This is a genomic window from Stenotrophomonas sp. SRS1 (assembly GCF_026130205.1).
GTDB classification, from domain to species: Bacteria; Pseudomonadota; Gammaproteobacteria; order Xanthomonadales; family Xanthomonadaceae; genus Stenotrophomonas; species Stenotrophomonas rhizophila_B.
This window is the reverse complement of record NZ_JAINFD010000002.1, coordinates 632309-747069: the sequence shown is the minus strand read 5'-3', so window position 1 is coordinate 747069 and position 114761 is coordinate 632309. Positions and strand designations below refer to the sequence as shown.

The 114761-nt window shown below is 66.6% G+C and carries 100 protein-coding genes, 1 other RNA gene and 1 riboswitch (2 of these 102 running past the window's edge); of the genes, 51 read left to right on the top strand and 50 right to left on the bottom strand.

From position 1 onward, the window contains the following. From K4043_RS09005 to pepQ, 3 genes are all read left to right on the top strand, one after another. Positions 1-1484 carry the 3' portion of a DUF1631 domain-containing protein gene (locus K4043_RS09005; protein ID WP_265309042.1) on the top strand. The gene continues 952 nt to the left of window position 1, outside the view, so the window shows 1484 of its 2436 coding nt (coding positions 953-2436); its start codon lies off the left edge, out of view; the stop codon is at positions 1482-1484. Next, positions 1481-1831: a PilZ domain-containing protein gene (locus tag K4043_RS09000; RefSeq protein WP_123730301.1), complete on the top strand. Its 351-nt coding sequence runs from the start codon at positions 1481-1483 to the stop codon at positions 1829-1831. The genes K4043_RS09005 and K4043_RS09000 overlap by 4 nt, the downstream gene beginning before the upstream one ends. Before the next feature lie 82 nt (positions 1832-1913). Next, positions 1914-3242, top strand: coding sequence for a Xaa-Pro dipeptidase (gene pepQ, locus K4043_RS08995; protein ID WP_265309041.1), 1329 nt, complete (start codon positions 1914-1916; stop codon positions 3240-3242). A gap of 168 nt (positions 3243-3410) precedes the next feature. On the opposite strand, the gene K4043_RS08990 is transcribed toward pepQ, so the two are convergent. Both K4043_RS08990 and K4043_RS08985 read right to left on the bottom strand, forming a co-directional pair. Then, the gene (locus tag K4043_RS08990) at positions 3411-4736 is read right to left on the bottom strand and encodes an aminopeptidase P N-terminal domain-containing protein (RefSeq protein ID WP_265309320.1); all 1326 of its coding nucleotides are present in this window, start codon (positions 4734-4736) and stop codon (positions 3411-3413) included. A 7-nt stretch (positions 4737-4743) separates the two neighbouring features. Beyond that, complete coding sequence (locus K4043_RS08985; RefSeq protein WP_123730299.1) at positions 4744-5292, bottom strand: UPF0149 family protein; 549 nt, start codon at positions 5290-5292, stop codon at positions 4744-4746. A gap of 165 nt (positions 5293-5457) precedes the next feature. Here K4043_RS08985 and K4043_RS08980 point away from each other — a divergent pair, with 165 nt between their 5' ends. From K4043_RS08980 to K4043_RS08945, 8 genes are all read left to right on the top strand, one after another. After that, entirely contained in the window at positions 5458-5679 is a 222-nt protein-coding gene (locus K4043_RS08980; RefSeq protein WP_017355837.1) for a TIGR02449 family protein, read from the top strand. After that, complete coding sequence (locus K4043_RS08975; RefSeq protein WP_123730298.1) at positions 5676-5975, top strand: cell division protein ZapA; 300 nt, start codon at positions 5676-5678, stop codon at positions 5973-5975. The genes K4043_RS08980 and K4043_RS08975 overlap by 4 nt, the downstream gene beginning before the upstream one ends. 131 nt (positions 5976-6106) lie before the next feature. Then, a non-coding RNA gene (gene ssrS, locus K4043_RS08970) (6S RNA) lies at positions 6107-6291 on the top strand. 79 nt (positions 6292-6370) lie between these two features. After that, a complete protein-coding gene (locus tag K4043_RS08965; RefSeq protein WP_265309038.1) occupies positions 6371-6970 on the top strand; it encodes a 5-formyltetrahydrofolate cyclo-ligase in 600 nt (199 codons plus the stop codon). A gap of 13 nt (positions 6971-6983) precedes the next feature. Then, positions 6984-7460: an EVE domain-containing protein gene (locus K4043_RS08960; RefSeq protein WP_265309036.1), complete on the top strand. Its 477-nt coding sequence runs from the start codon at positions 6984-6986 to the stop codon at positions 7458-7460. Between the two features lie 27 nt (positions 7461-7487). Next, entirely contained in the window at positions 7488-8135 is a 648-nt protein-coding gene (rpiA, locus tag K4043_RS08955) for a ribose-5-phosphate isomerase RpiA (protein WP_123730295.1), read from the top strand. Positions 8136-8180: 45 nt separating this feature from the next. Further along, positions 8181-8633, top strand: coding sequence for a DUF192 domain-containing protein (locus K4043_RS08950; RefSeq protein ID WP_123730294.1), 453 nt, complete (start codon positions 8181-8183; stop codon positions 8631-8633). 62 nt (positions 8634-8695) lie between these two features. Next, positions 8696-9541 carry a tetratricopeptide repeat protein gene (locus tag K4043_RS08945; RefSeq protein WP_121039490.1) on the top strand — a complete coding sequence of 282 codons (846 nt, stop codon included), beginning with the start codon at positions 8696-8698 and terminating at the stop codon, positions 9539-9541. 43 nt (positions 9542-9584) lie between these two features. On the opposite strand, the gene K4043_RS08940 is transcribed toward K4043_RS08945, so the two are convergent. Further along, a complete protein-coding gene (locus K4043_RS08940) occupies positions 9585-9776 on the bottom strand; it encodes a rubredoxin (RefSeq protein ID WP_037553342.1) in 192 nt (63 codons plus the stop codon). A gap of 72 nt (positions 9777-9848) precedes the next feature. Here K4043_RS08940 and thiE point away from each other — a divergent pair, with 72 nt between their 5' ends. Both thiE and hemL read left to right on the top strand, forming a co-directional pair. Continuing rightward, positions 9849-10493 (top strand): thiamine phosphate synthase, encoded by a 645-nt coding sequence (thiE, locus tag K4043_RS08935; RefSeq protein ID WP_265309035.1) that lies wholly within the window; start codon positions 9849-9851, stop codon positions 10491-10493. After that, the gene (gene hemL, locus K4043_RS08930; protein ID WP_265309033.1) at positions 10490-11779 is read left to right on the top strand and encodes a glutamate-1-semialdehyde 2,1-aminomutase; all 1290 of its coding nucleotides are present in this window, start codon (positions 10490-10492) and stop codon (positions 11777-11779) included. The genes thiE and hemL overlap by 4 nt, the downstream gene beginning before the upstream one ends. Before the next feature lie 57 nt (positions 11780-11836). Here hemL and azu read toward each other — a convergent pair whose 3' ends face one another. Further along, positions 11837-12295, bottom strand: coding sequence for an azurin (gene azu / locus K4043_RS08925; protein WP_265309032.1), 459 nt, complete (start codon positions 12293-12295; stop codon positions 11837-11839). A 113-nt stretch (positions 12296-12408) separates the two neighbouring features. On the opposite strand from azu, the gene K4043_RS08920 reads away from it, so the two are divergent. Continuing rightward, the gene (locus K4043_RS08920; RefSeq protein WP_265309031.1) at positions 12409-13020 is read left to right on the top strand and encodes an HAD-IA family hydrolase; all 612 of its coding nucleotides are present in this window, start codon (positions 12409-12411) and stop codon (positions 13018-13020) included. A 32-nt stretch (positions 13021-13052) separates the two neighbouring features. Here the strand turns inward: K4043_RS08920 and K4043_RS08915 are convergent, their stop codons facing one another. Continuing rightward, a complete protein-coding gene (locus tag K4043_RS08915) occupies positions 13053-14282 on the bottom strand; it encodes an acetylornithine transaminase (protein WP_265309029.1) in 1230 nt (409 codons plus the stop codon). A gap of 65 nt (positions 14283-14347) precedes the next feature. Here K4043_RS08915 and K4043_RS08910 point away from each other — a divergent pair, with 65 nt between their 5' ends. Further along, complete coding sequence (locus tag K4043_RS08910) at positions 14348-15220, top strand: ion transporter (RefSeq protein ID WP_123730287.1); 873 nt, start codon at positions 14348-14350, stop codon at positions 15218-15220. 42 nt (positions 15221-15262) lie between these two features. Here K4043_RS08910 and K4043_RS08905 read toward each other — a convergent pair whose 3' ends face one another. Next, positions 15263-16228, bottom strand: a complete 966-nt coding sequence (locus K4043_RS08905) for a YiiG family protein (protein ID WP_123730286.1) — start codon at positions 16226-16228, stop codon at positions 15263-15265. A gap of 81 nt (positions 16229-16309) precedes the next feature. Further along, a complete protein-coding gene (locus K4043_RS08900) occupies positions 16310-17128 on the bottom strand; it encodes an NAD(P)-dependent oxidoreductase (protein ID WP_123730285.1) in 819 nt (272 codons plus the stop codon). Between the two features lie 116 nt (positions 17129-17244). Here K4043_RS08900 and K4043_RS08895 point away from each other — a divergent pair, with 116 nt between their 5' ends. Next, positions 17245-17916: a hypothetical protein gene (locus K4043_RS08895; protein WP_265309028.1), complete on the top strand. Its 672-nt coding sequence runs from the start codon at positions 17245-17247 to the stop codon at positions 17914-17916. A 12-nt stretch (positions 17917-17928) separates the two neighbouring features. Here K4043_RS08895 and K4043_RS08890 read toward each other — a convergent pair whose 3' ends face one another. After that, on the bottom strand, positions 17929-18591 hold the full coding sequence (locus K4043_RS08890; RefSeq protein WP_123730283.1) for a serine/threonine-protein kinase: 663 nt from the start codon (positions 18589-18591) through the stop codon (positions 17929-17931). A gap of 102 nt (positions 18592-18693) precedes the next feature. Between K4043_RS08890 and K4043_RS08885 the strand changes: the two genes are divergently transcribed. Further along, a complete protein-coding gene (locus K4043_RS08885; RefSeq protein WP_123730282.1) occupies positions 18694-20697 on the top strand; it encodes a bifunctional DedA family/phosphatase PAP2 family protein in 2004 nt (667 codons plus the stop codon). A gap of 54 nt (positions 20698-20751) precedes the next feature. Here K4043_RS08885 and K4043_RS08880 read toward each other — a convergent pair whose 3' ends face one another. The 3 genes from K4043_RS08880 to K4043_RS08870 all read right to left on the bottom strand — a co-directional run bounded on the left by K4043_RS08880 (position 20752) and on the right by K4043_RS08870 (position 23603). Next, positions 20752-21330 carry an LON peptidase substrate-binding domain-containing protein gene (locus K4043_RS08880; RefSeq protein ID WP_123730281.1) on the bottom strand — a complete coding sequence of 193 codons (579 nt, stop codon included), beginning with the start codon at positions 21328-21330 and terminating at the stop codon, positions 20752-20754. A gap of 12 nt (positions 21331-21342) precedes the next feature. Next, entirely contained in the window at positions 21343-22707 is a 1365-nt protein-coding gene (mpl, locus tag K4043_RS08875; RefSeq protein ID WP_265309024.1) for a UDP-N-acetylmuramate:L-alanyl-gamma-D-glutamyl-meso-diaminopimelate ligase, read from the bottom strand. Positions 22708-23039: 332 nt separating this feature from the next. Next, positions 23040-23603 carry an adenylate kinase gene (locus K4043_RS08870; protein ID WP_123730279.1) on the bottom strand — a complete coding sequence of 188 codons (564 nt, stop codon included), beginning with the start codon at positions 23601-23603 and terminating at the stop codon, positions 23040-23042. A 141-nt stretch (positions 23604-23744) separates the two neighbouring features. Between K4043_RS08870 and K4043_RS08865 the strand changes: the two genes are divergently transcribed. Continuing rightward, positions 23745-25001 (top strand): 6-phosphofructokinase, encoded by a 1257-nt coding sequence (locus K4043_RS08865; protein WP_123730278.1) that lies wholly within the window; start codon positions 23745-23747, stop codon positions 24999-25001. Positions 25002-25231: 230 nt separating this feature from the next. Here the strand turns inward: K4043_RS08865 and K4043_RS08860 are convergent, their stop codons facing one another. Continuing rightward, complete coding sequence (locus K4043_RS08860) at positions 25232-25735, bottom strand: hypothetical protein (protein ID WP_123730277.1); 504 nt, start codon at positions 25733-25735, stop codon at positions 25232-25234. A 339-nt stretch (positions 25736-26074) separates the two neighbouring features. Between K4043_RS08860 and K4043_RS08855 the strand changes: the two genes are divergently transcribed. Then, complete coding sequence (locus tag K4043_RS08855) at positions 26075-28102, top strand: sodium-translocating pyrophosphatase (RefSeq protein ID WP_265309022.1); 2028 nt, start codon at positions 26075-26077, stop codon at positions 28100-28102. A gap of 63 nt (positions 28103-28165) precedes the next feature. Here K4043_RS08855 and K4043_RS08850 read toward each other — a convergent pair whose 3' ends face one another. From K4043_RS08850 to K4043_RS08830, 5 genes are all read right to left on the bottom strand, one after another. Next, on the bottom strand, positions 28166-28894 hold the full coding sequence (locus K4043_RS08850) for an energy transducer TonB (RefSeq protein WP_265309020.1): 729 nt from the start codon (positions 28892-28894) through the stop codon (positions 28166-28168). Continuing rightward, positions 28891-29316 (bottom strand): TonB system transport protein ExbD, encoded by a 426-nt coding sequence (gene exbD, locus K4043_RS08845; RefSeq protein WP_123730273.1) that lies wholly within the window; start codon positions 29314-29316, stop codon positions 28891-28893. The genes K4043_RS08850 and exbD overlap by 4 nt, the downstream gene beginning before the upstream one ends. A gap of 9 nt (positions 29317-29325) precedes the next feature. Then, the gene (gene exbB / locus K4043_RS08840; RefSeq protein ID WP_265309019.1) at positions 29326-30057 is read right to left on the bottom strand and encodes a tonB-system energizer ExbB; all 732 of its coding nucleotides are present in this window, start codon (positions 30055-30057) and stop codon (positions 29326-29328) included. 113 nt (positions 30058-30170) lie between these two features. After that, complete coding sequence (locus K4043_RS08835; protein WP_123730867.1) at positions 30171-30563, bottom strand: YbaN family protein; 393 nt, start codon at positions 30561-30563, stop codon at positions 30171-30173. Between the two features lie 49 nt (positions 30564-30612). After that, on the bottom strand, positions 30613-31200 hold the full coding sequence (locus tag K4043_RS08830; RefSeq protein ID WP_265309017.1) for a biliverdin-producing heme oxygenase: 588 nt from the start codon (positions 31198-31200) through the stop codon (positions 30613-30615). Between the two features lie 166 nt (positions 31201-31366). Between K4043_RS08830 and K4043_RS08825 the strand changes: the two genes are divergently transcribed. Further along, positions 31367-31624: a DUF2789 domain-containing protein gene (locus K4043_RS08825; RefSeq protein WP_123730270.1), complete on the top strand. Its 258-nt coding sequence runs from the start codon at positions 31367-31369 to the stop codon at positions 31622-31624. A gap of 93 nt (positions 31625-31717) precedes the next feature. Here K4043_RS08825 and K4043_RS08820 read toward each other — a convergent pair whose 3' ends face one another. The 5 genes from K4043_RS08820 to K4043_RS08800 all read right to left on the bottom strand — a co-directional run bounded on the left by K4043_RS08820 (position 31718) and on the right by K4043_RS08800 (position 37470). After that, a complete protein-coding gene (locus tag K4043_RS08820) occupies positions 31718-34633 on the bottom strand; it encodes a TonB-dependent receptor (protein WP_265309015.1) in 2916 nt (971 codons plus the stop codon). Between the two features lie 141 nt (positions 34634-34774). Then, positions 34775-35734, bottom strand: a complete 960-nt coding sequence (locus K4043_RS08815) for a FecR domain-containing protein (protein WP_265309013.1) — start codon at positions 35732-35734, stop codon at positions 34775-34777. Between the two features lie 112 nt (positions 35735-35846). Continuing rightward, positions 35847-36347: an RNA polymerase sigma factor gene (locus tag K4043_RS08810; protein ID WP_123730866.1), complete on the bottom strand. Its 501-nt coding sequence runs from the start codon at positions 36345-36347 to the stop codon at positions 35847-35849. Between the two features lie 120 nt (positions 36348-36467). Then, positions 36468-36941 (bottom strand): hypothetical protein, encoded by a 474-nt coding sequence (locus K4043_RS08805; RefSeq protein WP_265309011.1) that lies wholly within the window; start codon positions 36939-36941, stop codon positions 36468-36470. A 37-nt stretch (positions 36942-36978) separates the two neighbouring features. After that, on the bottom strand, positions 36979-37470 hold the full coding sequence (locus K4043_RS08800; RefSeq protein WP_265309009.1) for a hypothetical protein: 492 nt from the start codon (positions 37468-37470) through the stop codon (positions 36979-36981). Positions 37471-37693: 223 nt separating this feature from the next. On the opposite strand from K4043_RS08800, the gene ppa reads away from it, so the two are divergent. Next, positions 37694-38230 carry an inorganic diphosphatase gene (gene ppa, locus K4043_RS08795; RefSeq protein ID WP_019183821.1) on the top strand — a complete coding sequence of 179 codons (537 nt, stop codon included), beginning with the start codon at positions 37694-37696 and terminating at the stop codon, positions 38228-38230. Positions 38231-38384: 154 nt separating this feature from the next. After that, entirely contained in the window at positions 38385-39506 is a 1122-nt protein-coding gene (locus K4043_RS08790; protein ID WP_123730266.1) for an HDOD domain-containing protein, read from the top strand. A 154-nt stretch (positions 39507-39660) separates the two neighbouring features. Here K4043_RS08790 and K4043_RS08785 read toward each other — a convergent pair whose 3' ends face one another. From K4043_RS08785 to thiC, 5 genes are all read right to left on the bottom strand, one after another. Then, the gene (locus K4043_RS08785) at positions 39661-42522 is read right to left on the bottom strand and encodes a TonB-dependent receptor (protein WP_123730265.1); all 2862 of its coding nucleotides are present in this window, start codon (positions 42520-42522) and stop codon (positions 39661-39663) included. A 68-nt stretch (positions 42523-42590) separates the two neighbouring features. After that, the gene (locus K4043_RS08780) at positions 42591-43472 is read right to left on the bottom strand and encodes a helix-turn-helix transcriptional regulator (protein ID WP_123730264.1); all 882 of its coding nucleotides are present in this window, start codon (positions 43470-43472) and stop codon (positions 42591-42593) included. 114 nt (positions 43473-43586) lie between these two features. Beyond that, positions 43587-45920 carry a winged helix-turn-helix domain-containing protein gene (locus K4043_RS08775; RefSeq protein WP_265309007.1) on the bottom strand — a complete coding sequence of 778 codons (2334 nt, stop codon included), beginning with the start codon at positions 45918-45920 and terminating at the stop codon, positions 43587-43589. Positions 45921-46170: 250 nt separating this feature from the next. Further along, complete coding sequence (locus tag K4043_RS08770; protein WP_123730262.1) at positions 46171-46848, bottom strand: ion channel; 678 nt, start codon at positions 46846-46848, stop codon at positions 46171-46173. A 97-nt stretch (positions 46849-46945) separates the two neighbouring features. After that, positions 46946-48823 carry a phosphomethylpyrimidine synthase ThiC gene (thiC, locus tag K4043_RS08765; RefSeq protein WP_265309005.1) on the bottom strand — a complete coding sequence of 626 codons (1878 nt, stop codon included), beginning with the start codon at positions 48821-48823 and terminating at the stop codon, positions 46946-46948. A gap of 141 nt (positions 48824-48964) precedes the next feature. Continuing rightward, a riboswitch (TPP riboswitch) is annotated at positions 48965-49066 on the bottom strand. 289 nt (positions 49067-49355) lie between these two features. On the opposite strand from thiC, the gene K4043_RS08760 reads away from it, so the two are divergent. Continuing rightward, on the top strand, positions 49356-50924 hold the full coding sequence (locus tag K4043_RS08760; RefSeq protein ID WP_123730260.1) for a BCCT family transporter: 1569 nt from the start codon (positions 49356-49358) through the stop codon (positions 50922-50924). Positions 50925-51554: 630 nt separating this feature from the next. On the opposite strand, the gene ggt is transcribed toward K4043_RS08760, so the two are convergent. Continuing rightward, positions 51555-53273: a gamma-glutamyltransferase gene (ggt, locus tag K4043_RS08755; protein WP_265309003.1), complete on the bottom strand. Its 1719-nt coding sequence runs from the start codon at positions 53271-53273 to the stop codon at positions 51555-51557. 657 nt (positions 53274-53930) lie between these two features. On the opposite strand from ggt, the gene ilvC reads away from it, so the two are divergent. The 9 genes from ilvC to gdhA all read left to right on the top strand — a co-directional run bounded on the left by ilvC (position 53931) and on the right by gdhA (position 64228). Beyond that, positions 53931-54905, top strand: coding sequence for a ketol-acid reductoisomerase (gene ilvC / locus K4043_RS08750; protein WP_070473592.1), 975 nt, complete (start codon positions 53931-53933; stop codon positions 54903-54905). A 39-nt stretch (positions 54906-54944) separates the two neighbouring features. After that, positions 54945-56678 (top strand): acetolactate synthase 2 catalytic subunit, encoded by a 1734-nt coding sequence (ilvG, locus tag K4043_RS08745; RefSeq protein WP_265309001.1) that lies wholly within the window; start codon positions 54945-54947, stop codon positions 56676-56678. After that, positions 56662-56922, top strand: coding sequence for an ACT domain-containing protein (locus K4043_RS08740; RefSeq protein WP_070473596.1), 261 nt, complete (start codon positions 56662-56664; stop codon positions 56920-56922). The genes ilvG and K4043_RS08740 overlap by 17 nt, the downstream gene beginning before the upstream one ends. A 114-nt stretch (positions 56923-57036) precedes the next feature. Next, positions 57037-58134: a threonine dehydratase gene (locus K4043_RS08735; protein WP_265309319.1), complete on the top strand. Its 1098-nt coding sequence runs from the start codon at positions 57037-57039 to the stop codon at positions 58132-58134. A gap of 2 nt (positions 58135-58136) precedes the next feature. Then, positions 58137-59684, top strand: a complete 1548-nt coding sequence (locus K4043_RS08730) for a 2-isopropylmalate synthase (RefSeq protein ID WP_123730258.1) — start codon at positions 58137-58139, stop codon at positions 59682-59684. A 40-nt stretch (positions 59685-59724) separates the two neighbouring features. Beyond that, positions 59725-61146, top strand: a complete 1422-nt coding sequence (gene leuC / locus K4043_RS08725; protein WP_265308999.1) for a 3-isopropylmalate dehydratase large subunit — start codon at positions 59725-59727, stop codon at positions 61144-61146. Beyond that, a complete protein-coding gene (gene leuD, locus K4043_RS08720) occupies positions 61146-61724 on the top strand; it encodes a 3-isopropylmalate dehydratase small subunit (protein WP_265308998.1) in 579 nt (192 codons plus the stop codon). The genes leuC and leuD overlap by 1 nt, the downstream gene beginning before the upstream one ends. Then, a complete protein-coding gene (leuB, locus tag K4043_RS08715) occupies positions 61714-62775 on the top strand; it encodes a 3-isopropylmalate dehydrogenase (RefSeq protein ID WP_265308997.1) in 1062 nt (353 codons plus the stop codon). The genes leuD and leuB overlap by 11 nt, the downstream gene beginning before the upstream one ends. Before the next feature lie 109 nt (positions 62776-62884). Beyond that, positions 62885-64228 (top strand): NADP-specific glutamate dehydrogenase, encoded by a 1344-nt coding sequence (gdhA, locus tag K4043_RS08710; protein ID WP_123730254.1) that lies wholly within the window; start codon positions 62885-62887, stop codon positions 64226-64228. Positions 64229-64296: 68 nt separating this feature from the next. Here gdhA and K4043_RS08705 read toward each other — a convergent pair whose 3' ends face one another. The 3 genes from K4043_RS08705 to K4043_RS08695 all read right to left on the bottom strand — a co-directional run bounded on the left by K4043_RS08705 (position 64297) and on the right by K4043_RS08695 (position 69774). Then, complete coding sequence (locus K4043_RS08705; protein WP_265308996.1) at positions 64297-65337, bottom strand: hypothetical protein; 1041 nt, start codon at positions 65335-65337, stop codon at positions 64297-64299. A gap of 116 nt (positions 65338-65453) precedes the next feature. Further along, positions 65454-68624, bottom strand: coding sequence for an efflux RND transporter permease subunit (locus tag K4043_RS08700; protein WP_265308995.1), 3171 nt, complete (start codon positions 68622-68624; stop codon positions 65454-65456). A gap of 4 nt (positions 68625-68628) precedes the next feature. Further along, positions 68629-69774, bottom strand: a complete 1146-nt coding sequence (locus K4043_RS08695; protein ID WP_265308994.1) for an efflux RND transporter periplasmic adaptor subunit — start codon at positions 69772-69774, stop codon at positions 68629-68631. A gap of 122 nt (positions 69775-69896) precedes the next feature. Between K4043_RS08695 and K4043_RS08690 the strand changes: the two genes are divergently transcribed. The 3 genes from K4043_RS08690 to K4043_RS08680 all read left to right on the top strand — a co-directional run bounded on the left by K4043_RS08690 (position 69897) and on the right by K4043_RS08680 (position 72719). Next, a complete protein-coding gene (locus K4043_RS08690; protein ID WP_123730250.1) occupies positions 69897-70562 on the top strand; it encodes a TetR/AcrR family transcriptional regulator in 666 nt (221 codons plus the stop codon). Between the two features lie 131 nt (positions 70563-70693). Next, positions 70694-71341 carry a protein-L-isoaspartate O-methyltransferase gene (locus K4043_RS08685; protein ID WP_123730249.1) on the top strand — a complete coding sequence of 216 codons (648 nt, stop codon included), beginning with the start codon at positions 70694-70696 and terminating at the stop codon, positions 71339-71341. Positions 71342-71357: 16 nt separating this feature from the next. Continuing rightward, positions 71358-72719 carry a TolC family outer membrane protein gene (locus K4043_RS08680; RefSeq protein ID WP_123730248.1) on the top strand — a complete coding sequence of 454 codons (1362 nt, stop codon included), beginning with the start codon at positions 71358-71360 and terminating at the stop codon, positions 72717-72719. Positions 72720-73118: 399 nt separating this feature from the next. On the opposite strand, the gene K4043_RS08675 is transcribed toward K4043_RS08680, so the two are convergent. From K4043_RS08675 to K4043_RS08660, 4 genes are all read right to left on the bottom strand, one after another. Continuing rightward, on the bottom strand, positions 73119-73631 hold the full coding sequence (locus tag K4043_RS08675) for a hypothetical protein (RefSeq protein ID WP_265308992.1): 513 nt from the start codon (positions 73629-73631) through the stop codon (positions 73119-73121). Then, complete coding sequence (locus K4043_RS08670) at positions 73628-74512, bottom strand: RHS repeat-associated core domain-containing protein (protein WP_265308990.1); 885 nt, start codon at positions 74510-74512, stop codon at positions 73628-73630. The genes K4043_RS08675 and K4043_RS08670 overlap by 4 nt, the downstream gene beginning before the upstream one ends. A gap of 152 nt (positions 74513-74664) precedes the next feature. Next, positions 74665-75120 (bottom strand): hypothetical protein, encoded by a 456-nt coding sequence (locus K4043_RS08665; protein WP_265308989.1) that lies wholly within the window; start codon positions 75118-75120, stop codon positions 74665-74667. Between the two features lie 4 nt (positions 75121-75124). Further along, a complete protein-coding gene (locus tag K4043_RS08660; RefSeq protein ID WP_265308987.1) occupies positions 75125-75433 on the bottom strand; it encodes a hypothetical protein in 309 nt (102 codons plus the stop codon). Between the two features lie 606 nt (positions 75434-76039). Here K4043_RS08660 and K4043_RS08655 point away from each other — a divergent pair. Beyond that, positions 76040-76708 carry a hypothetical protein gene (locus K4043_RS08655; protein ID WP_265308986.1) on the top strand — a complete coding sequence of 223 codons (669 nt, stop codon included), beginning with the start codon at positions 76040-76042 and terminating at the stop codon, positions 76706-76708. A 156-nt stretch (positions 76709-76864) separates the two neighbouring features. Beyond that, positions 76865-78247, top strand: a complete 1383-nt coding sequence (gene mgtE, locus K4043_RS08650) for a magnesium transporter (RefSeq protein ID WP_265308984.1) — start codon at positions 76865-76867, stop codon at positions 78245-78247. Positions 78248-78295: 48 nt separating this feature from the next. Here mgtE and waaA read toward each other — a convergent pair whose 3' ends face one another. Then, positions 78296-79594, bottom strand: a complete 1299-nt coding sequence (gene waaA / locus K4043_RS08645) for a lipid IV(A) 3-deoxy-D-manno-octulosonic acid transferase (protein WP_265308983.1) — start codon at positions 79592-79594, stop codon at positions 78296-78298. A gap of 95 nt (positions 79595-79689) precedes the next feature. Between waaA and K4043_RS08640 the strand changes: the two genes are divergently transcribed. Further along, positions 79690-80610 carry an LpxL/LpxP family Kdo(2)-lipid IV(A) lauroyl/palmitoleoyl acyltransferase gene (locus tag K4043_RS08640; protein ID WP_123730242.1) on the top strand — a complete coding sequence of 307 codons (921 nt, stop codon included), beginning with the start codon at positions 79690-79692 and terminating at the stop codon, positions 80608-80610. Positions 80611-80629: 19 nt separating this feature from the next. Here the strand turns inward: K4043_RS08640 and K4043_RS08635 are convergent, their stop codons facing one another. The 3 genes from K4043_RS08635 to K4043_RS08625 are packed head-to-tail and all read right to left on the bottom strand — an operon-like array spanning position 80630 to position 83258. Further along, positions 80630-81928, bottom strand: coding sequence for an O-antigen ligase family protein (locus K4043_RS08635; RefSeq protein WP_265309318.1), 1299 nt, complete (start codon positions 81926-81928; stop codon positions 80630-80632). A 4-nt stretch (positions 81929-81932) separates the two neighbouring features. Then, a complete protein-coding gene (locus tag K4043_RS08630) occupies positions 81933-83045 on the bottom strand; it encodes a glycosyltransferase (RefSeq protein WP_265308981.1) in 1113 nt (370 codons plus the stop codon). Between the two features lie 15 nt (positions 83046-83060). After that, positions 83061-83258 carry a zinc-finger domain-containing protein gene (locus tag K4043_RS08625; protein WP_019183790.1) on the bottom strand — a complete coding sequence of 66 codons (198 nt, stop codon included), beginning with the start codon at positions 83256-83258 and terminating at the stop codon, positions 83061-83063. A 387-nt stretch (positions 83259-83645) separates the two neighbouring features. On the opposite strand from K4043_RS08625, the gene K4043_RS08620 reads away from it, so the two are divergent. After that, the gene (locus tag K4043_RS08620; protein ID WP_265308979.1) at positions 83646-87044 is read left to right on the top strand and encodes a GH92 family glycosyl hydrolase; all 3399 of its coding nucleotides are present in this window, start codon (positions 83646-83648) and stop codon (positions 87042-87044) included. Further along, entirely contained in the window at positions 87041-87739 is a 699-nt protein-coding gene (locus tag K4043_RS08615) for a basic secretory family protein (protein ID WP_265308978.1), read from the top strand. Before K4043_RS08620 ends, K4043_RS08615 begins: the two co-directional genes overlap by 4 nt. Before the next feature lie 515 nt (positions 87740-88254). On the opposite strand, the gene K4043_RS08610 is transcribed toward K4043_RS08615, so the two are convergent. Both K4043_RS08610 and K4043_RS08605 read right to left on the bottom strand, forming a co-directional pair. Then, positions 88255-90546, bottom strand: coding sequence for an NADP-dependent malic enzyme (locus tag K4043_RS08610; protein WP_265308976.1), 2292 nt, complete (start codon positions 90544-90546; stop codon positions 88255-88257). Between the two features lie 199 nt (positions 90547-90745). After that, on the bottom strand, positions 90746-92095 hold the full coding sequence (locus K4043_RS08605) for a dicarboxylate/amino acid:cation symporter (RefSeq protein WP_123730237.1): 1350 nt from the start codon (positions 92093-92095) through the stop codon (positions 90746-90748). 261 nt (positions 92096-92356) lie between these two features. Here K4043_RS08605 and K4043_RS08600 point away from each other — a divergent pair, with 261 nt between their 5' ends. Further along, complete coding sequence (locus tag K4043_RS08600; protein ID WP_265308975.1) at positions 92357-93523, top strand: porin; 1167 nt, start codon at positions 92357-92359, stop codon at positions 93521-93523. Between the two features lie 56 nt (positions 93524-93579). Beyond that, positions 93580-96231 carry a PAS-domain containing protein gene (locus tag K4043_RS08595; protein ID WP_265308974.1) on the top strand — a complete coding sequence of 884 codons (2652 nt, stop codon included), beginning with the start codon at positions 93580-93582 and terminating at the stop codon, positions 96229-96231. A 10-nt stretch (positions 96232-96241) separates the two neighbouring features. Here the strand turns inward: K4043_RS08595 and K4043_RS08590 are convergent, their stop codons facing one another. From K4043_RS08590 to K4043_RS08575, 4 genes are all read right to left on the bottom strand, one after another. Then, entirely contained in the window at positions 96242-96892 is a 651-nt protein-coding gene (locus K4043_RS08590) for a response regulator transcription factor (protein WP_123730234.1), read from the bottom strand. A gap of 138 nt (positions 96893-97030) precedes the next feature. After that, positions 97031-98065: an ABC transporter substrate-binding protein gene (locus tag K4043_RS08585; protein ID WP_260232280.1), complete on the bottom strand. Its 1035-nt coding sequence runs from the start codon at positions 98063-98065 to the stop codon at positions 97031-97033. Positions 98066-98085: 20 nt separating this feature from the next. Beyond that, a complete protein-coding gene (locus K4043_RS08580; RefSeq protein WP_123730232.1) occupies positions 98086-99468 on the bottom strand; it encodes a sensor histidine kinase in 1383 nt (460 codons plus the stop codon). Then, complete coding sequence (locus K4043_RS08575; protein WP_123730231.1) at positions 99458-100156, bottom strand: response regulator transcription factor; 699 nt, start codon at positions 100154-100156, stop codon at positions 99458-99460. The genes K4043_RS08580 and K4043_RS08575 overlap by 11 nt, the downstream gene beginning before the upstream one ends. A gap of 156 nt (positions 100157-100312) precedes the next feature. On the opposite strand from K4043_RS08575, the gene K4043_RS08570 reads away from it, so the two are divergent. Genes K4043_RS08570 through phbB form a run of 3 tightly spaced genes read left to right on the top strand, consistent with a single transcriptional unit; the run spans position 100313 to position 103629 of the window. Continuing rightward, positions 100313-101494 (top strand): porin, encoded by a 1182-nt coding sequence (locus tag K4043_RS08570; protein ID WP_265308971.1) that lies wholly within the window; start codon positions 100313-100315, stop codon positions 101492-101494. Positions 101495-101534: 40 nt separating this feature from the next. Continuing rightward, the gene (locus tag K4043_RS08565; RefSeq protein ID WP_070473693.1) at positions 101535-102863 is read left to right on the top strand and encodes a CitMHS family transporter; all 1329 of its coding nucleotides are present in this window, start codon (positions 101535-101537) and stop codon (positions 102861-102863) included. A 25-nt stretch (positions 102864-102888) separates the two neighbouring features. Beyond that, entirely contained in the window at positions 102889-103629 is a 741-nt protein-coding gene (gene phbB, locus K4043_RS08560) for an acetoacetyl-CoA reductase (RefSeq protein ID WP_123730229.1), read from the top strand. A 728-nt stretch (positions 103630-104357) separates the two neighbouring features. Here the strand turns inward: phbB and K4043_RS08555 are convergent. The 3 genes from K4043_RS08555 to rsgA form a co-directional block, all read right to left on the bottom strand. Next, entirely contained in the window at positions 104358-106649 is a 2292-nt protein-coding gene (locus K4043_RS08555) for a TonB-dependent receptor (protein WP_265308970.1), read from the bottom strand. Positions 106650-106825: 176 nt separating this feature from the next. Further along, positions 106826-108079 (bottom strand): flavohemoglobin expression-modulating QEGLA motif protein, encoded by a 1254-nt coding sequence (locus tag K4043_RS08550; RefSeq protein WP_265308969.1) that lies wholly within the window; start codon positions 108077-108079, stop codon positions 106826-106828. Positions 108080-108098: 19 nt separating this feature from the next. Next, positions 108099-109205 carry a ribosome small subunit-dependent GTPase A gene (rsgA, locus tag K4043_RS08545; RefSeq protein WP_265308967.1) on the bottom strand — a complete coding sequence of 369 codons (1107 nt, stop codon included), beginning with the start codon at positions 109203-109205 and terminating at the stop codon, positions 108099-108101. Positions 109206-109379: 174 nt separating this feature from the next. Between rsgA and K4043_RS08540 the strand changes: the two genes are divergently transcribed. From K4043_RS08540 to K4043_RS08520, 5 genes are all read left to right on the top strand, one after another. Beyond that, positions 109380-110654 (top strand): pyridoxal phosphate-dependent aminotransferase, encoded by a 1275-nt coding sequence (locus K4043_RS08540; RefSeq protein ID WP_265308966.1) that lies wholly within the window; start codon positions 109380-109382, stop codon positions 110652-110654. Beyond that, complete coding sequence (locus tag K4043_RS08535; RefSeq protein ID WP_265308964.1) at positions 110654-111274, top strand: GDSL-type esterase/lipase family protein; 621 nt, start codon at positions 110654-110656, stop codon at positions 111272-111274. Before K4043_RS08540 ends, K4043_RS08535 begins: the two co-directional genes overlap by 1 nt. Positions 111275-111291: 17 nt before the next feature. Further along, positions 111292-111975, top strand: a complete 684-nt coding sequence (locus K4043_RS08530; RefSeq protein WP_265309317.1) for a class I SAM-dependent methyltransferase — start codon at positions 111292-111294, stop codon at positions 111973-111975. Between the two features lie 67 nt (positions 111976-112042). After that, positions 112043-112408, top strand: a complete 366-nt coding sequence (locus K4043_RS08525) for a hypothetical protein (RefSeq protein WP_265308963.1) — start codon at positions 112043-112045, stop codon at positions 112406-112408. 33 nt (positions 112409-112441) lie between these two features. Further along, positions 112442-112774, top strand: a complete 333-nt coding sequence (locus K4043_RS08520; protein ID WP_123730220.1) for a hypothetical protein — start codon at positions 112442-112444, stop codon at positions 112772-112774. Between the two features lie 32 nt (positions 112775-112806). Here K4043_RS08520 and K4043_RS08515 read toward each other — a convergent pair whose 3' ends face one another. Further along, positions 112807-113583, bottom strand: coding sequence for a polysaccharide deacetylase family protein (locus K4043_RS08515; protein WP_265308962.1), 777 nt, complete (start codon positions 113581-113583; stop codon positions 112807-112809). A 58-nt stretch (positions 113584-113641) separates the two neighbouring features. On the opposite strand from K4043_RS08515, the gene grxD reads away from it, so the two are divergent. Beyond that, the gene (gene grxD, locus K4043_RS08510; RefSeq protein ID WP_121039705.1) at positions 113642-114568 is read left to right on the top strand and encodes a Grx4 family monothiol glutaredoxin; all 927 of its coding nucleotides are present in this window, start codon (positions 113642-113644) and stop codon (positions 114566-114568) included. A gap of 83 nt (positions 114569-114651) precedes the next feature. Here the strand turns inward: grxD and K4043_RS08505 are convergent, their stop codons facing one another. Further along, positions 114652-114761, bottom strand: partial view of a DUF924 family protein gene (locus tag K4043_RS08505; protein ID WP_265308960.1) — the final stretch only. 430 nt of this gene lie beyond the right edge of the window; 110 of the gene's 540 nt are visible here — the last part of the coding sequence; the start codon falls outside the window, past its right edge; the stop codon is at positions 114652-114654.

Below are 114761 nucleotides of genomic sequence, written 5' to 3'. Positions count from 1 at the left end.
CGGCGATGTCGGCCCTGCACCAGTTGCTGGGCGCCGCCCGCCAGGCGCATGCCGCCGGCACGGTGCCGGGCGGCGGTGCGACGGCCGCGCAGGCGGTTGCGGCACCGGGTGAGCTGCCTGCGCATCCCACCGACACCGCCTTCCTCGCCCCCGAAACACCGGCGGCACTGGCCGTGCCCGCCGAGGCCGTGCATGCCACCCTGGCCAGGCTGCAGAGCCAGGCGGTGGCCCCGGGCGGTGCGCGCCGCAGCATGGCCGATCTGCACAACGCCCTGCTTGCCCAGGTCCGTGCGGACCATGGCGCACAGGCGACATTGACGGTCAAGGACAGCGACACCTTCGATCTGCTCGACATGCTGTACGGGCAGATCCAGCGCGAGGTCCGGCCCGAGGCGGTGGCCACCGATCTGCTCACCCGGCTGCAAGTGCCGGTCGCCCGCGCGGCCCTGTCCGACCCGGCGTTCTTCGTCCGCGACCAGCACCCGGCGCGCGAACTGCTCAATGCGGTGGCCGAGGCCGGCGCCAACTGGCTGGGCGACGAAGACGTCGATCCGCAGCTGGTGCAGAAGCTGGGGCAGGCCGTCGATCAGGTGGTCAACGAGTACGACGGCGATGTGGCGGTCTTCGACACCGCCAACGAGGAGATCCAGCAGCACTTCCGCGCGCTGGCGCACAAGGCCGAACTGGCCGAGCGTCGTCATGTCGAAGCCGCCCGCGGCAAGGAGCGGCTGGAGGCGGCCAAGCAACAGGCCAGCACCAGCATCGAACAGTTGTGCGCGCAGGCCGCGCCTCCATGCTTCGTGCAGGCGCTGCTGAAACAGGCATGGTCGGACGTGCTCACGCTCACCCTGCTGCGCAACGGCGAGACCTCGCCACAGTGGCAGCAGCGCCAGCAGGAAACCGCCCGGATCGCCGAAGTGACCTGCCTGACGCCCGGCGCAGCCGAGCGCGATGACGTGCTGGGCAACGAAGTCGAATCCGCCCTGCTGCAGGTCGGCTACCACCAGGACGAAGCGGCCGCGATCGCGCGGCGCCTGTCCACGCCGGGGGGCGAGGACGACAGCAGCTCGCGGACCGAACTCACCGCACGCCTTCGCGCGCGCACCCGGCTGGGCGAGCAGGCAGACGCCAGCGACCCGCGCAAGGTCGCCCCGCTCGCGCGCAGCACCGCCGAGGACGACTGCTATCGCCAGCTGCGCACCCTGCCCTTCGGCACCTGGTTCGAGTTCACCACCAACCAGCAGGGCGACGTCCGCCGGCAGCGACTGTCCTGGTACAGCCTGATCACCGACAACGCCCTGTTCGTCAATCAACGCGGGCAGAAGGTCGGCGAGCATTCGCTGGACGCACTGGCACGGCTGATGGCACACGGCCAGGTGCGGATCGTCACCGAAGACAAGGGCAGGCTGATTGATCGTGCCTGGCAGGCCACGCTGCGCACCCTGCGCTCGCTGGCCGGCAGTCCCGCGGAGAATGCCGAATGACCACACCCGATACCCGCCGCGCGCCGCGCCGCCAGGTGACCGAGCTGGTGCCCGTCACCGACCTGATGGCCGAGACCGTGATCGGCCGGCTCGGCAATGTCTCCGAGACCGGCATGCTGATGCTGGCCTCGGTGCCGATGCAGGACGATGCGTTGCACCAGTTGCAGTTCACCATCACCGGCCCGCAGGGACAGCCACTGCTGATCGACGTCGGCGTGCACCTGCTGTGGAGCGAGCAGACCCATGCACCGGGCCAGGCCTGGGTGGGCTTCCGCTTCCTGACCCTGGCGCGCGAATCACGCGAGCAGCTGCGGCAGTGGATCGCCGAGGAAACTTCGGCAGTCTGAGCGCCGGTTCCGGCACAGCGCCGGTGGCCCGATTACGGCAGAATCTAGGGCTGCATTCCGCACTGTCAGCGAGCTTCATGCCATGAACCAGCCAGACCTCGGCGCCCTGTATTCCCACCATGCCAGCGTGATGCGCCAGCGCGCCGATGAAGCGCTGGCCCGTGGCGGCTTCGACCATCTGGTGATTCCCAGCGGCACCCAGCATTACCAGGCCTTCGATGATCGCGATTACCCCTATGCGGTGAACCCGAACTTCAAGGCCTGGCTGCCGCTGACCAAGCTGCCCAACAGCTGGCTGGTGTACACCCCGGGCAAGCGCCCGACGCTGATCTTCCATCAGCCCTTCGATTACTGGCACGTGGTGCCGGATGCGCCGAACGGCTGGTGGGTCGAGCATGTCGACATCCAGATCATCCGCACGCCCGACGAGGCGCTGGCGCTGCTGCCCAAGGACGCGGCGCGTTGCGCGATCCTGGGCGAGCCGCAGAGCGCGCTTGGGGCCTTCGTGCCGAACAATCCCGCACCGGTCCTCGATTACCTGGACTGGCAGCGCGGCTACAAGACCCCGTATGAAATCGAACTGATGCGCGAAGCGCAGCGGCTGGGCGTGCGCGGCCACCGTGCTGCCGAAGCGGCCTTCCGCAGTGGTGCCAGCGAGTTCGAGATCCACATGGCGTATTGCCGTGCGGTCGGGCAGGACGCCAACGAACTGCCGTACGGCAACATCATCGGCCTCAATGAACATGCCGCCGTACTGCACTACACCGATCTTGGCCGCAGCGCGCCGACCCCGCTGCGCAGCTTCCTGATCGACGCCGGCGCCAGCGCGTACGGCTATGCCAGTGATATCACCCGTACCTATGCGGCCAGCGGCCATGACGAATTCCAGGCGCTGATCGATGCGGTGGACGCGGCCCAGCAGCAGATGGGCGCCGCTGTGCGTGCCGGCGTGGATTACAAGCAGCTGCACATCGACGCGCACCTGTCGCTGATGGGCATCCTCAAGGACGTCGGCGTGCTCAACGTTTCGCCGGAAGCGGCGCTGGCCACCGGCGTGAGCGCGGCCTTCTTCCCGCACGGCCTGGGCCATCTGATCGGGCTGCAGGTGCATGATGTGGCCGGCTTTGCGGCCAGCGATCGCGGTGGCCGCATCGAGCGCCCGCAGGGTCACCCGTACCTGCGCATGACCCGCGTGCTGGAGCCTGGCATGGTGGTCACGATCGAACCGGGCGTGTACTTCATCGACATGCTGCTGGACGAAGTGAAGCAGGCCGGCAATGGCGCCAGCATCAACTGGGACCGCGTGGATTTCTTCCGCCCGTATGGCGGTGTGCGCATCGAGGACGAGGTGCTGTGCACCGAGAGCGATGCGGACAACCTGACCCGCCCGGTGTTTGCGGCCGCGAGTTGAGCGGCGATGCGGGTGCCGACCCACGGTCGGTACCTGCACGGCATCGTGTGCCCGCCGCTGGCCGCTGATTGCCGCCCCGGTATCCGCGTAGAGCCACCCCATGGGTGGCTGAAGACCACCTCGGCACGGAGCGCCGCCCCCCATGGGGTGGCGCTACCCGGGCGCGGATCAGCGCTTGGCCATCGCTTCTTCGATCTCATCGGCACTGCGCGCCAAGGCAGCCGTCAGCACCTGGTGGCCGTCCTCGGTGATCAGCACGTCATCTTCGGTACGAATGCCGATACCGCGCCAGCGCGCTTCCACGCTGCGGTCCTCCGGTGAGACATACAGGCCGGGCTCGATGGTGAACACCATGCCCGGTTCCAGCATCCGCGAGTCACCTGCCAAGCGGTAATCGCCCACGTCATGCACGTCCAGGCCCAGCCAGTGCCCGGTCTTGTGCCGGTAGAAGCGCTGGTAATGCGCTTCGGCGATGTTCTCTTCCAGCGTGCCTTTGAGCAGGCCGAGCCGCAGCAGGCCGTCGGTCAGGGTTTCCACCGCGGCCAGATGGCCGGCTTCGTAGGCATTGCCCGGACGCGCCTGGGCCAGCGCCGCAGCCTGCGCCGCACCGACCAGATCATGCAGCGCGCGCTGTTCGGCGGTGAAACGGCCGTTGACCGGGAAGGTCCGGGTGATGTCGCTGGCGTAGCCGCGGTACTCGGCACCGGCATCGATCAGGACCAGATCGCCATCGTGCGAGCGCGCATTGTTGTCGCGGTAATGCAGGATGCAGCCGTTGGCACCGGCACCGACAATGCTGCTGTAAGCCGCACAGGCATCATTGGCACGGAACACACGTTCCAGATCGGCCTGCAGTTCGTACTCGTGGATGCCCGGCCGCGCCACGTGCATCGCGGCCAGATGTGCCTGCACGCTGATATCGGCAGCGCGCTGCATCACGGCGATTTCCGCGGTCGATTTGAACAGTCGCTGCTCGTGCAGCAGGTGGCCCAGTTCCAGGAACTCATGCGGTGGCTGCGCGCCATGCCGCACCTGCGAGCGCACCCGGTTGACCCAGCCGATCAGTTTGAGATCGAACTCGGCATCGCGGCCGAAGTGGTAGTACACCCGCGAGCGCCCTTCCAGCAGGCCGGGCAGGATGTCGTCCAGATCGTCGATCGGGTACGCATCGTCCATGCCGTACTGCGAGACCGCGCCTTCCTGGCCGGCGCGCGCGCCATCCCAGGCTTCACGGTCCGCGTCGCGTTCACGGCAGAACAGGATGACCTCGCCATGGCGGCGGCCCGGGATCAGCACCAGCACGGCCTCCGGTTCCGGGAAGCCGCTCAGGTACCAGAAGTCCGAGTCCTGGCGGAACGGATAATGCGTATCCAGGCTGCGCACCCGCTCGGATGCGGCCGGCAGCACCAGGATCGCGTCGTCGCCGGCCATCTCCATCAACTGCTGGCGGCGGCGGGTGTATTCGGCGGCGGAGATGCCGGTCAGCTGCCGGATATCCATCTCAGTTCAGGCGCTGCCGATGGCGCGCGGCCATGACACAGTCGCCGTGCAGGAGCAGCACCGCCACGCGGATGAACTCCTCGATCTCGGCCAGCGCGTCTTCGTCATCGTCGTTGCCGCTTTCAAAGTCCTCGCTGGAGGCCTGGGCCAGCTTGGCCAGATCGGTCAGGGCTTCATCGCCCTCTTCGGACAAGGCCGGCCGGTTCTGGCCGGAGCCCAGCCCGAAGCCGCCCAGGAACGCGCGCGCCCAGGTGAACAGCGCATCGGCCTGCGCGGCGGTCTCGGTGGCATCACTCAGCAGCAGCTCGAAGGCGAAATCGCGGTCTTCCATCTGCGCCACGCTGGCATCGAGCAGGCGCGACAAGGCGTCACCTTCGGCCGGGGTCGGCAGGTTGTCATCGGCCAGCACGCGGGCCGGCCATTCACGCACCGGCGCACCGCCGGCGGACAGCCAGCCGCACAGGCCGCCGTGCAGTTCAGCGGCGCTGGCGCCCAGGCCCAGGGCCTGGCTGGCCTGGTTTACGTCGTCGACACTCGGGAGTTCGGTCATCTTGGGGCTACGGTTTGTGAGCGCCACAGTGTAGCAATCCACCTGTGTCCACCGGGTTGCCATGGCCCGCCCCCGAGCCCGCCCCGGCACCGCCGGGCCAGCTGCCGGCAGGCCCCGTCATTATTCGCTTGACCGCCCCATCCGCCCTTGCCTATCGTGCCGGACATGGAACCCGCCGACGCCATCGCCCAATTGCAGGCCTTCGCCGCCCGGGTGGAGGCGTTGCTTGAGCGCAACCAGCGCCTGGCCGAGGAGAACCGCAGCCTGCGCCACCAGCAGGAGCAGCTGGTGGCCGAGCGCTCCCAGCTGCTGGCCAAGAACGAGCAGGCCCGCTCCCGGGTGGAAGCGATGATCACCCGCCTCAAATCCCTGGAGCAGCACACATGAGCCAGACCGAACCGGTCAGTGTCCGCATCCTGGATCGTGAATACACGGTGGGCGTGGGCGCCGAGGAGCGCGAAAGCCTGACCGCCGCCGCCCGCCTGTTGGACGCCAAGATGCGCGAGATCCGGGGCAGCAACCGGATGGCCGCGGTCGACCGCGTCGCGGTGCTGGCCGCGCTGAACCTGGCGCACGAGCTGCAGCAGCTGCGCGACGAGCACGCACGCCAGGCGATCGCGCTGCAGCAGACCCTGAGCGATCTGAACCGGCGCCTGGATCGGGCGTTTGACGGCGCAGGTTGATCCACGCATCGGTTCCACGCGGTGTTTGATTGCACAAGTGCATCGCGCGGTCTTCATCGATCTGAATTGACATGCAATCGGACCGACGAACGGACTGGTCGAATCGCACAAGAGGGCTATAATCCTCGTCGCGTTCTCTGCTGTGAACGACGGCGTGTGCAAACATTCGCCTTGTCCCTTAATTACGACCACGGGTGCGCGACGGCGCCGGGAGTGCAAGTCCGCCTTGTAGCGGGAAGCCCGATGGAACCCCAGCGTACCCACTTGAACCCCGGGTTCAAGGTCGTTTCGCATGCATCGTCACGGCGGAGAATGCAATATTCCAGCAAGAGCGGCGTTCCCCTGGGACGTCGCTCTTGTTTTATCCGCTTCCCCCGCACGCTCCGGACCCAGGCATGACCGACCCGCGCTCCGCACTGCGCCAGCAGCTGCGCCAACGCCGCCGTGATCTCCCCGCCGCCGTGCGCCTGGCCGCCGCCGAACATCTGGCCGATGGCCTGCTCTGCCTTCCTTTCGCGCCCACGCAGGGCCATGTCGCCGGCTACTGGTCGATGGATGGGGAAATCGCGCTGCACCGCTGGCAGATGCAGTTGCCCGCCGGCCTGACCTACTGCCTGCCGGTCCTGCACGAGAAGACGCTGCGCTTCGCACCCTGGCGCCCGGGGCAGGCACTGACCACCAACCGCTTCGGCATCCCTGAGCCCGATCTCGCGCTGGACGACACCCTCGCACCGGAGCAGATGGCGCTGGTGGTCGCGCCGCTGGTCGGTTTCGACGCACAGGGCCGGCGGCTGGGCATGGGAGGCGGCTGGTATGATCGCAGCTTCGCATTCCGCCACCAGCGCCCGGCGCCGCCGTGGCTGGTCGGGGTCGGCTTCTCGGTCCAGCAGGTCGATGATCTGCCGGTACAACCGTGGGACGTCGCGGTGGATGCGATCTGCACCGACGTCTCCACCCTTGTCTGCGTACCGACCAACGGTCGGCACCTACCGTAATCAAAGACTCCGCATGACCGCACGCAAGCGCTACTGGCTGATGAAGTCCGAACCGGACGCCTTTTCCATCGATGATCTGCAGCGCGTGGGCCGAGAGCCCTGGAACGGCGTCCGCAACTACCAGGCGCGCAACTTCATGCGCGATGGCATGAAGGTCGGCGACGGGGTGTTGTTCTACCACTCCAATACCAAGGTGCCGGGCATCGTCGGGCTGGCCACGGTGGCCAGCGAGGCCTATCCGGACGACACCCAGTTCGATCCCGGATCGGACTATTACGACGCCAAGGCGACCCGCGAAGAACCGCGCTGGATGCTGGTGGACGTCGCCTTCGAGCGCAAACTGCGCGACACCATTTCGCTGGACGAGATCAAGCTGCACGCCGATGCGCTGGGCGAGGGTTTTGCGCTGACCGCGCGCGGCAACCGCCTTTCGATCCTCCCGGTGACGGCCGCGCAGTGGAAGCTGCTGCTGTCGCTGGAAAAGCACTGACCCCCTTTCCTCCAAGAGTTGCCCGCCATGTCCGAAGCCAAGCGCCTGGCCGCTGAAAAAGCCATTGAATACGTTGAAGACGGCATGATCGTCGGGGTCGGCACCGGGTCCACCGTGGCCTACTTCATCGACGCCCTGGCCAAGATCCAGCACCGCATCAAGGGCGCCGTGTCCAGCTCGGACCAGAGTACCGCGCGCCTGAAGCAGCACGGCATCGAGGTACTCGAGCTCAACCACACCGGCAATCTGTCGCTGTATGTGGACGGGGCCGATGAGTGCGACGGCAACAAGAACCTGATCAAAGGCGGCGGCGCCGCGCTGACCCGCGAGAAGATCATCGCCGAGGCCAGCGAGCGCTTCGTGTGCATCATCGACCCGAGCAAGCAGGTCAAGGTGCTGGGCAGGTTCCCGCTGCCGGTGGAAGTGATCCCGATGGCGCGCAGTCTGGTCGCCCGCCGCATCATGGACATGACCGGCGGCCAGCCGGCCTGGCGTGAGGGCGTGGTCACCGACAACGGCAACGTGATCCTGGACATCCACCACCTGGAGATCACCGATCCGGTCAAGCTGGAGCGCGAGCTCAACCAGCTGCCGGGCGTGGTCGCCGTCGGCCTGTTCGCGCGTCGCCCGGCCGATGTGGTGATCATCGGCGGTGAGCCGCCGATCGTGATCTGACCCCGTGGCCGGCCTGTGCGCCGGCCACCCCAACGAGGTACGCCCATGTCCCTGTTGCGCCTGCTGCCCCTGCTCCTGCTGTTCACCCTGACCGGCTGCGCCAGCACCAATGCCCGCCACTGGGTGGAGCTGGACGGCAACCGTTACCACGTTGAACTGGCCACCAATGACGACACCCGCGCCCGCGGGCTGATGTTCCGCGACCAGATGCCCGAGGACCACGGCATGCTGTTCATCCACGAACGCGAAGAGCTGCAGGCGTACTGGATGAAGAACACCAAGATCGCGCTGGACATCCTGTACTTCGATGCGCAGCGCCGCCTGGTCAGCCAGCAGCGCGATGTGCCGCCGTGTTCGGCCGGCGATCGTTGCCCGCCCTACCCCAGCAGCGAACCGGCCCGCTACGTGCTGGAACTCAACGCCGGGCAGGCCGAAAAGATGGCGCTCAAGGACGGCACCGAACTCACGTTCGGCCCCGGCATCGCCGACGGCAAATAAAACTGTCCTGATAAACGCGCCGCGCCCTTGAATCGCGGCGCGTTTGTCGCCAGTCTTGTCCCATGCAGGGGCAGATCACATTGCCGACGTGGGACTCACTGGCCGAGCTGGATGACGAGGCGCTGCCGCTGTTGCCGACCGCGTTGCTGATCGCCCGGGACGAATACCCGGATCTGGACCCCGCCGTCTACGACGCGGTCCTGCAGAGCCACGCCGACCACCTGCGCACCGAGATCGCCACGATCGACATGTGGCCGCTGAAGATTGCCGCGGTCAACCGCCACCTGTTCGACGAGCTGGGCTACAGCGGCGACCACGGCGAGTACTACGACCCGCGCAACAGCTATCTGAACCAGGTCTTCGAACGCCGCCTGGGCAACCCGATCTCGCTGGCGCTGGTGCAGATGGAAGTCTCGCGCCGGCTCGGCATCCCGCTGGACGGGGTGTCCTTCCCCGGGCATTTCCTGGTGCGCCTGCCGCTCAACGACGGCGTGCTGGTGATGGACCCGTTCAACGGCGGCCGCCCGCTGGGCGTGGAGGAACTGCGCGAACGCGCACGCTCACACCTGGGCGGTGAAGTTCCCGACGACGATGTGCTCGCGCAGATCCTGGACCCGGCCCCGGCGCGCGCGATCCTGATGCGGATGCTGCGCAACCTGCATGGCGTGTACGTCGAACGGGGGGAATGGGACCGCGCCGCACGCAGTGCCGATCGCCTGCTGAAACTCGCCCCCGAGCAGGACGATGCCCTGCGCGATCGCGGCATGGCCTACCTGCAGCTGGATTACGAGGCCGGCGCGCGCAACGATCTGGGGCTGTACCTCAAGCGCAATGCCAAGGCCAGCGATGCGCAGTTCGTGCGTGAGAAGCTGGTCGGCCTCGGTGGCGTGGTGCCGCGCCTGCATTGAGCGCACCAACACGCGCGCCCGGGCGATGACGTCCGGGCGTTGCTCAGTCGACTTCGACCATCTCGAAATCATCCTTGGTCACGCCGCAGTCCGGGCACGTCCACGTATCGGGAATGTCTTCCCAGCGCGTGCCCGGGGCGATGCCCTCTTCCGGCAGCCCGTCCTCTTCCCTATACAGGAAGCCGCAGACAACGCACATCCAGGTGCGGAAGGTGGTGGCGGTTGCGTCGGTCATCGGATAATCACGGCAGGACAAGAGCTGACAGCGCTCATTGTCCCACTCCCGTTGCGCTACCGGTAGCCATTGATGAATCACGCTTCAGCCCCCACACCGCCCCGCGGCGTCTACCTCATCACTCCCGACGAGCCCGATACCGCACGGCTGCTGGCGCGCACCGCGCCGCTGCTGGCGGCTGGCGCCACCTGGCTGCAGTACCGCAACAAGACCGCTGACGTAGCCCTGCGCCACGCCCAGGCCGCTGCGCTGCAGGGCCTGTGCCAGCCGTACGCGGTGCCGCTGCTCATCAATGACGACGTGGCCCTGGCCCAGGCGGTCGGCGCGGCCGGTGTGCACCTGGGCGAGGACGATGGCGATATCGCCGCCGCCCGGGCCCTGCTCGGCCCGCAGGCCATCATCGGCGCCTCCTGCTATGACACCCTGGCGCTGGCCGAGCGCGCGGTCGCCGCCGGCGCCAGCTACGTCGCCTTCGGGGCCTTCTTCCCCAGCACCAGCAAGGCCACCACCCGCCGCGCCGCGCCGGACCTGCTGCGGCAAAGCGCCGCACTCGGGGTGCCGCGGGTGGCCATCGGCGGGCTGAGCCCGGACAATGTGGCACCGCTCATCGCTGCCGGCGCCGATCTGGTTGCCGTCATCAGCAGCGTGTACGCCGCGCCCGACCCGGTCGCCACGCTGCACGCCTACCTCGCTTGCTTCCAGGATACGACCGCATGAACCACGACCAGTCCCACGCCCTGTTCACCCGCGCCCAGAAGCTGCTGCCGGGCGGCGTCAACTCGCCGGTGCGCGCGTTCAAATCGGTCGGCGGCGAGCCGTTCTTCGTGCAGCGCGCCGATGGCCCGTACCTGTACGACGTCGATGGCAACCGCTACATCGATTACGTCGGCTCCTGGGGCCCGATGATCGTCGGCCACAACCACACCGCCGTGCGCCAGGCGGTCAAGCAGGCGATCGGCAACGGCCTGTCGTTCGGCGCGCCGTGCGAAGCCGAAGTCACGATGGCCGAAACGCTGACCCGGCTGGTGCCGTCCTGCGAGATGGTGCGCATGGTCAACTCGGGCACCGAGGCCACCCTGTCGGCGATCCGGCTGGCACGCGGTGCCACCGGCCGCAGCCGCATCGTCAAGTTCGAGGGCTGCTACCACGGCCACGGCGACTCGTTCCTGGTCAAGGCCGGCAGCGGCATGCTGACCCTGGGCGTGCCGACCTCGCCGGGCGTTCCCGCCGGCCTGAGCGAGCTCACCCTGACCCTGCCGTACAACGATGTCGAGGCGGCCACCGCGCTGTTCGCCGAACAGGGCGAGCACATCGCCGGGCTGATCATCGAGCCGGTGGTCGGCAACGCCAACTGCATCCCGCCCCGCGAGGGCTACCTGCAGCACCTGCGCGCACTGTGCACGCAGTACGGCACGGTGCTGATCTTCGATGAAGTGATGACCGGCTTCCGCGTGGCGCTCGGTGGCGCGCAGGCGCATTACGGCGTCACCCCGGACCTGACCACCTTCGGCAAGATCATCGGCGGCGGCATGCCGGTGGGCGCCTACGGTGGTCGTCGCGAACTGATGTCGCAGATTTCCCCGGCCGGCCCGATCTACCAGGCGGGCACGCTCAGTGGCAACCCGGTGGCGATGGCGGCCGGCCAGGCGATGCTGGAACTGGTGCAGGAGCCGGGCTTCCATGATCGCCTGAGTGCGTCGGCCGCGCGTCTGTGCGCGGGGCTGGAAGCGGCGGCAGCGGATGCAGGCGTGGCAGCGACCACCACCCAGGTCGGCGCGATGTTCGGCCTGTTCTTCACTGACCAGAAGGTGGAAACCTACGCGCAGGCCGTTGCGTGCGACATCACCGCGTTCAACACCTTCTTCCACGCGATGCTGGAGCGCGGCGTGTTCCTGGCCCCTTCCGCATATGAAGCCGGCTTCCTGTCCAGCGCACATGACGACAGCATCATCGATGCGACGATCGAAGCCGCCCGCGAAGCGTTCAAGGTCGTCAAAGGCTGATCAAACAACAGGGACGGGGGTAGTTAATAACTACCTCCGTCCCCGTTAATCGGATAATCAGCCAAACACGAAGCGGCCCTTCATCATCGCGAAGTGGCCGGGGAACGAGCAGAAGAAGGTGTAGTCGCCGCCCTTGGTCAGCTTGGCGGTGGAGAAGGTGACGCTGGTGGTCTGGCCGCCGCCGATCACCGGGGTATGCGCCAGCACGCGCGCATCGCCCTTGGGCAGGTAGCTGTCGGCCAACGTCGTGCGCATGCCGGCCATCGCCACCGGCTGGTAATCGGCGGTGCGGGTCAGTACCCAGTTGTGACCCATCGCGGTCGCGGCGAGCTTGCCGGTGTGGCGCAGGGTCAGTTTGACCTGGGTGCAATCGGCGGCAACCTTGAGCTCCTTCTGACTGAAGCTCATCTGGTCGGTACTGTCGATGGTGATCGCGCAGACGCGCGCATGGGCGGCCGGGGCCAGCATCAGGCCGGCAAGCAACACGGGGGCAAGCAGTTTCAAGGCTATCTCCATCAGGCAGTCTCCGCGATTCTAGTGACCGCCCGTGCAGGCGACGTGCGACGCGATGTCGCAGCGCAGGCACTGGCTGGGTTACGGTCAGCGCTGGATCTGGACGAGATGGCCCCATGCCGCGTGTGATCGAGTGCCTGCTGCTGGATTTCGATGGCGTACTGGTGCGCTATGCGCGGCACCTGCGTGTGCGCCATCTGGCCGCGAGCGTGGGCTGCAGCGCGGCGCAGGTGCAGGCGGCGCTGTTCGACAGTGGGCTGGAACGTGCCTACGACAGCGGCATGGCGACCGACCCCTACCTGCGGCAACTGGGCGATGCGCTGCACACCACCATCAACATCGCGCAGTGGCAGGCCGCGCGCATCGCCGCGTGCGCACCGCAAACAGGTGTGATCGAACGCGTGGCGCGGATCGCGCAGGCACTGCCGATCGGCATCCTGACCAACAACGGCGCGCTGATGGCGCAGACGATTCCACAGCTCGTTCCACCCCTGGCCGATGCCCTGCACGGCCGCATCCTGTGCAGCGGTGCGCTGGGCGGGCGCAAGCCGGATCCGGCGATATTCACCAAGGCGGTGACGCTGCTGGGGGCGCGCGCCGAGCGCACGCTGTTCATCGATGACCTGTTCGTCAACGTGCGCGGGGCTCGGGTGGCCGGCCTGCAGGCCGAGACCGCGACGGACAGCCGCGCGTTCGGCAAGGTCATGAAGCGATACGCCCTGACGTAGAGCCGACCAACGGTCGGCTCTACCGCCATTGGCTAGCGCGTCGCGATGAACGATTGCACGGCCGCACGCAGACGCTTCAGGCCTTCGGCGATTTCTTCATCGGTGATGTTCAGCGACGGCACGAAGCGCAGCACGTCCGGGCCAGCCTGCAGGGTCAGCAGGCCGTGCTCGGCGGCGTGATCCAGGATGGGACCGGCCTGGCCGGCAAAATCCTTGTCCAGCACCGCGCCCAGCATCAGTCCGCGGCCGCGGACCTGGCTGAACACCTTGAACTCGTCGTTGATCTTGCCCAGGCCATCGCGCAGCGCCTGCGACTGACGGCTCACGTTGTGCGCGATCTCCGGCGAGGACAGCTTGCGCAGCGCCACGCGGGCCACGGCGGCGGCCAGCGGATTGCCACCGAAGGTGGTGCCGTGCGCGCCGAACTGCATCACCTCGGCCACCTTCGGGCCGGCCAGCATCGCGCCGATCGGGAAACCGCCGCCCAGTGCCTTGGCCAGGGTGACGATGTCCGGTTTGATGTTGTCCTGCCAGTGCGCAAACAGCGTGCCGGTGCGACCCATGCCGGCCTGGATCTCATCGAGCACCACCAGCGCGTTGTGCTGTTCGCACAGTTCGCGCACGCGCTGCAGGAAGCCCGGCTTGGCCGGCATCACGCCGCCCTCGCCCTGGATCGGCTCCAGCATCACCGCCGCGACATCGCCGGCGGCCATCGCGGTCTCCAGCTGCACCTCGTCATTGAAATCGACATAGCGGAAGCCACCGGGCAGCGGCTCGTAACCTTCCTGGTACTTCGGCTGGGCGGTGGCGGTCACCGCCGCCAGGGTGCGGCCGTGGAAGCTGCCGCGGAAGGTGACGATCACGCGCTGATGCGCCGGGCGGCCCAGCGAGGAGGCCCACTTGCGGACCAGCTTGATCGCCACTTCATTGGCTTCTGCGCCGGAGTTGCACAGGAACACGCGCTCGGCGAAACGCGAGGCGGTGACCAGTTCTTCGGCCAGGCGCAGCGGCGGCTCGCTGTAGAACACGTTGCTGGTGTGCCAGAGCTTGCCGGCCTGCTCGATCAGCGCCGCGGTGAGGTCCGGATCGTTGTGGCCCAGGCCACACACCGCAATGCCGGCGGCCAGATCGATGAATTCGCGGCCCTGGTTGTCCCAGACGCGCGCGCCCTGGCCACGTTCGAGCACTACCTGGCGCGGTTTGTAGACCGGCAGGTAGTAATGCGACAGGGACAACAGCGGATCGGTGGCAGCGGCAGTCATGGCAGTCAACGGCTCAGGAAAGATCCCATTCTCGCGCTTTGGGCCGGTGGGGCACAATGCGCCCCATGCGACCGTTCACCGCCCCCCAGCTCAACCCCGCCACCGAATCCGGCTGGCGCCGCCAGTGGTTCGACATCATCTACCGGCACGACACCCGGCCCTCGCGCAATTTCGACCTGCTGCTGGTCTACGCGATCATCGCCAGCGTGGTGGTGGTCATGTTCGACAGCGTGCAGCGCTTCCATGCGGCCTATGCCGACGGGCTCTACGTGCTGGAATGGGGCTTCACCATCCTGTTCACCGCTGAGTACCTGCTCCGGCTGGTGGTGGTCAAGCGCCCGCTTCGCTACGCATTCAGCATCTGGGGCATCATCGATCTGGCCTCGATCCTGCCCACCTACCTGTCGCTGTTCATCCCCGGCGCGCAGAGCCTGCTGGTGGTGCGCGCGCTGCGCATCCTGCGGGTGTTCCGGATCCTCAAGCTGACCCGCTACATCGAAGAGAGCGGCGTGTTGATGGAGTCGTTGTGGCGCAGCCGCCGCAAGGTGCTGCTGTTCCTGTTCACGGTGATCACCATCACCATCATCGCCGGCACCATGATGTACGTGATCGAAGGCCCCAACCATGGCTTCACCAGCATCCCCAGCAGCATGTACTGGGCGGTGGTGACCATGGCCACGGTGGGCTTCGGCGACATCGTGCCGCAGACCGTGCTGGGCCGGTTCGTCACCTCGGTGCTGATCCTGATCGGCTACAGCATCATCGCGGTGCCGACCGGCATCTACACCGCCGAACTGGCCAATACCATGCGTGATGCCGAGCACGCCGCGCGCCGGGATGCGCGCGGCTGCCCGCACTGCGGGCTGGAAGGCCACGAACCGGATGCGCTGCACTGCCGCCACTGCGGCGAGAAGCTGCCCCCGGTCTTCAACGTCTGATCAACGCGGGGCGGGCCGCCTGGCAGCCCGTCCCGCGCCGGCTCAGCGTGCGCCGCTGGACTGCGCCAGGCGGTTGCTCATGTCGACCAGGTCGTTGTAGCTGACCAGCAACGCTTCGGCCGAGCCCTGCGGGTTGTTGATCCGGCCGCCGCTCTCGATCAGCATCTGCTCGCTGCGGGTGTACGGCTTCTTTGACTCGACGCGCTCGATACGGCGACCGGCATCACGGGCCAGCGTATCGGCCGCACGCTCCAGGTGCCCCCACATCGCATCGCCCTTGCCGACCTTGTCATCCTGCGCCTGCTGCAGCAACGCCTGGAATGCGGAGAGCTGAGTGCGGGCCACGGTCAGGTCCGGCGCCTCGGTGTTGAGCAGTTGGGTCAGCTGCTTGCCATCGCCGAGGATCTTGATCTGGTAGTACGCCATCGAGCGGCCTTCGGAAGCTTCAATCTCCTTGAGCTGTTCCGCACGGCGTTCGTCTTCGCGCTTTTCCAGCGCGGCATCCAGCGCGGTGCCTGCATCGAAGAACGCCATATAGGCCTTCATCAACGGCGCATGCTGGCTGCGCATCCCGGCATGATCATCGCGCAGGTAGTCCTCGCGGCTGTAGTAACGGTCGGCCTGCTCGATCAGGGCGTACAGGTCGACGAAGGTCTTCTGGTAGTTGCGGGCTGCCGGATCCAGTGCAGGCTCGGCCGGCGTCATCGCCAGCGCAGCGACCATGGGCGCGTTGCACGCGTCCACACGATGCGACAGCACCGTGCCCGGGCCACGTACCTTCTTCTCGTTACCGGTCGGGCCGGCCTCCGGGTCCTGCATCCAGCCGGTGTACTGCTGGAAGCCTTCGTGGATCGGCTGTTCGACGGCATTGAAGCAGGCGATGTAGGCGTTCACCTTCTCCACGCCCTGGGTATCAGCGACGCTGCCCGGGCCCTTGCTGCAGGCGCCGAGCAGGCTGATCAATGCGATGGCGGCGGCGAGCGGCGCGGTCCGTGTGCGAGATGACATGCGAGTGTCCATACCAATGGGGGGACGCACCATAGCAGCCCAGTGTGTGCAGCTGTTGTCATCGCGCGCCACGAACGCGCGTCACTCCAGGAACAGATCCGGCATCAGCGGGCGCGATGGATCGACGGCGTAGCCGCTCAGATCGGTGATGCCGGCCTGCGCCAACACCTCGTCATCGAGCAGGAACTGCCCGCTGAAACCGGCGGCCTCACGGCACAGCACCGCGTGTGCGGCGTCGGCCAGAATCGCCGGCGTGCGGCAGCCACCGATATCCACCCCGGGGATCATGTTGATCGCATCGGTGGCGATCACCGTGCGCGGCCACAGCGCGTTGACCGCCACCCCCTGCGGGCCGAACTCGGCTGCCAGGCCAAGGGTAACGAAGCTCATGCCCATCTTGGCCAGCGTGTAGCCGGTGTGCGGGCCCCACCACTTCGGGTCCAGCGTCGGCGGCGGCGCCAGCGTGAGGATGTGCGGATTGGGCGCCTGCAGCAGATGCGGCAGGCAGGCCTGCGCGCACAGGAAGCTGCCGCGCGAATTGACCTGCTGCATCAGGTCGAAGCGCTTCATCGGCGTATCCAGCGTGCCGCGCAGCCAGATCGCACTGGCGTTGTTGATCAGGATGTCGATGCCGCCGAAGGTATCGACGGTGGCGGCGACGGCCGCGCGCACCTGGTCCTCCTCGCGGATGTCGCACTTCAGCGCCAGCCCTTGCCCACCTGCGGCGGTTACCGCCTCTGCGGCGCTGTGGATGGTGCCCGGCAGCTTGGGGTTGGGCACGGACGACTTGGCCGCGATCGCGACGTTGGCGCCGTCGCGTGCCGCACGCAGCGCGATGGCCAGGCCGATCCCGCGCGAGGCGCCGGTGATGAACAGGGTCTTGCCTTGCAGACTGGCCATGCGCAGGTTCCTTCGGTGCGATTGCAATGGACCCGCATTATGCCGCCCCGGCGCACACGCCGGATTCATCCGCCACGTCGATACTGGCGGCTCCCGTTCTGCATGGAATGAGCGACATGACGGCGATCCGCCTTCCCCTGACCGCGTTGGCCCTGGTGTTGAGTAGTGCGGCCTGCCAGCCCGCCGGCGATCCGGCCACGTCCGCCACGTCGGCGGCCGCCACGGTGCCGGGCACCGCCGGTGGCGTCTCGCCCTTCAGCGACGCGGCGATCTGGGACGGCGAGGTGGATGCCTGCCGCGGCCAGGGACCGGTTGCCGATGATTGCCTGGCCAAGGTCATGCAGGCCGCCAAGGCGAGCCCGCAGGCGATCGCGGCCGCCCATCAGCTCGGTGCCCAGGGCAATCCCGGCTATGTGAGTGCATGGCGCAACCAGGACGGCGTCGGCATCGCCACCATCGAGTATCCGTTCCGCGCCAATACCAACGAGGGCACGCTGCTGGTCGACAGTGCGGGCCACACGCAGGATGTGGACGCCGACGTGCTGCCGGAAATGTCGCGCGCCGACGCCACGGTCAAGCCGTTCCTGGATGCACACCCGGACGCCACGCCTTTCGCACCGGCGCAGGCCAGCGGCAGCGAAGCGCTGCCCGACGGAGGCGTGCGCTTGATCTACAGCACACCGATGCGCACCTGCCATGCCTGCGCCAACGATGGGGTGCTGCGCGTCGCCTACGATTTCGATGCGCAGCGCCGCTTCAGCGGGAAGCAGATTCTCGATCTGCGCTGAGCATCCCAACGCCTACGGCTTGGGGCCCTGCCCTTCGTTGTCTTCCCAGTGCAGGATTTTCCGCGTGACAAAGCGGTAGACCGGCTTGCCGGTACGGAACCAGAGATCGCGCACCCATGAGGTGCGTTTGAGCAGCCGCTTTTCCACCGGGGTCAGCGACTGCCGGCAGTACATGCGCTTGTGCTTGAGCAGATGGCGCAGGTCTTCGCGGGCCAGAAGGCGCATCCAGCGTGAGCGCGGATCGCCGATCACCGCCAGCTGGAAATCGATCAGGGCCGGCGAGCCGTCTTCGCGTACCAGCCAGTTGGCCTCCTTGGCCAGGTCGTTGTGTGCGATGCCATGGCGATGCACCTGCTGCAGCAGCCGTCGGGCCGCGCGGAAGTAGGCCAGGTCGCCATGTGGCGGACGCTGGTACATGGCATCACCGGCCATGAAGCTGCGGTCCAGCCAGCGCCCGTTCCAGCCCAGCAACCGCGGCGTGGCGGGCATGCCATCCAGATGCGCCAGCGCGCGTGCCTCGCGCCGGGCCAACCACCACGCCGGCAGCCGCAGCCACCAGGGCGTGGCCTCCAGATCACGGCGTACGAACCGGTGGCCGTCCTCCTCCATCAGCAGGATGCGGCCGAAACTGTCGGCTTTGAGGGCGGTCGGCGCGGGATCGGGAGGGCGTGTCATGCCGCCATTCTAGGCGGGTGATCGCGTTCATTCACTGCAGATGCCGCACATTCCCGGCGTCTGGCGGGCAGTCAGTCACTTTGCCCCCTCTATAATCCCCCGATGGACTCGTCATGGATCGATGCCACGCTTGCGTGGATCTCAGCTCACCCCGTGCTTGCCGGTGCGGTCATTTTCCTCATCGCCTTCTGCGATGCGGTCATCGTGCTGGGCGCGATCGTGCCCGCGTTGCCGCTGCTGTTCGCCGTCGGTGTGTTCATCGGCCTGGGCCAGATCTCCGGGCCTTACGCGGTGGCGTGCGCCGCGTTGGGCGCGTTTGCCGGTGACGGCATCAGCTACTGGATCGGCCGGCGCTGGGGGGATCGCCTGCGTGGCTTCTGGCCCTTCAGCAAGTACCCGCAGCTGCTCGACCGTGGCGAGACGATGTTCCGCCGCAACGCCTTCAAGAGCATCCTGGTGGCGCGTTATGTCGGCGCGATCCGCCCGTTCGTGCCAGCCATCGCCGGCATGATGAAGATGCCGCTGTCGCGCTACATCCAGGCCAGCGGCATCGCCAGTCTGTCCTGGGCGGTGCTGTTCCTCGCGCCCGGCTGGGTGCTCGGCGAGGCGTATGACGCGGTCGCGGCGGTCGCCGGCCGGCTGGTGATGGTACTGGCCCTGCTCGGCGTGATCATGGGCCTGGTCTGGGCGATCGTGCTGTATGGCTACCGCTGGTCGGCCTCGCGCATGGACAGCTGGCTGGCCAGCCTGCTGGCCTGGTCGCAGCGTCACCCGACCCTGGGTCGTTACTCCGTCGCCGTGTTCGACCCGCAGCGCCGTGAGTCGGTGCCGCTGGCGATGCTGGCGGTGATGCTGCTGTTGCTCGGCTGGGGCTGGTTCGCCCTGCTGATGGCGGTGGTCGCCCACGGCGAACCGCTGATGGTCGATCTGGCCGTGCATCACGCGATGCTGGCCCTGCGCAATCCGCTGGCCGATTACCCGATGGCCGCGCTGGCCTCGCTGGGCGCCTGGCAGGTCCTGCTGCCCGCCACCGCCGCCGGCATGGGCTATCTGCTCTGGCGTCGCCGCTGGATGGCGGCCGCGCACTGGCTGGCCGCCCTCGCCTTCGGGCTGGCGCTGTGCAAGCTGCTCGGTGCGACGGTGGACGTGGTCCGCCCGCCGGATGCGAGCAGCGGCTTCGGCTTCCCGTCGGTGTCGGTGACGATGGCTACGATCACCTTCGGCTTCTTCGCCGTGCTGATCGCCCGTGAACTGCCGGGGCGCACCCGCGTATGGCCCTACCTGCTGTCGGGCATCATCGTCAGCCTGATCGGCTTCGCCCGCATCTACCTCGGCGCGCATTGGCTGAGCGATGTGATCGGCGGCATGCTGTTCGGCCTGTTCTGGCTGCTGGTGCTGGGCATCGCCTACCGCCGCCGCTTCAACCGCTCGTTCTGGGTCAAGCCGGTGGCATGGCTGTTCTACGGCACGTTCGCCATCGCCGCGCTCTGGTACGCCCCGCGCAACATTCCGGTGAAACTGGCGCGCTTCGAGCCAGCCCAGCCGACGCCGGCACCGCTGGATGCCCAGGCCTGGTGGACGACCGGCTGGCAGCACCTGCCGTCGCGCCGCAATGAGTTCGATGACGATCAGCGCTGGCCGCTGGACGTGCAGGTGGCCGGTCCACTGGCCCCGTTGCAGCGTCGGCTGGAAAGCCAGGGCTGGCGCGTGCAGCCGCAGGCCGGCTGGGAACAGGCGCTGTTGATGCTCGACAAGTCCTCCGACAAGGACAAGGTACCGGTGCTGCCGGCCACGCTGGATACGCAGGTCGAATCGCTGCTGATGCTTCGCGCCGGCAATGCGCCCAATGAGATCTTCGCGCTGCGCCTGTGGCCGGCACCGGCACGCCTGGCGGCGCCGGACAATGAACCGCTGTGGCTGGGCAGTGCGCAGACGCTGCATTACCAGCAGCACTTCAAGCTGATCGGGATGTGGCGGCCGATGCGTGGCATCGACCCGTCGCTCAATGCGGTCCGCCAGGCACTGGACGGCCTGCCGCAGCAGGTCGATACCCATCCAGACACCGAGATGCCGGTGCTGCGCGTGCGCATGCCACCGGCCGAGTGATGCAGCGCCGGAGCTACCCGGCCAAGGGGGCGTAACGCGGGGCGGAACCGTGCGTTACGGCATCCAGTCCAGCAGCGCCTGCAGGCGCTGGTGCGGGTCATCGTGTTGCAGCAGTTGCAGGCGTTGCGCGTCCTGCAGCGGCAGCAGTTCGGCCAGGCGCCAGCCGACCCAGCTGGCCTGCTCCATCTGCGCCGGGCTGACCGGTGCGAAGGCCGCACCGGCCTGCTCGATGATGTGCTCCAGCACGGTCGCCATCAGCGCGTGCTCGGGCTGCAGCTCGTCGTCGCTGTCGGCCGCGCACCAGGTCACTTCGGCAATGATCAGCCCGTTGTCGCGCACGCGGGTCCGATCCACATGGAAGCGGCGCTGGCCACGCAGGCGCAGCACCAGCACGCCATCGGCGCCCACGTCGAAATCCTCGATCCGCGCCTCGACCCCATAGGCGGCAGGCAACGCCGGCGCACCGACCTCCTCACCGTCCAGGATCAGGCACACACCGAAGGCCGTCCCCGCACGGCTGCATTCGCGCAGCATGTCCAGGTAGCGGCGTTCGAACACCCGCAGGCCGAGCGCCGCGCCGGGCAGCAGCACGGTGTGCAGCGGGAACAGGGGCAGTGAAGCGGTGTCGGTCATGGCCCGCGTCCCTCAGGGCTGCTGCAGCTGCGCCAGGAAGCGGCGCGGCGCCCCATCGAAACCGCCGTTGGACATGAACACCACATGGTCACCCGGCGCTGCGATCGCGCCCAGCTGAGCCAGCAACGCATCGGTGTCCGGCACGGCATGGGCCTGGCCACGCACGGCGGCGATCACGCTGGCCGCATCCCAGGCCAGCTCGGGGCGATGCAGGAACACCACCGCGTCGGCACCGTCCAGCGAAGGCGCCAGCGCCTGCGCGTGCGCCCCCAGCCGCATCGAGTTGCTACGCGGCTCCATGGCCACCACGATGCGGGCATCGCCCACCTTGGCACGCAGGCCATCGAGGGTCGTGCGGATCGCGGTGGGGTGATGCGCGAAATCGTCGTAAATGGTGATGTCGCGCGCCTGGCCGATCACTTCCAGCCGGCGCTTGACGCTGCGGAACGCGGCCAGCGCCGGGATCACCGTGGCCAGCTCGACGCCGACCGCGTGTGCGGCAGCCAGGGCGGCCAACCCGTTGAGGACGTTGTGGCGGCCTAGCAACGACCAGCGCACTTCACCGACGCGCTCGCCACGATGGTGCACGACGAACACACTGCCGTCGGCCTCCACCAGCTCGGCGTGCCACTCCAGCGTGGGATCGAAGCCGAACCGCTCCACCGGGGTCCAGCAGCCCATCGCCAGCACCTCGGCGAGATAGCCGTCTTCACCATTGACGATCAGTCGCCCGCGCGCGGGCACGGTGCGGATCAGATGGTGGAACTGGCGCTGGATCGCGGCCACGTCCGGAAAGATATCGGCGTGGTCGTATTCAAGGTTGTTGAGGATGGCCACCAGCGGCCGGTAGTGCACGAACTTGCTGCGCTTGTCGAAAAACGCGGTGTCGTACTCGTCCGCCTCGACCACGAACTCACGGCCGCTGCCGACGCGGGCGGAGACGCCGAAATCCTCGGCCACGCCGCCGATCAGGAAGCCGGGGTCACGCCCGGCGCTGTGCAGCAGCCAGGTCAGGATGGTGGTGGTGGTGGTCTTGCCGTGGGTGCCGGCGACGGCCAGGGTGTCGCGGCCTGGCAGCACCTGCTCGGACAGCCACTGGGCGCCGGAGATGTAGCGTTGGCCTGCATCCAGCACCGCTTCCACGGCGGGATTGCCACGCGACAGCGCATTGCCGATCACCACCTCGTCGCAGTCCGGCGCCACGCTGTCGGCGCGGTAGCCCGGATCCAGGGCGATGCCCAGGCGTTCGAGCTGGGTGGACATCGGCGGGTAGATCGCCTGGTCGCTGCCGCGGACCGTATGGCCCTTCTCGCGCGCCAGTGCGGCCACGCCGCCCATGAAAGTGCCTGCAATGCCAAGAATGTGGATCGTGCTCATGCGTGCGATTGTCGCCGATCACCATCGCCGATGGAGATCGCCGTCAGACAACTCCTGGTCGACTATAAGAAAAGTCCAGCGGGATGTCGGGGAATTCCCGATAGCGCCGTATTGTGAAGACGGACACAATTGTCTCGGCCAGCCGCAGTACCCCATTGGTCCTACTCCCCAAGAGGCCATCCCCAGGGGGGCTCATGCTGCGGGGCTCTGAGCAAGCCCGCTCGCTGGCACCTTCAAACCACACGCCTGGTCCCTTCGGGGGCCGGGCGTGTGTGTTTTCGGCCCTGCACACGCGGTACGGGTGCGGTGCCGCCGTAGCGGCACCGACCGGCTCAGGCCTGGATCGCGGCGCGGATGCGCGCTTCCACATCGTTCAGTTCGCCCACGCCATCGACGCGTGCAAGCGTGCCGCGGCCGGCATAGAAATCCACCACCGGTGCGGTCTGGTCGTTGTAGACCTGCAGGCGCTGGCGCACGGATTCGGGATTGTCATCGGCACGGCCCTGTTCGGCCGCACGGCCGGCGATGCGCTCGACCAGCAGTTCGGTCGGCACGTCCAGCTGCACCACGGCATCCAGCGGCTGGCCGATCTTGGCCAACAGGGTATCCAGCGCATTGGCCTGGGCCACGTTGCGCGGGTAACCGTCGAGGATGAAGCCATTGGCCACATCGTCCTGGCCCAGACGCGACTCGAGCATGCCCAGCAGGATGTCGTCGGACACCAGATTGCCGGCATCCATCACGGCCTTGGCCTGCTTGCCCAGCTCGGTGCCGGCGGCCACTTCGGCCCGCAGCAGATCACCGGTGGAAATGTGCGCAATGGCGAGGTGTTCCTTCAGGCGCGTCGCCTGTGTCCCCTTGCCCGAACCGGGCGGTCCCAACAGAACCAATCGCATCAACCTGACTCCAACTTGGTAAGAAAACGGAGGGCGCGCGCCCCGGGAATGTCCACAATCACGCTGCACCGCAATACGCGCACTTTACCCCATCCGGGTAATGTCTCTGCAATGTCCGTCCCCCCAGACCAAGGTCGCACCATGTCCAAAGGTACCCTCCTCTACGCTCAGTCAGGTGGCGTCACCGCCGTCATCAATGCCACCGCCTCGGCGGTCATCAGCACGGCCAGGGCCAAAGGAATCAAGGTCTTGGCCGCGCGCAACGGCATCCTCGGCGCGCTCCGCGAAGACCTGATCGACACCTCCAAGGAGACCGCAGCCGCCATCGCTGCCCTCGCCCATACTCCCGGCGGCGCGTTCGGCTCATGCCGTTACAAGCTCAAATCGCTGGAGGCCGACCGCGGCAAGTACGAGCGCCTGCTCGAGGTGCTGCGCGCCCATGACGTGCGCTGGTTCCTCTACAACGGCGGCAACGATTCGGCCGATACCGCCTGGAAGGTCTCCCAGCTGGCCAAGGCCTTCGACTACGACCTGACCTGCATCGGCGTGCCCAAGACCATCGACAACGATCTGGCCGTGACCGATACCTGCCCGGGCTTCGGCTCGGCCGCCAAGTACACCGCCGTCTCCGTACGCGAAGCAGCGCTGGATGTGGCCGCGATGGCCGAGACCTCGACCAAGGTATTCGTCTACGAGGCGATGGGCCGCCACGCCGGCTGGCTCGCGGCGGCTGCGGGACTGGCCGGCCAGGGCGCCGATGACGCCCCGCACATCATCCTGCTGCCCGAGCGCGCGTATGACGAGGCCGCGTTCCTGGCCAAGGTCAAACAGGTGGTCGAGCGGGTGGGCTACTGCGTGGTGGTCGCCTCCGAAGGCATCCAGACCGCCGATGGCCGCTTCGTCGCCGATGCCGGCGGCGGCACCGATTCGTTCGGGCATACCCAGCTCGGTGGCGTGGCCTCGCAGCTGGCCGCGCGGGTCAAGGATGGGCTCGGCTACAAGGTCCACTGGACCCTGCCCGACTACCTGCAGCGTTCGGCGCGCCACCTGGCCTCCAAGACCGATTGGGAGCAGGCACAGGCGGTGGGCAAGGCGGCGGTGCAGTTCGCGCTGAAGGGCCAGAACGCGGTGATGCCGGTGATCGTGCGCACCAGCGACACGCCCTACCGCTGGAAGATCGAGGCGGCCCCGCTGCACAAGGTGGCCAACCATGAGAAGAAGATGCCGGCCGGCTTCATCCGCCGCGATGGCTTCGGCATCACCGACAAGGCCCGCACCTATCTCGCCCCGCTGATCAAGGGGGAAGCCCCGTTGCCGTACGGTCCCGATGGCCTGCCGAAGTACGTGACGCTGAAGAACGTGGCGGTGAAGAAGAAGCTGCCTGCCTTCGAGGCGTAATCGACCCGGTAGTGCCGGCCGCTGGCCGGCACCGCGGGCTGTCCGTCGCTCGGGTAGTGCCGGCCGCTGGCCGGCACCGCGGGCTGTCCGTCGCTCGGGTAGTGCCGGCCGCTGGCCGGCACCGCGCTGTCCGGCAGCGTCCTGGGGCGGGCCAGCGGCCGGTTTCATCGCGCCTCTGACGGTCCGCGTGGAGCCGGCCAGCGGCCGGCACTACCCGCCGTCACGGGGCGTCAGTTGCAGGCCTTGCCCTCGACCTTCATCTGCGCGGCAAACATCGGCACCTGGGCGATCTTGCCGGCGGCCGCCTGCTTTTTCGCGTCCTCCAGATAGATGCGCGACTGGCCCTGCCCATCGAGCTCGGGCTTGGTGGTGACCGGCATCCGCCACACGCGCACCACCGCCTGCTGCGCCGGGCAGGAGGCATTCGGCACGCGGATCACATCATTGAGCTTCCAGCCCGTGGCTTCCGTGGGCTGCGCCTTGTCGTAATCGACAAAGCGGGCACGCGGCTGGCACTGCTCGCTGGTGCGGACCACGGCGAACTTGTACGGCTGTGCCGCTTCGCCGGTGAACACGCCTTCCAGCCGTGCACAGGCTTCGGGAATCTGGCGCAGGGTATGCGCCGCGCCCACCGCCTGCGGTGTGCCGGCGGCGCGCTGCAGCTCGGGGGTTTCGGCGGCGAAGGCGGACACGGCGGGCAACAGGGCCAGCCACAACAGATGACGGGGGGACATGGCAGCACTCCAACGGCGGGGGATGGGCCGAGGCTGCCAGTAAATCGCTGAACGGCGTGGCAAAGGCGGTCCTTCGTCCGGATCTGCGTGGTTGCCGGCCAGCGGCCGGCACTACCTCCGTCGTTGGCGATCCGGGCACGCACGCGCAGTTTGAAATCCTTGCTGGCATGCATCGAGGATTTACCCGCATACTCGGGCCACCAGGGATTGCTGAACACCGCCACACGCTTGAAGACCGGCACGGTCTGAACGGGTTGGTTCATGGTTGCAGCCTGTTGTGCCCCCGCGTGGAGACGTTCATCCGTTCACTGGATGTCATTCCATCACCCGGGAGGGGACATGCTGGAACGTTACGGGCTTTCTCTGGCGCTGTTGTGCGCCATCCTCGCGATTCTCTACGGCATTGTGTCGGCACGCTGGATCCTCCGGCAACCGGCTGGCAATGCCCGCATGCAGGAAATCGCCGCCGCCATCCAGGAAGGCGCGCGCGCCTATCTCAACCGTCAATACCTGACCATCGCCATCGCCGGTGCCGTGCTGTTCGTGCTGGTCGGCCTCTTCCTCAGCTGGTACACCGCGATCGGCTTCGCGATCGGCGCCGTGCTGTCCGGCGCGGCGGGCTACATCGGCATGAACGTCTCGGTGCGTGCCAACGTGCGTACCGCAGAGGCGGCCCGCAACGGCCTGAGTGCGGCCATGGACGTCGCCTTCCGCGGCGGTGCGATCACCGGCATGCTGGTGGTCGGGCTGGGCCTGCTGGGCGTGGCCGGCTACTACGCGCTGCTGCTGCGCCTCGGGCTGGATGTCGCGCAGACGCTGCACGCCCTGGTCGGGCTGGCGTTTGGCTCATCGCTGATCTCGATCTTCGCGCGGCTGGGCGGTGGCATCTTCACCAAGGGCGCCGATGTCGGCGCGGACCTGGTCGGCAAGGTCGAAGCCGGCATCCCCGAGGATGACCCGCGCAACCCGGCGGTGATCGCCGACAACGTGGGCGACAACGTCGGCGACTGCGCCGGCATGGCCGCCGACCTGTTTGAAACCTACGCCGTCACCGTGATCGCCACGATGCTGCTCGGCAACCTGATGATCGCCGAGGCCGGGGCGAATGCGGTGTTGTATCCGCTGGTGCTGGGCGGCGTCTCGATCATCGCCTCGATCATTGGCGCGCTGTTCGTCAAGGTGAAGCCGGGCGGTTCGATCATGGGCGCGCTGTACAAAGGCGTGATCGTGTCCGCTGTACTGGCCGCCATCGCGTTCTATCCCATCACCACCCAGCTGATGCCGGACAACGCATACGGTGCGCTGAACCTGTATTTCTGCGCCTTGATCGGGTTGGTGCTGACCGGCCTGATCGTGTGGATCACCGAGTACTACACCGGCACCCAGTACAAACCCGTGCAGCACGTGGCGCAGGCCTCCACCACCGGGCACGGCACCAACATCATCGCCGGCCTCGGTGTCTCGATGAAGTCCACGGCCCTGCCGGTGATCGCGGTGTGCGTGGCGATCTGGCTGGCGCACTACTTCGGCGGCCTGTACGGCATCGCCATCGCCGCGACCGCGATGCTCTCGATGGCCGGCATGATCGTGGCACTGGACGCCTACGGCCCGATCACCGACAACGCCGGCGGCATCGCCGAGATGGCCGAACTGCCGCCGGAAATCCGCGACATCACCGACCCCCTCGATGCCGTCGGCAACACCACCAAGGCGGTGACCAAGGGCTACGCGATCGGCTCAGCGGCGCTGGCCGCGCTGGTGCTGTTCGCCGACTACACCCACAACCTGCAGGCAGCCAATCCCGGCGAGGTCTTCGCCTTCGACCTGTCCAACCATGAGGTGATCATCGGCCTGCTGCTCGGCGGCCTGATCCCCTACCTGTTCGGTGCGATGGCGATGGAAGCGGTGGGTCGCGCAGCGGGGGCGGTGGTGGAGGAAGTGCGCCGTCAGTTCCGCGAGATTCCCGGGATCATGGACGGCACCGGCAAGCCGCAGTACGACCGCGCGGTGGATCTACTGACCCGCTCGGCCATCCGCGAAATGATCATCCCCTCGCTGTTGCCCGTCGCGGTACCGGTGGTGGTCGGCCTGCTGCTCGGGCCACGCGCGCTCGGCGGCCTGCTGATCGGCACCATCGTCACCGGCCTGTTCGTCGCGATTTCGATGACCACCGGCGGCGGCGCGTGGGACAACGCCAAGAAGTACATCGAGGATGGCCACTTCGGCGGCAAGGGCAGCGAGGCGCACAAGGCCGCGGTCACCGGCGATACCGTCGGCGATCCCTACAAGGACACCGCCGGCCCGGCCATCAACCCGCTGATCAAGATCATCAACATCGTGGCATTGCTGCTGGTGCCGCTGCTCTGAGGCAGGATGGGCGCGCTGGCCTTATGCCAGCGCGTCCGTGCAGCGCGTGCGGGGTGTCACGCCTCAACGCCGCCGGAGGAAGAATGTCACCGGCACCATCACCTCCACCGGGTCGCCGGTGATCTCTGCTGGCGGCGGCGGCAACGGGCTGCCGCGCCGCACCGTAGCCAACGTTTCCTCATCCAGCAGCGGATGGCCGCTGCTCTGGCCCAGCCGGATGTTGGAGGCGTTGCCCTGCCGGTCCACCGAGAAGCGCACATAGGCCACACCCTGCTGGCGCAGACGTTCGGCCTGGCGCGGGTAGCGGCGATACTGTTCCAGATGGCCCAGCACCAGGCCCTGCCAGGTCACGGCCGCGCTGCCCTGGCGGCCGGCCACCGTCTGCGTGGCGGCATAGCGCTCGGATGGCCGTGCGGACACCTCCGGCGGGGCCAGCGTCTGGTCCACGTTGTGCTGGTCCGTCGGCGCAGCTTCGCGCGGTGTCTCGCGGCGCAGCACGTCCTGCGCGTCCGGGGTGTCGTCCGGCGGGAGATCGATCTTTGGCACCGGCGTCGGTTCGGGCCGATGCTGTTCCTGCTGCAACGGCCCGGGTGGGATCTCTTTCGGCGGTGCGGACGGCGCCTCCGGTAACGGCGCCAACTCCACCATCACCGCTTCCACCGGCGTATCGCTGACCGGCACCGGCGCTCGCTGCTGCCACCACAGCGCGCCGCCGATCAGCACGGCATGCGCGGCAAGGACCAGCGCCAGACTGCCTACCCAGCGCAGCATTGCGGCGGTGTCGCGGCTCATTCGCTGCGCTGCTCCACGCCCACCAGCGCGATCCGGCGATACCCGGCCGCGCGCAGCGCGTTCATGGTCTGCATCAGGTCGCCATAGGGCACGGTCTGATCGGCACGCAGGTAGATGCGCTGTTCGCGGTCGCCAGCGGTCAGCCGCTCCAGCGTGGCATTCAGCCCGTCAGTGCCGACCGGCACATCGTTGACGTTCAGCGACAGATCGGCCTGCACCGAGAGGAACACCGGTTCGGCATCGCGTGGCTGCGGCTGCGCGGTGCTGGCCGGCAGATCCACCGGCGTATCCACCGTGGCCAGCGGCGCGGCCACCATGAAGATGATCAGCAGCACCAGCATGACGTCGATGAAGGGGGTGACGTTGATTTCGTGGCTTTCTTCCAGTGCGTCGTCGTCGTGGCGGGCGGTCTTGATGGCCATGGCCGGTCCTCAGCGCGCGTCGCGCACGGCCGGCGCATTGCAGAGCCGGTCCAGATCACGCGAGACCAGCTGCTGCACGCCGGCGGACAGATCACCGAGCAAGCCGCGGATGCCGGCCAGCACGCGGGTGAAGTGGTTGTAGATCACCACGGCGGGGATCGCCGCGACCAGGCCGAGCGCGGTGGCCAGCAACGCCTCTGCGATACCCGGCGCGACCACGGCCAGATTGGTAGTGTTGGCGTGGGCGATGCCGATGAAACTGTTCATGATCCCCCACACCGTGCCGAACAGGCCGACGAACGGCGCGATCGCGCCGATGCTGGCGAGCAGGCCCACCCCGGTACGCAGCTGCCGCGCATGCGCCAGTTCGATGCGTTCCAGGCGCGAAGCGACGCGCTCCTTGATCCCGACCGGATCCTGCGCATCCTGCGAGAGGCGCAGCTCGGTGCGGGCGGCGTCGATCAGGTCGTGTGCCGCGCCGTCGTCGAGCAACGCATGGGTCTGCGCCACCGGCAGGTGCGCGGCCTGCAGCAGCAGCGCGCGTGCCTGGCGCAGCCGCGTGCGTTGCCGGCCCAGCTCCCAGATCTTGGCCACCAGCACTGTCCAGGTGGCGATGGAGGCGAGCGCCAGCCCGATCATCACGGTCTGCACCACGCCATCGGCGGCCTGGTACATGCCCCACGGGGTCAGGTCGTGCGGCAGTGCCGCCACGGCGGCAGGAAGAGCGAAGGGCAAGGTCATGGGCGGAGTCGTCGGTCAGGGGCATCTCGGCACGGAGCAGGGCCGGAAGCGGGAAAGGGGCGGAAAGTATCGGGGGTGAGGCGGTGGGAATCAGTACCGGGCGGACAGCACGTTCAGCGCTGCGGCGGGCGATCGGCCGTGGCCGACGGCTGCGGCCCAGGCCGTGACAGCACATACGCCGCGCTGGCCACGAAGAACAGGCCGACGCCGAGCAGCAGCGGCCAGGACGGATGCGCGCCCCAGCAGAACATGACGAAGCCGAACGCCATGCCGGCGCCCGCGAAGGCCTTGCCCTTGCGGCTGATCGCGCCCTGTTCGCGCCACAGGCGCAGCGATGGACCGTAACGGGGGTGCTCGAGCAGGCGGCGTTCGAACGTCGGCGAGCTGCGCGCGAAGCAGCCGACCGCCAGGATCAGGAAGATCGTGGTCGGCATCACCGGCAGCAATGCGCCGATGACGCCCAGCGCCACCATGATCCAGCCCAGGCCGAACCAGAGCCAGCGCATCATGGGCGGTGGTTGCGGCCCGGCGCGACGTACCTGGGAGGCGCAGCGGTCATGCGAATTCTTCCTCGACATGCCCATGCACGCTGCGGAACGCCGCATCGGCCGCATCGATCATCTGCTGCTCCTGCGCCTCGGTCAGCGCGACGCCATCCAGCGCGGCGGTGAACTCGCGCCAGTGGCGGGCGGCACCATCGGGATGGGCGGCCAGGTGGCGGGCGCCGAAATTGCTGTCCAGGCCGAGACGTGCCGCCATCTTGTACAGCACGGTGCCACCGAGATTGGAGCCTTCGGCCACGTACAGCCAGCCCAGCGCCGCGGGCAGCGGCAGATCACCATCCAACCGGGTGGACGCAGGTGGCGGCAGCGTCTGTTCCAGGTCGGAAAGATCACGGGCGATCAGCGGCAGCCGTCGGCGCTCGTCCAGATCGGGCAGCAGCGCGTCCAGCGCGGGACTGCCGTAGAGCGCATCGATGTCACGATGGAAGCGGTACTGCACGCGCAGGAATCTGGCGAACAGGTCGCGGCTGGCGAAAATGTCGCCGGCCATGATGCGTTTGTCCAGCGCGCCGTGGCTGTCACGGGTGGCCGCCTTGAGGCGTTGGCTGCGGGTGGCTTCGGGAGTATCGATGACGATCATGGCACTGCTTGGATGGGGAAGTGGGGCACGGTTCTCTGTTGAAGACGTCTGGCACGGGGGTAACCCCAAGCCCAGTGTCGCGTGATCAGCGGATGCGAACGTCACATGCCACCGTCACGGCCTTGCCCCGATAATACGGACCACGCCCTGCCACTGGAATGACACGATGATCACCACCGAACCGCGCATGACCAATCTGTTCCTGCAGCTCGGCCTGGACGCCAGCGAGGAGGCAATTGCCGCCTTCATCCGCGATCACCAGCTGTCCAACGAGATCCGCCTGATCGAAGCGCCGTACTGGAACGACGGGCAGCGCCAGTTCCTGACCGAGCAGCTGCGCTCGGATGCGGAGTGGGCGATCGTGGTCGATGAGCTCAGTGAAGCGCTGCACGCCGATGCGACCGTACAGGCCAACGCCAGCTGAGCGCTGGGTTGAACGAAATGCCGTCCGGCCGCCTGATGCGCCGGCCGGACGCACGCAGCGGCCGGCAATGCCGGCCCCTGTCGTGTCCTGGCATCAGTAGCGGTAGGTCAGCGCCAGCCGCACGGTCCGGCCCGGTGCGGGCATCACGCCCAGCGCCAGCGGATCGAGGTAGTAACGATCGGTCAGGTTGTCCACATTGAGGTCCACCGCGAACTGCTCGCTGGCCTGCCAGCTGGCGAACAGATCCACGATGGTCGCCGGGCGGTACAGCTGCTGGATCGCCGACAGGCCGACATTCCATTCCTTGTCCAGCGTGCTGATCGGGCCGGCGTTGTGGATCACCCGGGTGCCGACGCTGAAACGCTGGTCGAACAGGCGCGAGCCCAGGGTCAGGTTGACGTTGTAGCGCGGCGGGTTCTGGGTGTTGCTGTAGGACCCTTCAAAGCCACCATCCACGCAGTCCGGAGTGTTCTTCAGTTCCTCGATCTTCCGCTGGATCCCGTAGGCGCGGCGCTCGGCGGCGATGTCCGGCGCGCAGGTCTTGGCCTGGATGTAGTAATGCGCGGACAGATCGGCGAACACCGTGCCGCTGTCATAGCTGGACTGGAACTCCACGCCGGAGACCTTGAAACGGTCCACGTTGCGGATCAGGCCGGCCGACAGGGTGCGGTAGTCGCGGGTGATCAGGTCATCGATGCGTGTGTTGAAGTAAGCCAGCTTGAAGCCGGCCTGGTCGCCCTCGGTGAACAGGCTGTGGCGCACCGTGCTCGCGCCGATCTCCCAGGTCCCTGCCCGCTCCGGCCTGAGCTCGCCGGTGGGCTTGGCCGCGGTGAACAGGCCCAGCGTGGTCTCGAACAGGCTGGGCAGTTTCACGCCTTCGGCGTACTTCACGTACACCATGGTGTCTTCGTCGAAGCGGTAGGCGACGCTGGCGCTCGGCATGAAGGCACTGTCGCGGCGACGGATCGGCTGCGACCAGGTCCAGCTGACCGGCACGCTCAGGTCCTGCGTTCGGGTGACATCGTGGAAGTTCCAGCCGGTGATGTCGGCAACCGTGCCCTTCTCATACGGGGAGGCCAGCAACGAGGCCTCGGTGAACTGGCCATTGGCATCGGGATACCAGTTCAGCATCGCGATGCGCTTGGCGCGCCACGCCGGCAGGTTCGGGTTGCCATTGAGCAGCTGGGTGTAGCGGTACTGCCCGATCACGCCGTAGGTGTCCGGCGTGGCCAGGCGGTTGCGGTCGTGCACGTTGACGCGGTTGTAGCGGCCACCGACCACCACTTCCCAATGCTCGTCCGGCTGCCATTTGACCGAGGCCACGGCGCTGTATTCCTTGCGCTCGGCGTTGCGCAGGAAACGGTTGTTCACCAGGTCGTCGTGCATGACCGGCGAGTGCGGGCCGGGGCCGACGTCCTCATCGCTGAAGGACAGACCGTAGTCCAGCGTGAACAGCCCAGCGCCGGTATCCAGATGCGTGGTGTTGCCCACATCGAAGCCGAGCCGGGTCTGGGTCAGCTCATTGCGGTAGGCGTCCTTGTAGCCCGGATCGGTGTTGAACGACGGGCCGTCATACCACTCGGTGCGGCGGTCGAAGTACCACGGGGTGATGCCGGTCAGGCCGTTGTACATGAGGCTGTCGGCGTCGGTGTACCAGAGGTTGGCCTTCAGATCGATCAGCGCGTTGTCCGGGTTGAAGCGGTAGCGCAGGTTGTAGGCGTCCATGTCGACATGGCCCGGATCCCACTGCGGCACGCGGTCGCGGTCCACGCGGATGATCTGCGAGGCCATGATTTCGCCGGCGGTGCCTTCATAGCGGCGGTAGCCGGCTTCCAGCGTCTGGTTGTCGTCGATGCGCCAGGTGCCCTTGAGCAGGAACGACTCCGAGCGCGAGGACGTGTTGAACACCTCGGTATCGGGCGGATTCAACGGCGCCAAGGTACGCCGGGTCTGCGGGAAATCGTCGTAGCCGTGCTTGCCCGAGAAGTAGTTGCCGTTCTCGCGCCATGCGTACGCCGCGACCAGGTCGACGCGATCCCAATGCTTGGCGGTGGCGATGTTGAAGAACTGGCTGCCCAGCGCGCTGCGGTCGGTACGCGGTGCGGCGTCATAGGCGGGCACGTTGTTGGCGCTGGCATTGGCCATGCCGGTGCGCACGCGCAGCCCGGCGTCGCGACCATCACGCAGCACGTCCTCGATCTTCAGCGTTTCCATCTCGACCACGCCGCCGATGCCACCGGAAGCATTGACGCCCAGGCTCGGCCCCTTGGTGATGGTGATGTTGGAGATCAGGTCCGGATCGAGATAGGTGCGCTGCGACTGGCCCGCGTAGCCACGGTAGGTATCCATGGTGGACTGCCCACCGTCGATGATCACCGGGATGCGGCTCTGGCCCTGGAGGCCACGGATGTTCACGTCCAGCGCGTTGGCGGTACGCGGATCACCCGCGGTGACGCCGGCCACACCCTTGACGATGTCCGCGGTGGAGGTGCCGCGGAAGCGCTCGATGGTGGCGCGCGCGATGTAGGCGCTGGACCCCGCCGTGCGGTACACCTCCAGCGCACGTTCGGCGTCGCTGCCGCCCTCGATGCGGTCACCGGCCACGCTCAGCGCGTCAGTAACGATCAGGCCATCGTCGCTGGCTGCCACTGCAGCGCCCTGCAGCGTCACCGCGTCCGGACCGACCTGGCGCAGGCTCAGCCCGCTGCCCTGCAGCAGGCGCAGCAAGGCCGCCTGCGCATCCATCTGCCCGACGACGGCGGCGGACGTCACGCCCTCGGCCAGCGCCGCCGGATAGGCAACCTGCACCCCGGACTGACGCATGTAAGTGCGCAGCGCATCGGACAGCGGCTGGGCGGGAATGTCGAAGCGCAGCGTCACCGCAGCCGGCACCTGGCTGGATTGGGCGAATGCCGGCAGGCTGGGCGCGGCCGCCAGGCCAGCAGTGAGCAGAGCGATGCAGAGACGTGACGGGCGCGGACGATGGCCCGCGCGAGGAGAAATACGCATGGAAAAACCTGTCAGAAGATCAGTGCCGCAGAGGCGGGTCACCCGCACACGGGTGCGGATGCAGCGGACGTACGTGGCGGCGGCGGGTACGTTATGCCGAGTAAGACGAACGAACCGGGCACATCCCCAAGGCCGGTTGCGCTACTGCGCCGGTGCCACGATCGCCACGCCCATCGGCAGGCGGGTGACACTCAGCCCGGCGCTGACGGCCAGTGCATCGAGCGCCTGCTCCGGGCGATCAATGCGGAACGCCGCGTTGACCGCCGGCAAGGCCGACAGATCGCCACGCACAAAGGTGGCACCCGAGCGGTAGCGCGCGATGCGTTGCACCGCCTCATCCACGCTGGCCGTCTCCAGCAGCAGCTCGCCGTCGCGCCAGGCCGCAATGCGGTCCAGGGTGACATCGTCCAGCCGCGTGACCCGGCCGGCTGGCGCAAAGCGTGCACGCTGGCCCGCATCGAGATAGGTCCAGCCGCCTTGTTCAGTGGCCGCAACCCGCACGCGCCCCTGCTCGACCACCGCCTCGACCTGGTCGTTCCAGCGGGACACCGCGAATGCAGTGGAAACATCTTCAACCACGCCGCCCTGCGCTTCCACCTGGAACGGACGGGACGCCTCGTGCGCCACCTCGAACCAGGCCTGGCCACGCAGCAGCGCGATACGGCGCGTATGAGCGTCGTAGTGGACGGCGATGGCGCTGTCGGCATCCAGTACCGCACGGCTGCCATCGGGCAGCGATACCGTCTCGATCGCACGCGTGCTGCGGTGATCGGCCTGCAGCCGCAGCCACGCGTCGGGCGCGACCCACGCCAAGGCCAGCACTGCGGCCGTCGCCACGCTCCACGCGGACCAACGGACCCGCCGTCGACGCGGCACGGCCGCTGCCGCCGCGGGGGGGCGTGGCCCCAGACTGCGCCAGAGCTGCCGTTCGTGTTCGAAGGCATGCCGGTGCCCGGGCTCTCCCAGCCACTGCTCGAAGGCCTGCATCTGCCCCGCATCGGTCGCGCCGGAGGCCAGCCAGGCAATCCAGGCCCGCGCCTGGACAGCGACAGCGTCGGACGGTGACGGGCAGGGAGAGGAAGAAGGTGGGTGCGGGCTCATGGCTGGCGAAGGGTGGCGCAGTCACGCGCGGGCAAGGGAAGGACGCAGTCAACACGTCATTATGATCAAGACGGTCGGCAGACGTGTATCCCCAAGCGGGATATCAGCGCGCTCAGCGCCCCCTGCGTGCCCAGGCCAGTCGCTGCAGTGCGCTGCGCACATGATTCTCCACGGTCGTTACCGACACCCCCTGGCGCTTGGCGACGTCCACCTGGGTCATGCCCTGCAGGCGGTTGAGCCGGAACAGGGTGCGGGTCGGCTCGGGCAGATGCTCGACCGCCTCCAGCACGCGCTGCAGTTCGTCCTGCGCCATGACCTGCTCTTCGGTGGAGAGCACTTCGTCCGGCCCCCACAGGTAATGCTCGGCAAGCAGGCGCGTGCGCCGCGTGCGCTCACGGCCGTGATCGGTGGCCAGATTCGCCGCCAAACGATAGAGGTAGGCGCGGGGATTGCTAATCGGCTGGCCGCTATCCACGCCACGCGCCTTGAACCAGATGGACTGGATCACATCTTCGGCACCGCCGTCACTGCCCAGGATGCGCTGGACCAGGCGCAGCAGCGCCGGGCGCTCGCGGATCAACAGGTCGGTAAGAGTGGTGGCGTTGGAGGACATGGGCCGATGCACGTAGCGGGACCGCAGGAAGACGGCCATCCGTGAGCCGCGGCATGTTACTCCGCAAATGAGAATGAGTCACGTTTAAGTCGTGCAGGATCTCGACGTGACGATGCGCCCTTAGAGGCACGCCGTCAGTCCGTCGTAGATGCTGTCCGGGGTTCCGGGCAACGCCGCATGCAAGGCGTCGTCCTGCTCCAGCGTCTGCAGCAGGACGGGCAGCAGCGTGGTGGCCGCCAGCGGCGCGCGGCAGGCCCACGTCTGGGCGTCCACCGCGATACGGCCCGTCGCAGTGTCCACGCGCGCCGTGCTGCCGGTGAATGTCCACAGGCATTCACCCACACGGCCCGAGGCCGCCTGCACCGAACACCGGAAACGCAGCGGCTGCAGGTTGTGGAACTCGCCTTCGCAGAACGTGTCCCCGCAGATGGCGTCGAAGCCGCGCACCAGCCGCGCCTCCACTGCGCGGAAGCGCTCCCAGCCCTCGGCCTCGCTGGGGTACTCACGTGCATCGACATAGGGACCGGCAGCGTGGCCGGCGGCAATGGCCGTGCAGGTGGCAAGCAGCAGCATGCCCGCAATGAGGGTCTTCATCGGCAGTCTCCAGTGCAGATTGAAAAGGGGTGGCAGGTCAATTGAGGCAGTCGAACAGGGCGTCATGCATCGAGCGGTCCGAGCCAGGCAGTGGTCTGCGCAGCGCGCCGCGGCGTGCCAGGGCCACGTGCAGGGTTTCCACGGGGGTATTGGCCCCGAGTGGCGCAGCGCAGGCCCAGGTACGGCTGTCCGGGACCACCCGGCCGCTGCCAGGCTCCACCTCGAGGTTGCCGGCGCCGACCACAAGCGTGCAGGCCTGGACGATGCCGCTGGCCGCATGGACCGAGCAACGGAACTGCAGCGCGACATGATTGCTGTACGCGCCCTCACAGTAGGTATCACCACAGAGATCGTGGAATTCCCGGATCAGGTGATCCTCCAGATCATAGAAGCGATCCCAGTTGGCCTCCTTGTGCGGGAAGTCGACCAGATCGACATACGGCCCCTCGCGCCCGGCGGCGCTGAAGATGCCGGCCGCCAGCAATGGCAGGGCCAGGGAAAGGGTGGCCAGCGGGGTCATCAGCTTCATCACCAGGCTCCAGACGGGTTGGCTGCCATGATCGTCAGGTCCGCTGACGGCAGATATCGGCGCCAACCCCGCCTCTGTGTGAGCATTTCCAGCAACGGCCCGTGCTCACCTGCCTGCGGCCGGGTCGGTGAAACGCCCTTCGAGCCACCGGCCGCTGCACGGCGGCCGGCAAAGGGCCTAAAATGTCGGACTTTGCGCCCCTACCCCCTCTCGGAGTAAACCCATGGGTCTGGAACTCGTCTCGCCCGGCAAGAACCCGCCGGAAGAAATCAACGTCATCATCGAAATCCCGAAGGATTCCGAGCCGGTGAAGTACGAAGTGGACAAGGAAACCGGCGCGATCTTCGTCGACCGCATCCTCTCCACCCCGATGCGCTACCCCTGCAACTACGGCTACGTGCCGAGCACCCTGTGCGGCGACGGTGACCCGGCCGACGTGCTGGTGGTGCTGCCGCTGCCGCTGGTCCCGGGCTCGGTGGTGCGTTGCCGTCCGGTCGGCGTGCTCAAGATGAGCGACGAGGCCGGCAGCGACGAGAAGATCCTGGCCGTGCCGATCTCCAAGGTGTTCAGTGGCTATGCGCACGTCGAAGACATCGAGCAGGTGTCCAGCCATTGGCTGGAGCGCATCGGCCACTTCTTCGAGCACTACAAGGACCTGGAAAAGGGCAAGTGGGTCAAGCTGGATGGTTGGGGCGGCGCCGCCGAAGCCAAGAAAATCCTGGTTGAAGCGCACCAGCGCTACCTCGGCAACATCGCCTGAGACTGAACCACATCGCTCCGGCACACCGCTGCCGGAGCGATGCGCATCACGTTTTTTCAATGCGGCACATCACTATTCGTGCCGGATTGGGTACATTGCGTCTCTTCACACCGTCCACGGTGGGTTTCACCGTGGTCAGCCAGGGGACCGTGTCGTGCGCATTCTGCTTGTTGGGGACGAAGCCAGCCTGTCGGCTGAGCTGTTGGAATTCATTGCCGATCTTGGGGAAGAGTGGCAACCGCTGACTGCCGTCGATGGCCATAGCGCCATGGGCATCGTGGCCGGCCTGCCGGTCGATGCGGTGATCGTGTGCCCGCAGCTGCCGGATCTCAACGCCACCACGCTGCTCGGCCAGATCCGTACGCTGCGCCCTGAGACCATCCGCATCGCCCTGGTGGACGCCGAACACGGCAACCGCCCGCCACCGGCACGCCTGATCGGCGTGGCCCATCGCTTCCTGCCGATGCCGCTGGCCCCGGAAGTCCTGCTGGAAGCACTGACCAGCCTGGAAGAGCTGCGCGAACTGCTCGACAGCGCGCGACTGCGCAGCGCCATCGGCCGGATCGAGAAGCTGCCCTCCCCGCCCCACCTTTACCTGTCGCTGACCCAGGCGCTGGAACACGACGACGACACCAACACCGCGGACGTGGCCAAGCTGGTCGCAGCCGACCCGGCTATCGCCGCCAAGGTACTGCAGCTGTCCAATTCGGCGTTCTTCAACAATGGCCGGATCATTTCCGACCTGCGCACCGCAGTGACCCGCCTTGGGTTGTCGACCCTGCGCGACCTGGTCCTGGCCAGCGAGGTGTTCTCTGCACCGCCGCTGTCCGGCGCCGAACGCAACTCGCTGCAGCAGCGGGCACTGCTGGCGTCCCGTCTGGCAGCCAAGCTGCTGCCGGAGTCCAGCGCGGAACTGGGTGCCACCGCGGCCCTGCTGGCCGACATCGGCCTGCTGCTGCCGGGCGTACGCAACGAGCGTGGCGAGCCGGCCGATGCCGCTGACGACCGTCCCGGTCACGCCGAGGCCGGTGCCTACCTGCTCGGCCTGTGGGGCCTGCCGATGCCGATCATCGAGGCGGTGGCGTTCCACCTGCAGCCGCAGAAGTCCAACACCCGCAGCTTCTGGGTCACCGGTGCGGTGCACGTGGCGCTGGCGCTGATCAACGGCGACCCGGTCGATGAGGAGTACCTGCAGCGCGCAGGCGTGCTCAACAAGCTGCCACTGTGGCGGGAGCATGCCAATGCACTGATGGGGCTGGTCGCCAGCGACGCCTGAACATTCAACGGGATGTGACGACGATGGCGCGCCCAGGTGGCGCGCCATCGTCGTTTCAGCGGTTCGCTGATCCACACCTGTTGGTGGATCCACAACGAAAAGAGGGCGGACCTTGCGGTCCGCCCTCCTTTGTCTGCACCAATGCTTCGATGGATCAGAAGCGCTGGGTGTACTTCATGTACAGGAAGCGACCGATGTCGAAGCCACCGTAGTAGGCGAAGCTCGAGTTCGGCTGCGTGAACATGATCGGACCCTGCTTGTCGAACAGATTGTTCGCGCCCACCGCGATCGTGGCATCCCACGGCGCGTTGTAGCTGACCTGCAGGTCGTGGAACGTGTTCGAACCCGTCTTGCGGACCGGCATTGCATCGCCGTCGACGTAACGGTCCGGCAGGGTGCACGGACGTGCAGCCACGCAGTCTTCCTTCATGCCCGAGTAGTAACGGGCCATGTAGGACACGCCGAAATCGCCGCGCGACCAGGTGACACCAACGTTCGAGCGGACGCGGAACAGGCCGGCATCGCCAACGCGACCCTGCATGACCGTGTTGCCTTCACCGTTCTGGGTTTCTTCGTCGTACTTGGACAGGTAGCTGGTCTGCCAATCGATGGCGAACTGACCGATGGACAGTTCCGGCAGGCGGTACTTGATACCCAGGTCGTAGCCTTCGGTTTCCATGCGGCCCAGATTGGCCAGGCCGTAGGTCATCGAGTTGATGTGGCCATCGGCTGCGCGGGTGTGGCTGGCGCAACGCGATGCATCACCGGCGACGTAGCACTCACGCAGGATGCGGTCGACGCTGTCAGCGATGATCATGTCGCTGATTTCGTACTTGTACCAATCCAGCGAGATGTCCAGGCCCTGCACCCAACGCGGGCTCCAGACCATACCGAAGGTGGTGCTCTTCGAGGTTTCCGGCTTCAGGTTCTCGTTGGAGCCCGAGATGAACTGGTCCGGGGTGGCGCACGGCGTCGCGGTGCACGGGGTCAGACCCTGGCCCACCTGCGTGTAGCCGACCGGCACGCCAGCGGCGGAGCACGAAGCATTGCCGTTGACGCTGCCCGGCGCGGTGATGCCGCACGGATCGGTGTACGACTCGAAGCTGCTGTTCAGGCCGCCGTACAGATCGTTGATCGACGGCGCGCGGAAGCCTTCGGCGTAGGTGCCGCGGACCAGCAGTTCGTCGATCGGACGCCAGGTGAAGCCGAACTTGGAGTTGATGGTGTCGCCGAAGTTGCTGTAGTCCGAGTAGCGGCTGGCAGCGTTCAGGGTCAGTTCCTTGGCGAACGGCACGTCCGCCAGGATCGGCACGTTCAGTTCGAGGTAGAACTCGTCCAGCTCGTAGTTGCCCTGGGTGGTCTGAGCGCCCAGACCGGTCGACTCACCCGACTGCGCGAACGCGTCCGGCGAGAAGCGGCCTTCTTCCTTACGGTGCTCCACGCCCATCGCGATACCCACTTCGCCGGCCGGCAGCTCGAACAGCGAGCCGGACAGGTTGGCGGTGTAGCTGGTGGTCTTGGTGTAACCGGTGTCGGTGAAGTACGGGAACAGGAAGGCCTGCGTGGCCGCATCGGCCAGCGAGCCCGGGCCTGCGACGCCGTACGGCAGCAGCGGGTTCCACGGACGGCAGCTGCCGACGGCATCACCCGGCGAACCGCACTGCGCAACGCCGTTGGCGTCGATGTACGAAGCACCCAGGGCCTGGCGCGACGCGATCAGGCTCATGTCGCCATGACCGGTCTTGGTCGATTCGTTACGGTTCCACAGCGCACCGACGTCCCAATCCCAGGTCTTGCCGGCGAATTCGAAGTAGCCGCTGACGGTCGGCGCGAAGCGCAGGGTCTTCAGCTGGCTCTCGGTGGTACGCGGCATTTCCCACAGGCGACGACGGAAATCGACGTCTGCACCGGTCGGGTTGAAGGCGCTGTCAGCCGACAGCGGGGTGCCGAAGGCCTGCGACTGGTACGGGTAACCGGCGATCTGCTGGTCCGTGGTGCGCTCGTTGTAGAGCACGTCGGCGTTGAAGGTGATCGAATCGGTCAGATCGTAGTTGCCGTTGACGTACACGGACTTACGCTCGATACCGGTCTGGACCATCATCTGCTGGTTGGCATTGACGCGGTCGGCCGACGTTTCGGCGCGGTAATCAGCACGGTTGGTCGGATCGCCACCTTCGCGCAGGGTGAACCAGCGCTGGTCGGCCGAACCGACGTAACCCGGCTGACCTTCTTCCAGGTCCGGGGTCAGGCAGGGATCGCAGAACGCGCCGTTCTGGTTGATCGGGCTGTTGCCCGAGCCCGGGTAGTTCGGGCCGGCATTGCCGTCACGGCTGAAGAAACGATCCTTCGCCCAGACCGGATCAGCCTTGTAGTACTCGGCGGCCATGGTGACGCCGCCGCGCTCGCCCTGCGAACCCAGGGTGAAGGAGTACTGATTGGTCGAACCGTCGCCCTGGCCGTACTGGCCGAAGTAGACGCTGGCTTCGCCGCCGTCCACACGCTTGCGGGTGATCACGTTGACCACGCCGGCGATGGCGTCGGAGCCGTAGATGGACGATGCACCGTCCTTCAGGATCTCGATGCGCTCGATGGCGGCCATCGGGATCTGGCTCAGGTCCTGCAGACCCGAGGTGGACGCGCCGAGGCGCTTGCCGTTCATCAGCACCAGCGTACGCTGCGCGCCGAGGTTGCGGATGTCGACGTAGTAACCGCCCACGTCCTCGCCCGATGCCAGCGATTCCGAACGCGAGATGGCCGGGGAACCGGCCGAGGTCATGTTCTGCAGCACGTCGGCGACGGAGGTGTAACCCTGCTTTTCCAGGGCTTCACGGGTCATGGTCAGGATCGGCTGCTGCGTCTCCATGTTGGCGCCACGAATGCGCGAACCAGTGACTTCAATGCGATCCAGGTCGGTCGCGCCCTTGGCTTCCTGTGCGGAAGCGAAGGTCGGCGTCAGCGCAAGCGCAATGCCGGCGGGCAGAAGGCCCAGCCGCACTGCGGGAGTACGAAAATTCATTTATCTCTCCGAGGTACGTTAGTAGCGTGTTAAACCGCCTCGGAAAGTTACGATTGCGTTGCAGTTAATTATTTGCGTGATGCAACCAATGGCTTTGCCGAATCTGGCGACAGGTTCGCACCTGCCTCACGGTAGCGTGACGCGGACAGCCCAAAACGTGCTCGAAACGCCCGTGCGAAGCTGCAGCAGTTGTCAAATCCACTGGCCGCGGCAACCTCACCCACCATCATGTCGGTGTCACGCAGCAGATCGGCCGCACGCTCCAGTCGCAGCCGTGCGGAGAGCGATTGCGGACTCTCTGCATACAGGCTCTGGAACGTCTTGGAAAGGTACCAGCTGGAGAAGTTGGTGAGTTCGGCCAGTTCACCGATGCGCACCACGCGGTGGCTGTTGCCTTCCAGATAGAGGCGCGCACGCTGCATGCGGCCGAAGACCTGACGCTTGCGGCTGCGCGAACGGCCCGGGCAGCGCTGCACGCCGGTGGCCATGCCCTGCTGCAGGGCGGCCAGGTGCAGCAGGGCCGGACGCAGGGCCTGCATCGGGCGGTCGCTGTCCAGCGCATCGCGCCACAGGCGCATCGCCACCCGCATCTCACCGCGCGTCATGGTGCCGCGCCCGGCATAGAGGTTGCAGTCGACCAGTTCACCCAGCGCACGCAGGGCATCGGGCGACAGGCTCAGGCCGATGCACAGCCCGTCACGTCCGGCCTGCACCATCGGCTTGGAGTCTTTCTCGAAGGCGATCCACTCGCGCTGGCGCAGGCGGAACTTGCCCTCCTTGGATTCAACCCACGCGCTGCCACGCACCTGCATCCACACCGTGAACGTCGTGCCGGCCGTCTGCAGGCTGCCCAGGCGGGCAACCCCGAGACAACTCGGCAGCACGCCGTCGTCGGCGATCTTGTCCAGGGAGAGAGATTGACCGCGATCGGCCAAGGAGAGCTGACGCATGACTGCACCGTGTGTTTGCCTTTGCTGGCGTGCAGTTTTGCCAAGTCAGGCCACTTCTCTCAGGACGTCTTGGCGAGATTGATCCGAATTCGCCACGACAACCTCACGAAGAACTTACGAAGGATCTTTTCCCTTCATAAACATGAGGTTGGAGAATGCAGGGAAGAACGAGGAGGTCGGCTCGGGCAGGTTCATGATGCCGATGTCGGAGCCGTCGGCCACCGCCAGGGCCACATACACGGCACTGCCGTCCGGGCTGGCGCTGAATCCGTTGCCCGTGCCGAGCCGCTCGGCGTCCAGGCAGGCACCGGTGTCGGTGGTGGCCGCACTGAGTCGCGCGAACGCCGTGGCACAGTCGGCACGATTGGACAGGTAATCGATCTGACCGCTACCCGACACGGCCCATGCCCGATAACGCCACCGCGACGGCTGGTCGTCACGCACCTGGCGGATACTCTGCGGGGTGAGTGCCGCATCGGCCGACCACAGACCACTGGCCGACAGGCGGGTAAACAGCACGCGCTCCCCGGCCACGTCGTAGCGTGCCTGGGAGACACCATCGATGCTGCCCAACAGGCGCCACGGCGTGGTGGTCCGATCAAACAGGGACAGGCGCATCCGCTCATCCTCATCGCGCTCCACCACCAGCATCTGCCCGGGCAGTTGCCCGTACAGCGCCTGCAGCGGCTGCGCTGCCGGCACCGCCAGCCGCACGATCTGATCGTCACGCGGTGAGACTTCGAACACGGCCGGATTGGCATGTTCATCGCGCCCCAGCACCAACAGATGGTGGCTGTCGCGCGACCAGTCCGGAATCTGGCGGGTTTCCGGGCGCAGGCCCTCGATCGGGCGCAGTGATTCGGGACGTTGCAGATCGGCCCACCACAAGGAGTAGCTGCCGGAGCGATTGGAACTGAAGACCAATTGGCGACCATCCGGCGCGATCATCGGCTGCGCATCGCGGCCACCGGAGGCGAACAGCCGTTCGGGCACGCCTGGGCCATCGGCGCCGATAGGCACCTTGAACAAGCCGAACTGCGCACGCCGGTGCATGAAGGCCAACATGTTGTTGCTGCGCGACAACGCCGGTGACTGCGCATCGTCCAGCCCCAGGTCACGCAGCGTATGGGTGCGCGTATCCAGTTCATACAAGCGCGCTTCGCTGTCGACGCGGCGGCCGAACACGATGTGGCGGCTGTCGCTGCGCCAGGCCCAGCCACGGATCTCCGCCGAATCGTTGGTCAGTTGTTCCGGCACCCCACCCCCGGCCGGAATCCGCCACAGATCGCCGACCTGGGGATTGCGCACGAACACGATCCAACGCCCATCCGGCGAATAGCGCGGGGCGTATTCGAAGCTGTCCGGATCCATGTCGTAGTCCAGGGCGCTCCAACTGCCACTGGCCAGGTTGAAGGTACGGATGCCACGGTGCGCGTACTTGCCCGACAGTGAGCCGAACAGCAGGCCGCGGCCGTCCGGCGTCCAATCGAAACTGAGCAGTTCGGTGCCATCGCAACGGGTGACGTGGCGCAGTGCGCCGCCGGTGGCACTGGCGATGAGGACTTCACAGCTGCCGTCCGGACCGAACCGCGCGAAGGCGATATCACGGCCATTGGGCGACCAGTTGGGGAACCGGTCCGAGTAGGTATCCGGGGTATCCATCAGCACCCGCGCCGGCGCATTGCCCGAGGTCTGGACCTTGATGACGTTGCCTTCGCGCGACGGCATGCCGGCTTCGTAGGCAACCTGCGAACCATCCGGAGACAAGGTGGGGTACGTTTCAAAGCCGGCCGAGGCGGTGATCAGGCGATAGGGCCGTTCCGGGCTGCCGATCACGCGCGTGCCGTCTTCCACCGCCGCTTCCACCGCCGTTGCAGGCCGCTCGCGCTGCACCAGCAGGGCGGCCATGACCAGCAGCGCGATCATCATCGTCAGGCCGATCGCCAGCAGCACATACCGGCGGATGCGGCGCCAGCGCCGGCGCATCGGGCTGGCGACGCGCTTGGCGGGAACACCGGTGACGGGGCGAGGTGCACCGTCGTCGCTGATGACGTCCGCGCCCGTCTCTTCCGCGTCGGCCAGGCCGCGCGCCTCGTCGACCACGCTCACGGGTACCAGCAGGCGGTAACCGGTCTTGGCGATGGTCTCGATGTAGGTGGTGCCGGCGTCTTCGTCAGTGGCGAAGGCTTTGCGCAACTGGGTGACGGCCTGGGTCAGCACGTCATTGGTCGGCAGCGTATCGGGCCACACCTCGGCGAACAGTTCATCGCGCGTCACCACGGTACCGGGCGAGCGCATCAGCGCCTTCAAGACACCCAGTGCCTTCGGAGTGAGACGACGCGGGCGACGCACGCCCACCACCATGACTTCCCGGGAGGAAAGTACTACGGTGCAATCGCCGATTCGGACTACATCGGCGGCGGGGCGCTCACTGTCGTTGTTGATCATTCCGGTGACACGAGTGAATGCAGGACTACTGGAACGCAGCATTCATCACAATCGACACCGATCGAACGAACCGCCAGATTCCGCACAAACCATCAGCGCAAAGCGCAAAACAACTGAAGGCCGCGAATACTAGCCTATGTGGGTTAACCGCAGCTGTGCGTGCGGCCAACATCAGGCTCTCTCTCGCCGACGAAATTACATAAACTGATTCAGTATTCGCGCCTTCGGGCGCGAATTTTTTATGTGCGATTCAGTTTTGTATGCGCCGGATCATGGTCAATCCGACCAGGCGCGAAACCACCAATGCGACGTACATCACGCCTGCAAACTGCTCCAGCATGACCAATGCCCGCGCCTGCGGATGGACAGGAATCACATCACTGAGTCCCACCCCGGACAGCAAGCTGAAGCTGAGATAAAGCAACTCCATCCAGGTACGCAGTTCTGTCTCGCTGGTGGCCATGAAACTGCCGGGATACCACTGTTGGCACACCGAGAAGGCGAAGGCGAAGGCCCACGCCAGCAGCGTGAAGGTCGCGCCCGCGGCGAACAGCTCGTCACGGGTCACCTTGTGGTCCTGGAGCATGTAGGCGATCAGGCTGCCGGCCGTATACAGATACAGCAGGCATTCGAGCAGCTGCGCGGTGGTGACCAGCGCCGGGCGATCCAACAGGGCGCCGGCGATGGAGAACACCACCGAGGGGATCGCCAGCAGCAATGCCACCCACATCCCGAGCGGGCTGCGTCGGACCACCCACAAGGCCAGGCCGAGCACGGCGATGCCGAACGCACCAAACAGCGCGCGACTGGCGCCGGCCTCATCCATCGCCGGGTACAACAACACGCCGAGCAGTTGTACGGCCAACAGCCAGGCAGAGGGATGCCGGCGCGCGATGGCCAGCCATTTGGTGCTGCGTGCTATCGCCATCGTCGTCCCCGCCCCTGCCTGGTCGCGCCGAGCTTAGCTGGAATCACGCCGCCGACGGATGATGGCCGTGGCGGCGCGCCCCGCCACGGCCGGTGCCTTACTCCTGGCGATACACCTGCGCCCCGAGATCCCGGAACTGCGCGGACTTCTCGGCCATGCCGGCCTCCAACGCCTGCTGCGCATCCAGGCCCTGCCCCGCCGCATAGTCACGCACATCCTGGGTGATCTTCATCGAACAGAAGTGCGGGCCGCACATCGAGCAGAAGTGGGCGAGCTTGTGCGCATCCTTGGGCAGCGTCTCGTCATGGAATTCCTTGGCCTTCTCCGGATCCAGCCCAAGGTGGAACTGGTCCTCCCACCGGAATTCAAAACGCGCCTTGCTCAACGCGTTGTCGCGGACCTGCGCGCCGGGGTGGCCCTTGGCCAGGTCCGAGGCGTGCGCAGCAATGCGGTAGGCCATGATGCCGTCGCGTACGTCCTGGCGGTTGGGCAAGCCCAGGTGTTCCTTCGGGGTGACATAGCAGAGCATCGCCGTGCCGTACCAGCCGATCATGGCCGCACCGATCGCACTGGTGATGTGGTCGTAGCCCGGCGCGATATCGGTGGTCAGCGGGCCCAACGTATAGAACGGCGCTTCACCGCACTCGCGCAGCTGCTTGTCCATGTTTTCCTTGATCAGCTGCATCGGCACGTGGCCGGGGCCTTCGATCATGGTCTGCACATCATGCTTCCACGCGATCTTCGTCAGCTCGCCCAGCGTCTCGAGCTCGCCGAACTGCGCGGCATCGTTGGCATCGGCGATACAGCCCGGGCGCAGGCCGTCGCCCAGCGAGAAGGTCACGTCGTAGGCCTTCATGATCTCGCAGATGTCCTCGAAGTGCGTGTAGAGGAAGTTCTCCTTGTGATGGGCCAGGCACCACTTGGCCATGATCGAGCCACCACGCGAGACGATGCCGGTCACGCGCTTGGCGGTCAGCGGCACGTAGCGCAGCAGCACGCCGGCGTGGATGGTGAAATAGTCCACGCCCTGCTCGGCCTGCTCGATCAGCGTGTCGCGGAAGATCGCCCAGTTCAGTTCCTCGGCACGGCCATCGACCTTCTCCAGGGCCTGGTAGATCGGCACGGTGCCGATCGCCACCGGCGAGTTGCGCAGGATCCACTCGCGCGTTTCATGGATGTGCTTGCCGGTGGACAGGTCCATCACGGTATCGCCGCCCCAGCGGATCGCCCAGACCAGCTTTTCCACCTCTTCGGCAATGCCCGAGGACACCGCGCTGTTGCCGATGTTGGCGTTGATCTTGGTCAGGAAGTTGCGACCGATGATCATCGGCTCGCTTTCCGGGTGGTTGATGTTGTTGGGCAGCACAGCGCGGCCACGCGCGATCTCATCGCGGACGAACTCGGGAGTGATGATCCCGGGGATCGAGGCACCAAAGGACTCGCCGGGATGCTGCTTCAGCAGTGCGGCGTCGCGGATCGCATCGAGGCGCTGGTTCTCGCGGATCGCCACGAACTCCATCTCCGGCGTGATGATGCCGCGGCGCGCGTAGTGCATCTGGGTGACGTTGGCGCCTGCCCGTGCACGGCGTGGCTGCAACCGCGAGGGGAAGCGCACCGCATCCAGGCGGGCATCGGTTTCACGCGAGCGTCCGAATGCGGAGCTCAACCCATCCAGTACCTCGGTATCGTCGCGCTCGGCCACCCAGGCGGCGCGCAGCGCAGGCAGGCCGGCGGAGAGATCGATAGCGACAGCCGGGTCGGTGTACGGGCCAGAGGTGTCGTAGACGGTGACCGGCGCATTCTCTTCGCCGCCGAACAAGGTGGGCGTGCGGGTCAGCGTGATCTCGCGCATCGGCACCTGCAGGTCGCTGCGCGAGCCCTGCACGTGGATCTTGTGCGAGCCGGGAATCGGTCGCGTGACCGATTCGGAGAGTTGCTGGGCCTGTTGCTGCAGGGCGGAGAGATGTGCGTTCATCGAGGCATCGTCCTAGGTTCAATCCCCGCACAGGGACTGTGCGGTTCTATGCGAGGGATTCGCATGGGAGGGACGAAACGGCGGCGCTCGACGGACGGATTGCGGGCGGTCTCCGGGCGCGGTGGCCCTACGGCGCAATGCATCTGCAGATGCGAAGCTTCCCTACGCCGGTATCAACCGGATCAGGTTCGAAGGGACTGTCTCAACCTTGGCCACTGGGCCGCGGTACCCCCGCTTCGGGGCGAATTAGAGCACAAAGCGACGCCCACGGGCGCACGGCCAGGCCCCAGAGTGACGTGATCGGCCTTTGCATGTGAACGGAGCACCCACACGCCATGCACTACCATGCTGCAGCGCGGTATGCGGTGCGGTCAGGGGTAGCCTCCCGATCGTGCGCACACCTCGCTCTGCTCGACGCCATTGACGTCCGTACTGACCGGCCTCGACCGGCTTGATCCGCCCCAGTCGTTGCCGTTGTGCCGCTGGAGATTGCAAGCCTCGGCTCGCCCCTACTGATCGGAGACACGCCTGCATGGTGTTCCGCATTTCCATCGCACTGGTCGCACTGCTGGTGCTGATCGCCGGCCTCGCGCCGGGCCCTTTCAACGAGGTTGTCCAGAGCGGCCTGTCCACCATCATCCGCAGTACCGGCTGGCTGTATCTGCTGGTGGTGTTCATCACGCTGTCGTTCCTGATGTACCTGGCCTTCGGCCGCTTCGGTTCGCTGCGCATCGGCGGCGAGGATGCCGAGCCTGATTTTTCCAATGCGAGCTGGATGTCGATGCTGTTCGCCGCTGGCATGGGCATCGGCCTGGTGTTCTGGGGCGCGGCCGAACCGATCTCGCACTTCGTGAAGCCGCCCGAGGGACTGGCGCCGCAGAGCATGGAGGCGGCACGCGCGTCGATGCGTTATGCCTTCTTCCATTGGGGCCTGCATCCGTGGGCCATCTATGCGCTGATCGGCCTGGCGATGGCCTGGTTCCAGTTCAACCGCAACGGCCGCGGGCTGATCAGCGATCTGCTGCAGCCGATCATCGGCGCCCGGCATCGCGGCTGGATGGGCACCGTCGTCAACGTCGCCGCCGTGGTCGCCACGGCGATCGGCGTGGCCACGACGCTGGGCTTCGGCACGATCCAGATCGCTGCCGGCCTCGAGCGCGTGTTCGGCATCCAGGCCTCGGTGCCGGTGCAGCTGACCATCATCGCGGTGGCGTTCGTGCTGTACATGGCCTCCACCACCAGCGGCGTGCACCGCGGCATCAAGTGGTTGTCAAATTTCAATCTCGGTCTGGCGGCGTTGCTGCTCGCGCTGATCCTCGTGCTGGGACCGACCGGTTTCATCTTCGATACGTTCACCACCACGATCGGCTCGTACCTCAATTCACTGGTGACGATGAGCCTGCGCATGTCCCCATTCTCGGGCAGCACGTGGGTGGCGGACTGGACGATCTTCTACTGGGCGTGGTGGATCGCGTGGGCGCCGTTCGTGGGCTCGTTCATCGCACGCGTCTCGCGTGGGCGGAGCATCCGCGAGTTCGTGCTGGGCGTGGTGATCGCGCCGAGCGTGCTGGGCTTCCTGTGGTTCTCGGTATTCGGTGGCACGGCGCTGTGGTCGCAGATCTTCGGCCACGTGGATCTGGCGCAGGCGCTGGGCAATGGCTACGAGACGGTGCTGTTCACGATGTTCGACAGCCTGCCGATGCCGACGGTGCTGTCGGTGATCGCGCTGGTGCTGTTGATGATCTTCTTCGTGACCTCGGCCGATTCGGCAGTGCTGGTGCTGGCGACGATGTCGACGGAGGAATCCGGTGATCCGCCCCTGGCGCGCCGGATGGTGTGGGGCGTGGCGATTGCGTTGATCGCGGGCGTGCTCTTGTTGGCCGGCGGTCTCAATGCGCTGCAGGGGATGATCACGATCGCCGCGTTGCCGTTTGCGTTGTTGATGCTGGCGGTGATGTGGTCGTTGTACCGGGTACTCGATATGGAGCATGCGCTGCAGCGGCGCCGTGCGCAGCGCGCGCGGCGGTTGATGGACGAGTGGATCGAGCGGGAGATCGCGGCGCAGGAAGAGACGCGCGATGAGGCGGCTCGGGCGCCTTAGGGTGGTCGGGTTGGTCGCTTAGAGCGGCACGCTTCCCGGGCTATCGGTGGGCGGGCCGGGACGGGTGGGTTGGCGGGACACGCCGTGAATCCGTCCATGGAGGCTCATGTCGCGCCATCCATGGCGCTCATGGTCCCGACAACCCACCCGCCCCGTCCCGCTCACAGTTTTAAGGTGGTTCTGGTAAAGCCGCCGAGCAGTGCTAGACAAGGCGCGCCCGACTCACAGTGTCAGAGTTCCAACGCGCAGCGTAGCCAAAGCTCGACACAGTCGACGTTCCGCGCACTGCGCTTGGGGTAATTCAGGCAACGCAGCCGAGCAACGCTCGGCACAGCAGCGTGCACCCGACGCATCGGATCATCGTTGAGGAAAAAGGAGCCACGCACGGCGTGGCTCTACCGCTTTTGCCATGCGCACCGACCCACTGTGGGTGGGTCGGCCTGGGTGAGTTGGCGGGACTATGAGCCGCATGGATGCGGCGACATGAGCCTCCATGGACGGATTCACGGCGTGTCCCGCAAACCCACCCAGGCCGGCCCACTACCCGCAGCCCCAGAGCGTCCTGCTCTACGCTCTGCTGTGCTCTGCGCTTCTGCCGACCAACGGTCGGCACTACGGAGCACGAGAGAATCAGTACCCCGCCGCCTGCCCATCCTTTCGGCTTTCCGACGCCCCGTAATACACACCGGACTCGGGATCCCGCAGGATCGCCTGATACCCACCGTACGGACCATCCGCGAACACCACCCGGTGACCCTTGCGCATCAACGCGCGCACCGTCTCATACGGGAAGCCGGTTTCCAGATTCACCTCGCCGCCATCGCTCATCGCCGTCGCCTGCCCGGTCGGCTCGGTCGAGCCCTCATGCTGGATGCGCGGCGCATCGCCGGCTTCCTGCAGATTCATCCCGAAGTCGACCATGTTCATCACGATCTGCGCATGGCCCTGCGGCTGCATCGCACCACCCATCACACCGAAGCTCATCCACGGCTTGCCGTCCTTGGTGACGAAGCCCGGGATGATGGTCTGGAACGGGCGCTTGCCCGGCGCATAACCGTTCGGGTGATCCTTGCGCAGCACGAACATCTCGCCGCGGTCCTGCAGGATGAAGCCCAGGCCCGGAGGCGCCATGCCGCTGCCCATGCCCCGGTAATTGGACTGGATCAGCGAGACCATCATGCCGTCCGCATCGGCCACGGTCAGGTAGATCGTGTCGCCTTCCTTCAATTGCTTCGGCGTCCCCGGCTGCACTTCACTCAGCGCCTTGTCCATCGAGATCAGCGTGCGGCGCTCGGCGGCGTAGCCTTTGGAGATCAGCGTATCGACCGGGGCCGGGTGGAACGCCGGGTCGGTGTAAAAGCGCGCGCGGTCGGCGAAGGCCAGCTTCTTGGCTTCCACGAACAGGTGCACATGCTCGGGCGAGCCGAAGGGGATGTTGGAGAAATCGTACCCTTCCAGCACGTTGAGGATCTGCAGCGCGGCGATGCCCTGGCTGTTCGGCGGCAGTTCCCATACGTCATAGCCACGGTAGTTGCTGCTGACCGGCTCCACCCACTCGCCGTGATGGCTGGCCATGTCCTCATAGCTCAGGTAGCCGCCATTGGCCTTGAAGTAGGTGCCGATGGTGCGGGCGATCTCGCCTTTGTAGAAGGCATCGCGGCCGCCCTGGGCGATCTGCTCCAGCGTGTGGGCCAGGTTCGGGTTCTTCCACATCTCGCCCTTGCGCGGGGCATGGCCGTTGATCGTGAACTGCTCGGTGAAACCGGGGTACTTGGACAGCCGCGGGACCGACCGGTCCCAGTAGTAGGCGATGACCTCGGCGACCGGGTGGCCCTCGCGGGCGTAGCGGATGGCGGGCGCGAGGTTGTCGGCCATCGGCTTGCGGCCGAAGCGGTCGTGCAGGGCGAACCAGCCATCCACCGCGCCAGGCACCGAGACCGGCAGCGGGCCGGTCGCCGGGATCTCCTTCAGGCCGCGGCGTTGGAACTCGGCCAGGGTCAGCGACTTCGGCGAGCGGCCCGAGCCGTTGTAGCCATACAGCTTCTCGGTTTTGGGGTCCCACACGATCGCGAACAGATCACCGCCCACGCCGTTGCCGGTGGGTTCCATCAAACCGAGGGCGGCATTGGCCGCGATCGCGGCGTCCACGGCCGAGCCGCCGGACTTCATCACGTCCAGGGCGATCTGGGTGGCCAGGGGCTGGGAGGTGGCGGCCATCGCGTGCGGGGCGATCACCTCCGAGCGGGTGGCGAAGGTGTGGCCGGTGATCCGGTCGGCGGCGATGGCGGCGGCCGGCAGCGTACACAGGACGGCGGCGGCGAGCAGGCCGCGGGCAAGGCGTGAGGACACGGGGTGGTTCCTGAGAGGGGGTAGCAAGCTGATGGTGGCGGCAGATGCTGCCGGAGGACATCCCACTATGGTCATGCACCTCGCACAAATCCGCCCCGAATCCGCGCAATCTCGCCCGGCAAAATGCTGAATTCCGGTTCACCGGAACGCTTTCAGCCGCAACCATCCTTGTACGGCGGGGCCTTGCGGTGGATGCAGGCGAAACCGATGGAAATTGTCTTTCCAGGGTTGACACCGCCAAAACCCGTGTGGTTTTCTCAATCTCATGTTGCAGCGCACAGCCACCCGCGAATCCATCGAGCACGCCGACCACGGCGCGGCCTCCATCCATTCGCTTCTCGTCCTCGTACTTATTACCCAACCAACAGGTGCGGGACGGACCGGCGTGTAAGCAAGACTGCCAGGTATCCATCAAAACCCGCACCCGACCAGGTGCGGGTTTTTTCGTTTCAGAACCCGTCGATTTCCATCCTCCCCGCTGAGTTGCCTTCCACCATGACCCGCCAGCCCACCTCGAGCCAGCCAATGCCCACCGCCCCCACGGCGGGTGCGTTCGCGTGTGCTCGCGGCCAGGCCGGCGCCACCCCTTCCCCTGATGGGCCGACGCGTCGCTGACCGTCGGCCCTCTTTTTTTCTTGCCTCCAAAGGACCTCCCCCATGAGCACCAACGACCTGCCCCAGATCAAGATCGCTGTTGTCGGCTACGGCAGCCAGGGCCGCGCGCACGCGCTGAATCTGCGTGAATCCGGTTTCGATGTCGTCGTCGGGCTGCGCCCGGGCGGTCCTACCGAGGTCAAGGCCCAGGCCGACGGCTTCACCGTCAAAGCCCCGGCCGAGGCGGTGAAGGATGCCGATCTGGTCGCCGTGCTGACCCCGGACATGGTGCAGAAGAAGCTCTACGAAGACGTGCTCGCGCCGAACATGAAACAGGGCGCGGTGCTGCTGTTCGCGCATGGTCTGAACGTGCATTTCGACATGATCAAACCGCGCGAGGATCTGGACGTGGTGCTGGTCGCACCGAAGGGCCCGGGCGCGCTGGTCCGCCGCGAGTATGAAATCGGCCGCGGCGTGCCGTGCATCTGGGCGGTCTACCAGGACAAGAGCGGCAAGGCCGCCGAGTTCGCCCTGGCCTACGCCGGTGGGCTGGGCGGCGCGCGCGCCAACCTGATCCAGACCACCTTCAAGGAAGAGACCGAGACCGATCTGTTCGGCGAGCAGGCCGTGCTGTGCGGTGGCGCTTCGGCACTGGTGCAGGCCGGTTTCGAAACCCTGGTCGAAGCCGGCTACCAGCCGGAAATCGCCTACTACGAAGTACTGCACGAACTGAAGCTGATCGTGGACCTGTTCTACGAAGGCGGCATCACCCGCATGCTGGAATTCATCTCCGAGACCGCGCAGTACGGCGACTACGTCAGCGGCCCGCGCGTGATCGATGCCGGTACCAAGGCGCGTATGAAGGACGTACTGACCGATATCCAGAACGGCACCTTCACCAAGAACTGGGTGGCCGAGTACGAAGCGGGTCTGCCGAACTACAACAAGTTCAAGCAGGCCGACCTGGAGCACCCGATCGAAAAGGTAGGCAAAGAACTGCGCGCCAAGATGGTCTGGTTGCAAAGTCAAGCCGCGTAAACGCGCGGCTCCCCCACCCGCTTTCGTAAAGGTCACCGCATGAATACCTCCGCACACAGCACCGCGCCCCGCAACGGCGCACGCTGGTTGACGCAGGCCCTGGAAGCCGAGGGCGTGCATACGCTGTTCGGCTATCCGGGCGGCACCATCATGCCGTTCTATGACGCCCTGGTGGATTCCGGGCTGAAGCACATCCTGGTCCGCCACGAGCAGGGCGCCGCCCTGGCCGCCAACGGCTTCGCCCGTGCCAGCGGCCGGGTCGGCGTGTGCGTCGCCACCTCCGGTCCGGGCGCCTCCAACCTGGTTACCGGCATCGCCGATGCGATGCTGGATTCGGTGCCGATGGTCTGCATCACCGGCCAGGTCGCCACCCCGCTGCTGGGCACCGACGCGTTCCAGGAACTGGACGTGTTCGGGCTGACCCTGCCGATCGTCAAGCACAGCTGGCTGGTGCGCTCGGTCGATGACCTGCCGCAGGTGGTCGCCGATGCGTTCCGTATCGCCCGCGAGGGTCGCCCGGGGCCGGTGCTGATCGATCTGCCCAAGGACGTGCAGGTGGCCGATGCGTCGCACCTGCCGGACCACGTGCCGTCCACGGTGGTCGCACCGCCTGCCCCGAATGACGACGCCATCGCGCAGACCATCGCCGCCATCGCCGGGGCCGAGAAGCCGGTGATCTATGCCGGGGGTGGCGTGGCGCTGGGCGATGCGGTGGAGGACTTCCGTGCCTTCGTCGAGGCGACCCGTATTCCGACCGTGCTGACCCTGCGCGGCCTGGGCGCGCTGCCGCCGCAGCATCCCCACTACCTGGGCATGCTGGGCATGCACGGCACCCGCGCGGCCAACATGGCCGTGCAGGAAAGCGATCTGCTGGTCGTGGTCGGCGCCCGTTTCGATGACCGCGCGACCGGCAAGTTGAACGAGTTCGCCCCGTTTGCCCGCGTCGTGCATATCGATGCCGATGCGTACGAAATCTCCAAGCTGCGCACCGCCGACATCGCGGTGCCGGGCAATGTCGGTACGGCGCTGCGCGCACTGACCGCCGCGGCCACCGCACCGGCCACGCAGGAGGCCTGGGCCAAGCGCTGCCAGGGCCATCGTGAACGCTTCGCCCCGCGCTACGACGCACCGGGCAAGCACATCTACGCACCGGCGCTGCTGAAGCGCCTGAGCGAGCTGGCGCCGAGCGACGCGATCATCGCCTGCGATGTCGGCCAGCATCAGATGTGGGTCGCCCAGCATTGCCGCTTCACCCACCCGCGCAACCACCTGACCAGCGGTGCGCTGGGCACCATGGGCTTCGGCCTGCCCGCGGCGATGGGGGCGCAGTTCGCCTGCCCGGATCGCACCGTGGTGCTGGTCTCCGGCGATGGCAGTTTCATGATGAACGTGCAGGAGCTGGTCACCATCGCCCGCTGCCGCCTGCCGGTGAAGATCGTGCTGCTGGACAACAGCTCGCTGGGCATGGTCCGCCAGTGGCAGGAGCTGTTCTTCGCCGAGCGCTACAGCGAGATCGATCTGTCCGACAACCCGGACTTTGCTGCGCTGGCCCAGGTGTTCGGCATCCCGGCCAGGCGCATCGAAGCGCGTGACGATGTCGAAGGTGGCCTCGCCGCGATGCTGGCCCAGCCCGGCCCGGCGCTGCTGCATGTGGCCATCGATGCGCGTGCCAACGTGTGGCCGCTGGTGCCGCCCAACAACGCCAACAGCACCATGCTGGAAAGCAACCCCGCTCATCAGTCCCAGGAGTTCCCCAATGCAATACCGGCTTGACCTGGTGCTGACCCCGGCCGAAGGCGCGCTGCTGCGCGTGATCGGCATGGCCGAACGCCGCGGCTTCGCGCCGCGCGCGATCGCCGGTGCGCCCAATGCCGCCGACGACGGCCGCTGGCACCTGCAGCTGGTGGTCGATTCCACCCGGCCGCCGGAAACCCTGCGCCGCCAGATCGAGAAGATCTACGACTGTGTTTCGGTGCGCATCAGCGCGCTGGAACCCGGTACGGGAGTATCCGCATGAACGCCCGCACCGTTGCATCGGTGCCGGTACGGAGGTGTCTTCTCGGTCGTGCGTCGCACCGCGCGCCGTGGCAGCGCGCGTCGCTCCGCGACGATCACCATGGCCGGGTGCGTGATGCCGGCTAGCCGTACCCCGCAGGAACCGGAGGTAGGCGATGTAAGCGTCGCCGATGTGCTGGCCGCGCAGGCGCGGCTGCGCCGCTTCCTGCCGCCCACGCCGCTGCATTACGCCGAACGTTTCGGCGTCTGGCTGAAGCTGGAGAACCTGCAGCGCACCGGCTCCTACAAGGTGCGCGGTGCGTTGAACGCCCTGCTGGCCGGCCGTGAACGCGGCGACGACCGCCCGGTCATCTGTGCCTCGGCCGGCAACCACGCCCAGGGCGTGGCGTGGGCCGCCTACCGCTTGAACATCCCCGCCATTACGGTGATGCCGCACGGTGCACCGGCCACCAAGATCGCTGGTGTCGCCCACTGGGGCGCCACGGTGCGCCAGCACGGCGAGAGCTACGACGAGGCCTATGCCTTCGCCCGTGCCCTGGCCGATCAGCACGGCTACCGCTTCCTGTCCGCCTTCGACGACCCGGACGTGATCGCCGGCCAGGGCACCTTGGGCATCGAGCTGGCCCCGCATGCGCCGGACGTGGTGATCGTGCCGATCGGCGGCGGTGGCCTGGCCTCCGGCGTCGCGCTGGCGCTGAAATCGCAGGGCGTGCGTATCGTCGGTGCACAGGTGGAGGGCGTCGATTCGATGGCCCGCGCCATCCGCGGCGACGTGCGTGAGATCGCCCCGGTCGCCACCCTGGCCGACGGCGTCAAGGTGAAGATTCCCGGTTTCCTGACCCGCAAGCTGTGCAGTGCACTGCTGGACGATGTCGTGATCGTGCGTGAGGCCGAGCTGCGCGAAACGCTGGTGCGGCTGGCGCTGGAAGAACACGTCATCGCCGAAGGTGCCGGCGCACTGGCACTGGCCGCCGGTCGCCGCGTCGCCGGCAAGCGCAAGTGCGCGGTGGTCTCCGGCGGCAACATCGATGCGCTGGTATTGGCCCAGCTGCTGGCTGATATCCGTCCCCGCCCCCCGCGCAAACCGCGCCGCCGTGCCAGCGAGCGAACACGCCCGCCCCTACCAACCGTGCTGGCGACATCCCCGATTTCCGCTTCGATTCCTACCTCTGCCATCCCATCCGACCTTGCCGTCGAGGAGACCTCCTGGTGACCATGCCCAACTCCCCCCGAATCAGAATTTTCGACACCACCCTGCGCGACGGCGAGCAATCGCCCGGCTGCAGCATGAGCCCGCAGCAGAAGCTGGTGATGGCCCGCGCACTGGACGAACTGGGCGTGGATGTCATGGAAACCGGCTTCCCGGCCAGCTCCCAGTCCGACCGCGAAGCGATGGCGATGATCGCCCGCGAAGTGCGACGCCCGACCCTGGCCGTGCTGTCGCGCTGCCTGGCCGCCGATATCGAAACCTCGGCCAAGGCGCTGGAGGCAGCGGCGAACCCGCGCCTGCATGTGTTCCTGTCGACCAGCCCGCTGCACCGCGAGCACAAGCTGCGCATGACCCGCGAGCAGGTGCTGGAGTCGGTGCACAAGCACGTCAGCATGGCCCGCAGCTACGTGGGTGATGTGGAGTTCTCCGCTGAAGATGCCACGCGGACCGAGGAGGACTTCCTGATCGAGGTCGCCCGCGTGGCCGTGGCTGCCGGCGCGACCACCATCAACCTGCCCGACACCGTGGGCTTCACCACGCCGGAAGAGATCCGCGGCATGTTCCAGCGCGTGATCGCCGGCGTGCCGGACAGCGACCGCATCATCTTCAGCGCGCACTGCCACAACGATCTGGGCTTGGCCGTGGCCAATTCGCTGGCCGCCATCGAAGGCGGTGCGCGTCAGGTCGAATGCACCGTCAACGGTATCGGCGAGCGCGCGGGCAACTGCTCGCTGGAAGAAATCGCGATGGTGCTGAAGGTCCGCAATGCCTTCTACGACGAAGACACGCGCATCAACACCCCGCGCATCGTGGCCACCTCGCAGCTGCTGCAGCGCCTGGTCGGCATGCCGGTCCAGCGCAACAAGGCGATCGTCGGCGCCAACGCCTTCGCCCACGAGTCGGGCATCCACCAGCACGGCATGCTGCGCCACCGCGGCACCTACGAAATCATGCGCCCGGAAGACGTCGGCTGGGAGTCCTCGCAGATGGTGCTGGGCCGCCACAGTGGCCGCGCTGCGGTCGAACAACGCCTGCGTGCGCTGGGCTTCTTCCTGTACGAGGAGGAGCTGAAGCACGTCTTCGAGCAGTTCAAGGCGCTGTGCGAGCAGCAGCGCGTGGTCACCGACGCCGACCTGCAGACCCTGATGCAGGGCAGCGCCACCCAGAACGGCTACCGGCTGGCCTCGATGACGATCAGCGACGTCGGCAGCCGCGCCAATGCGCTGGTCGAGCTGTCCGATCCGGAGGGCAACCGTGTGGCCGAGACGGCGCAGGGCGATGGTCCGGTCGACGCGCTGTTCGGCGCATTGTCGGCCGCCACCGGCGTGCAGTTGATGCTGGACAGCTACCACGTGCACAGTGTGGGCATCGGCGCCGATGCGCGCGGCGAAGCCAACCTGAGCGTACGCCACGAGGGTGTGGAGTACGAAGGCACCGGCACCAGCCGCGACATCATCGAAGCCTCCGCACTGGCGTGGCTGGAGGTGGCCAACCGTCTGCTGCGCCAGCGCAATGCGACAGCTGAGCAGCCCGCGACCACCGCCGCGGCCTGAACACCCCATTACGTATCCCGAACTGCAGCAAGGCCAGTCCATGACCCCAGCTCCCCGCACCCTGTACGACAAACTGTGGGATGCCCACGTCGTCGTTCCCGAGACCGACAGCGCGCCCGCCGTGCTGTACATCGACCTGCACCTGATCCACGAAGTGACCTCACCGCAGGCCTTCACCGAACTGCGCGAGCGCGGCCTCTCTCCGCGCCGTCCGGACCGGACCAAGGCCACGATGGATCACTCCACCCCCACCCTGCCGGCCGGCGCCGACGGCAAGCTGCCCTATGCCAGCGCCGCCTCCGAAGCCCAGGTAGCGATGCTGGCCGACAACTGCGCCGCGCATGGCATCGAGCTGTTCGACCTGCAGTCGGCCAGCCGCGGCATCGTGCATGTGATCGCCCCTGAGCAGGGCTTCACCCAGCCCGGCATGACCATCGTCTGTGGCGACAGCCACACCTCCACGCATGGTGCATTTGGCGCGCTGGCCTTTGGCATCGGCACCAGCGAGGTCGGCCATGTGCTGGCGACGCAGTGCCTGCTGCAGCGCAAAGCCAGGACGATGGCGATCACCGTCGATGGCGCGCTGGCCCAGGGCGTCGGCGCCAAGGACGTGGTGCTGCACATCATCGGTGTGATCGGCGTCAACGGCGGCACCGGCCATGTGCTGGAGTTCCGTGGCAGCGCGATCGAAGCGATGGACATGGAGCAGCGCATGACGTTGTGCAACATGTCCATCGAAGCCGGGGCACGTGCAGGCATGGTCGCCCCCGACCAGATCACCTTCGACTGGGTGGCCGCCACCCCGCGTGGTCCCAAGGGCGCCGAATTCGATGCTGCCGTGGCCGCGTGGTCGCAGCTGCGCAGCGATGTCGGTGCGCGCTTCGATGTCGAGGTCCACATCGATGCCGCCGACATCCGCCCCACCCTGACCTGGGGCACCCACCCCGGCACCGCCATCGCCGTGGACCAGCCGATTCCGGCGGCCAACGACGCGGCCGCGCAGAAGGGCCTGGACTACATGCACTTCCACGCCGGGCAGACTCTGGCCGGCACGCCGGTGGATGTGGTCTTCGTCGGCTCCTGCACCAACGGCCGCCTGAGCGACATGCGTGAAGTGGCGCAGGTGCTGCAGGGCCGCCGCGTCGCCCCGAGCGTGCGCATGCTGGTGGTGCCGGGCTCGGAAATCGTCAAGCGCCAAGCCGAAGCCGAAGGCATCGATGTGGTGGTGCGCGCGGCCGGTGCCGAATGGCGCGAGCCGGGCTGTTCGATGTGCATCGCCATGAACGGCGATCTGGTCGCGCCGGGACAACTGGCGGTCAGTACCAGCAATCGGAATTTCGAAGGCCGCCAAGGCCCCGGCTCGCGGACCCTGCTGGCCTCGCCGATGACGGCCGCCTGGGCCGCGGTGAACGGCCGCGTGGCTGACCCGCGCGAACTGTATGCCACGCTGGAGGTGGCCTGATGAGCGGCTTCCGTACCCTGACCTCGACCAGCGTGGTGCTGCGCGAGACCAACATCGACACCGACCAGATCATTCCGGCGCGCTTTCTGTCCACCACCGAGCGCGTCGGCCTGGGCAAGCACGCGTTCAATGATTGGCGCTGGCAGAGCGAGGGCGTGCCGAACCCGGCGTTCGCCTTCAACCAGCCGCACAACGCCGGCCGCAGCATCCTGCTGGCCGGCCGCAACTTCGGCTGCGGCTCCTCGCGTGAGCATGCGCCGTGGGCCCTGACCGACCTGGGCCTGCGCGCCATCGTCAGCAGCGAGATCGCCGATATCTTCCGCGGCAACGCGCTGAAGAACGGTCTGCTGCCGATCGTGCTGGACGAAGCCGATGTGCAGACGCTGATGCAGCGCCCGGATGACGAATTGACCATCGATGTGGCCGCGCGCGAACTGCGCACCCCCGATGGGCGCGTGTATGCCTTCCCGCTGGATGGCTTCTCGCAGACCTGTCTGCTGGAAGGCGTGGACCAATTGGGGTATCTGTTGGGCCGTACCCCTGACATTGAACGTTACGAGAGTGAACATGCACGCTGAGATTGTCGTATTGCCGGGTGACGGCATCGGTCCGGAAGTCGCCGCTGCCGCCGTGGCGGTGCTGGAGGCCGTCGCCACCCGTTTCGGACACACCTTCGGGTTCCAGGAACACGACATCGGTGGCATCGCCATCGATCGCCACGGCGAGCCGCTGCCGGCCAACACGCTGGACGCTTGCCGCAAGGCAGACGCCATCCTGCTCGGCGCGGTCGGCGGCCCGAAGTGGTCCGACCCGAATGCCAAGGTCCGCCCGGAGCAGGGCCTGCTGGCGATCCGCAAGGCGCTGGGGCTGTACGCCAACCTGCGCCCGGTGCGCACGCATGCGGCTGCGCTCGGTGCCTCGCCGATCAAGGCCGAGCTGCTGGAGGGCGTGGACTTCGTGGTCGTGCGTGAGCTGACCGGCGGCATCTACTTCGGTGAGAAGACCCGCACTGCCGATACCGCCAGCGACCTGTGCAGCTACAGCGTCGGCGAGATCGAGCGCGTCATGCGCACCGCGTTCGGGCTGGCGCAGACCCGCCGCGGCAAGGTCACCTCGGTGGACAAGGCCAACGTGCTGGAAACCTCGCGCCTGTGGCGTGATGTCGCTGCGCGCATCGGCCGCGAGGAATTCCCGGAGATCGCCTTGGAGCACCAGCTGGTCGATTCGATGGCCATGCACCTGCTGGCCAAGCCGCGCGAGTACGACGTGATCGTGACCGAGAACATGTTCGGCGACATCCTCACCGACGAAGCCTCGATGCTGGCCGGTTCGCTCGGCCTGCTGCCCTCGGCGTCGCTGGGCGAACCCGGCGCAGTGGGCATCTACGAGCCGATCCATGGCTCGGCACCGGACATCGCGGGCAAGGGCATTGCCAACCCGTATGCCACGATCTTCAGCGCGGCGATGCTGCTGCGTCATTCACTGGGGCTGGACGAAGAAGCTGCTACGGTCGAGGCAGCGGTGTATGCCGTGCTGGATGACGGCGTGTTCACCGCCGATCTCGCCGCCAAGGGTTATGCGGTGAGTACCGCCGCAGCGACCGACGCGGTCCTTGCCAAGCTGCAATGATCGCAAGGACGCGGCCTCAGGGCCGCGTTCGTGTTTCCACCTCCCGCACGGCCTCCCTGTCCCGTCGGCCACGTCGCTGCCAGCGGCTGGCCCCCAACAAGGAAAGCCCTTGAACCATCGTTCCTCTGCCGACTTTCTCAACCACGTGGCCCAGCGCGATCCGCATCAGCCGGAATTCCTGCAGGCCGTCAAAGAAGTGATCCAGAGCCTGTGGCCGTTCCTGGAGCGCAACCCCCGCTACCTGGAACACGGCCTGCTGGAGCGGCTGGTGGAGCCGGAGCGGGTGATCCAGTTCCGCGTGGCCTGGGCCGATGACGCCGGCAAGACCCATGTGAATCGCGGCTGGCGCGTGCAGCACAGTTCGGCGATCGGCCCGTTCAAGGGCGGCATGCGCTTTCATCCATCGGTCAACCAGTCGATCCTGAAGTTCCTCGCGTTCGAGCAGACGCTGAAGAACGCGCTCACTACCCTGCCCATGGGCGGTGGCAAAGGCGGCGCGGATTTCAATCCCAAAGGCCGCAGCGACGCCGAAGTGATGCGCTTCTGCCAGGCGTTGATGCTGGAGCTCCATCGTCACCTTGGTGCCGATACCGATGTGCCGGCCGGTGACATCGGCGTAGGCGCACGCGAGGTCGGCTACATGACCGGCATGATGAAGAAGATCACCAACGACGCCTCCTGTGTGTTCACCGGCAAGGGCCTGTCCTACGGTGGCAGCCTGATGCGCCCGGAGGCGACCGGCTTCGGTACGGTCTACTTCGTCGAGCAGATGCTGCACCATGCCCGCCGCGATACCGATGGCGCGAAGGTGCTGATTTCCGGCGCTGGCAACGTCGCCCAGCATGCCGCGATCAAGGCCATCGAACTGGGCGCAAAAGTGCTCACGCTCTCCGATTCCGGTGGCACGCTGTATGCCCGCGATGGCTTCGATGACGCAGCGCTGCAGGAGGTGGTGGAACTGCGCAACGAGCGCCGCGGCTGCCTGTCCGAACTGGCCGATGACACGCGCTTCGAGTACCTCGACGGCAAGCGTCCCTGGCATATCCCGGCCGAGATCGCCCTGCCCTGCGCCACCCAGAACGAGTTGGACGAAGACGATGCCCGCGCTTTGGTGGACAACGGTGTGCTGTGCGTGGCCGAAGGCGCCAACATGCCCTCCACGCTGGAGGCGGTGGAGGTCTTCCTCGAGGCCGGCACCCTGTACGCACCGGGCAAGGCCAGCAATGCAGGTGGCGTGGCCACCTCGGGGCTGGAAATGAGCCAGAACGCGCAGCGGCTGTCGTGGCATCACGCCGATGTCGACGAACGCCTGCATGGGATCATGAAGGACATCCACGCCAACTGCGTTCGCCACGGCAAGCGTGCCGACGGCAGCGTGAACTACGTGGATGGCGCCAATATCGCCGGCTTCGTCAAAGTCGCCGATGCGATGCTGGCGCAGGGCGTTTACTGAGGGCAGACCGGTGAAGCGGCGCAGCGGTGTTCACCCGCTGCGCCCTGCCGTATCTCCTACGGCAGCACTCAGTCCGCCGAGCGGACCTCGCTCGTCATACAGCCGGCCAGCACGCCACCGCCGTCGGTGGGTATCACGCTGAATGCCTGCACGCGCGTGTATCCGGAGGACGCCTCCCGGGAAGCTTCGCGCATCCAATACCCTTCCGCCTGACGATCCGCCGCGCCCAGGCCAGTGGCGTCGAGCACCGCCTTCAGCGGCGCATCGCCCATGTCGGCTGCGATGTAGCCGCCATACGCAAGGACGAGCGACGTCGCAGCCACGCCCTTCAACGCCACCGGCTGCTCCAGGGTGATGACCATGACTGGCATCTCCTGGCCATCAACACGGTACTCACGCTCGGCAACCGCGCTGACATTGTCCGGCCATGCCAGCGGCGACAGTTCCGACACACGCTCCCACATGTTCGCGATGCGCTGCATGGCAGCGTCGTCAGCCCGGCACTCGAGCGCAGCCCCCATATCACTGGCCGTGGCGGTGTCGCGCAATCGCGGTGGAACACGCGCGTCCTGCATCGGACCGGGATAATCACATCCCACCCGATAGCCCTCACCATCGCTGCTCACCACGATGGAGCCCGCCGATGAGGGCCTACCGGATGCAGCGGGCGCTGACCATACCTGGAACGGCTCACGCAAGGTGCTAGATCGGCGTTGCAGCCCGTTCCCGCTGACAATGCGCGCGCGCTGCCCTGCATCGACGGGAATCGAGAAACCCATGTCATCCGCCACCACGCGGTGCGTTGTGATGCCGTGTGCCGTCAACGTCACCGGCATGTCGATGAGGGTCGTCGCGTGCTCCTCGTCACCGCTGCGCGTGAAGCTCCAGCCCTGCAGATGCGCCGGTCGTTCCTGCGGCGCGCCATACCGTGCGCCACGCAACGCGGTCGTCACCGCCTGCATCGTTGCCGGTGAGGCACGGCACTCCAGCAGCTCGACGAGATCGCGCTGGAAACCGGCAGCGGTGGTCGCCTGCGCTGGCAACGCGGAAACCATCAGCAGAACGATCGCCGCCGCAGTGGCGAACCGAGAAGAGGAACGTGACGACATCATGCGCGACCAAAGAAATCCGGTGTGCATTGTGCGCTTGCTGGCACGACGAAGACGACAGGCATTTGCGTCGCACTCAAACAATGAAGCCGGCCATCGGCCGGCTTCATCGTCCCTCAGCCTTCGCTGGTCTTCGCCTCATCCGGCTTCACCCGGAACCACGCGGCATACAGCGCCGGCAGGAACACCAGGGTCAACACGGTGCCGACGATCAGGCCGCCCATGATCGAGATCGCCATCGAGCCGTAGAAGGCACTGCGCGACAGCGGAATCATCGCCAGCACCGCCGCCAACGCCGTCAGCACGATCGGGCGGAAGCGGCGCACGGTGGCGTCGATGATCGCGTGCCAGCGGTCATGCCCTGCGTCGATATCCTGCTGGATCTGATCGATCAGGATCACCGAGTTGCGCATGATCATGCCGGCCAGCGCGATCGTCCCCAGCAGCGCCACGAAGCCGAACGGCGCGCGGAACAGCAGCAGGAACAGGGTCGCGCCGATGATGCCCAGCGGTGCGGTGACCAGCACCATCGCCGCACGCGAGAAGCTGCGCAGCTGCAGCATCAGCAAGGTCGCCACCACGATCAGGAACAACGGCATGCCGGCCTTGATCGAATCCTGGCCACGGGTGGAATCCTCTACCGTACCGCCGGTTTCCAGCAGGTAGCCTGACGGCAGCTCGGCACGGATGCCCTCCAGCGTCGGCAGGATCTGCTGCACCACGTCCAGCGGCTGCTTGGCGTCGGCGATGTCGGCGCGCACGGTCACCGTCGGCAGGCGGTTGCGGTGCCAGATGATGCCGTCCTCGAACACGTACTCCAGGCGCGCCACCTGCGACAGCGTCACCGAGGTGCCGCTGGCAGTCGGAATGGCCAGGCTGCCCAGCATGTCCAAGCGCACACGCTCGTTGTCCGGGCCACGCAGCAGCATTTCGATCAGGCGGTTGCCCTCCCGGTAAGTGCTCACGCTCATGCCCGACAACGAGGTACCCAGCAACTGGCTCACCTGCGCGCTGCTCACACCCAGTGCGCGTGCACGGTCCTGGTCGATCACCAGCCGCACCACTTTGCTCGGCTCGCTCCAGTCCAGGTTGACGTTCATCACGTGTGGATTTGCACGCACCTTGGCTTCCACTTGCCGTGCGATGGCCTGCACCTGCTCGATATGCTCGCCGGAGATGCGCATCTGCACCGGGTAGCCGACCGGCGGGCCGTTCTCCAGACGGGTCACGCGCATCTGCACGTCCGGGAACTGCGGAATCACATCCTTGAGCAGCCAGTCGCGGGTCGCCTCACGTGCGGTGGCATTCTCGGTCAGCACAACGAACTGCGAGAAGTTGGTGGCCGGCAGCTGCTGGTCCAACGGCAGGTAGAAACGCGGCGAGCCGGTGCCCACGTAGGCCACGTAATTGCTGATGCCTTCGCGGTCCTTGAGCAGCTTTTCCAGCTTGGCCGCCTGGGCCTGGGTGGCCTGCAATGAGGCACCCTCGGCCAGCTCGATGTCCACCATCAGTTCCGGGCGGGTCGAATCCGGGAAGAACTGCTGCGGCACGAAGCGGAAGATCAACAGCGAGAACACGAACAGCGCGGCGGTGGCGGCGATCACCCACCAGCGATGGCGCAGGCAGACATCCAGGAAACGGCGGAAGCGCACGTAGAACGGACGCTGGTACGGATCATGGTCGTGCGCATGCACCTTCGGCGCGATCCAGCGCGCGAACGCGGGATGGCGGTCGGCCCACTGCAGGCGACGGGCATGCCAGCGCCCCGCCAGGCTGTCCGGCTTGGGCGGCTGCGGGTTGAACAGGTCCGGCAACATCTTGTCGCCCAGGTACGGAATGAACAGCACCGCGGCGATCCACGACACCACCAGCGCGATGGTCACCACCTGGAACAAGGAGCGGGTGTATTCGCCCGTGCTGGAGGCAGCCGTGGCGATCGGCAGGAAGCCGGCCGCGGTGATCAGCGTGCCAGTCAGCATCGGGAAGGCGGTCGACTCCCACGCGAAACTGGCCGCGCGCAGGCGGTCGTAGCCCTGCTCCATCTTGGTGGCCATCATCTCCACCGCGATGATCGCATCGTCCACCAACAGGCCCAGCGCCAGCACCAGCGCGCCGAGGGAAATCTTGTGCAGGCCGATGCCGAAGTAATGCATGACGAAGAACGTCATCGCCAGCACCAGCGGAATGGTCACGCCCACCACCAGGCCGGTGCGCAGGCCGAGCGAGAAGAAGCTCACCAGCAGCACGATCACCACCGCTTCGGTCAGCACCTGCACGAACTCGCCGACGGACTCTTCCACCGCATGCGGCTGGTCGGAGACCTTGCGCAGCTGCATGCCGGCCGGCAGCGTCTTCTGCAGGCGTTCGAACTCGGCGTCCAGCGTACTACCCAGCTTGAGGATGTCGCCGCCGTCTTTCATCGCCACCGCGATGCCGATCGCGTCCTCACCCATGAAGCGCATCTTCGGCGACGCCGGATCGGCAAAACCGCGCTTGATCTCGGCAATGTCGCCCAGGTGCACGGTGCGGTCGCCAGCCTGGATCGGGAAGCTGCGGATATCCTCCACGCTCTTGAACTGGCCGGTGACGCGCAGCTGCACACGATCGGTCGGGGTTTCGAAGAAACTGGTGGCAGCAATGGCATTCTGGTCGGCCAATGCCTGCTGCACCTGCTGCAGCGACACGCCCAGCGTAGCCAGCTTGGTGTTGGACAGCTCGATCCAGACCTTCTCGTCCTGCAGGCCTTCCAGTTCGATCTTGCCCACATCCGGCACGCGCTGCAGTTCCAGCTGGATGCGGTCGGCGTAGTCGCGCATCACCGCGTAGTCGAAGCCCTGCCCGGTCAACGCGTAGATGTTGCCGAAGGTATCGCCGAATTCATCGTTGAAGAACGGGCCGACGATTTCGCGCGGCAGCGTCGGCTTGATGTCGCCCACGCGCTTGCGTACCTGGTACCAGAGGTCGGGAATCGCCTTGGAGCGCAGGCTGTCGCGCGCCACGAAGATCACCTGCGATTCGCCCGGGCGCGAGTAGGAGCGGATGAACTCGTATTGCCCGGTGTTCAGCAGTGCTTTCTCGATCGGCTCGGTGACCTGGCGTGAGACCTGTTCGGCGGTCGCGCCGGGCCAGTTCGTGCGCACCACCATCACCTTGAAGGTGAACGGTGGATCTTCGGACTGGCCCAGGTGTTTGTACGACCACGCGCCGATGATCGCGAAGGCGAGCATCGCAAACAGCACCAGTGGCCGGTTGCCCAGCGCCCATTCGGAGAGGTTGAAGCGGCGCACGGGATCAGTTTCCCTTGCCGGTGGCAGGCGCGGCGGCGGCGGCAGGCTTGGCTGCCGGTGCCAGCACCGGGCGGTTCTGGCGGTCCACTGCCGTCACCGGCTGGCCCTCGCGCAGCAGATGGCCGCCGGCGGCCACCACCCAGTCGTTCGCGTTCACCCCGCTCAGCACCGGAACGGATTCAACGCCGTACGCGCCGACCGTCACCGGCGTGGCTTTCAACGTGCGCTTGGCTGGATCGACGACCCACACGCTGCTGCGCCCATCGGCACCGCGCTGCACCGCCCCGAGCGGCAACTGCAGCGTGCCCTGGCGACCGGCCGCGGCGAACACGCGCGCGCTCTGGCCCAGTTCCACTTCGGTCAGGGCTTCCGGGGCCAGGCTGACGCGGGTGGCATAGGTACGCCCCTGGGCATCGGCGGCCGGGGCGATCTCACGGATCGTGCCGGCCAACAGCTGGCCCGGGCGGTTCCACAGTTCCACCTGCACCGGCTGGCCCACCTGGTAATCGCGGATGTTGCTTTCCGGCAGCGCGATCACGACTTCGCGGCCGCCATCCGCGGCCAGGGTGAATACGGTCTGCCCGGCACTGACCACCTGCCCGGCTTCGGCCTGGCGGCTGGCGATCACGCCATCGGCCGGCGCACGCAGCTGCGCATACTCGGCCTGGTTGCGGGCCACGGCCAGATTGGCGCGGGCGGCATTGGCCTGGCCCTGCGCAGCCTTGAAGGCAGCCGTCTGGCTGTCCAGCGCGGACTGGCTGACCAGCTGCTGCTCGGCCAACGTGGCGTAGCGCTTCTGGTCATCCCGGGCGCGGACCAGGTCGGCTTCGGCGGCAGCGAGCTGCGCCTGCGACGCACTGGCTTGCGAGGCATAGTCGGCGGCGTCCAGCTCGGCCAGCAGCTGGCCCTTGCGCACGCGCTGGCCGGCATCGACATGGCGCTTGATCAGGTTGCCCCCGACGCGGAACGACAGCGGGCTTTCCTCGCGGGCCCGGATCTCACCGGGATAGGCAGCCACTTCCTGGCCGGCCACGGTGCCGGCGTGGACCACCAGCACCGGAATCGGCGCGACCGGCTCGGCGTCCTGCTTGCCACATGCTGCCAGCGCGATCGCCAGCAACCCACCACCCATCCATCGCATGTTTTTCATGAGGTCCTGGACCTGAAAAGTAACCCGGGAAAAGCCGCTGGAGACACACTGTTCCAGCCGCTTCAATATTGAACCAGCCGGTATAGTATAAATATCGAACCGATTGGTCTAGTATTGTTTGGATGACTGATGCCACCCCCTCTACATCGCCCTCCAAGCCGCCCGCCAAGGCCGCCGGACCGGGGCGCCCGAAGGATCTGGGCAAGCGCGCGGCCATTCTGGAAGCCGCCAAATCGCTGTTCGTCGACCAGGGCTACAACGGTGTGAGCATGGACAGCATCGCTGCCCAGGCAGGCGTTTCGAAGCTGACCGTTTACAGCCATTTCGGCGACAAAGAAACCCTTTTCACCGAAGCTGTGCAATCCAAGTGCGTCGAGATGCTGCCGGACGAGCTGTTCGTCACCGACATCGAAGGCCCGCTGCGTGACCAGCTGATGGGCATCGGCCATGCGTTCTTCAGCCTGATCACCTCCGATGCGGCGGTCGCCGTGCAGCGGGTGATGATGTCCCCGGATACCGATGACCGGATCCGCGAGATGTTCTGGCTGGCCGGCCCGCAGCGGACCACCGACGCGCTGGCCGACTTCCTGCGGGCCCGCACCGCCCGCGGCGAGCTGGAGATCACCGATTTCCCGACCGCCGCGATCCAGTTCCTGACCTTGATCAAGGGCGAGCTGCATACGCATATGATGTGCGGGTTGCGGCCGGCCCCGGCCGAGTGCGATGCCGACGCCCACGTGAGCGCCAGCGTCGACTTTTTCCTGCGGGCGTATGCCCGGCGGGACTAAACTGAATGGACCGGAGGTCGCGGTGACTTCCGGCACTGCGACCCCGGCGCGACGGCAGCGATGCTCTCAGCGCGCCGCCGGCTCCCGGCACCGGTAAAATGGCCGGCCCACTGCGCTGGATATAGAACCTCATGACGATCGATTACTCCCACGCCCGCGAACTGATGGTCGAACAGCAGATCCGCCCCTGGGATGTGCTGGAAATTCGCGTGCTCGATGTACTGGCACGCTTGCCGCGGGAGGCGTTCGTCGCTGAATCGCACCGGGCCCTGGCCTACACCGATATCGAGCTGCCGCTGGGCAACGGCCAGAAGATGATGAAGCCGGTCATCGAAGGCCGCACCCTGCAGGCGCTGGATCTGCAGCCGGGCGATGAAGTGCTGGAAATCGGCACCGGCAGCGGCTACCTGAGCGCCTGCATGGGCGAGCTGGCCCGCGAAGTGCTGAGCCTGGAAATCGATGCCGAGCTGGCCACGACCGCGCGTGCGCGCCTGGACGCGGCCGGCCTGGGCAACAACGTCCGCATCGAAACCGCCGACGCCCTGACCTGGGACACCGAGCGCCGCTTCGATGCGATCTGCGTCACCGGCGCGGTGGATGTCATCCCGTCACGTTTCGCCCAGTGGCTGCGTCCCGGCGGTCGACTGTTCGTGATCCGTGGCCGGTCGCCGGTCATGGAAGCGGTGCTGGTCAAGGCGGACGGCACCACTGAATCGCTGTTCGAAACCGATATCGATTACCTGCGCGGTGCCGCCCCGGCACCCCAGTTCCAACTCTGAGTCCAAGGAAGCCGCAATGATCCGCCGATCCCTCGCCCTTGCGCTGGCCGCCGCCCTGCTGCCGATGACCGCCTCTGCCGCCGACCTGCTGCAGGTCTACGAAATGGCGCGCAATGGCGATCCGCAGCTCTCGGCTGCCGAGTCGACCCGCCTGTATGACAAGGAAGGCGCCGTGCAGGCGCGTGCCGCATTGCTGCCGCAGCTCAACGGCGAGGCCTCGCTCAACCGCAGCCGCACCAACCCGAACCATGATCTGACCTCCAGCTCGTTCACCACCAAGAGCCGGAACTACACGATCAACGGCAGCCAGACGGTCTTCAACTTCACCCAGTTCGCCAACCTGCGTTCGCAGCGCGAGCTCAGCAAGGCGGCCGACTTCACCCTGGATTCGGCCAACGACGACCTGATCGTGCGCACCTCGGCGGCGTACTTCAACGTGCTGGTGGGCATTGAATCGCTGTCGGCCGCGCAGACCAACGAAGCCGCTGCCAAGAAGCAGTTCGACTTCGCCGACAAGCGCCTGGAAGTGGGCCTGGCCCCGATCACCGACGTGCACGAAGCCCGTGCCCAGTACGATCAGGCGCGCGCCAACACGATCATCGCGCAGAACACCTTGGCCGACGCCTACCAGGCGCTGACTGAGCTGACCGGCCAGCCGGTCACCGACCTGCGCGCTCTGCCGGCCGATTTCCGTCCGGAGCTGCCGGCCAAGTACGCCACCATCGATACGCTGGTGAACGAGGCCGTGGCACAGAACCCGGCGCTGAAGGCGCAGGAACTGAAGGTCAACGCCGCCGAATCCGGCGTCTCGGCCGCCCGCGGCGCGCACTACCCGACTCTGTCGCTCGGTGCCACCGCCGGCAAGTCGGCCAGCTGGGGCGATGTGGTCGGCGACAGCGGCAGCTTCAGCCCGGACCGCCGCACCAACAGCGTCGGCCTGACCCTCAACGTGCCGATCTTCTCCGGCGGTGCTACCCAGTCCGGCGTGCGCCAGGCGCTGGCCCAGCGCGACATCGCCCAGGACGGTTACGAGCAGCAGAAGCGTGCCCTGGACCGCAACACCCGCAATGCCTACCAGACCCTGGTGGCGGGCATCAGCGAAGTGGAAGCGCGTCGCCTGGCGGTCGTGTCGGCACAGAGCGCCTATGACGCTTCGCAGGTCGGCCTGGAAGTCGGCACGCGTACCGTGCTGGACGTGATCCAGAACCAGCGCATCCTGTTCTCCGCACAGCTGGACTACGCCAACGCCCGCTACACCTTCCTGCAGAACCGCCTGCAGCTGGGCCAGGCGGTCGGCACGCTGGACATCGCCGAACTGCAGGACATCAACCGCCTGCTGACCCAGAAGGCCGCCACGCCGAGCACCACCGTCAACTGATCGACGGCGCAGGGCGAGACAGAAAAACCACCCGCATGCGGGTGGTTTTTTTATGGGTGCTTTTCATGAACGATCGATCGCTGAAGATGCACTTCAATGTGGTGGAGAACACGAACGCGCTTCACTCGCCCCATGACGTCATGGCACCGCGTCAGCTCAACCACTGCTTCGCCCGAACAAACATTTTTTGGCGGACTCATCTGGCGGGGCGATTCAAACAAAAAGCCCCGACCAAGGCTGGGGCTTTTTGCTGTATCTGGTACCGGAAATAGGAATCGAACCTATGACTTACGCAGTGCAACCAAGCCATCTGAACCCCAGCAACTGATCTCGGCCACCCGCATGCGGGGAGAGGATCCAGCCCAGACTGGCCCTACGGATGGCTGCAGACAATGATGACTACGATTCAATGCCGAACGTGAATATGACAGCATTGCCCGTTGAAACACAGGAAACAGAGCCACCTAAAGATAGGCCAGAACCGGTCGGATTCTCCATCGCGACTTGCCAGACGGATTCCTCAAGAACCATATCCTCGTCCGTAGCAAACAACTCAATGACTGAGTCACCCATAGAAAGAACAAGTCGACCGTCGGAATCGAGGTCAACACCGGAGATTCCAGCGCCGATCTTTCCATAGACCTCAGGAAGAAATTCCTCTCTCCCCACAAAGAAATCAACATTCCCGGGATTGCTGGAAAAGGTGCGCCCGTCACGAAGAGTGGCCGCACAGGAAAAGCTCAGATCCACGTACAGCGATTTACCAGGACACGCCCTGGTGTTAATTAACCTCAAAATTACCTGAAGGCTGCTGACGTTGAATGAATCAAGATAGGAACCAAGCAACATTCTCTCCAAGCTCGAGCGGGCTGCCGCCACATCAACTTCCTTCCTCTCGATTCGCGCCATCATGGTTTCTCTCGATAGTAAATATGACTTCCCGTGCGCTGTTCGCCCTTGGGAATATTGCCAAAGTTTTTCCCATTCTCAGGATTTACGGGCTGACGCGGGTTACCTTCTCGCGTCACCGATATTCTGGGTGGATGCTTCGGCCCGCCGTCCATGACTCTAACGTCCATCTTCATAGACGACACATTGTGAAGCGTTCCCGATTCCGTGCCAGCGTCGTTCAATATCCGCGTTCCCATGTACCCAGCATCCTCCAGCGCCGTTCTGGTATCAGCGGGCTTATCCCCAACCTTCACTCCGGCAACAGTGCGACCTTGCACCTCCGATACCGCAGCCCTGGCAAAAGGGGCAGCAATTGCTCGAAGAATTCCCGGTAGAGTTACGCCACCTGTGCTCAGAGCTAACAGAGCGCTGCCATTGTAGTGAAAAGCATCGTCACCGAGCTCATTCCCGAAGCCAGGATTCCCCATCTGATCAACGTTTGAGAACCACTCTTCATCACGACCGTCCGGGTCGATAAACTTGTACGGATTGTTCAACGCGTACGCGTATCTATTGAACTTCGCGCCAGACTTCATATCAACCACCACCGGATCAACCGATAGGAACATACCCAGCTGCGGATCCATGTACCGCTGCTGCATGTAGCTGAGGAGCGTGGCGCCATCCCGAACATGGCCGGTGAAACCCGGACCATCGACTGACACCGCACCCAAAGCGTTGCCATACGGCTCATACACAATGCGCTCGGTTACCACGCCTGCAGCATTGGAGTAAGCCACAGGCGAACCCAACGCATCCGTGTGCACGTACCGCACCGTTTCCTGCGCCCAACCAGTCTGCGCAGCTACGAGCAATAGCCCTGCCGAGAGTATCCGTTTCATCCAACCCGTCCCTGATCCTTTGGTCACTGGCGCTCCATCGAGCTGCTCATTCAGTATAAAGCCCCGCTGCGTTGCACCCTCGTTGTGGATCTAGATCCAGCCGCCACTATCGTAGTACCGCTGTTTTATTCGCGACACCAACTGCCTGCTCGCTACCGCATCTGCTGAAACGTTACGCTCAACTCGTTCTGATCTCGAGACTCAACAACACTTACCTTAAATTGCTTAGACGGAAACTCGCCCTGTAGTTTCGCGCTCCACATGTCATGGACTATGTGCGCCAGGTGACCAGTGAAAGAAACAGGAACCCCTGGCAACATGCCATCAATATTCGTGAAGTTGCACCAGTACTCGACCTCACCATCCGACAAATCCTGCGATTTCAGGAGCGGCAGCTTGTCCTTCTCTGACGCAAGTACGATCAGCCCTCCCACTTCTAGAAGCTGAGGCCATAGCCATCCAACTAATGCACCTAGCACATCGGTTGTCATCCTCCCTTGCACAACCTGAGCATGAATGTAATCAGAGAAGTCAAATGCACCGGCATTGGCATCGACCCACTGAGCAAAGTCCGGCATATCCTCAACCATGCTGTAGTCCTCTACCATGTCATCAACCTCCAGGAATTCCTTCTGGGCGCGCCGGCCTCACTTCCGGCTTGCTGGGATACTGCTGGCCATTTGAGGCAGTATTCAGATGCGTCTCTTTGACGTTCGGCAGACTGACATCGGTCACCGAGAAAGACAGTGCGCCATTCGAATTGCTGACTTGGTCACCAAAGATGTTTGCCCCGAGCACGTCGACCTTCCGACTCTTCGCAAGTCGACGTTCGGCCTCTTCCAACGGCTCCTTCGCGGTGTCCCGCGCGTGGACAGAAGACATCATCAGCACCAGCGAAGCGCCGATAGCAGCATGCTTCATCATGTTCCCCGAAGTTGGACATCCATTTCCCACGCGACTCATCCGCACATGCCGGCGCTGCAAGATTCGCAGAAGGCGGGTTTGTTCCGGGGACGAAGGCGAACAGGCACACCACCACCTTGCGGAGTAAAGCACCTCCAATACATCCGCTTCAAGTTTGTTCAGCTTTGTTTTTTCTATTGCCGCCGCTTGATTGATTGGTTCGCCATAGGGCCGGTCGCGACAGTCTGCCGCACGTTGCAACGCAGCTCTCCCTGACCGACCACCACTAAAAACTCCCCACCAGTAAGCACTCTCAACCGCGACCAGGCCCACAGAACGCAGTCAAACGACAGAAACCTGTTGACCTGACCTCGCCGGGTGACTAAGGTCCGCCCCGCACCACCTTCCCTTTCCCTCCAGAGGCCCCCTCCTTGGACAGTCATAGTCGATCTCGTTGCTGCTCCTGAGCCGACGGACCCACTGACCCCAAGGTCGGTTCCGTCCGCACAGGACGGGGCCCACCGGCGCAGCTGACACGCTCGCCCGCCTCGCATCATCCGTATCGCCGTTCCACCGACCCCAAGAAGGGTGCCGCTGGCGTTTCCGTTTGCCTGGAGATTGCCCATGCACGTTTCCCGTGTGTTCGCCCTGCCCCTCGTGGCCGTGGCGATGCTTCCGTTCGACACCCGCGCCGCCGCCAGCCTGATGGTGGATGACGCCGCCATCACCGATGCTGGCCGCTGCCAGCTGGAAAGCTGGGCCCGCCACACCGATGCGGGCGCGGAGTGGACCGCCGTACCGGCCTGCACCTTCGCCGATACGGAGTGGTCGCTCGGCCTGAGCCACCAGCACGCTGTCTCGTCCACGCAATGGGCGCTGGGTGCCAAGCGCGTGCTGCGCGACATCGACCAGCGCCGTTGGGGCCTGGCGCTGAGTGCCGGTGTGGGTAGCGACTGGCACCACCTGCGTGGCGATGACTGGGGCATCAACGCGCCCCTGACCCTCGCCCTTGGCGCCAGCGATCGCTCACTGCTGCACCTCAACCTGGGCTGGGCCCGCACGGCCGGCGCACGCGGCCGCACCGATGGCATCGGCCTGGAAATCGTCACCGCGCCGCACTGGTCGCTGCTGGCCGAAACCGCACGTGACGCGACACGCCAGCGCAGCAGTCAGTTCGGTGTCCGCCACGAACTCTGGCGCGGCGCCAGCGTGGATCTGCTCGCGGGTCGTGTCCACCACCAGCGCGACGGTCACTGGATCACGCTCGGCTTCAACCTGGCCTCTGCACCGTAACGCCCTGCGTGCCGCCTGACGGCACCGATCGACCGGACCGCGTACACGTCAGCACACGGCCCATGCACCCACCGATACCTGCCCCGCTCGAGCCCTGCCCGTGCGTCGGCCTTGTGTACCTCAGCGCACTGCGCTGCTTTTTGCTGGAGAACCACCATGAACCGCGAAGACCTCCTGTTCTCGATCCGCACCCTCTCGCTTTCGCTCGACGCCGCCGGCTTTGTCAGCATCGCCGCGACCACGCATCCCTCCGATCTGGTCGATGCACTCGATGCACTGAGCGTGGACAAGACACTCCCCTTGCTGATGATGCTCGAGCCGCAGGTGCGCGCCGAGCTGTTCGCACACTTCACCGAGATACGCCAGGATCAGCTGCTGGCAGCGATGGCACGCGAAGCGGTCGTACAGCTGTTCGAGCACATGCCATCGGATGATCGCGCCGACCTGTACAACCGGCTTGGCGAGGATGCCAAGCAGAAGCTGCTGCCCGCGCTCACCAAGGTGGAGCGCGACGACATCCTCAAGATGGCGTCCTATCCCGAGGGCACGGTCGGTTCGGCGACGACGTCCGATTATGTCTGGGTGTCACCGGAGATGACCGTGGCGCAGGCGCTGGCACATATCCGCGCCACGGCGCTGCACAGCGAGACGGTGAACATCCTGTTCGTGCTCGACCATACGATGCGGCTGCGCGGTACCGTTGCACTGCGCGATCTGGTGCTGACCAACGAGAACCGCACGGTCGCCTCGATCATGCATGAGCAGCCGGTGGCTGCGAAGGCGCACTGGCCGCGGCTGCAGGCGGCCGAGCTGATCCGTCGCTACGATCTGCTCGCCCTGCCGGTGACCAATGGGGGCGACCGCATGATCGGCATTGTCACCGTCGATGATGCGATGGACATCGAGAAAGAACAGGATGCTTCACAGCTGGCGCGTTTCGGCGGCACGGTGAGCGGGAACGGCAACGATCTGGATGTACGCAGCACGCCGCTCAAGCAGATGTTCCGGGTGCGTGTGTTCTGGCTGGCGATCCTGACCTGCTTCGGCATTGTCACCAGTACGTTTGTCGCCGCGCAGGAGGAGCTGCTGTCGCAGGTGATCGTACTGGCCGCCTTCATCGCCCCGATCGTGGACATGGGCGGCAATACCGGCAGCCAGTCGGCCACGCTGGTGATCCGCAGCATGGCGCTGGGCGAGCTGAAACTGAGCTGGCGCGACGTGTGGTTCGTGATCCAGCGCGAACTGCCGGTCGCGGCGGGGCTGGGCATCACCATTGCCGTACTCGAAGCGATCCTGGCTTACTTCAGCAAAGGCGTGGGCATGGACGTGCTGCTGGTGGTGGGCTCGAGCATGCTGGTGTGCACCGCGTTGGGCGGCATCATCGGCGCACTGCTGCCCTTCGCCGCACGCCGCATCGGGGCGGATCCGGCCACGCTGTCGGCACCGATGATCACCTCGGTCATGGACCTCATCGGCGTGTTCATCTACTTCGGGTTTGCGTATGCCTTCCTGGGGGATCTGCTGGTCGCCGCGGGCTGATGGATCGGCCGGCCTGGTCGCCATGCAGGGCGGCCAGGCCGGGCGCGATCACGCCACCGGCGGCGGCAACTGCGGGGCGATCAATGCCACGGTGCGCTTCAACGCGCCACGGCCGTTGCTGACCAGCTCGCAGCCGGCACGCGCCATGTCTTCGCGCGCCTGTGGGTCCCGCAGCAGCGTCAGCAGCGCATCGCCGACCCCGTTGGCATCCTCGGCGATCACCACCGCGCCAGCTTCGCGCATGCGTCGGGAAATCTCGGCGAAGTTGTGCAGGTGCGGCCCGGTGACCGCCGCCGTGCCCATGGCCGCGGGCTCCAGCAGATTATGGCCGCCGATGGCCTGCAGGCTGCCACCGACGAAGGCCACCTGCGCGCAACCGTAGAACGACATCAGCTCGCCCAGGGTATCGATCACGAACACATCCGTATCTGCCTGCGGCCACTGCTGCTGGCGGCGCGTGGCCACCTTCCAGCCCTGCTCGCGGACGAGCGCTTCGACCCGCGGGAAGCGCTCGGGATGCCGCGGCGCCCACAACAGCAGCAGGCCCGGCACTGCTTCGCGCAGGCGGCGGTGCAGATCGATGGTGGCCTGCTCTTCGCCCTCGTGCGTACTGGCGGCGATCCAGACCGGACGCGTGGCCGGCACCAGATCATGGAAGCGCGCGATGAAGTCCTGCACGTTCGGTGTGGCGATGTCGAATTTCAGATTACCCAGCGGCTGCACCTGTTCAGGGCGGGCACCGAGCTGGATGAACCGCTCGGCGTCGTCGGCCGACTGCGCAGCCACGCAGGTGACGGTGCGCAGTGCACGTCCAATCAGGGCACTGAGCAGCCGGTAACCGCGCAGCGAGCGCGCCGACAGGCGGGCATTGAGGATGTAGACGGGGATCTTGCGGTCGCGGCAGCCGAACAGCAGGTTCGGCCACAGCTCCGTTTCCAGGATCAACGCCAGGCTGGGCTTGAAGTGGCCCAGGAAGCGGCCGACGCTGCCCGGCACGTCATACGGCAGATAGACATGATCGACGGCATCGCCCCATAGCGAGCGGACGCGCTCGGAGCCGGTCGGGGTGATGGTGGTAATCACCCAGCGGATGTCCGGGCGCAGCGCGCGCAAGGCGTTCACCAGTGGCGCTGCGGCGTTCACCTCACCCACCGAGACCGCGTGCAGCCAGACCCGCGGCTGGCCGCTGGAGTGTGGATAGGAGGCATAGCGCTCATCCCAGCGCTGGAAGTACTCGCGCACCCGGAAGCCCCGCCAGACCAGGTGGTACACGGTGATCGGCAACAGCAGGTAGAGCACGGCCGAGTACAGGCCGCGCAGGATCCATTCGACAGGGCTTTTACGCATGGACAAAGGATACGGGAGCGGCGCGGGGAAGACACGCCGCGCCGCCGTGATGGCCCTGCCGGGACGCATCCGGGCGCATCCATTAGAATCGAGGCATGTCCGATAACGCTTCCACCGCCACCCGGCCGTCCCTGCGCAATCCGCGCCACTGGCCGACCTTCGCTTTCATGCTGGTCGCCTTCGCGATCGCCCGCCTGCCGTGGATGCTGCAGCGTGCGCTGGGCCGCGGTGTCGGCACGGTCGCCTACCGGCTGGCCAGCAGCCGCCGGCGTGCCGCCGAGGTCAACCTGAAGCTGTGCTTCCCCGAGAAGGACGACGCCTGGCGCCAGCGCCTGCTGCGCGATAGCTTCGACGCGCTGGGCGTAGGCATCTTTGAATTCGCCCGGGCCTGGTGGGGCAGCATCGACAGCATCCGCCCGCAGGTACAGATCGACGGGCTGGAGCATCTGCACCGCATGCAGGCCGAAGGCCGTGGCGTGCTGCTGGTCTCCGGCCACTTCATGACGCTGGAGATGTGCGGCCGCCTGCTGTGCGATCACGTTGAACTGTCCGGCATGTACCGCAAGCACCGCAACCCGGTGTACGAGTGGGCGGTGAAGTTCGGCCGCCTGCGCTACGCCAAGGCGATGTACGCCAACGAGGACATCCGCGCCACGGTGCGGCATCTGAAGAAGGGCGGCTTCCTCTGGTATGCGCCGGACCAGGACATGCGCGGCAAGGACACGGTGTTCGTGCCGTTCTTCGGCCACACCGCCTCGACCATCACGGCCACGCACCAGCTGGCGCGGATGACCGGCTGTGCGGTGATCCCGTATTTCCACCGTCGCGAAGGTGGGAAATACTTCCTGAAGATCGGCGCACCGCTGGAAAATTTCCCCAGCGAGGATGTCGAGGCCGATACCGCCCGGGTCAACCAGGCCATCGAAGCCATGGTGCGCGAGGCCCCGGACCAGTACCTGTGGATCCACCGCCGGTTCAAGCGTCAGCCCGGTGGGCGGAGCGATTATTACCGGTAACGCCGGACGTTTTCCGCGGTTACCTCTCGTCTTTCGCCAACAGACTGCCCGCATACAACGCGGCCAGCAGCAGGGTCAGGCCACCCCAGAAGGTCGAATAGAACGCCAGATGGGTGTTGAGCGGGAACACCGTCACCGCCAGCGCGAGCATCGCCGGGCGCGCGCGCTCACGCGCGTCCGGCGGGGCGAAGCGCCATGCGCGCCAGGCTTGAGCCACGGCGGCCAGCCACAGCAGCAGACCGAGAATGCCGGTCTCGGACAGGATCTCAAGCAGGATCTGGTGCGCATGCAATGCCGGGCCCGCACCCCACACCTCCTGGGCGGCCGGACTGGGATTGCAGCCCGGGTAGGCATCGCGGAAGCCACGTGCGCCGACACCATTGATCGGGTGCTCTTCGATCATGCACGCCGCCGCGGCCCAGATCTGGGCGCGGCCGGACAAGGCCTGATTGACGCCGTCGCTCTCGCCTTCCCACGCCATGGCAGTGCGCGCGACCCGGTCACCGACCTGGGGCACGCTCACGGTGAGCACGACTGCCGCGACCGCACCGACGGCGACGCAGGCCAGCAACCCGCGCACGCCCACCAGCCGCCAGCCGGAGAACACCAGCACCAGGGCATAGGTCAGCCACGCCGCGCGCGAACCCGCCAAGACCAGCACGACCCCCACCGCGGCGGCCACCAGTGACCAACCGAGGATGCCTGCGCGTCGTGAGGCGGCGAACAACAGGAAGGGCGAGAGGCTGGCCAGCACCTGGCCGAATTTGAGGTTGCACGGGCCGAGCACGCCGCTGAGGCGATCCACCGCCGCCATCTCCTGCGGTGAACACAACCCATGGCCGCTGACCGCCCACTTGAGCTGGTCCATCGACCAGAACAGCGGGCTGCTGCCGACGATTGCCTGCGCCAGCGCATCCACCGTCCACAGCCCGGTGATCACCGCCAGCCCGCCCAGCGTCAGCGCGCGCCGCTGCGGGGTCGCCACGGCAATCGCCACCAGCCACATGAACGGTAGATACCGCAGGCCGGCCGCGGCTTTTCGCCATGCCGTACCGGGATCGATCGCATCGAAGGCGGAGAACGCCTGCGGCAACCAATAGCCGAGGAACAGGATGCTGGTCAGCGCCCAGGCCGGGCTGCTCAGCAGACGCTGCTTGCCCTGCAGGCGCAGCTGGACCATGCGCACCGCCGCGTACAGCGCACCGAGCACGAGCACGCCCTCGGCGATCCCGGGCAGCGGCCACAACGCGACAAACGCAATCACCCACCACGGGGCCCAGCGGCCCGCGCGGGAGCCCGGCGAACCGGGAAGGACGATGGGCTCAGCTGATGAGGGAGGTATAGAGCTGGAGCGTGTCACGCTGCATGGCCTGCAAGGTAAACGGAATCCGCGTCGGCAGTGCGGGCGGCTGCAGCAGCACCTGCTGCGCGCGCGCCAGCAGTGCATCAGCGTCGCCCAAGGGTACCGCGCCGGAGGGTTGCAGCTGAGTCAACAACTCGCCGACGCCACCATGGTTCCAGCCCAGCACGGGGCGGCCCACCGACAACGCTTCGACCACAGTGCGGCCAAACGCTTCGGCCTTGTCCGAGAGCTGCAGCACCAGATCACTGGCTGCATAGGCCTGCGCGATGCGCGAGGTCGGCGCGGTCATCAGCACCGCATCGAACACACCAAGGCTGCGCGCTTGTGCTTCCAGTTCGGCGACATAGGATTCGCGGCCGGGCTCGCGCGTGCCCGGCATCCACAGCGTGGCCGGCACGCCGGCGGCATGTAGTCCTGCCAGCAGGCTCAGCGCGTGGCGATGCCCTTTCAGGCGTGTGCCACGACCAGGCAGCAACAGCAACGGCGCATCGCCGGCCAGCGCGGGATGCTGCGCGGCCACGGCCAGGCGCGCACGCCGATCCTGGCGGGCCACACGCGGGAACTGGCTGACATCCACGCCACGTGGGATCACCTGCAGGCGCTCGGCCGGCACGCTCGGATAATGCGTACGCACGAACTCACGCACGCTGTTGGATACGCAGATCACGCGCTCGCCGCTGGTCATCACCGCGCTGTAGCGGCCCGGCGAGTTGAGCCCGTGCACGGTGGTGACCCAGTGCGGGCGGGTCGCCGCCGGCAGGTTGCGCACCGCGTACAGGCCCAGCCAGGCCGGCAGCCGCGAACGCGCGTGCACGATGTCCGCGCCCACCTCGTTGAACAGGTTGCGCAGGGTCAGCACATGGCGCAGCGTCAGCAGCGACTTGCGGCCGATATCCAGGGTCAGGTGTTCGGCACCACTGGCGAGCAACGGCTCGACCAGGCGCCCACCGGCGGACACGACGATGGCCCGGTGGCCGGCGGCAACCAGGGCGGAGGCGATCTCAAGGGTGGAGCGTTCGACCCCGCCGGAGTGCAGCGCCGGCAGCAGCTGCACCACGGTCAGACGGCGCACAGTGTGGTCCGCGGATCAGTCGGCGAGCACGAACACGGCGCCGCAGTACGGGCACGCAGCCTCGCAGTTGGGCTCGTCTTCGATCGGCAGGTACACGCGCGGATGCGAGTTCCACAGCGCCATTTCCGGCGTCGGGCAGCTCAGCGGCAGGTCGCTGCGGTGCACGGTGTAACGCTTCTCGGCATTGGCGGGCGCGGTGGCGGTATGGCTCATGGCGTGGACACACAAAGGGGGTTGCGAGACCGCCGATTCTAGCATCTGGCGGCTGCGGACGGCCGCTGGAGCATAGCGCCCCGGGTTGGGACGGCCGAGCTCACGCCCAACGGACCACCGGCGCTTTTAAATCGATCCAAATTCATTGTCAACAATGGGCATTGAAACGAATTTGCCGGATTTAGATCGAACTAATTGCACTTGTCAGGGCCAGTTCCCGTGATGCAGGATCGTCCGGGTACCGATCATCGACCCGATCGCCTGCCCGACCCCACCGGACATGCATCGCCTCTTTCCTGCCGTCTGCCGATGGCTGGGGCGACGCCGTCCGCCGTGGCCATCGATGCGGGTCCTGCCTGCCGCCTGCCCTTCCCGGGAGACCCTTGCATGACCCTGTCCGACCTGCGCCCCGCCCGGCGTGCCCTTCCCTTCGCCCTGGCCCTGGCCTGCGCCTCGATCGCCCTGCCGGCTGCCGCGCAGGGCCTGCAGACCTCGTTCGAGCCGGGTCAGCCGGCCCCGGCCACGGGCGACGACGCGCTGCAGGTGCGGATCGGCACCGGGCCGTCGGCGCCCTATGCGGCCAAGCCCGGCGTCGGCTACAGCGGCCTGCATGCGCTGCATTACGCCAGCGCCGGTGGCACGACGCGCCGCCAGCTGTTCACGACCGACCTGGCCATCGAAGCCGATACCACCCTGTCCTGGCTGGTGCTGCCCGAGATTGTCGGCAAGGACACCGTCGCCTCGACCTACGTCTCGCTCGATCTGGTACTCGACGACGGCACCCGGGTCTCGGCCAGCGCCGCGCGCGATCACCACGGCGTGGCACTGGGTGCGCGTGCGCAGGGCGACTCGAAGACGCTGTACCCGCAGCAGTGGGCGCGCAAAGCCGTTCGCCTGGGCGATACCCCGGCGCTGCGCGGACGCCGCGTGGTCGCGCTGGAGTTGGAGGTGGCCAGCGCCGACGGCGCGCCGGTAGCCGGCTGGATCGACGATGTCCGCCTGGACGCGCAACCGCGCAGCACGCCGCAGCGTCCCTCGGACTGGGTGCTGACCACCCGTGGCACGCAGGCCAATGGCACCTTCTCGCGCGGCAACAATTTCCCGGCGACCGCCGTGCCGCACGGCTTCAACTTCTGGACACCGGTGACCGACGCCGGCTCACTGACCTGGCTGTATCGCTGGAACGAACAGAACGATGCGGCCAACCGGCCCCGCCTGCAGGCGCTGGCGCTGAGCCACCAGCCCAGCCCGTGGATGGGCGACCGCCAGACCTTCCAGGTGATGCCGTCGGCGACCCGTGGCGTGCCCGAGGCCGACCGCAGCAAGCGTGCGCTGAGCTTCTCGCGCGACAACGAGCGGGCCCGCCCGTACCGCTATGACGTGCGCTTCGACAACGGCATCGCCGCGTCGATCGCACCGACCGACCACGCCGCCGTCTTCCGCTTCGCGTTCCCCGAAGGCGGTGATGCCAACCTGCTGTTCGACAACGTCGACGCGCGCGGCGGGCTGACGCTGGATGCGGCGACCCAGACACTCTCCGGCTATACCGATACCCGCAGCGGCCTGTCCACCGGCGCCACCCGCATGTATGTGGTGGCCAGCTTCGACCGCCCGTGGCGCAGCAGCGGCACGGTGAAGACCGGCCGCCCGACCGGCTACATCAAGTTCGATGCGGGAACCGACCGCCGCGTCTCCATGCGCATCGCCACGTCGCTGATCTCGGTCGAGCAGGCGCGCCACAACCTCGCACTGGAAGTGGCTGCCGACGACGATGTGAATCGCGTGGCCGCGCGCGCGCAGGAGGCGTGGGATCAGCGCCTGGCCCGCTTCGACGTGGGCGATGCCAGCGATGACCAGAAGACGACGTTGTACTCCAACCTGTACCGCCTCTACCTCTATCCCAATTCCGGCCATGAAAACGCCGGCACCGCGGCGGCACCGGACTGGCGCTATGCCAGCCAGGCCAGCGCCTCGGATGAGAACACCGATGGCAGCGCCACGCGCAGCTTCGCGCCGGTGCGCGACGGCAAGGTCTACGTCAACAACGGCTTCTGGGATACCTTCCGCACCACCTGGCCGGCCTATGCGCTGTTCACCACGGACGATGCTGGTGCGCTGGTGCAGGGCTTCCTGGAGCAGTACCGCGCCGGGGGTTGGGTCGCCCGATGGTCCTCGCCCGGCTATGCCGATCTGATGGTGGGCACGAGTTCGGACGTGGCCTTCGCCGATGCGTGGCTGAAGGGCATTGGTGGCTTCGACCCGCAGGAGGCCTACGCTGCCGCACTGAAGAACGCGACCGTGGTCCCGCCGGACCGCCATGTCGGGCGCAAGGGCATGGACCGTTCCACCTTCCGTGGCTATGCCACCGCCGATGTGCACGAAGGCATGTCGTGGACGATGGAAGGCGCACTCAACGATTTCGGTGTGGCCAACATGGCCGAGGTGCTGGCCAAGCAGGCCGATACGCCGGCCGCGCGCGAACGCTATGCGACCGAGGCCGACTACTTCCGTCACCGCGCCGGTACCTATGCCACGCTGTTCGACCCCGCCGCAGGCTTCTTCCAGGGCCGCAAGCCGGACGGCAGCTGGCGCCTGGATGCGAACGACTACGACCCGCGCGTGTGGGGCCATGACTACACCGAATCCAACGGCTGGACGTTCGCCTTCACCGCCGCGCACGACGGCGAAGGGCTGGCGGCGCTGTACGGCGGCCGTGAACAGCTGGCGGCCAAGCTGGACACCTTCTTCGCCACGCCGGAAACCGCCGATGCCGCGTTTGCCGGCTCTTACGGCGGCACTATCCATGAGATGACCGAAGCACGCGATGTACGCATGGGCATGTACGCGCACAGCAACCAGCCGGCGCACCACATCCCGTGGATGTACCTGTATGCCGGGCAGCCGTGGAAGACCCAGCAGCACGTGCGTGAGATCCTCTCGCGCCTGTACCTTGGCAGCGAAATCGGCCAGGGCTACCCGGGCGATGAGGACAACGGCGAGACCTCGGCGTGGTACCTGTTCGCCTCGCTGGGCATCTACCCGCTGCGCATGGGCGCACCGGAGTACGTGATCGGCTCGCCGCTGTTCCGCCATGCCCGCGTGGTGCTGCAGGGCGGCGCGGTACTGACCGTCAACGCGCCGGAAAACTCGGACCGCAACATCTACGTGCAGTCGCTGAAGGTCAACGGCACCCCGTGGACCAAGACCTGGCTGCCGCACGAGCTGCTGGCCAAGGGCGCCACGCTGGACTTCGTCATGGGCCCGGAACCCTCGCGCTGGGGCAGCGGCCCGGACGATGCGCCGCGCTCGCTCACAGCGCGCGGCCAGCAGCCGGCCCTGCTGCATGATCTTCTCGGCAGCGGCGCGGCCGCCCAGCTCGGCGATGGCCGCGCGGCCGCCGCGTTGATCGATGACGACGCCGCCACAGCACTGCCGCTGGGTGGCTCGAGCACGATCACTTTCAGCAACGTCGCAGCGGGCATGCCGTCGATGTACACGCTGACCAGCGGCAACGGCCCGATCCGCGGTGGCGAGTGGACGCTGGAGGCGCGCACCACCGGTGGGCGCTGGGTGCAGGTCGACCAGCGCCGTGGCGAAGCCTTCGCCTGGGCCATGCAGACCCGACCGTTCCGCATCGCCCAGCCGGGCCGCTACGCCGAATACCGGCTGCGCATCGGTGCACCGGGTCGCCTGCAATTGGCAGAAGTGGAGCTGCTTGCGCCTGCGGTTTCGGCTGCGGCTGAGGCTGCGGCTGCGGCTGCGGCTGCGGCTGCGGCGACACGATGAGGACTGCCCTGCCCATCACCCGGTGCCTGCTGACCGCCCTGCTCGTCACCGCCGGGCTCGCCGATGCGCACGCGTTCGAGACCACACAGACCCGCGAGGACGTGACCCTGCACTACCGCGACGCCAGCGATGCGCTGGCCGCGCCGGTGCGGGAGCGCATCATCGAGACCTTCTTCGGCGCGTATCTGCGCGAGCGCGCCGATTTTCATCCGGCCGCACCGAGGCAGGTCGGCATCGTGATCGACCCGGCTTACGACGGCATCGCCTTTGTCGGCGAGAAGGCACAAGCGGCGACGATCACGATCAATCCGGCCTGGCTGCACAAACACCCGGGCGACATTGATCTGGTCACGCATGAGGCGATGCACATCGTGCAGGGCTACCCGGAGTACGCCAATGCGCGCGTGCCGGGCTGGCTGGTGGAAGGCATCGCCGACTACGCACGCGACCGCTATGGCAGGGACAATGCCGGGGCGGGCTGGGCGTTGCCGACGCAGGTCAAACCGGAGCAGAACGTCGATACCGGCTACCGGGTCACCGGTGCATTCCTGGCGTGGAGCGAGGCGCAACATCCCGGGCTGGTGAAGGCGCTGGATGGTGCCCTGCGTGAGGGCCGCTATACGCCGGCGCTGTGGGAAACCCTCAGCGGCGTGGCGCTGCCGGTGTTGTGGGCGCAGTACGCGCACACACGCTGATTGCTCCGGGGGCCCGATCGGCGTCTGCGGGGAGCCGGCCAACGGCCGGCACTACCGGTGCCATCGGTGCCATCGGTGCGGTCGGTACCGTCAATACCATCGGTGCCCATGGGGCGATGGCAGGTACCGACCGTGGGTCGGCACGGTCTTCAGCGCGCGCCGACCAAGCCGGCGTACAGCGCGAACAACTGCTGGAAATACCGTTTCGTCCGTTGATGGCGCATGACACCGTTCCCGTGGCTGATCGTGGTGGATCTGGTCGGGCCCAGGGTGGCGACGCCCCCACCGGAGCGCCGCCACGGCCGGGCCGCGTGGGGGTATTGGGCGCTTGGGACGTTGCAGAGCCATGACGTCTGTGCGGCGCGTGTGTGGCAGATGCACATGCCACAACGACCGCAGGCCAAAGGCAAAAAGGATGCCTGCCGACCAACGGTCGGCAGCTACCGGTTTCGCTGCGCGAAACGAGAACGCGCCCCGAAGGGCGCGTTCTGGCAACCGAGAGGGGAAAGAACGCCTTACGCGTTCTTCTCCGCCTCCAGTTGCTTGCGGATCTGCGCATCCACGGCCGCGATGGCGGTCATGTTGAGCACGCGGCGCGAGGTCGCGCTGGTGGTCAGGATATGCACCGGCTTGGCCACGCCCATCAGGATCGGGCCGATCGCCACGCCGTCGGTGAACACGCGCACCAGGTTGTAGGCGATGTTGGCCGCTTCCAGGTTGGGCAGCACGAACAGGTTGGCACGGCCCTTCAGCGTGCTGTTGGGCAGCAGCTTCTGGCGCAGGGCTTCATCCCACGCGGTATCCCCCTGCATTTCGCCATCCACGTTCAAGCGCGGGTTGCGCTTGAGCAGCATCTCGCGGACCGCCCGCATCTTCAGCGCGTCCTTGGAGTCGTGGCTGCCGAAGTTGGAGTGCGACAGCAGCGCCACCTTCGGTTCGATGCCGAACAGCTTCATGCGGTAAGCCGCCTGCAGCGTCGCTTCGGTGATCTGCTCGGCGGTCGGGTCTTCCTGCACGTGGGTATCCACGAAGAAGAACACGCCCTGCTGGTTGATCACGCCGGTCATCGCCGAGGTGGAGGTCACCTTGGCTTCCAGCGGCAGCACGCTGCGCACATAGCCGAGCTTCTTGTGGAAGCGGCCGACCACGCCGGTCAGCATCGCATCGGCTTCGCCACGCGCCACCATCACGGCGGCGATCAGGGTCGGCCGCGAGCGCATCAGGTTCTTGGCGGCGGCCACGGTCACACCGCGACGGCCGGTGAGGTTGTGGTAGTACTGCCAGTACTCGTTGAAGCGCGGATCATCGTTGATGTTGGTGATGTCGAAATCGACACCGGCCTTCATGCGCAGGCCGAGGCGCTCGACACGGGCCTCGATCACGTCCGGGCGGCCGATCAGGATCGGCTGCGCCAGGCCTTCATCGACCACGTTCTGCACCGCGCGCAGCACCACTTCTTCCTCGCCTTCGGCGTACACCACGCGCTGCTTGTCCGACCGCGCGCGGTCGTAGACCGGCTTCATCATCAGGCTGGTGCGGTAGACGAACTGGGCCAGCTTCTCGCGGTAGGCGCCCATATCGGCGACCGGACGGGTAGCTACGCCGGAATCCATCGCGGCCTGCGCCACGGCGGCCGACAGCTCCACCAGCAGGCGGCGATCGAACGGACGCGGGATCAGGTAGTCACGACCGAAGCTCGGGGTCTCATCGCCATAGGCCGAGCCCAGGTCGCTGGCCTCGCGGCGTGCCATCGCGGCGATCGCGTGCACGCAGGCGATCTTCATTTCTTCGTTGATCGCCGTCGCGCCGACGTCCAGCGCACCGCGGAACAGGTACGGGAAGCACAGCACGTTGTTGATCTGGTTCGGGTAGTCCGAACGACCGGTACCGATCAGCGCGTCCGGGCGAACCGAACGGGCTACTTCCGGCATGATTTCCGGGGTCGGGTTGGCGAGCGCGAAGATCACCGGATCCTTGGCCATGGTCTTGACCATGTCCGCGGTCAGGATGCCTGGCGCCGACAGGCCCAGGAAGATATCCGCACCATCGACGATCTCGGCCAGCGTGCGCTTGTCGGTATCACGCGCATAGCGCGCCTTTTCCGGGTCCAGATCGGTGCGACCGGTGTGGATCACGCCGTCGCGGTCGAAGGCCAGGATGTTCTCTTTCTTCAGGCCCAGCGAGACCAGCATGTTGACGCAGGAAATACCCGCCGCGCCCATGCCGGTGGTGGCCAGCTTCACCTCTTCGATCTTCTTGCCGGTCACGAGCATGGCGTTGAGCACGGCAGCGCCGACGATGATCGCGGTGCCGTGCTGGTCGTCATGGAACACCGGGATGTTCATCCGCTCGCGCAGTTTGCGCTCCACGATGAAACACTCCGGCGCCTTGATGTCTTCCAGGTTGATGCCACCGAAGGTCGGTTCCAGCGAAGCGATGATGTCGACCAGCTTGTCCGGGTCGTTTTCATCGATCTCGATGTCGAAGACATCGATGCCGGCGAACTTCTGGAACAGCACGCCCTTGCCTTCCATCACCGGCTTGCCGGCCAGCGGGCCGATGTTGCCCAGGCCCAGCACGGCGGTGCCGTTGGAAATGACGGCAACCAGATTGCCGCGGGCGGTCAGTTCACTGGCCTGCTGCGGATCGGCCATGATCGCTTCGCAGGCGTGTGCCACGCCCGGCGAATACGCCAACGACAGATCACGCTGGGTCAGCATCGGCTTGGTCGCTGCGACGCGGATCTTGCCCGGCGGCGACATGCGGTGGTAATCGAGAGCAGCCTGTTTGAAATCTTCGTTGGACATCGCTTTCTGCAGATGAATGGGCGAGAGGAACAGGGGATCATACCCCCGTTGGCGTGGACGGACCTGTCGCTACGCTGTCGCGGCGATGTTGCAACCGCACATATTCCAGCACCGCGCACCGGGCCTTGAAAACAAAACATGGCCGTGCCGCCCCGGCAGGAACGGCACGACCATGCACCACACAATCAGGGCATCGGGCTCAGTGCGCCGGGGCCGGCAGCGCGTCCGGCAGGTCGGCCACGACCAGCGGCGGCAACTCGGCTTCGCGGCCGTCCAGCACCATCGCCAGGCGGTCGCGATCCAGCGCGTTTTCCCAGCGCGAGACCACCACGGTGGCCACCGCATTGCCGATGAAGTTGGTCAGCGAGCGGCATTCGCTCATGAAGCGGTCCACGCCCAGGATCAGCGCCATGCCGGCCACCGGCACTTCCGGCACCACCGCCAGGGTCGCGGCCAGGGTGATGAAGCCGGCACCGGTGACACCGGCGGCGCCCTTGGAGCTGAGCATCGCCACCAGCAGCAGGGCGATCTGATGGCCCAGGGTCAGTTCGGTGTTGGTCGCCTGGGCGATGAACAGCGCCGCCAGGGTCATGTAGATGTTGGTGCCGTCCAGGTTGAACGAGTAGCCGGTCGGGACCACCAGGCCCACCACGGACTTGCTGCAGCCGGCCTTTTCCATCTTCTCCATCAGCGAGGGCAGCGCCGATTCCGAGGAGGAGGTGCCCAGCACCAGCAGCAGTTCGGCCTTGAGGTAACGGGCCAGCTTGAACACCGAGAAGCCGCACAGGCGGCACACCACACCCAGGATCACCGCCACGAACAGGAAGGCGGTCAGGTAGAACGAGCCGACCAGCCAGGCCAGGTTGACCAGCGAGCCGACCCCGTACTTGCCGATGGTGAAGGCGATCGCACCGAACGCGCCGATCGGGGCCGCCTTCATCAGGATGTGGACCAGGCGGAACACCGGGGCGGTCAGCGCCTCCAGGAAGGTCAGCACCGGACGACCCTTGGCGCCGGTCAGGGCCAGCGCGATGCCGAACAGCACCGCCACGAACAGCACCTGCAGGATGTTGCCTTCGACGAAGGCGCTGACCAGGGTGGCCGGGATGATGTCCAGCGCGAAGCCGACCAGGGTCAGCTCATGCGACTTCTGCACATAGCCGTTGACCGCGGTCTGGTCCAGATCGGCCGGGTTGATGTTCATCCCCGCGCCCGGCTGCACCACGTGCGCCACCACCATGCCCACGATCAGGGCCAGCGTGGAGAAGAACAGGAAGTAAGCCATCGATTTGGCGAAGACCCGGCCCACGGTGCGCAGGTGGGTCATGCCGGCGATACCGGTGACGATGGTCAGGAAGATCACCGGGGCGATGATCATCTTCACCAGCTTGATGAAGGCATCGCCCAGCGGCTTGAGCGATTCGGCGAAGGCCGGCTCGTAATGGCCGAGGATGGCACCGAGAACGATCGCCACCACCACCTGGAAATACAGTTGGCGGTAGAACGGCAGCGGCTTGGCTGCCAGCGGGGCGGTGGTGGGAACGTGCATGGGAAGCTCCGGCAGTGTCACGAAGGATGCCGGCCGCGCTGGGCGGCATCTGGCGTGGCCTTTTTACGCCCGCATCGGGCCAACGCAGATAACCTATTGGTACTAGCCCCCCGGTTCAGCTGACCGCACTGCCTACACTGGCCCGGCACCGCGCCCCCACGGCGGCGGGTGGCCCTGCGGCGGATCAAGGGTAAAATTCCCAAAGATTTGCCGTTCGCGGCCGTTGTTGTTCTGCCCCACTCTTACTTGCAGCTACCGCCCATGCGCTCTACACCCCTGTTCATTGCCCTGGCCCTGGCCACCGCCCCGCTCGCCGCCACCGCGGCCGACTGGGACAACTGGCCGACCAAGGCCACCTTCAGCGATGGCACCGAACTGGCCGCCACCGCCAACATCGCCTACGACCTGAACGACTTCTCCGGCAACAGCGGCATTGAAGATGGCGATGCCGTGCGCCGCAAGGAATTCGGCGCGACCCTGAAGAAGAAGGGCGTGTATGACGCCATGGTCTATTACGACTTCCAGTCCGATACCTGGCTGGACGTCTTCGTCCGCTTCGAAAGCAAGGCCTTCTTCGGCAGCGACATCGGGCGCTTCCGCTTCGGCTACATGAAGACCCCGGTCGGCCTGGACGCGGGCACCTCCTCGCGCGCCGGCAGCTTCCTGGAGACCGCCCTGCCCGTGCAGGCGTTCTACGAAGGCCGCCGCACCGGTGCCGAATGGGTGCTGGAGCGCCCGCAGTACCTGCTGCAGGCCGGTGCCTACGGCGGCAAGGATCTGCAGGGTGACAATCCCGGCACCACCCAGGCCGTGCGTGCGGTGTGGACCCCGGTCAAGGCCGCAGGCGACGTGATCCACCTGGGTCTGGCCTATTCGCAGGAAAACCCGCGCGGTTACCGCGATGGTCGCGATGTCTCGCACCCGGCCAGCGCCCGCCTGCGCGCGCGCCCGGAAGCCGGCCTGACCGATATCCGCCTGGTCGACTCCGGTGCATTGACCACCGCCGACAAGATCGTCCGTACCGGTCTGGAAGGCATCTGGATCCGCGGTCCGTTCTCGCTGCAGGGCGAAGCGCTGCAGACCACGGTCAGCCGTGATGGCAAGCCGGATTACACCGGCAATGGCCAGTACGCGATGGCGAGCTGGATCCTGACCGGCGAATCGCGCCCGTACAACGCCGGTGCCGTGGCCAACGTGAAGCCGGCCCACAGCTACGGCGCGGTCGAGTTGGTGACCCGTTACAGCCGTATCGATCTGGATGACGCCGATGTGTTTGGCGGCCGTCAGCACGACTGGACCCTGGGTGCCAACTGGTACCTGACCTCGCACTTCAAGTTCCAGGCGAACTACGTGAAGGTCGACGCCAGCCGTCGTGGCGTCCGCAGCCAGCCGGAAATCTTCGAACTGCGCGCTCAGATGCACTTCTGATCCCGCCCGGCGGACGCGTTGACGCGCGTCCGCCGTGTCCTGCCTAGACTGACGGCATGTACCGCGTCTCCCGCTATCGCCCCTGGCTGCTGATCATCGCCCTGATGCTCGGCGGCACGGTGCTGTGCGCGCTGCTGGCCGGGCGCTATGCACAGCAGCGGGCGCTGGATGACGAAAGCCTGCAGGTCCGGCGCCAGCTGGGCCTGTACGCGCAGACCCTGCAGCAGCGGATCGATCGCTTCGGCACCTTGCCGCAGGTGCTGGCGCTGGATCCGGACCTGCACCAGGCCGTGTCCCACCCGCTCACCGCCGCAGAACGCCAGCGGCTGAATCTCAAACTGGCCCAGGCCAACAATGTCACCCGCGCCTCGACCCTGACGCTGATCGACAAGCACGGCATCGCCGTGGCGGCCAGCAACTGGGACCAGCCGACCACCAACGTCGGCGAGGACTACAGCTACCGCCCCTATTTCCAGCAGGCGATGGCGCACGGCAGCGGGCACTTCTACGGCATCGGCATGACCACTGCCGTGCCCGGCTACTTCCTTTCCCAGGCGATCTACGACGAACGCGGCGCCGTGCTGGGTGTGATCGCGATCAAGATCGAACTGCGCGCGCTGGAGCAGGAGTGGCTGCAGAGCCCGGACATCGTGCTCGCCACCGATGCGCATGACGTGGTGTTCCTGGCCAACGGTGATGCGTGGCGCTACCGCCTGCTGCGCCCACTCGGTCCACAGGAACGCAACGAGATGCTGGCCACCCGCCAGTACGCGGATCGGTCGCTGCAGCCCTTGGAGGCGCGCGTCCTGGAGCTGCTCGCCGATGGCGGGCGTATGGTCCGCATCGAGCAGCCCGCGCTGCCACGGCCGGTGTTGTGGCAGACCCTGGCGCTGAGCGAGCCGCAGTGGAAGCTGCACCTGCTGCACGATGCCAGCGCCAGCACGGCGGTCGGCCGCAGCGCCGCGCTGGCCGCCGGCGGCATCTGGCTGGCGCTGTGTTTCCTGGGCCTGTTCGTGCAGCAGCGTCGGCGCCTGGCGGCCCACCGGCAGCGCAGCCGGCGCGAGCTGGAGAGCGTGCTCAAGCAGCACGCGCAGGAGCTGCGCACCGCCCAGGACGGCGTGCTGCAGGCCGCCCAGCAGGCCGACAGCGGCCTCAGCCGCAGCCTGGCGCACCTGCCGCAGGGCGTGGTGGTGATCGACAACGAGCAGAAGCTGGTGGCGTGGAACGCCCGCTATCTGGAGCTGTTCCGCTTCCCGACCGGGCTGATCCGGGTGGGTCGTCCGATCGAAGAGATCTTCCACTTCAACGCGCGCCGCGGCCTGCTCGGCCCCGGCCCGATCGACGAAGCCATCGAGCGCCGCCTGAACCACCTGCGCAGCGGCCGCCCGCACATGCGCGAGAGCGAGAAAGACGACGGCACCGTGCTGGAGATCCGCGGCAATCCGCTGCCCGACGGCGGTTTCGTCACCAGCTACGCCGATATCACCGCCTACAAGAACACCGCTCGCGAGCTGCGCTCGCTCGCCGATGCGCTGGAGCATCGCGTCGCCGAGCGCACCCGCGATCTGGATGAAGCGCGCCGTGAAGCCGAGCGGGCCAACCGCTACAAATCGCGCTTCGTGGCCTCGGCCGTGCACGACCTGCTGCAGCCGTTGAACGCTGCGCGGATGTTCGTCTCGGTGCTGCGCGGCAAACTGCAGGGCGATGCCCGCGAGCTCAGCGAACATGTGGACGCTGCGCTGGCCGCGCAGGACGCCATCCTCAACAGCCTGCTGGACATCTCCCGACTCGAATCAGGCGCACTGAAGACGCATGTGCGCGCCTTCGCGCTGTCGCCGCTGCTGGAAACCCTTGCCCGTGAGTTCGGCCTGGCCGCCGACAGCCGTGGCCTGCAGCTGCGCTGGGTGGACACGCGCGCGGTGGTAGTCAGCGATGAGGCCCTGCTGCGCCGGATCCTGCAGAACTTCCTGTCCAACGCACTGCGTTACACCCCGCGCGGCCGCGTGCTGATCGGCTGCCGCCGCGACGGCGGTCAGCTGCGCATCGAGGTGCACGACCAGGGACCCGGTATACCGGAGAGCCTGCAGGGTGAGATTTTCGAAGAGTTCCGGCGCCTCGACGACGGCGTGGACCAGGAACGTGGTGCCGGGCTGGGCCTGGCGATCGTGGAGCGGATCGGCCGCCTGCTTGGCCACCCGATCCGGCTGCGTTCGACGCTGGGGCGTGGCAGCGTGTTTTCAGTGAGTCTGCCCCTGGGTGAGGCCGCGGACGTGGTGATCGCGCCGGCGCCCGCGGTCGCCCCGGTGGTCGATAGCGGCGATGACAGCCCGTTGCACCACTGCCGGGTCTGGAGCATCGACGACGACCCGCGTGTCTGCGCCGCCACCCGGGCGCTGCTGGAGCGCTGGGGCTGTGTGGTGGAACTGGCCGATGGCCCGCAGGCCGCGCTGGAGATCGCCTCGGCCTTCAACGTGCCCAGGCTTCTGCTGCTGGACGTGCGCATGGGCCAGTGGCACGGCCCGGATCTGTACGAACACCTGTGCGGCCTGTGGCATGCGCGCCCGCCGGTGATCCTCGTCACCGCAGAGCGCGATGACGCGTTGAAGGCCCACGCTGCGGAGAACGGCTGGGGCTTTCTGTCCAAGCCGGTGCGCCCGCCCGCGCTGCGGGCCCTGATGACACAGCTGCTGCTACGCCACCGCAGCTGAGACCGTGCCGCTAGACGCCGGCGCCCGCATCGCCTTCCGGCTCCAGCGCTTTGACCAGCACCGCCGCCTGTGTGCGGCTGTGGCATTCCAGCTTCTTCAGGATCGCGGTGACGTGCACCTTCACCGTGTTCTCGGCCAGGCCCAGTTCGTAGGCGATCTGCTTGTTGAGCAGGCCATCGGCCAGGCACAACAGCACCCGGAACTGCTGCGGAGTGAGCTGCGCCAGGCGCGTGGCCAGCAGCGCATCGGATTCGGAGCGTTCGGCCGCCATCGCCGGGAACCAGACCCCACCATCGAGCACCGCGGCCACCGCCTGGCCGAGGGTTTCGGCCGGCGCGGATTTGGGAATGAAACCTGCCGCGCCGAACTGCTGCGCACGCCGGATCACCCGCGGGTGATCGTTGGAGGACACGATCACCACCGGCACATCCGGATGCGCGCCGCGCACATGCAACAACGAGGAGAACCCGCGTGCACCGGGCATGGTCAGATCGAGCAGGACCAGCTCGATCTCCGCATGCTGGTCCAGCGCGCTCTCCAGCGTGGCGGCGCTGGCCACTTCGATCACAGTGACCTGCGGCAGCGCCTGGCGCAGCGAATGCACGACCGCAGCACGCAGCAGGGGATGGTCGTCGGCGACCAGAACGGTGATGTCACTCATGCGGGCCATTGTAATGAGGTTGACGGCCAGCGGCCGTCACTACCGGCATCCCTGCGGCGTAGCGGACCCAACCTGCCGATACACGTTGAGTGTCTGGAGAAGAGCCCCCTTCGTGTTGAAGGGGGCGCGCCAACGGCCTCACCGTCCCTGCTGCATGCTGCCGCGCCATGCCTCCAGGAACTGGCGGCGCTTGAGCGCGTCCAGATACACCAGCAGGCCCGGGCCGAGCTGGATGGGGCGATAACTGCGCTCGGGCGAGGCGCCCCGGCGCTGGCCCGCCGCCGGCAGGATCGGCATCAAACGCGCTTCGCGGGAGAGCACCTGTTGCCCACGGGGCGACAGCAGGTAATCCAGGAACCGGCGGGCCTCCTCAGGGTGCTTTCCGCCGCGCGGGATCACCGCGGTACGCAGCATCACCAGCGTGTAGTCCTCCGGCTCGATGATGCCCAGCGGCGCGCCGGCATCGATGCGTGCCTGCGCGTAGGAGCCCAGCACGTTGTAGACCAGCGAGAGCTGGCCGCTGCTGACCCGGTCTAGCAGCACCCCGGTACGCTCCTCCAGCTGCACCCGGTTGTCTCCCAGCGCGCCCAGCAGCGCGCCGGCCATGCTGCCGCGCTGGCCATCCTGGGTGGCGAGCAGATACCCGACGCTGCTGCGTTGGACATCGTAAGTGCCGACCCGACCCAGCAGCGGCGCATCCGGCGCGCGCAGCAGCTCCAGCAGTTGGCGACGGGTATGTGGCACGCGCGACGCGGGCAGCGTGCGCGTGTTGTAGACCATCGCGACCGGCTCATAGCTGATGCCGAATGCCTCGTGCCGCCACTGCGCCCAGGCGGGCAACGCATCGGTCTGCGCCGAGCGATGCGCCAGCGCGTGGCCATCGTTGACCAGCTTGGCCTGCAGGTCCATGCCACTGCTGATCAGCATGTCCGGTGCGGCCGCGCCGCTGCGGTCACGCAGGTAACGCGCGTACATGTCCTGGGTGATGATGTCTTCGTAGATCACCTCCGTGCCGGGATGCAGCCGCTGGTAGTCGGCAATGACCGTGCCGAACACTTCGATGTCCGTCGAGCCGTGGATGCGCAGCTGCGCGGTCGGCGCGCCTTGCGCGGGGAAGCGCTGCACGTCCCCGGGATCGGCATAAGCCGTGGTGGCGAACAGCGACATCAACATCAACAGGCCCTGCCAGCGTTTCATGCGTATCTCCTCGGCAGCCGGATGGTGGCGATGAGGCCACCGTCGACCCGGTTGGACAGGTCGATATGGCCGCCATGGCTGTCGACCACGCGTTTGACGATCGCCAGGCCGAGCCCGGCGCCGCCGGCAGCTGCGCCCTCGCCGCGCGCGAAGCGCTCGAAGACCCGCTCCGCATCGGCGGGCGCGATCCCAGGGCCATGGTCGGCGATGGTCAGCACGCAGTGGCTGTCATCCGTGGTCAACGCGAGCTGCAACGCGCCGTCGCCACCGTATTTGAGTGCATTGTCGATCAGGTTCTTGATCGCTTCGCGCAGCAGCAGGGCATCCCCGTTGACCCACGCCGGATCGCTGGTCACCGCCAGCTGCACGCGGGGTGCCGGCAATGCCTGTGGCAACGCCTCGTGCAGGCCCTGGTGCACGATCTCGGCCAGATCGACCAGCGCAAAGCGCTGCAGGTTGGCGCGGTGAATCACACTGGCATCGCTGAGCAACTGATTGAGCAGACGGCTCATGTGCGTGGCATTGCGCTCGATGGCCTCCAGGCTGCGGCGCATGTCTTCGGGGTCTTCATCATCCAGCGCCAGTTGCGCCTGTGCACGCAGTGCGGCCAGCGGCGTGCGCATCTGATGCGCCGCCTCGGCCATGAACGCGCGCAGAGTTTCATTGCTGGTCGAGAGCCGGCCCATGAAGTGGTTCAAGGCGCCGACCATCTGGTCCATCTCCTGCGGTGTGGTCGCATCCAGCGGCCGCAGATCGGACGGCTCGCGCCGCGAGAGCTCACGTTCGACCCGCACCAGCGGGCGCAGCGCCCGGTGCACGCCGAGCGCGACCAGCGCCAGCGACAACAGCGAGAGCACCACGATCGCGACCAGCGCGCGGGTCACCATGTCCTGCGCCAGCGCTTCGCGCGCCCGCCGGGTCTGCCCGACCTGCACACGCACCTCGGCCTGCGCGGACGGTGATGACACCCGCCGCGACACCACCACGAAGCGCACGGTTTCGCCGCTGTAGGGGGCGTCGAACAGCTGCGGGCGATCGGTCGGCGTGCGCGGTGGCGCCGGCAGATCGTCGTAGCCGGTTACGGTCTGGTTGCGCGCATCGAAGACGCGATAGAACACGCGGTCTTCCGGCGCCATGGCCAGCAGATCGAGCGAGGCATAGGGCAGATCCACCTGCCACTGCGCGTCCACCAGCGCCACCGAATCGATGATCGAGAGCGCCGAGGACACCAGCAGGTGATCGTAGGAGCGATTGGCCGCACGCTGGCCGTAGTCACGCGCGCCAAAGAACAATGCGACCGCGAACAGTGCCATCAACCCCCCCAGATACAGCCACAGCGTGCGCCGGATCGAGGTCGGCGCGCGGGCCTCAGTCACCATCGCGACTGCCCTCGCCCGCCGCATCGTGCGCCTCCAGCAGATAGCCGCTGCCGCGCACGGTCACGATGCGCAGCGGTGCATCAGCCAACTTGCGGCGCAGGCGCCCGACATACAGCTCGATCGCGTTGGGACCGGCCTCATCATCGAAGCCGAACAGGCCGTTGCCGATCTCGTCCTTGCCCACCACGTGTCCGAGCCGACCCATCAGGATCTCCAGCAGACGGTACTCGCGGTTGGGCAGCTCGATCGGCTGGCCATCCAGGCTGACCCGGTGCGCGGCGTTGTCGAACTGGAACCCACCGATCTGCACCACCTCGCTGGCCTGGCCACGCGTCCGCCGCAAGAGCACACGGCAGCGCGCCTCGAACTCGCGGAAATCGAACGGCTTGCCCAGGTAATCATCGGCACCGACATCCAACGCCTGCACACGGTCTTCGATCCCGTCACGTGCGGTCAGCATCAGCACCGGCGTGCTGTCACCGCGCTCGCGCATGCCGGCCAGCACGCGCAGCCCATCCAGTTTGGGCAGGCCGATATCGAGCACGACCAGATCGAACGACTGGTAGCGCAGCACGCTCGCCGCGGCCAGCCCGTCGCTCTGCCAATCCACGGCATGCCCACTGCGGCGCATGCGGCGGACGATCGCGTCGGCCAGGTCCGGGTTGTCTTCCACCAGCAGGATGCGCATCGGTCGGGATCGGGAAAGGTGCACGAATGCTAGCGCGTGCAGCCGCATCCGTGCGCTCCGCTGCGGTGCAGCAATGACTGACAGGTGGATGACAGCATCCCGGCACTAGGCTGCGCCATCGCGTCACCCCCGAACATCCGGTACCTGGGAGGGTCCATGGAACTGAACGCATTGCGCTGGTGCCTGCCTGCGGCCTGCACGCTGTTGCTGGCCGCGCCGGCCTGGGCCGCCGACGACACCGAGGATGACCGCCCGGTCACCGCCAGCCTTGGCGGCCGCCTGCATCTGGATTTCGCCGACTTCCACAATGACAGCCGCGGCACCCCGAACAAGGACGACACCGAGATCCGTCGCGCATGGCTTGACGTATCCGGCAAGTTCTTCGTGGTCGACTACAAGCTGGAAGCGGATTTCTCCGGCGACCGTGTCGAGGCCAAGGATGTGTTCGTCAGCCGCAGCTTCGGCGATGCCGGCAAGCTTACCGTGGGCCAGTTCAAGCAGTTCTTCTCGCTGGATGACCGCACCAGTTCCAACTACGGCACCTTCCTGGAGCGCGGCAATGCCGGCACCACGCTGGCGCCGCTGTATCGCCTCGGCGCCTCCTGGCAGGCCGCACGCGGCGACATGACCTGGGCCGCCAGCGCCTACAGCCTGGAGAGCATCGACGCGTGGCAGGTCAAGGGTCGCGCCGCCGGCGGCCGCGCGACCTGGGCCCCGGGCGCCACCGCCGGTGATGTGCTGCACCTGGGCGTGTCGCTGGCGCATGAGCGCTACGACAACCCTGGCGCCGACGGCGTGCCTGCCCTGCGCATCCGCCCGCGCCCGGCCGGCCATCTCTCCGACAACAGCCGCCTGACCCTGGTCGATTTCTCGGCCGGGCGCGACACCGACGTCAACAAGTGGTCGCTGGAGTACGCGCAGGTGCGCGGCCCGCTGTCGTGGCAGGGCGAGTTCAGCGGCGCCACCTTCGACGACGGCAGCCAGCGCGGCAAAGTGCTGGCCGGCTATGGCCTGGTCAGCTGGTTCGTCACCGGCGAGTCGCGCGTGTATGACCGCAAGACCGGGCGCTTCGGCCGGGTCAAGGATTTCCAGCACGCCGCCGGCGCGTTCGAACTGGCACTGCGCTATGACCAGATGCGCGGCGACCAGCACCTGATCGGGCAGCCCGACCTGCGCGACGGCCAGACCGAGGCGTGGACGCTGGGTGGCAACTGGTACATGCGCCCGAACCTGCGCTTCATGCTCAACCTGATCGAAAGCCGCAACCGCGACCGCCTGGCCGACGCCACCGTGGACCGCACACGCGCGGTCACCGGCCGCCTGCAGTACGACTTCTGATGCCTACTTCCCGCACCGTTTCTTCTGGAGAATGCAGATGATGCTGAGCATCCTCGGCTTTGGCATGGTCATTACATTCATGTATTTGATCATGAGCAAGCGGCTCTCGCCGCTGGTCGCCCTCATCACCATTCCGATCCTGTTCGCGCTGATCGGCGGCTTCGCGGCCGGCATCGACGACATGATGCTGGAAGGCATCAAGAAGATCGCGCCGACCGGCGTGATGTTGATGTTCGCCATCCTGTACTTCGGGGTGATGATCGATGCGGGCCTGTTCGATCCGCTGGTGCGGATCATCCTGCGCTTCGTCAAGGGCGACCCGATGAAGATCGTGCTCGGCACCGCCATCCTGGCGATGCTGATCTCGCTCGACGGCGATGGCTCGACCACCTACATGATCACCGTGTCGGCGATGCTGCCGTTGTATCAGCGCCTGGGCATGAACGCGTTGAACATGACCTGCGTGACCATCCTCGCCGGCGGCGTGATGAACCTCACCCCGTGGGGTGGCCCGACCGCCCGCGCCGCCACCGCGCTGCACGTGGACCCGGCCGACGTGTTCGTGCCGCTGATCCCCTCGATGGTGATCGCCTGCGCCGGCGTACTGGTGCTGGCCTGGTACCTGGGCATGAAGGAGCGCCGTCGCCTTGGCGTGGTGACACTGCCGCAGGGCGGCAGCTGGATGGACAACAGCGTCTCCGATGATGGCAACACCCTGCCGACCGTGGAAGACGCCGAAGACACCAAGCGCCCGAAGCTGCTGTGGGTCAACCTGGGCCTGACCATCGCCCTGATGACCGCGCTGATCCTGGGTGTGCTGCCGATGCCGGTGCTGTTCATGGTCGGCTTCGCGATCGCCCTGGTGATCAACTACCCCAACCTGGCCGAGCAGCGCCGCCGCGTGGTCAACCATGCCGGCAACGTGCTCTCCGTGGTCTCGCTGATCTTCGCGGCCGGCATCTTCACCGGCATCCTCAACAACACCGGCATGGTCGAGGCGATGTCGCACAGCTTCCTGGCGATCATTCCCGACAGCTGGGGCCCGTACCTGGCGGTGATCACCGCGCTGGCCTCGATGCCGTTCACCTTCTTCATGTCCAACGATGCTTTTTACTTCGGCGTCCTTCCGATCCTGTCCGAAGCGGCCGGCAACTACGGCATCACGCCGGTGGAGATGGCGCGCGCCTCGCTGGCCGGCCAGCCGGTGCATCTGCTCAGCCCGCTGGTGCCCTCGACCTACCTGCTGGTCGGCCTGGCCAAGGTGGAGTTCGCCGATCACCAGAAGTTCACCCTGAAGTGGGCCATCGCCATTTCGATGCTGCTGATGTTCGGTGGGCTGCTGTTCGGCCTGTATCCGCTTGCGTCCTGATCCGCCTACCAAGGAGCGTTCCGCCATGACTCTTCGCATCGCTTACGTCACCAGTGCCATGGGCAGTGTCGGCACTGCCATCTGCCAGAAGCTGGCCCGCAACGGTCACACCGTGGTCGCCGGCTGCGCCCCCAATTCACCGCGCAAGGCTGCCTGGATGCGCGAGCAGCGCGAACTGGGCTTCGATTTCATCGCCTCGGAAGGCAATGCCGCGGACTGGGCGTCGACGGTGGCCGCGTTCGCCAAGGTGAAGGCCGAGGTCGGCGAGATCGATGTGCTGGTCAACAATGCCGGCGGCAGCCGCGATGTGCTGTTCCGGCAGATGAGTCCGGACGATTGGAACGCGGTGATGGGTTCGAACCTGCATGCGCTGTTCAACATCACCAAGCAGGTGATCGATGGCATGAGTACGCGGGGCTGGGGCCGGATCGTGAACATCGGCTCGGTGAGTGCGCACAAGGGCCAGATCGGCCAGGTGAATTTCGCGACGGCGAAGGCGGCGATGCATGGTTTCAGCCGGGCGTTGGCCAATGAGGTGGCGACGCGGGGTGTGACGGTGAATACGATTTCGCCGGGCTATATCGCGAGTCAGTCGATCAGCAGTTTTCCGCCGGATGTGTTGGATCGTCTGGCAGGTTCGGTGCCGATCCGGCGGTTGGGCAAGCCGGAGGAGGTGGCGAGTCTGTGTGCGTGGTTGGCATCCGATGATGCGGCGTATGTGACGGGTGCGGATTATGCGGTGAATGGTGGTCTGCACATGTTCTGATGATTTTGCGCATCCCACGTGATGCGTGGCCTCCCCCACGAGGTGTGCCGCGATGCTGGTTGGCATCGCGGCTTTTTTTCTTTTGCTTCCGTGGTTTCGGGAACGTTGGGCTATTTGCAATGGCAACCGCAACTGCAACTCCAACTGCAACGGCGGGGCAAAAGCCGGACTGCAGGCCCGTGTCGCGCTGGGCAGGCACGGGTGGGTTGGCGGGACCCGCTGCAAGTACGTCCATGTAAGCTCGTGTGTTGCCATCCATGGCAACACACGGTCCCGCCAACCCACCCGTGCCTACCCTCTGACAGTGAGCTGGTGCGCCACCTGATGCTCCGTTGCATTGGCTTGGCCTGTTGGCTTGGCCTGTTGGCTTGCTTGTCCTGCTTGGTTCGATTGATCTGCGTGACTTTCTCAGATCGAGTCGCCGCGCCCTGTCCGTCTGCAGCTTGGCTTTACTTCGCCATGGCCACCAGCCAACTGTCGGAGGCGTGGGGTGTGTGGGTTGGCGCGACCGTTGTGCCGCATGGATGCGGCTCACGAGCCCCCATGGATGGGTTTACGGCGCGTCCCGCGAACCCACACACCCCACGCCTGGCCCAGTCATCTGCGAAGCTCTGCGCTCTAGGCGTTGCGCTGTTGGCGTTGCGCTGTTGGCGTTGCGCCCTTGCATCTGCACAAAGCAAAGCCACCGACCAACGGTCGGTGGCTACCCTTGCCCAAGCAAGCGGAGATCAGAACTCCGCAGCCACCGTCATGAACACCTGGCGCGGCGCACTGGCATGGATCGCATAGCGCGTGCCGGTCGGATCCGTCGGCGCGAACGAACTCAGCTGGCCGGCATACCGCTTGTTGGTCAGGTTGGTCGCATTGAGCGACACCTTGATATCGCGCAGACCCATGCCCGGCCCGAACGAATACCCCATCCCCGCATCGAACGTCGTCACGCCGGGCACCGACTGATCGTTGGTGTAGGTGTAATAACGCTTGCCCGTGTACTTCGCACGCAGACTCGCGAAGAACCCATCGCGGTTCCAGCTGATCTCACTGGAGGCCATGCGCTCGGGCGTGTCCACCGTGATCTTGCCGGCCACCGGCACGATCGCGCCGCCCGAGGTGTAGTTGTCCTCGTAGGTCGTCTTGTTCCACGAGAGCGCGTTGTACCACTGCAGGCCATCCATCGGCTTGAGGATGAAGGTCAGTTCCGCGCCGCGGCTCTTCACCGAGCCGACGTTGATGAAGCGCGTGATGCACTCCGGGCGCGTGCCTACTTCGATGCTGGTGCAGGGGTTGAGCGAGAGCAGGCGGTTGTCGAAGGTCACGTGATAGGCGGCGATCGAGGCCTGGTACTTTTCACCGAAGGTACGGAAGCCGGCTTCCAGCGTCTTGGACTTCTCCGGTTCCAGCCCGGCGCTGGCCGCAAAGGATTCCGGCGAGACCTGCAGCGGGCCGCCGCTGCCACCGCCGACGAAGGCGGCGATGTTCTCGGAGTACGAGGCGAACACTTCCTGGTTCGGGCTCAGCTTGAAGCCGATGCCGGCCTGCGGCAGTACCGATTCCTTGGCGGTCAGGGTGCCGGAGGCGTAGCTGGCTTCGGTGCCCGGCTTCGCGTTGGCGGTCATGCGGGTGTTCGGGCTCTTGATGCCCACATCCACGGTCAGGCGGTCGTCCAGGAAGCGCATGCGGTCCTGCACGTAGAACTGGCGCGTGCGGATGTCGAAGTCCTGATCGAACAGGCGGCGGTCCGGGTGGTTGAGGTAGCCGTCATCCAGGAACGGGCCGGTGATGTAGTAGAAATTGCGCTCGACGTTGTGGTCGTTGCGTTCGTACCACAGCCCCGCTTCCAATTCGTGGATGCCCCACTGCCAGCTCAACGCGGCGGTGATGCCCTGGCGGTTGATGGTGTAGTTCGTGCTGCGGATGGAGATCGGCAGCATCTCCGGGGTGCCGGGGTTGGACGGCTGGCCCGGTGCCCACCAGTGGCCCTGGCCACGGTTCTCGTGGTGGTAGCCAAGCAGCTTCAGGCGGGCGCTGTCGCCCAGCGCGAGGTCGGCATCCAGCGAGTACAGGTTGTCGTCGCGCAGCGCGCGGCTCTGGTAGTACGCGTCATCGATGCTGTTGACGCCACCGGTGAACGCACACTTCTGTGCGTTGTAGGTGCCGGGTGCGCAGTAGGCGGCGGCAACGGCGCGATCCCAGTCCGGTGCGTAGATGTTCCAGTCCCAGCCGAGGCCACGCGCGAGCATGCTCTTGGACAGGTAAGCGTAGTTGGCCTGGCTCACGCGCGAGGTGGCAGCGAAGGCGCCGAAGCGGTTGTCGCCCACGTTCCAGATCGCCTTGGCATTGAACTGGCGGGTGGTCTGGTTCTGGTTCGGTTCGGCCCACATGTCCGAATCCTGATGCACGCCGGAGACATAGGCCGAGAAGCCGTTGATGTCGCCGGTGTCCACGCGCAGGTAGCCGCGGCGCTGGTTGTCATCGCCGACGGTGACGCTGGCCTTGCCGCCGAACTCGGTGGACGGGTCCTGCGAGAAGTACTGGATGGTGCCGCCGAGGTTGCTGGTCGAGGCAACACCCAGCGAGCCAATGCCCTGGGACAGTTCTGCGCCGGCGAGATTCTCGGCGATCAGCGCACGGGCGATGCTCAGGCCGTTGTAATTGCCGTAGCTGTTGTCGCCCAGCGGAATGCCATCCAGCGTGTAGCCCAGGCGGCTCTTGTCGAAGCCGCGCAGGCTGATCGTCTGCGATTCTTCGTTGGCGCCGAAGGCATCGTTGGACTGCACGGATACACCCGGCAGGCGATCAAGGATCTTCTGGCCGCTGGTGCCCGGCGGCAGCACTTCCTTGTCCACGGCCGTGATGCGCTGCACCTGGCGGGTCTCACCCTGGCCGATCACCGAAACGGTATCCAGGGTCTGCGCGCTGAGCGCGACGTTGGCAGCGGCGGTGGCGTCTACATCGGCAGCGTTGGCAGTGGCGGCGCACAGCGCGAGCGCCACCGCGATCGTCAGGGGTCGGGTAAGCATGGTCGTCCGTTACATGGGGGAAGATGACCTGCGCAATGCAGGTGCATGACCAGCATGCGAGCGGAACATGAAAGGATGTTTACGGTTCAGCGCATCACAGATGAATTGCGATGCAGTGCTCATTGACGCATGGGAGCGCGCGGAGGGAGCGCGAGGCAGCCGGCCAGCGGCCGGCACTACTCGGGGGCGAGCTGATCCATGCGGATGCGGTTGGCGAACAGCGAGAACGCGAGCATGCCGGCCAATCCGTTCGCGCGGCTGACCCAATGCGGCAGCCAGCGCGGTGGGCGCAGGATGCCTTCTTCGAACAAGGGGGCGAAGGCGATCGCGTCGGTCAGCGACATCTTGCCGGCGAACAACCAGCGGCAGACCTGCAGGCGGTCTTCGGCGAGCATGTGGCGGAAGAAGGTGTGCACCGAGACCAGCCCGCGCAGATACACCGTGTCCTTGGTGAAGGCCGCGCCACCGCTCGGGGGCACACCGCGGAACACGCGCTGGGCGGAGGCGAAGCTCTCTTCGTTGTTCTGGCCGGCCGCGCAGAAGTAGCGGAACACCTGGATGAAATCGGCCCCTTCGCGCGCCATGGCGATGGCTTCGGTGCGCAGGCTGATGCGCTTGAGGCGCTCGATGTCGATGCTGCCGGTGATCTGCTCGGCAAAGGTCGCCAGCCCTTCCTGGGTGGCGGTGACCCGCGGCGAGGACAGCGCCAGGCTGGGCAGGTGCGGCTGCTCGCGGCCGTTGAGCGCGGTCAGCGAATGCACCAGCGCCTCGTGGTGGAACAACTGCGCACGGTCGTAGGCGCTGAAACGCGCACTGGTGCGCAGACGGATCCGGTTCGGGCCGGCGGCGGCCTTGGAAATCAGGTCGGGATCCAGCTGGACGCTGATGATCCGCGATTCGAAGAACGCATCCAGATCACTCTGCAGCTGCAGTTGCAGCGCAGTGGCCGAGACCGGCACCTGTTCTTCCGGCGCGAGCAGCTCATGGTCCAGCTCCTGCGCGATCTGGATGAAATGGCGGGCGGCATCGCGGGTGCTGGGGCCATTGCCGGGCAGCGGCTGCTCGGGCGCGCCGAACAGTTCCACCGAGTAACGGTCCACCTCGACGGTGCCCAGCGACTCGAGCAGGCCGGCGGCCTGGTCCCAGCTGTGCGCCGAGCGCTGCACGTACAGGCCGATGGGATGGTCGGGATCGCATTGCGCGCTGATCGCAGCCAGCCGGTGGCGGGTATCGGCGAAATCAAGTCTGGGATAGTCGACCTGCGGCAGCACTGGCTGACCGCGGGCGACGCTGGCCAGGAACGGTGCCTGCAGCGCGGCCGGCCAGCTGGTCAGCCCAAGCAGTTTGATCCCGCCTACCGCCTCGACCAGTTGGGCATCGAGCGCGGTGTGGTGGGCGACGTCACGATCCACGGTCATTGGCGTGTCCATGGACGGACAGTAGCAAAAGCTATCGCCGGCCGCCCTTTCCGCCCGGGCGCCACTGCGCGCCCTTGCCGACGTGCTTGCGCTCGATGGCCTGCTGCGCCTGGCGCACGGCGAGCTTGGCCGCGGCGGCAGCCACTTCTTCTTTCAGCTTGAAGTAGTTGAGCAGGCGCTCTTCATCCAGCGTGCCGTCATCGATGGCCGCGCGGATCGCACAGCCCGGCTCACGCTGGTGGGCGCAGTCGCGGAAACGGCATTGCGCCGACAGCGCCTCTACATCGGAGAAACCGCCTTCGCTCAGCGCCTCTTCACCGGTCGGCTTGAGCTCGCGCATACCCGGCGTATCGATCAGGCAGGCCCCGGCCGGCAAAGGAATAAGCGCGCGGTGGGTGGTGGTGTGGCGGCCGCGCGAGTCGTTGACGCGCACATCGGCGGTCTTCATGCGCTCGTGCCCGAGAAGCGTATTGGTCAGGGTCGACTTGCCCGCACCGGAGGAGCCGACCAGTACCACGGTCTGGCCAGCGGCGAGCCACGGCAACAGGGCCGAGGCGCTGGCCGGGTCCTTGCCATTGATCGCCAGCAGCGGAATGTTCTGCGCCGCCAGTTCTTCCAGCACGTCCAGGGCATCCTGGCTGTATTCAGTCTGGTCGGCCTTGGTCAGCACCACCACCGGCTGCGCACCGCCCCCGCCGACCAGCAGCAGGTAGCGCTCGATCCGGCGCGGATTGAAGTCCGCATCCAGCCCGCAGACGATGAACACCGTATCGATGTTGGCCGCGATCACCTGCTGGTGGTAATGCTCGCCGGCCGCGCCGCGCTTGATCGCGGTGCGCCGGGGCAGCAGGGCAACGATCTTGATGCCCTCCAGCAGCACCCAGTCGCCGACCGCCGCGCGCTCGTGGCTGGGGAAGCGTGGGCGCTGCCATTCCGGCGGGGATTCGGTCTTGATTGCCGCTTCCGGCGCATCGGAGACGATGTACCCGGTGCGATGCTGCTCGATCACCCGGCCCGGGCGCGCCTGCGGGAACTGCTCGAACAGGGCCTGCCAGTCCGGCAGCTCCGGGCCGCCCGGCCAGGGCCAGCCAATGGTCTGCAGGGCAAGGTAATCAGTGGGTTCGCTCATCGTGCCCATTCTAATGGGTGTGGCGACCAGGCGTCGGCGCGGGGGACCGCGCAGGCGTGGACGGACGGAAATCCTTTCATCTGCAACTGCCTTGCAGGGCCGGGCGTTGGGCCGGAAACGCTTGCCCTGCAACGCAACAATTCCGCTACCATGCGGTTTCCATGCCTGAATGACGGCCCGTTCATGTCCACGCCCCCGCTGAAGCCGCTCGCCACCCGCGAGCGCCTGTCCGAAGTCCGCTACGAGATCCGGGGCGAACTGGCGCGACGAGCGCGGGAGCTGGAGGCCCAGGGCCGCAAGCTGATCAAGCTCAACATCGGCAACCCGGGCAACTTCGGGTTCCGCGCGCCGGAGCACCTGCAGCGTGCGATCGCCGATGACATGGGCCGCACTGATCCGTACACCCACCAGCAGGGCCTGCCGGAGGCGCGCGAAGCCATCGCCGCCGCCTACGCCCGTCGCGGCGCACCCGATGCGCACCCGGACCGGGTGTTCATCGGCAATGGCGTCAGCGAGCTGATCGACCTGTCGCTGCGCGCCCTGCTCAATCCGGGCGACGAAGTGCTGGTGCCCTCGCCGGATTACCCGCTGTGGTCGGCCGCGACCATCCTCAACGATGGCCGCCCGGTGTATTACCGCTGCGCACCGGAGAACGGCTTCCAGCCAGACCCGGTCGAGATCGAGGCGCTGGTGTCCTCGCGCACCCGCGCGATCGTGCTGATCAACCCGAACAACCCCAGCGGCGCCAGCTACTCGCGCGAGCTGCTGGAGCGCATCGTCGCCATCGCGGCCAAGCACCACCTGCTGCTGATGGTCGATGAGATCTACGACCAGATCCTCTACGACGACGCGCAGTTCCATGCGGTCGCGCCACTGGCCGGCGAGCATCCGTGCATCACCTTCAGCGGCTTGAGCAAGGTGCATCGCGCCTGCGGCTGGCGCGTGGGCTGGGCGATGCTGTCCGGCGCGGGCGAGCGGCTGGGTGAGTTCCGTGCGGCGATGGACCTGCTCAGCGCGCTGCGCCTGTGCGCCAACGTGCCGGGCCAGTACGCCATCGATGCGGCGGTCAACGGGCCGGACACCATCTCGCCGCTGTGCGCACCCGGTGGCCGTCTGTATGAAACCCGCCGCGCGGTGATCGAGGCCTGCAACGCCAGCGAGCATCTGTCGCTGGTGGCCCCGGCCGGCGCGCTGTACGCATTCCCGGCGGTGGTCGGTGCGGCGGCACGCAGCTTCGACGACCATGATTTCGCGCTGGAACTGATGAACGAAGAAGGCGTGCTGGTGGTCCCGGGCTCGAGCTTCAACGTGCCTTATCGCCACCACTTCCGCGTGACCCTGCTGCCCGAGCCGGAGGTGATGCGCGATGTGTTCGCGCGCATCGACCGCGCCCTGGCACGCCGTGCCGAGGCCAACACCAAGGTGGTGCCGCTCAAGCCGCGCAGCGCGGTGGCCTGATGGGCCTGCCGTACCTGGCGCTGGGCGATTCCTACACGATCGGCGAAGGCGTCGAGCCGGCCGGGCGCTGGCCGATGCAGTTGGCCGCGGCGCTGCGCGACATCGGCGTTGCGGTGGACGACCCGACGATCATCGCCACCACCGGCTGGACCACCGACGAGCTTGAGGCCGGCATCGACGCCGACGCACCTCAGGGGCCGTTCGAGTGTGTCAGCCTGCTGATCGGGGTCAACGATCAATACCGTGGGCGCAGCGTGGACGAGTACCGCCCGCGCTTCACCGCCCTGCTGCAGCGGGCGCTTGCCTTCGCGGGCGACCGTGCACCGCGCGTGCTGGTTCTTTCGATCCCGGACTGGGGCGTGACTCCCTATGCCGTGGCATCCGGCCGCGACCGTGTGCGGATCGGGCAGGAACTGGATGCCTACAACGCTGCTGCTGCGGCGATCTGCGCCGAACATGACGTGGCCTTCGTCGACATCACCGACCTGAGCCGCCAACTGGGCGGCGAGAGCGTCATGCTGGCCGAGGATGGTCTGCATCCGTCCGCCACGATGTACACGCTGTGGCATCAGCGCGCGTTTGAAGTGACGCGCGTGCTGTGGGCGGAGCCGACCCGCTGAGCGAGGCCACGCTGCCGCTGGCCAGAGAGCAGGCCCGCCGGATCGCATCGGCGTTCCTGCCGACGCAGCGCTTCGGCAATCGCCGCGATTATTACTACAGCCGCGGCAAGCTCGGCAGTGATCCGCTGTATCCCGGCGTGCTCGCCGCGTTGAACGACGCGCCCGCGGCACCGTTGCTGGATATCGGCTGCGGCCTGGGGCTGCTGGCCCACGTGCTGCGCCAGCAGGGCAGCACACTTGCGTATCACGGTGTGGACATCGACGCTGGCAAGGTCGCCCGTGCCGAGCAGGCCAGCTCGCGTGCCGCGCTGCCACAGGCCACCTTCACCTGCGTAGATGCCAGTGCCGCGCTGCCCGCCCACCACGGCAACGTCACGTTGCTCGACGTGCTGCAGTACCTGCCCGCGCCCGCGCAGACGCAACTGCTGCTCGACGCCGCCGCGCGCGTGGCCCCCGGGGCGCGGCTGATGATCCGCACCACGTTGGCTGACCATAGTGGCCGCGACCGCACCACGCGGATCACCGACATGCTCGCGCATCTGGTGGGCTGGATGGGCACGCGCCCACGCCATTATCCCGACGCCGAGAGCGTGCGCGCTCCGTTGGAAACCGCCGGGCTGCACCTGCGGATGACACCGCTGTATGGCAATACGCCGTTCAACAATTGGTTGATCGTCGGCGATCGTCCGCTCGCTGCGTAGTCGCCGTGGCTCGCGCCGCCGACCGCACGCGCGCATACTCGCCCCCCTTTCCGGCACGGAGCCGCCCATGCAAAGACAGACTCGACATTCCGCGCTGGGCATCGCTGCGCTGGTCGTCAGTGCCTGCGGCCTGCTGTTGCTGGTCCTCAGCATGCATTACGCGCATGCGCCCGAACACGCGGCCATGCGCGAACTGCCGTGGTCGCTGGCGGCGCTGCTCGGCAGCAGTATCGGACTGGCCATTCTGGCGGCGCTGCTCGGTCTGGGCAGCGTTCTGCAGCCGCGCCGCCGCAGGCTGTTCGGGATCATCGCGCTGCTGGCGACACTGGGGCTGGTGATCGCCCAGCTGTCGCTGGGCGGCTGGATCCGCGACCAATGGCGGACATCGCATCCGCCGAGCGATGTTGCAGGCGCACTGCCTGCGGCACACTGAGTCACTCTTTCACCGCATCGACAAGGAACCCGGATGCACACCCCGCATTCTCCCCATTCCGGCATGGGTATTGCCTCGTTCATCACTGCCGTGGGCGGCGCACTGCTGATGCTGGGGCTGATCGTACTGGCCGGCGTCATCGAGACCACCACGCCCGGCGGCATGGAGGAGACCTCGATGTCGGCGATCCTGGTCGGCCTCGGTCTGATGTGCACCGCACTGATGCAGCTGGTGGCCTTCGGCCTGGGCGTCGCCGGTGCATTTCAGGCAGACCGCCGCCGCGTGTTCGCGATCCTCGGCCTGGTGATCTCGATCGGCAGCATGCTCGGGGTGGTGCTGCTGATGATCATCGGCTCCCTGAGCTGATCCCCGCACTCCCGCCGGCGTAGGCCTCGGCCTCAGTCCGGCAGCCCGGCGTGCAGGCCACGGGCCTGCACCGCCTGCAGGATGGCCTCGATGATCACCAGGTTGTGGCCATGTGCAGCGCCCTCATGCAGCAGCACGATGCTGCCCGGCGCCAGATCACGCGTGATCCGCTCGACCACCTGCCCGGGCGTGCAATCCACCCCGTCGAAACCCCGCGCGCTCCAGCCGACCCGGGTCAGCTGCCACTGCTTCAACACAGGGGCCACGAACGGATTGGTCATCCCGACCACCGAGCGGTACCAGCGCGGTGGCGTGCCGGCGATCGCGGTGAGGGCCTGCTGGCACTGCGTGATCTCCGCCGCCATGGCCTGTCGCCCCAGCCGCCAGAACCGCGTCTGCGGGTGGCGGTGGCTGTGGTTGCCCAGGCTGTGCCCCCGGGCCAGCATCGCGCGGACCAGGTCCGGCTGCGCCTGCGCGCGCTCGCCGACCAGGAAGAAGGTCGCCTTGGCCTCATAGCGGTCCAGCAGATCGAGCACCGCCGGGGTTTCCGCCGACGGGCCATCATCGATGGTCAGCCAGACCTGGCGGGCGTCGCCGGGCAGGCGGCTGAGCACTGGGGCATAAAAGCGGCTGTTGGGGAGGAATACCGGCACCATGAACAGGGCATGCGTGGCCACCATCACTGGCAGGCCGTAGCGCCAGCCCCAAGCCACCCAGACCCCTACCACCAGCGCCTGTGACAGCACGAGCCACGGCACCCAGCGCCAAGGGCGCCGGGGAATGCGATGCAACGTTTCCGGTACGGTCATGCCCCATGATGCCATGCCGCGTAGAATAGGCGGTTCGCATATCCGGACCCCGACCGTCATGTCCCTTGATCCCGCCCTGCGCTCGCGCATCGAATCCATTCTCAACGCCAACCGCGTCGTGCTGTTCATGAAGGGTCAGCCGAGCATGCCGCAGTGCGGTTTCTCGGCCAAGGCCGTCGGCGCCCTGCAGGACCTGGGCGTGGAGTTCGACCACGTCAACGTGCTGGCCGACGCGGACATCCGCGAAGGCATCAAAGCCTATGGCGAGTGGCCGACCATCCCGCAGCTGTACATCGACGGCGAGCTGATCGGTGGCAGCGACATCATCCTGCAGATGGCCGGCAACGGTGAGCTGAGCAGCGTGCTCGGCCTGGCCGCACCGGACCGCACCCCGCCGCGCATCACCGTGACCCCGGCCGCCGTGGAAATGCTGCGTGGCGCGCTCGCCGACTCCCCGGGTGCCTCACTGCAGCTGGGCATCGACGCGCGCTTCCAGCCGAACTTCCAGCTGGCCCCGCACGACGACAACGCGATCGCCGCCGAATCCAACGGCCTGCGCGTGCAGTTCGATCTGGCCAGCGCGCGACGCGCCGAAGGCATCACCATCGACTGGGTCGACGACATCCGTGGCAAGGGCCTGGCGATCGACAACCCGAACGCGCCCAAGGCCGTGCAGGAACTGAGCGTGCGCGACGCCGACGACCAGCTCCGCGCCGGCAGCATCACCGTGGTCGACGTGCGCCCCGCCGACGAGCGTGCGATCGCGGCGATCAACGCCCCGTTCGAAACCTTCGACGGTGACAACCGCGCCCGCCTGGAAGCCCTGCCCAAGGACACCGCGCTGGCCTTCCTGTGCCACCACGGCGGCCGCAGCGCGCAGGCCGCCGAGCAGTTCCGCGCCCTGGGCTTCACCAAGGTGTCCAACATCACCGGCGGCATCGACGCGTGGTCGAACGAGGTGGACAACGGCGTGCCGAAGTACTGATCTTCAGCGCGTTGCGGGACAAGAAAAACGCCGGCATTGCCGGCGTTTTTTTGTTCGTGGTGCCGGTGGCGTCCATCCACCGGTTACCCCGCAAATCCGCCCTCGGCCAGATAATCCAGCTCTTCCGGCGTCGGCATCCGACCCAGCACCGCATTACGGTGTGGGAAGCGCCCGAAGCGACGGATGATGTCGC

Excerpts from the sequence above, each read along its gene's own strand:
- K4043_RS09000 (WP_123730301.1), top strand. The coding sequence starts at position 1,481 with ATGACCACACCCGATACCCGCCGCGCGCCGCGCCGCCAGGTGACCGAG.
- pepQ (WP_265309041.1), top strand. The coding sequence starts at position 1,914 with ATGAACCAGCCAGACCTCGGCGCCCTGTATTCCCACCATGCCAGCGTG.
- K4043_RS08985 (WP_123730299.1), bottom strand. The coding sequence starts at position 5,292 with ATGACCGAACTCCCGAGTGTCGACGACGTAAACCAGGCCAGCCAGGCC.
- K4043_RS08980 (WP_017355837.1), top strand. The coding sequence starts at position 5,458 with ATGGAACCCGCCGACGCCATCGCCCAATTGCAGGCCTTCGCCGCCCGG.
- K4043_RS08975 (WP_123730298.1), top strand. The coding sequence starts at position 5,676 with ATGAGCCAGACCGAACCGGTCAGTGTCCGCATCCTGGATCGTGAATAC.
- K4043_RS08965 (WP_265309038.1), top strand. The coding sequence starts at position 6,371 with ATGACCGACCCGCGCTCCGCACTGCGCCAGCAGCTGCGCCAACGCCGC.
- K4043_RS08960 (WP_265309036.1), top strand. The coding sequence starts at position 6,984 with ATGACCGCACGCAAGCGCTACTGGCTGATGAAGTCCGAACCGGACGCC.
- rpiA (WP_123730295.1), top strand. The coding sequence starts at position 7,488 with ATGTCCGAAGCCAAGCGCCTGGCCGCTGAAAAAGCCATTGAATACGTT.
- K4043_RS08950 (WP_123730294.1), top strand. The coding sequence starts at position 8,181 with ATGTCCCTGTTGCGCCTGCTGCCCCTGCTCCTGCTGTTCACCCTGACC.
- K4043_RS08945 (WP_121039490.1), top strand. The coding sequence starts at position 8,696 with ATGCAGGGGCAGATCACATTGCCGACGTGGGACTCACTGGCCGAGCTG.
- K4043_RS08940 (WP_037553342.1), bottom strand. The coding sequence starts at position 9,776 with ATGACCGACGCAACCGCCACCACCTTCCGCACCTGGATGTGCGTTGTC.
- thiE (WP_265309035.1), top strand. The coding sequence starts at position 9,849 with ATGAATCACGCTTCAGCCCCCACACCGCCCCGCGGCGTCTACCTCATC.
- hemL (WP_265309033.1), top strand. The coding sequence starts at position 10,490 with ATGAACCACGACCAGTCCCACGCCCTGTTCACCCGCGCCCAGAAGCTG.
- azu (WP_265309032.1), bottom strand. The coding sequence starts at position 12,295 with ATGGAGATAGCCTTGAAACTGCTTGCCCCCGTGTTGCTTGCCGGCCTG.
- K4043_RS08920 (WP_265309031.1), top strand. The coding sequence starts at position 12,409 with ATGCCGCGTGTGATCGAGTGCCTGCTGCTGGATTTCGATGGCGTACTG.
- K4043_RS08915 (WP_265309029.1), bottom strand. The coding sequence starts at position 14,282 with ATGACTGCCGCTGCCACCGATCCGCTGTTGTCCCTGTCGCATTACTAC.
- K4043_RS08910 (WP_123730287.1), top strand. The coding sequence starts at position 14,348 with ATGCGACCGTTCACCGCCCCCCAGCTCAACCCCGCCACCGAATCCGGC.
- K4043_RS08905 (WP_123730286.1), bottom strand. The coding sequence starts at position 16,228 with ATGTCATCTCGCACACGGACCGCGCCGCTCGCCGCCGCCATCGCATTG.
- K4043_RS08900 (WP_123730285.1), bottom strand. The coding sequence starts at position 17,128 with ATGGCCAGTCTGCAAGGCAAGACCCTGTTCATCACCGGCGCCTCGCGC.
- K4043_RS08895 (WP_265309028.1), top strand. The coding sequence starts at position 17,245 with ATGACGGCGATCCGCCTTCCCCTGACCGCGTTGGCCCTGGTGTTGAGT.
- K4043_RS08890 (WP_123730283.1), bottom strand. The coding sequence starts at position 18,591 with ATGACACGCCCTCCCGATCCCGCGCCGACCGCCCTCAAAGCCGACAGT.
- K4043_RS08885 (WP_123730282.1), top strand. The coding sequence starts at position 18,694 with ATGGACTCGTCATGGATCGATGCCACGCTTGCGTGGATCTCAGCTCAC.
- K4043_RS08880 (WP_123730281.1), bottom strand. The coding sequence starts at position 21,330 with ATGACCGACACCGCTTCACTGCCCCTGTTCCCGCTGCACACCGTGCTG.
- mpl (WP_265309024.1), bottom strand. The coding sequence starts at position 22,707 with ATGAGCACGATCCACATTCTTGGCATTGCAGGCACTTTCATGGGCGGC.
- K4043_RS08870 (WP_123730279.1), bottom strand. The coding sequence starts at position 23,603 with ATGCGATTGGTTCTGTTGGGACCGCCCGGTTCGGGCAAGGGGACACAG.
- K4043_RS08865 (WP_123730278.1), top strand. The coding sequence starts at position 23,745 with ATGTCCAAAGGTACCCTCCTCTACGCTCAGTCAGGTGGCGTCACCGCC.
- K4043_RS08860 (WP_123730277.1), bottom strand. The coding sequence starts at position 25,735 with ATGTCCCCCCGTCATCTGTTGTGGCTGGCCCTGTTGCCCGCCGTGTCC.
- K4043_RS08855 (WP_265309022.1), top strand. The coding sequence starts at position 26,075 with ATGCTGGAACGTTACGGGCTTTCTCTGGCGCTGTTGTGCGCCATCCTC.
- K4043_RS08850 (WP_265309020.1), bottom strand. The coding sequence starts at position 28,894 with ATGAGCCGCGACACCGCCGCAATGCTGCGCTGGGTAGGCAGTCTGGCG.
- exbD (WP_123730273.1), bottom strand. The coding sequence starts at position 29,316 with ATGGCCATCAAGACCGCCCGCCACGACGACGACGCACTGGAAGAAAGC.
- exbB (WP_265309019.1), bottom strand. The coding sequence starts at position 30,057 with ATGACCTTGCCCTTCGCTCTTCCTGCCGCCGTGGCGGCACTGCCGCAC.
- K4043_RS08835 (WP_123730867.1), bottom strand. The coding sequence starts at position 30,563 with ATGCGCTGGCTCTGGTTCGGCCTGGGCTGGATCATGGTGGCGCTGGGC.
- K4043_RS08830 (WP_265309017.1), bottom strand. The coding sequence starts at position 31,200 with ATGATCGTCATCGATACTCCCGAAGCCACCCGCAGCCAACGCCTCAAG.
- K4043_RS08825 (WP_123730270.1), top strand. The coding sequence starts at position 31,367 with ATGATCACCACCGAACCGCGCATGACCAATCTGTTCCTGCAGCTCGGC.
- K4043_RS08820 (WP_265309015.1), bottom strand. The coding sequence starts at position 34,633 with ATGCGTATTTCTCCTCGCGCGGGCCATCGTCCGCGCCCGTCACGTCTC.
- K4043_RS08815 (WP_265309013.1), bottom strand. The coding sequence starts at position 35,734 with ATGAGCCCGCACCCACCTTCTTCCTCTCCCTGCCCGTCACCGTCCGAC.
- K4043_RS08810 (WP_123730866.1), bottom strand. The coding sequence starts at position 36,347 with ATGTCCTCCAACGCCACCACTCTTACCGACCTGTTGATCCGCGAGCGC.
- K4043_RS08805 (WP_265309011.1), bottom strand. The coding sequence starts at position 36,941 with ATGAAGACCCTCATTGCGGGCATGCTGCTGCTTGCCACCTGCACGGCC.
- K4043_RS08800 (WP_265309009.1), bottom strand. The coding sequence starts at position 37,470 with ATGAAGCTGATGACCCCGCTGGCCACCCTTTCCCTGGCCCTGCCATTG.
- ppa (WP_019183821.1), top strand. The coding sequence starts at position 37,694 with ATGGGTCTGGAACTCGTCTCGCCCGGCAAGAACCCGCCGGAAGAAATC.
- K4043_RS08785 (WP_123730265.1), bottom strand. The coding sequence starts at position 42,522 with ATGAATTTTCGTACTCCCGCAGTGCGGCTGGGCCTTCTGCCCGCCGGC.
- K4043_RS08780 (WP_123730264.1), bottom strand. The coding sequence starts at position 43,472 with ATGCGTCAGCTCTCCTTGGCCGATCGCGGTCAATCTCTCTCCCTGGAC.
- K4043_RS08775 (WP_265309007.1), bottom strand. The coding sequence starts at position 45,920 with ATGATCAACAACGACAGTGAGCGCCCCGCCGCCGATGTAGTCCGAATC.
- K4043_RS08770 (WP_123730262.1), bottom strand. The coding sequence starts at position 46,848 with ATGGCGATAGCACGCAGCACCAAATGGCTGGCCATCGCGCGCCGGCAT.
- thiC (WP_265309005.1), bottom strand. The coding sequence starts at position 48,823 with ATGAACGCACATCTCTCCGCCCTGCAGCAACAGGCCCAGCAACTCTCC.
- K4043_RS08760 (WP_123730260.1), top strand. The coding sequence starts at position 49,356 with ATGGTGTTCCGCATTTCCATCGCACTGGTCGCACTGCTGGTGCTGATC.
- ilvC (WP_070473592.1), top strand. The coding sequence starts at position 53,931 with ATGAGCACCAACGACCTGCCCCAGATCAAGATCGCTGTTGTCGGCTAC.
- ilvG (WP_265309001.1), top strand. The coding sequence starts at position 54,945 with ATGAATACCTCCGCACACAGCACCGCGCCCCGCAACGGCGCACGCTGG.
- K4043_RS08740 (WP_070473596.1), top strand. The coding sequence starts at position 56,662 with ATGCAATACCGGCTTGACCTGGTGCTGACCCCGGCCGAAGGCGCGCTG.
- K4043_RS08735 (WP_265309319.1), top strand. The coding sequence starts at position 57,037 with ATGCCGGCTAGCCGTACCCCGCAGGAACCGGAGGTAGGCGATGTAAGC.
- K4043_RS08730 (WP_123730258.1), top strand. The coding sequence starts at position 58,137 with ATGCCCAACTCCCCCCGAATCAGAATTTTCGACACCACCCTGCGCGAC.
- leuC (WP_265308999.1), top strand. The coding sequence starts at position 59,725 with ATGACCCCAGCTCCCCGCACCCTGTACGACAAACTGTGGGATGCCCAC.
- leuD (WP_265308998.1), top strand. The coding sequence starts at position 61,146 with ATGAGCGGCTTCCGTACCCTGACCTCGACCAGCGTGGTGCTGCGCGAG.
- leuB (WP_265308997.1), top strand. The coding sequence starts at position 61,714 with ATGCACGCTGAGATTGTCGTATTGCCGGGTGACGGCATCGGTCCGGAA.
- K4043_RS08705 (WP_265308996.1), bottom strand. The coding sequence starts at position 65,337 with ATGTCGTCACGTTCCTCTTCTCGGTTCGCCACTGCGGCGGCGATCGTT.
- K4043_RS08695 (WP_265308994.1), bottom strand. The coding sequence starts at position 69,774 with ATGAAAAACATGCGATGGATGGGTGGTGGGTTGCTGGCGATCGCGCTG.
- K4043_RS08690 (WP_123730250.1), top strand. The coding sequence starts at position 69,897 with ATGACTGATGCCACCCCCTCTACATCGCCCTCCAAGCCGCCCGCCAAG.
- K4043_RS08685 (WP_123730249.1), top strand. The coding sequence starts at position 70,694 with ATGACGATCGATTACTCCCACGCCCGCGAACTGATGGTCGAACAGCAG.
- K4043_RS08680 (WP_123730248.1), top strand. The coding sequence starts at position 71,358 with ATGATCCGCCGATCCCTCGCCCTTGCGCTGGCCGCCGCCCTGCTGCCG.
- K4043_RS08675 (WP_265308992.1), bottom strand. The coding sequence starts at position 73,631 with ATGATGGCGCGAATCGAGAGGAAGGAAGTTGATGTGGCGGCAGCCCGC.
- K4043_RS08670 (WP_265308990.1), bottom strand. The coding sequence starts at position 74,512 with ATGAAACGGATACTCTCGGCAGGGCTATTGCTCGTAGCTGCGCAGACT.
- K4043_RS08665 (WP_265308989.1), bottom strand. The coding sequence starts at position 75,120 with ATGGTAGAGGACTACAGCATGGTTGAGGATATGCCGGACTTTGCTCAG.
- K4043_RS08660 (WP_265308987.1), bottom strand. The coding sequence starts at position 75,433 with ATGAAGCATGCTGCTATCGGCGCTTCGCTGGTGCTGATGATGTCTTCT.
- K4043_RS08655 (WP_265308986.1), top strand. The coding sequence starts at position 76,040 with ATGCACGTTTCCCGTGTGTTCGCCCTGCCCCTCGTGGCCGTGGCGATG.
- mgtE (WP_265308984.1), top strand. The coding sequence starts at position 76,865 with ATGAACCGCGAAGACCTCCTGTTCTCGATCCGCACCCTCTCGCTTTCG.
- waaA (WP_265308983.1), bottom strand. The coding sequence starts at position 79,594 with ATGCGTAAAAGCCCTGTCGAATGGATCCTGCGCGGCCTGTACTCGGCC.
- K4043_RS08640 (WP_123730242.1), top strand. The coding sequence starts at position 79,690 with ATGTCCGATAACGCTTCCACCGCCACCCGGCCGTCCCTGCGCAATCCG.
- K4043_RS08625 (WP_019183790.1), bottom strand. The coding sequence starts at position 83,258 with ATGAGCCATACCGCCACCGCGCCCGCCAATGCCGAGAAGCGTTACACC.
- K4043_RS08620 (WP_265308979.1), top strand. The coding sequence starts at position 83,646 with ATGACCCTGTCCGACCTGCGCCCCGCCCGGCGTGCCCTTCCCTTCGCC.
- K4043_RS08615 (WP_265308978.1), top strand. The coding sequence starts at position 87,041 with ATGAGGACTGCCCTGCCCATCACCCGGTGCCTGCTGACCGCCCTGCTC.
- K4043_RS08610 (WP_265308976.1), bottom strand. The coding sequence starts at position 90,546 with ATGTCCAACGAAGATTTCAAACAGGCTGCTCTCGATTACCACCGCATG.
- K4043_RS08605 (WP_123730237.1), bottom strand. The coding sequence starts at position 92,095 with ATGCACGTTCCCACCACCGCCCCGCTGGCAGCCAAGCCGCTGCCGTTC.
- K4043_RS08600 (WP_265308975.1), top strand. The coding sequence starts at position 92,357 with ATGCGCTCTACACCCCTGTTCATTGCCCTGGCCCTGGCCACCGCCCCG.
- K4043_RS08595 (WP_265308974.1), top strand. The coding sequence starts at position 93,580 with ATGTACCGCGTCTCCCGCTATCGCCCCTGGCTGCTGATCATCGCCCTG.
- K4043_RS08590 (WP_123730234.1), bottom strand. The coding sequence starts at position 96,892 with ATGAGTGACATCACCGTTCTGGTCGCCGACGACCATCCCCTGCTGCGT.
- K4043_RS08585 (WP_260232280.1), bottom strand. The coding sequence starts at position 98,065 with ATGTTGATGTCGCTGTTCGCCACCACGGCTTATGCCGATCCCGGGGAC.
- K4043_RS08580 (WP_123730232.1), bottom strand. The coding sequence starts at position 99,468 with ATGGTGACTGAGGCCCGCGCGCCGACCTCGATCCGGCGCACGCTGTGG.
- K4043_RS08575 (WP_123730231.1), bottom strand. The coding sequence starts at position 100,156 with ATGCGCATCCTGCTGGTGGAAGACAACCCGGACCTGGCCGACGCGATC.
- K4043_RS08570 (WP_265308971.1), top strand. The coding sequence starts at position 100,313 with ATGGAACTGAACGCATTGCGCTGGTGCCTGCCTGCGGCCTGCACGCTG.
- K4043_RS08565 (WP_070473693.1), top strand. The coding sequence starts at position 101,535 with ATGCTGAGCATCCTCGGCTTTGGCATGGTCATTACATTCATGTATTTG.
- phbB (WP_123730229.1), top strand. The coding sequence starts at position 102,889 with ATGACTCTTCGCATCGCTTACGTCACCAGTGCCATGGGCAGTGTCGGC.
- K4043_RS08555 (WP_265308970.1), bottom strand. The coding sequence starts at position 106,649 with ATGCTTACCCGACCCCTGACGATCGCGGTGGCGCTCGCGCTGTGCGCC.
- K4043_RS08550 (WP_265308969.1), bottom strand. The coding sequence starts at position 108,079 with ATGGACACGCCAATGACCGTGGATCGTGACGTCGCCCACCACACCGCG.
- rsgA (WP_265308967.1), bottom strand. The coding sequence starts at position 109,205 with ATGGGCACGATGAGCGAACCCACTGATTACCTTGCCCTGCAGACCATT.
- K4043_RS08540 (WP_265308966.1), top strand. The coding sequence starts at position 109,380 with ATGTCCACGCCCCCGCTGAAGCCGCTCGCCACCCGCGAGCGCCTGTCC.
- K4043_RS08535 (WP_265308964.1), top strand. The coding sequence starts at position 110,654 with ATGGGCCTGCCGTACCTGGCGCTGGGCGATTCCTACACGATCGGCGAA.
- K4043_RS08525 (WP_265308963.1), top strand. The coding sequence starts at position 112,043 with ATGCAAAGACAGACTCGACATTCCGCGCTGGGCATCGCTGCGCTGGTC.
- K4043_RS08520 (WP_123730220.1), top strand. The coding sequence starts at position 112,442 with ATGCACACCCCGCATTCTCCCCATTCCGGCATGGGTATTGCCTCGTTC.
- K4043_RS08515 (WP_265308962.1), bottom strand. The coding sequence starts at position 113,583 with ATGACCGTACCGGAAACGTTGCATCGCATTCCCCGGCGCCCTTGGCGC.
- grxD (WP_121039705.1), top strand. The coding sequence starts at position 113,642 with ATGTCCCTTGATCCCGCCCTGCGCTCGCGCATCGAATCCATTCTCAAC.